General features: G+C 64.4%; 111 protein-coding genes and 4 tRNA genes (1 of these 115 cut by a window edge). 55 read left to right on the forward strand and 60 right to left on the reverse strand.

Annotated features, from left to right (window positions below; translation table 11 throughout):
* Positions 1–265 (forward strand): IS30 family transposase (locus tag E1809_RS06155; RefSeq protein WP_133203353.1); only part of this gene is annotated, 265 nt, incomplete at its 5' end.
* A gap of 64 nt (positions 266–329) precedes the next feature.
* On the opposite strand, the gene E1809_RS06160 is transcribed toward E1809_RS06155, so the two are convergent.
* Positions 330–1,121, reverse strand: a complete 792-nt coding sequence (locus tag E1809_RS06160; RefSeq protein WP_235835478.1) for an IclR family transcriptional regulator — start codon at positions 1,119–1,121, stop codon at positions 330–332.
* A gap of 186 nt (positions 1,122–1,307) precedes the next feature.
* On the opposite strand from E1809_RS06160, the gene E1809_RS06165 reads away from it, so the two are divergent.
* The 3 genes from E1809_RS06165 to E1809_RS06175 are packed head-to-tail and all read left to right on the forward strand — an operon-like array spanning position 1,308 to position 3,948.
* Positions 1,308–2,021, forward strand: a complete 714-nt coding sequence (locus E1809_RS06165; protein ID WP_133203355.1) for a CoA transferase subunit A — start codon at positions 1,308–1,310, stop codon at positions 2,019–2,021.
* 26 nt (positions 2,022–2,047) lie between these two features.
* Complete coding sequence (locus tag E1809_RS06170) at positions 2,048–2,731, forward strand: CoA transferase subunit B (protein WP_133203356.1); 684 nt, start codon at positions 2,048–2,050, stop codon at positions 2,729–2,731.
* A complete protein-coding gene (locus tag E1809_RS06175) occupies positions 2,728–3,948 on the forward strand; it encodes an acetyl-CoA acetyltransferase (RefSeq protein ID WP_133203357.1) in 1,221 nt (406 codons plus the stop codon). The genes E1809_RS06170 and E1809_RS06175 overlap by 4 nt, the downstream gene beginning before the upstream one ends.
* Positions 3,949–3,985: 37 nt before the next feature.
* Here E1809_RS06175 and E1809_RS06180 read toward each other — a convergent pair whose 3' ends face one another.
* Positions 3,986–4,564, reverse strand: coding sequence for a GlcG/HbpS family heme-binding protein (locus E1809_RS06180; RefSeq protein ID WP_133203358.1), 579 nt, complete (start codon positions 4,562–4,564; stop codon positions 3,986–3,988).
* A gap of 161 nt (positions 4,565–4,725) precedes the next feature.
* On the opposite strand from E1809_RS06180, the gene E1809_RS06185 reads away from it, so the two are divergent.
* Genes E1809_RS06185 through E1809_RS06205 form a run of 5 tightly spaced genes read left to right on the forward strand, consistent with a single transcriptional unit; the run spans position 4,726 to position 8,910 of the window.
* Complete coding sequence (locus tag E1809_RS06185) at positions 4,726–5,898, forward strand: sensor histidine kinase (RefSeq protein WP_133203359.1); 1,173 nt, start codon at positions 4,726–4,728, stop codon at positions 5,896–5,898.
* The gene (locus E1809_RS06190) at positions 5,895–6,521 is read left to right on the forward strand and encodes a response regulator (protein WP_133203360.1); all 627 of its coding nucleotides are present in this window, start codon (positions 5,895–5,897) and stop codon (positions 6,519–6,521) included. Before E1809_RS06185 ends, E1809_RS06190 begins: the two co-directional genes overlap by 4 nt.
* Before the next feature lie 51 nt (positions 6,522–6,572).
* A complete protein-coding gene (locus E1809_RS06195; protein WP_133203361.1) occupies positions 6,573–7,139 on the forward strand; it encodes an HdeD family acid-resistance protein in 567 nt (188 codons plus the stop codon).
* A gap of 60 nt (positions 7,140–7,199) precedes the next feature.
* Entirely contained in the window at positions 7,200–8,006 is an 807-nt protein-coding gene (locus E1809_RS06200) for an exodeoxyribonuclease III (RefSeq protein WP_133203362.1), read from the forward strand.
* Positions 8,007–8,040: 34 nt separating this feature from the next.
* Positions 8,041–8,910 (forward strand): hypothetical protein, encoded by an 870-nt coding sequence (locus tag E1809_RS06205; protein WP_133203363.1) that lies wholly within the window; start codon positions 8,041–8,043, stop codon positions 8,908–8,910.
* On the opposite strand, the gene E1809_RS06210 is transcribed toward E1809_RS06205, so the two are convergent.
* From E1809_RS06210 to E1809_RS06230, 5 genes are all read right to left on the reverse strand, one after another.
* On the reverse strand, positions 8,885–10,003 hold the full coding sequence (locus tag E1809_RS06210) for a LacI family DNA-binding transcriptional regulator (protein WP_133203364.1): 1,119 nt from the start codon (positions 10,001–10,003) through the stop codon (positions 8,885–8,887). The two genes, E1809_RS06205 and E1809_RS06210, sit on opposite strands and share 26 nt — an antisense overlap.
* Positions 10,004–10,122: 119 nt before the next feature.
* Positions 10,123–10,395, reverse strand: coding sequence for a hypothetical protein (locus E1809_RS06215; RefSeq protein ID WP_235835479.1), 273 nt, complete (start codon positions 10,393–10,395; stop codon positions 10,123–10,125).
* A complete protein-coding gene (locus E1809_RS06220) occupies positions 10,392–11,258 on the reverse strand; it encodes a carbohydrate ABC transporter permease (RefSeq protein ID WP_407921054.1) in 867 nt (288 codons plus the stop codon). Before E1809_RS06220 ends, E1809_RS06215 begins: the two co-directional genes overlap by 4 nt.
* A gap of 5 nt (positions 11,259–11,263) precedes the next feature.
* The gene (locus E1809_RS06225; RefSeq protein ID WP_133203366.1) at positions 11,264–12,283 is read right to left on the reverse strand and encodes a carbohydrate ABC transporter permease; all 1,020 of its coding nucleotides are present in this window, start codon (positions 12,281–12,283) and stop codon (positions 11,264–11,266) included.
* Between the two features lie 87 nt (positions 12,284–12,370).
* Positions 12,371–13,651 carry an ABC transporter substrate-binding protein gene (locus E1809_RS06230; RefSeq protein WP_133203367.1) on the reverse strand — a complete coding sequence of 427 codons (1,281 nt, stop codon included), beginning with the start codon at positions 13,649–13,651 and terminating at the stop codon, positions 12,371–12,373.
* A 127-nt stretch (positions 13,652–13,778) separates the two neighbouring features.
* Between E1809_RS06230 and E1809_RS06235 the strand changes: the two genes are divergently transcribed.
* Positions 13,779–15,629 (forward strand): glycoside hydrolase family 13 protein, encoded by a 1,851-nt coding sequence (locus E1809_RS06235; RefSeq protein ID WP_374102673.1) that lies wholly within the window; start codon positions 13,779–13,781, stop codon positions 15,627–15,629.
* Positions 15,630–15,662: 33 nt separating this feature from the next.
* Here E1809_RS06235 and E1809_RS06240 read toward each other — a convergent pair whose 3' ends face one another.
* The 8 genes from E1809_RS06240 to E1809_RS06275 all read right to left on the reverse strand — a co-directional run bounded on the left by E1809_RS06240 (position 15,663) and on the right by E1809_RS06275 (position 18,590).
* Entirely contained in the window at positions 15,663–16,274 is a 612-nt protein-coding gene (locus tag E1809_RS06240; RefSeq protein WP_133203368.1) for a hypothetical protein, read from the reverse strand.
* A complete protein-coding gene (locus E1809_RS06245) occupies positions 16,271–16,876 on the reverse strand; it encodes a DUF6286 domain-containing protein (protein WP_133203514.1) in 606 nt (201 codons plus the stop codon). Before E1809_RS06245 ends, E1809_RS06240 begins: the two co-directional genes overlap by 4 nt.
* 143 nt (positions 16,877–17,019) lie before the next feature.
* Positions 17,020–17,400 carry a hypothetical protein gene (locus E1809_RS06250; RefSeq protein WP_133203515.1) on the reverse strand — a complete coding sequence of 127 codons (381 nt, stop codon included), beginning with the start codon at positions 17,398–17,400 and terminating at the stop codon, positions 17,020–17,022.
* A complete protein-coding gene (locus E1809_RS06255) occupies positions 17,400–17,591 on the reverse strand; it encodes a DUF2273 domain-containing protein (protein WP_028265653.1) in 192 nt (63 codons plus the stop codon). Before E1809_RS06255 ends, E1809_RS06250 begins: the two co-directional genes overlap by 1 nt.
* Positions 17,588–18,061, reverse strand: a complete 474-nt coding sequence (locus tag E1809_RS06260; protein ID WP_374102672.1) for an Asp23/Gls24 family envelope stress response protein — start codon at positions 18,059–18,061, stop codon at positions 17,588–17,590. The genes E1809_RS06255 and E1809_RS06260 overlap by 4 nt, the downstream gene beginning before the upstream one ends.
* 172 nt (positions 18,062–18,233) lie before the next feature.
* Positions 18,234–18,309 (reverse strand) — tRNA-Phe (locus tag E1809_RS06265).
* A 50-nt stretch (positions 18,310–18,359) separates the two neighbouring features.
* Positions 18,360–18,433, reverse strand: a tRNA-Asp gene (locus E1809_RS06270).
* A gap of 84 nt (positions 18,434–18,517) precedes the next feature.
* Positions 18,518–18,590: transfer RNA gene (locus E1809_RS06275), tRNA-Glu, on the reverse strand.
* A 228-nt stretch (positions 18,591–18,818) separates the two neighbouring features.
* Here E1809_RS06275 and E1809_RS06280 point away from each other — a divergent pair.
* The gene (locus E1809_RS06280; RefSeq protein WP_133203369.1) at positions 18,819–19,727 is read left to right on the forward strand and encodes a DMT family transporter; all 909 of its coding nucleotides are present in this window, start codon (positions 18,819–18,821) and stop codon (positions 19,725–19,727) included.
* Between the two features lie 22 nt (positions 19,728–19,749).
* Here the strand turns inward: E1809_RS06280 and E1809_RS06285 are convergent, their stop codons facing one another.
* Positions 19,750–20,673, reverse strand: coding sequence for a carbohydrate kinase family protein (locus tag E1809_RS06285; RefSeq protein WP_133203370.1), 924 nt, complete (start codon positions 20,671–20,673; stop codon positions 19,750–19,752).
* Positions 20,670–21,734 carry a LacI family DNA-binding transcriptional regulator gene (locus tag E1809_RS06290; RefSeq protein ID WP_235835480.1) on the reverse strand — a complete coding sequence of 355 codons (1,065 nt, stop codon included), beginning with the start codon at positions 21,732–21,734 and terminating at the stop codon, positions 20,670–20,672. The genes E1809_RS06285 and E1809_RS06290 overlap by 4 nt, the downstream gene beginning before the upstream one ends.
* 118 nt (positions 21,735–21,852) lie before the next feature.
* Here E1809_RS06290 and E1809_RS06295 point away from each other — a divergent pair, with 118 nt between their 5' ends.
* Entirely contained in the window at positions 21,853–22,398 is a 546-nt protein-coding gene (locus E1809_RS06295; protein WP_133203371.1) for a metallopeptidase family protein, read from the forward strand.
* 39 nt (positions 22,399–22,437) lie between these two features.
* Here E1809_RS06295 and E1809_RS06300 read toward each other — a convergent pair whose 3' ends face one another.
* Positions 22,438–25,305 (reverse strand): PEP/pyruvate-binding domain-containing protein, encoded by a 2,868-nt coding sequence (locus tag E1809_RS06300; protein ID WP_235835489.1) that lies wholly within the window; start codon positions 25,303–25,305, stop codon positions 22,438–22,440.
* A 194-nt stretch (positions 25,306–25,499) separates the two neighbouring features.
* Positions 25,500–26,552, reverse strand: a complete 1,053-nt coding sequence (locus E1809_RS06305) for a universal stress protein (RefSeq protein WP_133203373.1) — start codon at positions 26,550–26,552, stop codon at positions 25,500–25,502.
* Between the two features lie 408 nt (positions 26,553–26,960).
* On the opposite strand from E1809_RS06305, the gene E1809_RS06310 reads away from it, so the two are divergent.
* Positions 26,961–27,623: an FAD-binding protein gene (locus E1809_RS06310; protein ID WP_133203518.1), complete on the forward strand. Its 663-nt coding sequence runs from the start codon at positions 26,961–26,963 to the stop codon at positions 27,621–27,623.
* A 129-nt stretch (positions 27,624–27,752) separates the two neighbouring features.
* On the opposite strand, the gene E1809_RS06315 is transcribed toward E1809_RS06310, so the two are convergent.
* Positions 27,753–28,385, reverse strand: a complete 633-nt coding sequence (locus E1809_RS06315; RefSeq protein WP_133203374.1) for a copper resistance CopC family protein — start codon at positions 28,383–28,385, stop codon at positions 27,753–27,755.
* Between the two features lie 114 nt (positions 28,386–28,499).
* Here E1809_RS06315 and E1809_RS06320 point away from each other — a divergent pair, with 114 nt between their 5' ends.
* Both E1809_RS06320 and hutG read left to right on the forward strand, forming a co-directional pair.
* Positions 28,500–29,942 (forward strand): NCS2 family permease, encoded by a 1,443-nt coding sequence (locus E1809_RS06320; protein ID WP_133203375.1) that lies wholly within the window; start codon positions 28,500–28,502, stop codon positions 29,940–29,942.
* A gap of 74 nt (positions 29,943–30,016) precedes the next feature.
* Positions 30,017–30,967, forward strand: a complete 951-nt coding sequence (gene hutG / locus E1809_RS06325; RefSeq protein ID WP_133203376.1) for a formimidoylglutamase — start codon at positions 30,017–30,019, stop codon at positions 30,965–30,967.
* A gap of 6 nt (positions 30,968–30,973) precedes the next feature.
* Here hutG and E1809_RS06330 read toward each other — a convergent pair whose 3' ends face one another.
* The gene (locus E1809_RS06330) at positions 30,974–33,469 is read right to left on the reverse strand and encodes a beta-glucosidase (protein WP_133203377.1); all 2,496 of its coding nucleotides are present in this window, start codon (positions 33,467–33,469) and stop codon (positions 30,974–30,976) included.
* Between the two features lie 210 nt (positions 33,470–33,679).
* Here E1809_RS06330 and E1809_RS06335 point away from each other — a divergent pair.
* Positions 33,680–33,750: transfer RNA gene (locus E1809_RS06335), tRNA-Cys, on the forward strand.
* Between the two features lie 55 nt (positions 33,751–33,805).
* On the opposite strand, the gene E1809_RS06340 is transcribed toward E1809_RS06335, so the two are convergent.
* On the reverse strand, positions 33,806–34,558 hold the full coding sequence (locus E1809_RS06340) for a FadR/GntR family transcriptional regulator (protein WP_133203378.1): 753 nt from the start codon (positions 34,556–34,558) through the stop codon (positions 33,806–33,808).
* 208 nt (positions 34,559–34,766) lie between these two features.
* Here E1809_RS06340 and E1809_RS06345 point away from each other — a divergent pair, with 208 nt between their 5' ends.
* The 6 genes from E1809_RS06345 to E1809_RS06370 are packed head-to-tail and all read left to right on the forward strand — an operon-like array spanning position 34,767 to position 40,943.
* Entirely contained in the window at positions 34,767–36,134 is a 1,368-nt protein-coding gene (locus E1809_RS06345) for an MFS transporter (protein WP_133203379.1), read from the forward strand.
* Between the two features lie 57 nt (positions 36,135–36,191).
* The gene (locus tag E1809_RS06350; RefSeq protein WP_133203380.1) at positions 36,192–37,946 is read left to right on the forward strand and encodes a dihydroxyacetone kinase family protein; all 1,755 of its coding nucleotides are present in this window, start codon (positions 36,192–36,194) and stop codon (positions 37,944–37,946) included.
* The gene (locus E1809_RS06355; RefSeq protein WP_133203381.1) at positions 37,943–38,413 is read left to right on the forward strand and encodes a ribose-5-phosphate isomerase; all 471 of its coding nucleotides are present in this window, start codon (positions 37,943–37,945) and stop codon (positions 38,411–38,413) included. Before E1809_RS06350 ends, E1809_RS06355 begins: the two co-directional genes overlap by 4 nt.
* Positions 38,397–39,269 (forward strand): triose-phosphate isomerase family protein, encoded by an 873-nt coding sequence (locus E1809_RS06360; protein WP_235835481.1) that lies wholly within the window; start codon positions 38,397–38,399, stop codon positions 39,267–39,269. The genes E1809_RS06355 and E1809_RS06360 overlap by 17 nt, the downstream gene beginning before the upstream one ends.
* Entirely contained in the window at positions 39,266–40,081 is an 816-nt protein-coding gene (locus tag E1809_RS06365) for a sugar phosphate isomerase/epimerase family protein (RefSeq protein ID WP_133203382.1), read from the forward strand. Before E1809_RS06360 ends, E1809_RS06365 begins: the two co-directional genes overlap by 4 nt.
* Before the next feature lies 1 nt (position 40,082).
* Complete coding sequence (locus tag E1809_RS06370; RefSeq protein WP_133203383.1) at positions 40,083–40,943, forward strand: phosphogluconate dehydrogenase C-terminal domain-containing protein; 861 nt, start codon at positions 40,083–40,085, stop codon at positions 40,941–40,943.
* An 18-nt stretch (positions 40,944–40,961) separates the two neighbouring features.
* Here E1809_RS06370 and E1809_RS06375 read toward each other — a convergent pair whose 3' ends face one another.
* A complete protein-coding gene (locus tag E1809_RS06375) occupies positions 40,962–43,400 on the reverse strand; it encodes a patatin-like protein (RefSeq protein ID WP_133203384.1) in 2,439 nt (812 codons plus the stop codon).
* 589 nt (positions 43,401–43,989) lie between these two features.
* Here E1809_RS06375 and E1809_RS06380 point away from each other — a divergent pair.
* The 7 genes from E1809_RS06380 to E1809_RS06410 all read left to right on the forward strand — a co-directional run bounded on the left by E1809_RS06380 (position 43,990) and on the right by E1809_RS06410 (position 54,809).
* Positions 43,990–45,459 carry a glycogen synthase gene (locus E1809_RS06380; RefSeq protein WP_133203385.1) on the forward strand — a complete coding sequence of 490 codons (1,470 nt, stop codon included), beginning with the start codon at positions 43,990–43,992 and terminating at the stop codon, positions 45,457–45,459.
* Between the two features lie 23 nt (positions 45,460–45,482).
* On the forward strand, positions 45,483–46,922 hold the full coding sequence (locus tag E1809_RS06385) for a glycosyl hydrolase family 57 (RefSeq protein WP_133203386.1): 1,440 nt from the start codon (positions 45,483–45,485) through the stop codon (positions 46,920–46,922).
* A complete protein-coding gene (locus E1809_RS06390) occupies positions 46,922–48,073 on the forward strand; it encodes a polysaccharide deacetylase family protein (protein ID WP_133203387.1) in 1,152 nt (383 codons plus the stop codon). Before E1809_RS06385 ends, E1809_RS06390 begins: the two co-directional genes overlap by 1 nt.
* 69 nt (positions 48,074–48,142) lie before the next feature.
* Positions 48,143–48,745: a DUF1214 domain-containing protein gene (locus E1809_RS06395; protein ID WP_133203388.1), complete on the forward strand. Its 603-nt coding sequence runs from the start codon at positions 48,143–48,145 to the stop codon at positions 48,743–48,745.
* Between the two features lies 1 nt (position 48,746).
* Positions 48,747–49,406 (forward strand): DUF1254 domain-containing protein, encoded by a 660-nt coding sequence (locus tag E1809_RS06400; RefSeq protein WP_133203389.1) that lies wholly within the window; start codon positions 48,747–48,749, stop codon positions 49,404–49,406.
* 124 nt (positions 49,407–49,530) lie between these two features.
* On the forward strand, positions 49,531–54,486 hold the full coding sequence (locus E1809_RS06405) for an NAD-glutamate dehydrogenase (protein ID WP_133203390.1): 4,956 nt from the start codon (positions 49,531–49,533) through the stop codon (positions 54,484–54,486).
* A 101-nt stretch (positions 54,487–54,587) separates the two neighbouring features.
* Positions 54,588–54,809 (forward strand): hypothetical protein, encoded by a 222-nt coding sequence (locus tag E1809_RS06410; protein WP_133203391.1) that lies wholly within the window; start codon positions 54,588–54,590, stop codon positions 54,807–54,809.
* Between the two features lie 97 nt (positions 54,810–54,906).
* Here the strand turns inward: E1809_RS06410 and E1809_RS06415 are convergent, their stop codons facing one another.
* The 7 genes from E1809_RS06415 to E1809_RS06445 form a co-directional block, all read right to left on the reverse strand.
* Entirely contained in the window at positions 54,907–55,155 is a 249-nt protein-coding gene (locus tag E1809_RS06415) for a hypothetical protein (protein WP_133203392.1), read from the reverse strand.
* A 197-nt stretch (positions 55,156–55,352) separates the two neighbouring features.
* Complete coding sequence (gene hutH / locus E1809_RS06420) at positions 55,353–56,945, reverse strand: histidine ammonia-lyase (protein ID WP_133203393.1); 1,593 nt, start codon at positions 56,943–56,945, stop codon at positions 55,353–55,355.
* Positions 56,946–56,950: 5 nt separating this feature from the next.
* Positions 56,951–58,678, reverse strand: a complete 1,728-nt coding sequence (locus tag E1809_RS06425) for a urocanate hydratase (protein WP_133203394.1) — start codon at positions 58,676–58,678, stop codon at positions 56,951–56,953.
* Positions 58,679–58,848: 170 nt separating this feature from the next.
* Positions 58,849–59,658, reverse strand: coding sequence for an IclR family transcriptional regulator (locus tag E1809_RS06430; protein ID WP_133203395.1), 810 nt, complete (start codon positions 59,656–59,658; stop codon positions 58,849–58,851).
* A gap of 160 nt (positions 59,659–59,818) precedes the next feature.
* Positions 59,819–60,802, reverse strand: a complete 984-nt coding sequence (locus E1809_RS06435) for an NAD(P)-dependent alcohol dehydrogenase (protein ID WP_133203396.1) — start codon at positions 60,800–60,802, stop codon at positions 59,819–59,821.
* On the reverse strand, positions 60,799–61,032 hold the full coding sequence (locus tag E1809_RS06440) for a helix-turn-helix transcriptional regulator (RefSeq protein WP_133203397.1): 234 nt from the start codon (positions 61,030–61,032) through the stop codon (positions 60,799–60,801). Before E1809_RS06440 ends, E1809_RS06435 begins: the two co-directional genes overlap by 4 nt.
* Complete coding sequence (locus E1809_RS06445) at positions 61,026–61,451, reverse strand: hypothetical protein (protein WP_133203398.1); 426 nt, start codon at positions 61,449–61,451, stop codon at positions 61,026–61,028. The genes E1809_RS06440 and E1809_RS06445 overlap by 7 nt, the downstream gene beginning before the upstream one ends.
* Positions 61,452–61,674: 223 nt before the next feature.
* Here E1809_RS06445 and E1809_RS06450 point away from each other — a divergent pair, with 223 nt between their 5' ends.
* Complete coding sequence (locus E1809_RS06450) at positions 61,675–63,147, forward strand: amino acid permease (RefSeq protein ID WP_133203399.1); 1,473 nt, start codon at positions 61,675–61,677, stop codon at positions 63,145–63,147.
* Between the two features lie 174 nt (positions 63,148–63,321).
* The gene (locus E1809_RS06455) at positions 63,322–63,957 is read left to right on the forward strand and encodes a LysE family translocator (protein ID WP_133203400.1); all 636 of its coding nucleotides are present in this window, start codon (positions 63,322–63,324) and stop codon (positions 63,955–63,957) included.
* A gap of 3 nt (positions 63,958–63,960) precedes the next feature.
* Here E1809_RS06455 and E1809_RS27040 read toward each other — a convergent pair whose 3' ends face one another.
* Positions 63,961–64,596, reverse strand: a complete 636-nt coding sequence (locus E1809_RS27040) for a hypothetical protein (protein WP_205754115.1) — start codon at positions 64,594–64,596, stop codon at positions 63,961–63,963.
* Positions 64,597–65,213: 617 nt separating this feature from the next.
* Here E1809_RS27040 and E1809_RS06465 point away from each other — a divergent pair.
* Complete coding sequence (locus E1809_RS06465; RefSeq protein ID WP_133203401.1) at positions 65,214–65,495, forward strand: hypothetical protein; 282 nt, start codon at positions 65,214–65,216, stop codon at positions 65,493–65,495.
* A 2-nt stretch (positions 65,496–65,497) separates the two neighbouring features.
* On the forward strand, positions 65,498–65,722 hold the full coding sequence (locus E1809_RS06470) for a helix-turn-helix domain-containing protein (protein ID WP_133203520.1): 225 nt from the start codon (positions 65,498–65,500) through the stop codon (positions 65,720–65,722).
* Positions 65,723–65,725: 3 nt separating this feature from the next.
* On the opposite strand, the gene E1809_RS06475 is transcribed toward E1809_RS06470, so the two are convergent.
* The 3 genes from E1809_RS06475 to E1809_RS06485 form a co-directional block, all read right to left on the reverse strand.
* A complete protein-coding gene (locus E1809_RS06475) occupies positions 65,726–66,868 on the reverse strand; it encodes a GGDEF domain-containing protein (RefSeq protein ID WP_133203402.1) in 1,143 nt (380 codons plus the stop codon).
* A 123-nt stretch (positions 66,869–66,991) separates the two neighbouring features.
* On the reverse strand, positions 66,992–67,735 hold the full coding sequence (locus E1809_RS06480; RefSeq protein ID WP_133203403.1) for a 3-hydroxybutyrate dehydrogenase: 744 nt from the start codon (positions 67,733–67,735) through the stop codon (positions 66,992–66,994).
* Positions 67,732–69,132, reverse strand: a complete 1,401-nt coding sequence (locus tag E1809_RS06485; RefSeq protein WP_133203404.1) for an MFS transporter — start codon at positions 69,130–69,132, stop codon at positions 67,732–67,734. Before E1809_RS06485 ends, E1809_RS06480 begins: the two co-directional genes overlap by 4 nt.
* Positions 69,133–69,261: 129 nt before the next feature.
* Here E1809_RS06485 and E1809_RS06490 point away from each other — a divergent pair, with 129 nt between their 5' ends.
* The gene (locus E1809_RS06490; protein WP_133203405.1) at positions 69,262–70,158 is read left to right on the forward strand and encodes a LysR family transcriptional regulator; all 897 of its coding nucleotides are present in this window, start codon (positions 69,262–69,264) and stop codon (positions 70,156–70,158) included.
* 49 nt (positions 70,159–70,207) lie between these two features.
* On the opposite strand, the gene E1809_RS06495 is transcribed toward E1809_RS06490, so the two are convergent.
* The 3 genes from E1809_RS06495 to E1809_RS06505 form a co-directional block, all read right to left on the reverse strand.
* The gene (locus E1809_RS06495; RefSeq protein ID WP_133203406.1) at positions 70,208–71,098 is read right to left on the reverse strand and encodes a spermidine synthase; all 891 of its coding nucleotides are present in this window, start codon (positions 71,096–71,098) and stop codon (positions 70,208–70,210) included.
* Between the two features lie 115 nt (positions 71,099–71,213).
* The gene (locus tag E1809_RS06500) at positions 71,214–71,897 is read right to left on the reverse strand and encodes an O-methyltransferase (RefSeq protein WP_133203407.1); all 684 of its coding nucleotides are present in this window, start codon (positions 71,895–71,897) and stop codon (positions 71,214–71,216) included.
* Between the two features lie 56 nt (positions 71,898–71,953).
* Positions 71,954–72,295, reverse strand: coding sequence for a thiamine-binding protein (locus tag E1809_RS06505; RefSeq protein ID WP_133203408.1), 342 nt, complete (start codon positions 72,293–72,295; stop codon positions 71,954–71,956).
* Between the two features lie 70 nt (positions 72,296–72,365).
* On the opposite strand from E1809_RS06505, the gene E1809_RS06510 reads away from it, so the two are divergent.
* The gene (locus E1809_RS06510; protein WP_133203521.1) at positions 72,366–72,983 is read left to right on the forward strand and encodes a TetR/AcrR family transcriptional regulator; all 618 of its coding nucleotides are present in this window, start codon (positions 72,366–72,368) and stop codon (positions 72,981–72,983) included.
* Between the two features lie 4 nt (positions 72,984–72,987).
* Here the strand turns inward: E1809_RS06510 and E1809_RS06515 are convergent, their stop codons facing one another.
* From E1809_RS06515 to E1809_RS06525, 3 genes are read right to left on the reverse strand one after another with little or no spacing between them, the layout of a single operon-like run.
* A complete protein-coding gene (locus tag E1809_RS06515; protein ID WP_133203409.1) occupies positions 72,988–73,299 on the reverse strand; it encodes an AzlD domain-containing protein in 312 nt (103 codons plus the stop codon).
* Positions 73,296–74,078, reverse strand: coding sequence for an AzlC family ABC transporter permease (locus E1809_RS06520; RefSeq protein WP_133203410.1), 783 nt, complete (start codon positions 74,076–74,078; stop codon positions 73,296–73,298). Before E1809_RS06520 ends, E1809_RS06515 begins: the two co-directional genes overlap by 4 nt.
* Complete coding sequence (locus E1809_RS06525) at positions 74,075–74,530, reverse strand: DoxX family protein (RefSeq protein WP_133203411.1); 456 nt, start codon at positions 74,528–74,530, stop codon at positions 74,075–74,077. Before E1809_RS06525 ends, E1809_RS06520 begins: the two co-directional genes overlap by 4 nt.
* Positions 74,531–74,692: 162 nt before the next feature.
* On the opposite strand from E1809_RS06525, the gene E1809_RS06530 reads away from it, so the two are divergent.
* The gene (locus E1809_RS06530) at positions 74,693–75,430 is read left to right on the forward strand and encodes a fumarylacetoacetate hydrolase family protein (RefSeq protein WP_133203412.1); all 738 of its coding nucleotides are present in this window, start codon (positions 74,693–74,695) and stop codon (positions 75,428–75,430) included.
* Between the two features lie 35 nt (positions 75,431–75,465).
* Here the strand turns inward: E1809_RS06530 and E1809_RS06535 are convergent, their stop codons facing one another.
* Positions 75,466–76,353 carry a glycerophosphodiester phosphodiesterase gene (locus E1809_RS06535; RefSeq protein WP_133203522.1) on the reverse strand — a complete coding sequence of 296 codons (888 nt, stop codon included), beginning with the start codon at positions 76,351–76,353 and terminating at the stop codon, positions 75,466–75,468.
* Between the two features lie 200 nt (positions 76,354–76,553).
* On the opposite strand from E1809_RS06535, the gene E1809_RS06540 reads away from it, so the two are divergent.
* Positions 76,554–77,759: a DUF445 domain-containing protein gene (locus E1809_RS06540; protein WP_374102675.1), complete on the forward strand. Its 1,206-nt coding sequence runs from the start codon at positions 76,554–76,556 to the stop codon at positions 77,757–77,759.
* A 145-nt stretch (positions 77,760–77,904) separates the two neighbouring features.
* On the opposite strand, the gene E1809_RS06545 is transcribed toward E1809_RS06540, so the two are convergent.
* From E1809_RS06545 to E1809_RS06560, 4 genes are read right to left on the reverse strand one after another with little or no spacing between them, the layout of a single operon-like run.
* Complete coding sequence (locus tag E1809_RS06545; RefSeq protein WP_133203414.1) at positions 77,905–78,795, reverse strand: 5-oxoprolinase subunit C family protein; 891 nt, start codon at positions 78,793–78,795, stop codon at positions 77,905–77,907.
* Positions 78,795–79,415 carry a 5-oxoprolinase subunit PxpB gene (gene pxpB, locus E1809_RS06550; protein WP_235835482.1) on the reverse strand — a complete coding sequence of 207 codons (621 nt, stop codon included), beginning with the start codon at positions 79,413–79,415 and terminating at the stop codon, positions 78,795–78,797. The genes E1809_RS06545 and pxpB overlap by 1 nt, the downstream gene beginning before the upstream one ends.
* Before the next feature lie 47 nt (positions 79,416–79,462).
* Positions 79,463–80,212, reverse strand: coding sequence for a LamB/YcsF family protein (locus tag E1809_RS06555; protein ID WP_133203416.1), 750 nt, complete (start codon positions 80,210–80,212; stop codon positions 79,463–79,465).
* Positions 80,212–81,000 carry a hypothetical protein gene (locus E1809_RS06560; protein ID WP_133203417.1) on the reverse strand — a complete coding sequence of 263 codons (789 nt, stop codon included), beginning with the start codon at positions 80,998–81,000 and terminating at the stop codon, positions 80,212–80,214. Before E1809_RS06560 ends, E1809_RS06555 begins: the two co-directional genes overlap by 1 nt.
* Before the next feature lie 132 nt (positions 81,001–81,132).
* Between E1809_RS06560 and E1809_RS26585 the strand changes: the two genes are divergently transcribed.
* The 3 genes from E1809_RS26585 to E1809_RS06570 are packed head-to-tail and all read left to right on the forward strand — an operon-like array spanning position 81,133 to position 83,321.
* Entirely contained in the window at positions 81,133–81,276 is a 144-nt protein-coding gene (locus E1809_RS26585) for a hypothetical protein (protein ID WP_165962228.1), read from the forward strand.
* Positions 81,277–81,292: 16 nt separating this feature from the next.
* On the forward strand, positions 81,293–82,045 hold the full coding sequence (locus tag E1809_RS06565; protein ID WP_133203418.1) for a DNA alkylation repair protein: 753 nt from the start codon (positions 81,293–81,295) through the stop codon (positions 82,043–82,045).
* Positions 82,046–82,082: 37 nt separating this feature from the next.
* Complete coding sequence (locus E1809_RS06570; RefSeq protein ID WP_133203419.1) at positions 82,083–83,321, forward strand: macrolide family glycosyltransferase; 1,239 nt, start codon at positions 82,083–82,085, stop codon at positions 83,319–83,321.
* A gap of 9 nt (positions 83,322–83,330) precedes the next feature.
* Here E1809_RS06570 and E1809_RS06575 read toward each other — a convergent pair whose 3' ends face one another.
* The 5 genes from E1809_RS06575 to E1809_RS06595 form a co-directional block, all read right to left on the reverse strand.
* Positions 83,331–84,656, reverse strand: coding sequence for a hypothetical protein (locus tag E1809_RS06575; RefSeq protein WP_133203420.1), 1,326 nt, complete (start codon positions 84,654–84,656; stop codon positions 83,331–83,333).
* A gap of 185 nt (positions 84,657–84,841) precedes the next feature.
* Positions 84,842–87,211 (reverse strand): glycoside hydrolase family 65 protein, encoded by a 2,370-nt coding sequence (locus tag E1809_RS06580; RefSeq protein WP_133203421.1) that lies wholly within the window; start codon positions 87,209–87,211, stop codon positions 84,842–84,844.
* A gap of 45 nt (positions 87,212–87,256) precedes the next feature.
* On the reverse strand, positions 87,257–87,994 hold the full coding sequence (locus E1809_RS06585) for an HAD family hydrolase (RefSeq protein ID WP_133203422.1): 738 nt from the start codon (positions 87,992–87,994) through the stop codon (positions 87,257–87,259).
* A gap of 13 nt (positions 87,995–88,007) precedes the next feature.
* Positions 88,008–89,036 (reverse strand): LacI family DNA-binding transcriptional regulator, encoded by a 1,029-nt coding sequence (locus E1809_RS06590; protein WP_133203423.1) that lies wholly within the window; start codon positions 89,034–89,036, stop codon positions 88,008–88,010.
* Between the two features lie 136 nt (positions 89,037–89,172).
* Positions 89,173–89,790, reverse strand: a complete 618-nt coding sequence (locus E1809_RS06595) for an alpha/beta hydrolase (protein WP_133203424.1) — start codon at positions 89,788–89,790, stop codon at positions 89,173–89,175.
* On the opposite strand from E1809_RS06595, the gene E1809_RS06600 reads away from it, so the two are divergent.
* Positions 89,789–90,397 (forward strand): SRPBCC family protein, encoded by a 609-nt coding sequence (locus E1809_RS06600; RefSeq protein ID WP_235835483.1) that lies wholly within the window; start codon positions 89,789–89,791, stop codon positions 90,395–90,397. The genes E1809_RS06595 and E1809_RS06600 overlap by 2 nt on opposite strands.
* Positions 90,398–90,453: 56 nt before the next feature.
* On the opposite strand, the gene E1809_RS27355 is transcribed toward E1809_RS06600, so the two are convergent.
* Together E1809_RS27355 and E1809_RS27360 are read right to left on the reverse strand one after the other, a co-directional pair.
* Positions 90,454–90,750, reverse strand: coding sequence for an ANTAR domain-containing protein (locus tag E1809_RS27355; RefSeq protein WP_235835484.1), 297 nt, complete (start codon positions 90,748–90,750; stop codon positions 90,454–90,456).
* A 4-nt stretch (positions 90,751–90,754) separates the two neighbouring features.
* Positions 90,755–91,183, reverse strand: a complete 429-nt coding sequence (locus tag E1809_RS27360) for a GAF domain-containing protein (RefSeq protein ID WP_235835485.1) — start codon at positions 91,181–91,183, stop codon at positions 90,755–90,757.
* Positions 91,184–91,916: 733 nt separating this feature from the next.
* Here E1809_RS27360 and E1809_RS06610 point away from each other — a divergent pair.
* The 6 genes from E1809_RS06610 (at position 91,917) to E1809_RS06635 (ending at position 98,362) form a co-directional block, all read left to right on the forward strand.
* On the forward strand, positions 91,917–92,189 hold the full coding sequence (locus E1809_RS06610; RefSeq protein WP_133203426.1) for a hypothetical protein: 273 nt from the start codon (positions 91,917–91,919) through the stop codon (positions 92,187–92,189).
* 252 nt (positions 92,190–92,441) lie between these two features.
* Positions 92,442–93,251, forward strand: a complete 810-nt coding sequence (locus tag E1809_RS06615; protein WP_133203427.1) for a DeoR/GlpR family DNA-binding transcription regulator — start codon at positions 92,442–92,444, stop codon at positions 93,249–93,251.
* Positions 93,248–94,255, forward strand: a complete 1,008-nt coding sequence (locus E1809_RS06620; protein WP_133203428.1) for a 1-phosphofructokinase family hexose kinase — start codon at positions 93,248–93,250, stop codon at positions 94,253–94,255. The genes E1809_RS06615 and E1809_RS06620 overlap by 4 nt, the downstream gene beginning before the upstream one ends.
* 2 nt (positions 94,256–94,257) lie before the next feature.
* On the forward strand, positions 94,258–96,276 hold the full coding sequence (locus tag E1809_RS06625; protein WP_133203429.1) for a PTS fructose transporter subunit IIABC: 2,019 nt from the start codon (positions 94,258–94,260) through the stop codon (positions 96,274–96,276).
* A gap of 34 nt (positions 96,277–96,310) precedes the next feature.
* Entirely contained in the window at positions 96,311–98,050 is a 1,740-nt protein-coding gene (gene ptsP / locus E1809_RS06630; RefSeq protein ID WP_133203430.1) for a phosphoenolpyruvate--protein phosphotransferase, read from the forward strand.
* Between the two features lie 33 nt (positions 98,051–98,083).
* Complete coding sequence (locus E1809_RS06635) at positions 98,084–98,362, forward strand: HPr family phosphocarrier protein (RefSeq protein ID WP_133203431.1); 279 nt, start codon at positions 98,084–98,086, stop codon at positions 98,360–98,362.
* Positions 98,363–98,449: 87 nt separating this feature from the next.
* On the opposite strand, the gene E1809_RS06640 is transcribed toward E1809_RS06635, so the two are convergent.
* Positions 98,450–99,397, reverse strand: coding sequence for a DNA topoisomerase IB (locus tag E1809_RS06640; protein ID WP_133203432.1), 948 nt, complete (start codon positions 99,395–99,397; stop codon positions 98,450–98,452).
* 39 nt (positions 99,398–99,436) lie between these two features.
* Positions 99,437–99,916, reverse strand: coding sequence for a Dps family protein (locus tag E1809_RS06645; RefSeq protein ID WP_133203433.1), 480 nt, complete (start codon positions 99,914–99,916; stop codon positions 99,437–99,439).
* A 338-nt stretch (positions 99,917–100,254) separates the two neighbouring features.
* Between E1809_RS06645 and E1809_RS26590 the strand changes: the two genes are divergently transcribed.
* The 4 genes from E1809_RS26590 (at position 100,255) to E1809_RS06660 (ending at position 101,547) form a co-directional block, all read left to right on the forward strand.
* A complete protein-coding gene (locus E1809_RS26590; RefSeq protein ID WP_165962229.1) occupies positions 100,255–100,422 on the forward strand; it encodes a DUF4175 domain-containing protein in 168 nt (55 codons plus the stop codon).
* A 95-nt stretch (positions 100,423–100,517) separates the two neighbouring features.
* A complete protein-coding gene (locus E1809_RS06650; RefSeq protein ID WP_133203434.1) occupies positions 100,518–100,694 on the forward strand; it encodes a CsbD family protein in 177 nt (58 codons plus the stop codon).
* A gap of 80 nt (positions 100,695–100,774) precedes the next feature.
* A complete protein-coding gene (locus E1809_RS06655) occupies positions 100,775–101,206 on the forward strand; it encodes a hypothetical protein (protein ID WP_133203435.1) in 432 nt (143 codons plus the stop codon).
* 74 nt (positions 101,207–101,280) lie between these two features.
* Positions 101,281–101,547, forward strand: a complete 267-nt coding sequence (locus E1809_RS06660) for a DUF7218 family protein (protein WP_133203436.1) — start codon at positions 101,281–101,283, stop codon at positions 101,545–101,547.
* Positions 101,548–101,803: 256 nt separating this feature from the next.
* Here the strand turns inward: E1809_RS06660 and ku are convergent, their stop codons facing one another.
* Positions 101,804–102,730 carry a non-homologous end joining protein Ku gene (ku, locus tag E1809_RS06665; RefSeq protein ID WP_133203437.1) on the reverse strand — a complete coding sequence of 309 codons (927 nt, stop codon included), beginning with the start codon at positions 102,728–102,730 and terminating at the stop codon, positions 101,804–101,806.
* A gap of 38 nt (positions 102,731–102,768) precedes the next feature.
* On the opposite strand from ku, the gene E1809_RS06670 reads away from it, so the two are divergent.
* Positions 102,769–105,345 carry an ATP-dependent DNA ligase gene (locus tag E1809_RS06670; RefSeq protein ID WP_133203438.1) on the forward strand — a complete coding sequence of 859 codons (2,577 nt, stop codon included), beginning with the start codon at positions 102,769–102,771 and terminating at the stop codon, positions 105,343–105,345.
* Positions 105,346–105,473: 128 nt separating this feature from the next.
* On the opposite strand, the gene E1809_RS06675 is transcribed toward E1809_RS06670, so the two are convergent.
* A complete protein-coding gene (locus tag E1809_RS06675; RefSeq protein ID WP_133203439.1) occupies positions 105,474–105,734 on the reverse strand; it encodes a hypothetical protein in 261 nt (86 codons plus the stop codon).
* Between the two features lie 72 nt (positions 105,735–105,806).
* Complete coding sequence (locus tag E1809_RS06680) at positions 105,807–106,016, reverse strand: hypothetical protein (protein ID WP_133203440.1); 210 nt, start codon at positions 106,014–106,016, stop codon at positions 105,807–105,809.
* Positions 106,017–106,504: 488 nt separating this feature from the next.
* On the opposite strand from E1809_RS06680, the gene E1809_RS06685 reads away from it, so the two are divergent.
* A complete protein-coding gene (locus E1809_RS06685; RefSeq protein ID WP_133203441.1) occupies positions 106,505–107,287 on the forward strand; it encodes a putative protein N(5)-glutamine methyltransferase in 783 nt (260 codons plus the stop codon).
* 261 nt (positions 107,288–107,548) lie between these two features.
* On the forward strand, positions 107,549–109,195 hold the full coding sequence (locus E1809_RS06690; RefSeq protein ID WP_133203442.1) for an MFS transporter: 1,647 nt from the start codon (positions 107,549–107,551) through the stop codon (positions 109,193–109,195).
* On the opposite strand, the gene E1809_RS06695 is transcribed toward E1809_RS06690, so the two are convergent.
* From E1809_RS06695 to E1809_RS06705, 3 genes are all read right to left on the reverse strand, one after another.
* Complete coding sequence (locus E1809_RS06695; protein ID WP_165962230.1) at positions 109,196–109,765, reverse strand: RES family NAD+ phosphorylase; 570 nt, start codon at positions 109,763–109,765, stop codon at positions 109,196–109,198.
* A gap of 59 nt (positions 109,766–109,824) precedes the next feature.
* The gene (locus tag E1809_RS06700) at positions 109,825–110,448 is read right to left on the reverse strand and encodes a helix-turn-helix domain-containing protein (protein WP_133203444.1); all 624 of its coding nucleotides are present in this window, start codon (positions 110,446–110,448) and stop codon (positions 109,825–109,827) included.
* 98 nt (positions 110,449–110,546) lie between these two features.
* Entirely contained in the window at positions 110,547–111,095 is a 549-nt protein-coding gene (locus E1809_RS06705) for a hypothetical protein (RefSeq protein ID WP_133203445.1), read from the reverse strand.
* Positions 111,096–111,262: 167 nt separating this feature from the next.
* Here E1809_RS06705 and E1809_RS06710 point away from each other — a divergent pair, with 167 nt between their 5' ends.
* Positions 111,263–111,463, forward strand: the 5' portion of a protein-coding gene (locus E1809_RS06710) for a response regulator transcription factor (protein ID WP_133203446.1). 507 nt of this gene lie beyond the right edge of the window; only the first 201 of its 708 coding nucleotides appear in the window; the start codon lies at positions 111,263–111,265; the stop codon falls past the right edge of the window.

Here is a 111,463-nt window from a genome sequence, read left to right on the forward strand (position 1 = left end):
CTCCGAAATGGCCGGACACAAAGCCTTCACCATGGCCACCGACATGCAGGTCTACTTCTGCGACCCCGCTAGCCCCTGGCAACGCGGCTCGAACGAGAACACCAACGGCCTGCTGCGCCAATACTTCCCCAAAGGCACCGACCTGTCCGTCTACGGACCCGAAGACCTCGAACACGTCGCCCAGGAACTCAACGGCCGCCCACGCAAAACGCTCGACTGGAAAACCCCAGCCGAGCGCCTACGTGATTTACTACTAACCACCTAACCACCAAGTGTTGCAACGACCCCTAGAAACCGCCAATCTTAGGGGGTGTTAGGTGTACACAAACTCAAGTGGGGTCGGGCCGGGCGGAGCTGATTTTGTGGGCTTCTTCCATGAGCAGCTTGCCGAGGAATTCTTGTCTTTCGGGGCGGAACCTTGGTTCGATGCCGGTCAGGGACAATGCGCCGACCGGCCTGCCCAGAGCATCGAAAACGGCAGCCGCCATCCCCCAACTGCCTTCGAGGACCAACCCCGGATTCACCGAATAGCCGGTCAGCCTGGTCCTTTCCAGGCTGACCCGGACAATCTCCAGTGAGTGGCCCGTGGCGAAATCCCCCGCATGCTGTTCCCAGCCGGACAAAATGGCGTCCTGTTCATCCTCTGGCAGGAACGCCATCATCGCCGTCCCGGCCGAAGCAACTCCGAGCGGAAACCTCACCCCCTCGTGCAGGACGAAGGAGCGGACAGGGAAGCTCCCTTCCTCGCGCAGCACGCAAACCGTTTCATTGCCGCGTCGAATCGAATAAAAGGCACTTTCACCGGTTTCCTCGGCCAAGCGACGCAGACTGGGCCGGGCAAGGTCTTCGAAGGGGAACCGGGCCGCGGCCACAGAGCCCAGCAGGAACATCTCCGGGCCAAGGATCCAGTTTCCGGTCTTGTGGTCGTGGTCGAGGAGGCCTTCGGCGGCCAGGGATGTGAGCAAGCGGTAGACGGTGGGACGCGTCAATCCCGATTCGCGAACCAGGCCAGCGATGGACATGCCCTCCGGCTTGCGCCCGACGAGGCGCAAAAGCCCCGCTACGCGACCAACGACTTGCGCGCCCTGGACGGGCGCGCCTTGAACCTGCCGAGTCGCCAAAATGACCCCTTTCAAAAAATCCTCCACAATATGGACACTCTCAACGCTACCGTCCACACTGTGCCGTCGGCCAGCCAAAACCAAGAATCGGGCCATTGACCACCAGAACTAGCACCCCTAGGCTCCTTTCCCAGAACACGTGTCCACAAAGTGGACTCGCAAGCGACTCAACGACGAGGAGAACCTATGGCCAGACTCCAGCACAGCGCTGCCGAGGCCTTGCATGACATCCTGCGCGACGGCCAGACCCTGGCGGTCGGCGGCTTCGGACTCAGCGGCATCCCTGCCGACCTGATCGAGGCCGTCCGCGATTCCGGCGTCCAGGACCTGACAATCGTTTCCAACAACATGGGAATCGACGGCAAAGGACTCGGAATCCTGATCGAAGCCGGCCAGGTCCGCAAGGTCATCGCATCGTATGTAGGCGAAAACAAGCTCTTCGCCGAGCAGTACCTTTCGGGCCGGCTCGAGGTGGAGTTCACTCCCCAGGGCACGCTTGCCGAGCGGCTTCGCGCAGGCGGCGCGGGCATCCCCGCTTTCTACACGCGGACCGGCGTCGGAACCTTGGTGGCGGAGGGGAAGCCGCTCGAAGAGTTCGACGGCGTCACTTACGTCCGCGAGCGCGGGATCGTTGCCGACGTCGCACTCGTCCACGCGCATACGGCGGACACGGACGGCAACCTGATCTACCGCTATACGGCCCGGAACTTCAACCCCTTGGTGGCAACCGCCGGCAAGGTGACCATCGCGGAGGCCGAGGTGATCGTACAGCCGGGCGAGCTGGATCCGAACCACATCGTGACGCCGGGCGTCTATGTTCAGCGCCTCGTCCAGGCAAGCAACAGGACGAAGGACATCGAGCAGCGCACCGTCCGGCCCCGCGCAGCAGTCCCGGCCTAAACCCAGCACAGTAAAGGAGCACAACCATGGCATGGACCCGCGACGAAATGGCGGCCATCGCGGCCCGGGAACTCAACGACGGCGACTACGTCAACCTCGGCATCGGCATCCCCACGCTCGTTGCCAACAACCTGCCCGACGGTGTGCGGGTTGTCCTGCAGAGCGAGAATGGCCTGCTGGGCATGGGCCCGTTCCCCTATGAAGGCGAAGAAGACGCCGACCTCATCAACGCCGGCAAGCAAACCGTCACAGTCCTTCCAGGCGGCAGCATTTTCGACTCGGCAACGTCCTTCGGCATGATCCGCGGCGGGCATGTGAAGGTCGCGATCCTCGGTGCAATGCAGGTTTCCGGAACCGGTGACCTCGCCAATTGGACCATCCCGGGGAAGATGGTCAAGGGCATGGGCGGGGCCATGGACCTGGTGGCGGGGACTCCGCGCGTCGTGGTCCTGACGGAGCACAACGCCAAGGACGGCACGGCGAAGATCGTCCGGGAGTGCACCCTTCCACTGACGGGCCAAGGGGTGGTAGACCGCATTATCAGCGACCTTGCGGTCTTCGATCTCCTGCAGGCAAAGGACGACGACGGCGGGCGGCGCCTCGTGCTGACGGCCCTCGCGCCGGGGGTCACCATCGCGGAAATCCAGGCCAAGACGGAAGCGGCGTTCGACGTGGAACTCCGGCAAGACTACGAAGGAGAAGCAGCATGAGCCTGAAGGAACGCTTCGGCAAGGACGTACTCCTCACGGGTTGGGGACACAGCAAGTTCGGCAAGCTCAGCGACGAGACGCTTGAGTCATTGATCGTCCGGGTGTCCACGGAGGCGATCGCCAACTCGGGCCTCGAACCGCGGGACATCGACGAGATTTACCTCGGGCAATTCAACTCGGGAATGATGCCGTTGGGGTTCACGTCCTCGCTCGCCCTGCAGGTGTCCCCGCAATTGGCCAACGTGCCGGCGACACGCACCGAAAACGCCTGTGCCTCGGGTTCGGCCGCGTTCCAGCAGGGCGTGAAGTCCGTGCTGGCCGGCACCGCCCGCAACGTCCTGGTGATCGGCGCGGAAAAGATGACCGACGCCGGAGCAGACGTTGTGGGGGCCGCACTGCTGGGAGCATCCTACGAAATGGCGGGGAAGCCGTCCACCACGGGCTTCACGGGACTCTTCGCCGAAGTAGCCAAGCACTACGACAAGCGGTACGGAGGTGGCATTGCTCAAGCTGGACAAAGCTACGCGAGCCTCGGCGACGTCCTCGGTTCCATTGCCGCCAAGAACCACCACAACGGCATGGATAACCCGTACGCGCAGATGCACCGGGATTTCGGCGAGGAGTTTTGCCGCACGGTTTCCGAGAAGAACCCGATCGTCGCCGAGCCGCTCCGCCGCACCGATTGCTCGCCGGTGTCCGACGGCGCCGCCGCCGTCGTGCTTTCCCTGGGGCCGTCGTCGGGCGCTGCTACTGAACCCGTACGGTTGGCGGGCTTCGGGCACGCGAACGACTTTTTCCCGGCGGAGCGCCGCGACCCCACGGAGTTCACTGCCACTCGCGCTTCGTGGGAGCGGGCGTTCGCGATGGCCGGCGTCGGGATCGACGAGTTGGACTTCGCTGAAGTCCACGACTGCTTCACCATCGCCGAGTTGATCATGTACGAGGCCATGGGACTCACGCCGCGCGGCGAAGGCGCCCGCGCTGTACGGGAAGGCTGGGTCTACAAGGACGGCAGGCTGCCCGTCAATGTGTCCGGCGGGCTCAAGGCCAAAGGCCACCCCGTTGGCGCGACCGGCGTCTCGCAGCACGTCATCGCCGCGATGCAGCTCACGGGAACGGCGGGCGCGATGCAGCTGCCGCGCGCCCGCCGCGGTGCCGTGCAGAACATGGGCGGCGTAGGTATCGCGAATTACGTGAGCATTTTGGAGGCCGTCTAGCCAGCTTCTAGTTCGAGGAGGCGCCCCCTCAAGTTTCTTACTTAGCCGCGAGTACCGCTGCTCCGGCTGCCGCGCATGCTTCGTCGAGTGCGCCGTCCGGGGCACCCCCGACGCCGATCCCGGCCACCGAAACACCGTTCACCTTCAGCGGCACTCCGCCGGCGAGGAAGAGGGTGCCGGGCAGGTCGTCGATCGACGGTCCGTTGCCGTTGATCCGCTTGGCGAGTTCACTCGTGGGGGCGCCGAAGGCGGCAGCCGTATAGGCCTTCTGCTTGGCGGCTTCGATGGTGTGCTCGGCGGCGTTGTCGCCCCGGAGCAGTGCCTGGACGGTGCCGAAACGGTCGACGACGGCCACCGTCACGAACGGAAGCTTGTCCGCCTGGCACTTGGCCAAAGCTGCAGTCACGGCTTGGCTCGACGCGCCCACGGTGATGCGGTTCTGGGGGACGACGTTCTCCGCGGACGGATTGACGTCGACGGCGGTCGCGGCCTTCGCGACGGCGGGCGCGGCACTCGGGGCGGATGGCGTCGTGGCATTCGCGACGGCGGTCGCTCCGCCGGTCAGGAGCATTGCTCCGGCGGCAGCGGCGGCGAGGATCTTGTTGGACTTCTTCATGGCGGTCCTCCGGGAGGTCGGCAGCAGGTACAGTTCAATGCTCCCGACCTGGCTCAACGGGCACATCGGGCGCCCGGCTCTCCCCGGCTCATCCTTTCCGCTCCGGGTATCAGCCAAAAGGCGGAGAGACCCGCAAGACGAACCCGCCTAGCATTGGAAGAATGCCGGCCCGCTCGAACAATTCCGTTTCCCACCCGATGAGGGAGCGGATCGACACGGCCGTGCACCTCAGCTTCGCCGTGCTCATGGTCGCCTCGGGCGTGCGCTACGTCCTGCGGCACAGCCCTGCCGACAACCTCGGGACGATCGCGTTGGCTGCTGCCGTGTGTGTCCTTTACACCGTGGTGGCCGTGCTCGCCAAATGGCGCCAGCCGTGGCTGTGGTGGATGATCGCCCTCGTTCTTTCGTGGGCCGTGCTGGTGATCGCCGCGCCGAGTTTCGCGTGGTGTTCCTTCGCGTTGTTCTTCTTGTCGCGCGTCGCCTTCAGCGGCTGGATAGCGTACCTGGCGGGCGGCGTGACGGCGCTCGCCACCGCCGTCGGACTGTTCCGCCTCAGCGGGGACACCGACGTCGCCATGCTGCTGGGACCGCTCGCCGCCGGCGTCTTGCTCACGATGGTCTACGACAGGATCGAGCAGGACGCCGCGCTTCAACGGCAACTGCACGCCGAAGTCTCCCAAGCGCAGGAACGCCTCGCCGCGAGCGAGCGCGAAGCCGGGATCGCGGCGGAACGCGAGCGCGTTTCCCGCGAAATCCATGACACCGTCACGCAAGGGCTCGCAAGCAGCCTGCTCCTGCTCGAGGCGGCGCGACGCTCGTGGCCCGAATCGGGGGCGAAGGCGGAGATACAGAAGGCGGGCACCCTCCTGCGCCAAAACCTGGCGGATACCCGGAGCCTGGTCCATGAGCTCTCGGCCGCCGGCCTCGAAGGCGGACCGCTACCCGAAGCCCTGGAACAGGCAGCCCTGCAACACCTCGATTCGGTCCGGTTCCACGTAACCGGCGTGCCCCGACCCGTCCCGGCAGACGTCCGGCACGCATTGATGCGCGTCACCCAGAGCGCCGCGGCGAACATCAAGCGCCACGCCCACGCCGGACAAGCCAGCGTGACCCTTGGCTTCCTTCCCGGTGGGGTCACCTTGGACGTGTTCGACGACGGCCGCGGCTTCGATCCCGCAGCGGTACCTCCGCCGTCGGAACAGGGAGGGTACGGCCTGCGCGCCATGAGGCAACGGGTCGAACAACTGGGTGGCGTGTTCTCGGTGGAGAGCTCCCCGGGCGAAGGAACCGTCGTGGCCGCGCAGCTGCCCTTGCCTCCGGAGGAAAACCCATGAAGCCGATCTCCGTCCTCCTCGTTGACGACCACCTGGTAGTCCGGAGCGGACTCAAGGCGCTCCTGGGCACCCAACCGGACATCGCCGTCGTCGCCGAAGCCGCTTCCGGCGAGGAAGCGCTCGCCGCAGCCCAACAGCACCCGGCCGACGTCGTCATGATGGACCTCGCAATGGGCAACGGGATGGACGGAATCGAGGCGATCAAGCGCCTGCGCCAAGCCAATAACCGGCAGGCGGTGTTGGTTTTCACCACGTACGATTCCGACGCCGACATCGTCAGGGCCGTGGATGCCGGGGCCATGGGGTACGTCCTCAAGGACGCCGCACCGGATGAGATCTTCGCGGCGGTCCGGGGTGCGGCTCAAGGCAAGAGCGTCATGAGCGCTCCGGTGGCAAGCAAGCTTTTCCAACAGCTTCGCAACCCGGACGAGGTCCTCACGCCGCGGGAAGCCGAACTCCTCAGCCTCCTCATCCAAGGCCTCAGCAACCGCGAACTCGGCAAGCGGCTGTTCATCTCCGAGGCCACGGTCAAAACCCATCTGGCGCATATCTACGCCAAGCTCGGCGTCGAAACCCGGGCCGCCGCGATCGCCGTCGCAATCCGGCGCGAAGGGATGCGCTAGCAGTTCCCGCAGCCCCTTCACCAGCTACCCGGCCGGGTCTAAACTGACGCTATGTCCGACCTCGCAGGGCGCAAGTTGTTCAAGCATTCCGGAACGGCACTTCTGTTCCGGGGAGTTTTGGCCATTTTCCTTGGCCTTCTGATTGCGTCCCTACCGGTCGCAACGGTCTTCGCACTCGTCTATGTTTTCGGTGTTTGGGCCATCACCGACGGCCTGACCAACATCGCTCATTACTTTTATGACCCCGCGCGGCATTCGCGCTGGAGCATGATCGGCGGCATCGTCTCGGTGGCCACCGGACTCGTGGCCGTCGCTTGGCCGGGCATCACCGCAGCGGCATTCGGCGTACTCATCGGAGTCTGGGCTTTGGTCCTCGGCGTTTCGCAATTCATCCTCGCAATGGACGCGCGTGCCAACATCAGGGGATGGTGGCTCTGGGTGGCCACAGCACTCGTCACGATCCTCTTCGGGCTCTTCGTGCTGATCAATCCCGCCGGCGGATTCCTGAGCGTCGTCGCCTTGCTGGCCACGTATTCCGTGGTCGCCGGGGTGCTGTTGATCGCCTCCGGCGTCAAGCTCCGTAGGCGCGCCGCGAGGCCCCTGCTGCTGGCCGGGTAGCCTCCGGAGCAATCCGCCACAGGGGATGCGTTCGCTCCCAAGTTCGGTAAGTTAGTGGCTGTGAAGATTGCTACCTGGAATGTGAACTCGCTCCGCGCCCGCGCCGACCGCGTGGAGGCTTGGCTGCAGCGCAGCGACTGCGACGTCCTCGCCATGCAGGAAACCAAGTGCAAGGACGACAACTTCCCGTGGGAACTCTTCGAACGCATGGGCTACGAAGTTGCCCACTTCGGTTTGAGCCAATGGAACGGTGTGGCGATCGCTTCCCGAGTAGGGCTCGACGACGTCGAGCGCACCTTTGTTGACCAACCCGCCTTCGGAAAGTCAGGCAAGGATCCGCACCAGGAAGCCCGTGCCATCGGTGCGACGTGCGACGGCATGCGGGTGTGGAGCCTGTACGTCCCCAACGGGCGCGCCTTGGACGACGAGCACATGCCGTACAAGCTCAAATGGCTGGACACCTTGAAGGGCCACGCCGCGAACTGGGTGGCCGAAGATCCCGAAGCCCAAGTGGCGCTCATGGGCGACTGGAACATCGCGCCGTTTGATGACGACGTTTGGGACATCGACTTCTTCCGGGCCAACGCGATGACCCACGTCAGCGAACCCGAGCGGGAAGCCTTCCACGCGTTCGAGGCGGCCGGCTTCAAAGACGTCGCACGCGAATACACTCCGGGTCCCGGCGTTTACACCTACTGGGACTACACTCAATTGCGCTTCCCCAAGAAGGAAGGCATGCGCATCGACTTCGTCCTGGGCTCGCCGGCACTGGCCGCCCGCGTCACGGGCGCCTCGATCGACCGCGAGGAGCGCAAGGGCAAGGGTGCCTCGGACCATGCTCCCGTGATCGTGGAGCTCGCGGACTGAGGAAGCTGACAAACACGGAGGAGGCGGCCCTGCGATGAACGGAAAGATCTACGGGAGTCAAGCGGGGCTGCCGTTCTCGTCAGCCCTGCGCGTCTACGAACCGATCGAAGCCTTTCCCGAGGAGCAGCGCCAACAGCTCGTCGCGAACGGCAATCGTGGAGGTTCGCGGGCCGCCGTCGAGAACGCCGAGCTGCTCGCCTCCCTGGGCCGCGTGACCCGGGAAGGCGGCGACCCCTTTCCCACGGGCAGCACCGATCTGGTGCGGATAACGCGCATCCCGTCTACTGACCGGAACGATCCCGACGGCGGGCGGCTGCTTTATTGCCCCAGCCAACTTGTCATCCGGGCCGGGCTTGCGGCGAACGCCCTCATGGAAGGGATCCACGGTCCGCTCGCCGAGCTGCTCATCCCCGTGGACCAGCGGGACCGGCATCAAGCCCGGATCGACCGAATCAACGCGAGCCATGACGCGAAGCGGGTTCACACGAGGGCCTCCACCTGGGGCATCCCGTTCAGCTGGTTCTCGCTGTTCCAGGAGTCGGACCGCAAGGACGTGGTGGAATCCGGAGGCCGGATCCTCACAGTGCGAATCTGGGCTTCCCTCACCGATGCCTTGGACCGGGCACGCTTCGCCGTGGCCAATCTTGCCCTCGCCGCCCCCGACCTCGACATGCTGGACGACCTGACCCAGCTCACCGAATGGCTCGAGCTGTTTCACGTTCAGTCGATGGTCGAGCTCGACTACGGCGCAGTGGCGGACAAGGTTTACCCGGACGAATCGCCCATGGACGTCCGGCTTGGCATCGAATGCCTGGCCGAAGGGGACATGACCGGGGCTGCCGCGGCGTACCGCAGGCTGGCTTCCCGCTGGATCCCGATCAGGCAGTTGGCGCGGGCTTCCTAGTTGCTTGGTTTTGGCCAGTTCGGTGGGCTTCGGCTGGCGGGGCGGCGCACGGCGGCGCCGTAGTTTCACGGATGATCAGGCGGTGGGGCGCCTTCATGGACCTGACTGATCCCGCCGCGCCGCCCAATTCGTCGAGCAGCATGCGGGTGCCAAGCTGGCCCTGTTCAACCGGGTCCTGGGCTACCGTGGTCAGGCCCATGGCTTCGGCGAATTCGTGGTTGTCGATGCCGATGATGGACAGATCTTCCGGAACCCGAACGCCACGGCGACGTGCCTGCAGCATTGCGCCCATGGCCATTTCGTCGGAAGCACAGAAGAGCGCGGTGGGCTTGGGGCCGGGCTTGTTCCACAGCTCGTCAAAAGCTTGCTGCCCGCTGCCTACCGTGAAGTTTCCAAAGATATCCCATTCCGGCGGCATCGAGAAGCCCGCACTGGTCATGGCATCAGTGAATCCGTCCACGCGGAGCCGAGGCACTGTGAAGTTCAAGTCTGAATCGTCCTGGCCATGGAGGAGGGCGATCTCCCGGTGGCCCAGGTTCAACAAATGCATGGTGGCTTCCACGGAAGCCGCATAGTCGTCGATGCCGATGCTGGGACAATCCTCCACCGGCCCTCCGACGATCACCAAGGGGATGTCGATCCTTTGGAGGTCGGCAATTTCCTCGGACGTCAAGGACATGCAAAGGACCAGGAGGGCATCGATCTGCTTATAGACCATGGTCTTGCTGAACAGCCGTTCCCGCGCGCCGCGCTGGCCGCCCAGGTTAAAGAGGGAGAGGTTGTAGCCGCGGGCATGGAGTTCCCGGTCCACTCCCTCGATGGCCTTGAAGAAGAACCAACGATCGACGTACGGTGCCAGGACGCCGATGGTCCTGGTGCGCCCCGTGGCGAGTCCCGACGCCGACGACGACGCGACGTAGCCGAGCTCTCCCGCAACCCGCAGGATCTTTTCCCGGGTTGCGGGAGACACTCGGGGAAGTCCCCGGACGGCCCGTGAAACCGTGGCCGTGGAAACGCCCGCGGCCTTTGCGACGTCCTCAATGCTGGCGCCCGCGTGGCCGCCACGCTGGGATCGTTCGCTTGTCTTAGCCACTCAAAGCCCCCTCAATTATTCAGTTCGGAAGCCGAGGGTTCCTTCCCAGACGGCAGACAACCAGAGTATTCCGGCTGATCTCCCTTAACCGATTCCGTAAACATTGTTTCGACGGCTGCTCACCTGATGCGCCTGGTTGTCCGTGCGGGGAGCCGACGGCGAAGCCGAAGCATCCCCCACAGTGCCAGCAATAGTGCCAGCAGGCCCAGGGCCCAACCCAGGGCGGGCTGGGACGTGAGCTCGGCGGCCACGGTGATCACCAGCAGGACCAAGGCCCAAAAGCCGAGGAAACCTATCACGAGGTCGAAATCTTCCGCCGATTGCACTCGCGTGTGCCGCTCCTTGGCCGGGCTGCCGATGGGCGGCCCGGCCGAATCCGGAGTTTGCGTCATTTGACGGCGCCTGCGGTCAGGCCCGCCACGATCTTGCGCTGGAAGATCAGCACGAGGATCACCAGTGGAATCGTCACAACTGTTCCGGCTGCCATGACGGCGGTGTACGGCTCCTGGTGGGCCTGGGCACCCGCGAAGTAGGCGATAGCCACCGTAACGGTCTTGGTCTGGTCGTTGGATAGCTGGCTCGCGATGAGGAACTCATTCCACGAGGCGATGAACGCCAGGATGGCTGTGGTGAACACGGCAGGCGCCGCAAGCGGCATGATCACCTTGCGGAATGCCTGGCCCTGGGTGCAGCCATCAATCCGGGCTGACTCCTCCAGCTCCCACGGCATTTCCCGGAAGAAGGAGGTCAGGGTGTAGACCGTCAAGGGGAGCACAAACGAGATGTTTGGAATGATCAGCGCCTGATACGTGCCGTACCAGCCGATGTTGGTGAACAGCTGGAACAACGGCGTCACCAAGGCCACGCCCGGGAACATCGATGCCCCGAGGATAAAGCCGAGGACCAGGAACTTGAAGCGGAATTCGAGCCTGGACAAGGCATACGCCGCGAACACCCCGAAGAGCAAGGCAACCACGGTGGTCACTCCTGACACCAAGAGGGAGTTCAAGAGGTTGCGGCCGAAGTGGTTGCCCAGGTTTTCAGAGAACACCGTGGTGAAGTTGTCCCAGGTGACGTGGGTGAAAAAAGGCGTCGAATCGAAGGTGTATCCAACGTCGCGGAACGCGGTCACAATCATCCAGTAGAACGGAATCAAGCACCAGATGAAGATAATTGCAGCGCTGATGTACGTGCGTCCGTTCGCCCAGCGTTCCCGCCGTCGGGCTGCCGTCTTGGGCGCGGTGTCAATGCTCACGGCGGTCATTTTTCCTGCCCCTTGGTCTTAGGTGTGGCTGAGGCGACAGCGTTGGCTCCGAGGAAACGAACGAAGATGAACGCAACGAGGAAGATAATCAAGAAGGTGATGGTGGACAAGGCCGCTGCTGAATTGAATCCTTGACGGATCTGTTCAACCACCAGGATGGACAACGTTGTTGTGCCGTTCGAGCCCTGGGTCATGATGGCCGGGAGGTCATACATGCGCAGTGCGTCAAGGACACGGAACAGGACAGCCACCATGAGTGCCGGCTTCACCAGCGGCAAGGTGATCTGCGTGAAACGCTGCCATGCCGACGCGCCGTCGACCTTCGCGGCTTCGTACACTTCTGCCGGGATGATCTGGAGGCCCGCCAAGATCAGGAGGGCCATGAACGGCGTCGTCTTCCAAACGTCTGAAATGATGATCGCCCAACGGGCTGGCCACTCGCTGCCTGTCCATAGGATCGCCGTGCCGAAGAGCTTGTTGGCGATTCCGTCGAAAGCGAAGATGAAGAACCACAGCTTCGCGGTCACGGCCGTTGGAATGGCCCACGGAACCAGGACAGCAGCCCGAAGTGCACTACGACCACGGAAAGTCCGCGCCATGATAATGGCCATCCAGAATCCCAGGACAGTCTCGAGGACTACGGTGACCACCGTGAAGAAGAACGTCGTTCCTACTGCGTCCCAGAACTGGGAGCCGAGCGTGCCGGGCGCACAGGCTGCGGAGCCACATTTCTGGGCCAACCAGTGGACGAAGTTGTCAAAGCCGGCGGCTCCACCCTGGACGAATACCTTGGTGACCGGGTCAAGACCCTGGTCCTTCTGGAACGCCATGACAATCGCGTTGACCACCGGGTACACGATGACGACGGCGAGCAACACCAAGGCGGGCGAAATCAACCAGAACGCCCACCGGCCTTGGGACGTGGCCGCCCGGTCCTGTCCTACTTCTTTTTGAACTTTTTTGGGTTTGGGGCTTGGTGTCTCTGGCGCCCGCTTAGGCTGCGCAAGGGTGGACATGTCCCCTCCTTCCGGAAATTGATAGCGTGCCCCTCGGGCGGCCGGTCGCTTGTAGCTCCAGCCGCCCGAGGTTTACTGGGGGTGTCGCTATTGGCTGGCCGAGTTGATGGCCGTGTCCATGTCCTTCAGTGCCTGATCGACGGACTTGTCACCCTTGATTGCCGCGTAGGCATTGTCCTGGATGGCTTTGGTGACCGCTGGGTAGAACGGCGTGACCGGGCGCGGCACGGCATTCGAAATCGAGGTCTTCAGCACCGGAAGGTACGGCAGCTGCTGGACCAGGGTCGGATCGTCGTACAAGGAACCCAGGACCGGAGCCAGCGAACCCTGCGTGGCGTAGAACTTCTCAGTTTCTTCGCTGGTCATGAAGGTCAGGAAGTCCTTGGCCGTTGCCTTGTGCTGCGAGTAGACGCTGACGGCGAGGTTGTGTCCACCGAGGGATGAGGCGCCGGGGCCATCCTTACCCGGGAGCGGGGCCATGCCGAAGGTGTCCTTCACCTTGGACGAACCGTCCGTCTTGGCGAGGTTGTAGACGTAGGGCCAGTTGCGCAGGAAGAGGAGCTTGCCGTCCTCGAAGGACTGCCTGCCCTGTTCCTCTTGGTAGGTGACGGCCTGGGTGGGGATGTTTCCGTTCTTGTAGGCAGCGACCAGGTTGTTTAGGCCAGCCTTGGCGGCGTCAGAAGTCACCGTCGATTTGCCGTCGTCACCAACGATCGTGCCGCCGGCCGAGTTGATGGCTTCAGCCGCGTTCACGGTGAGGCCTTCATACTTGGCGAACTGTCCTGCGTAGCAGTCGATGCCGTTCTGCTTCGCGATGGGGCACATGCTCATCATCTCGTCCCAGGTCTTGGGCGGGGTGGGCACGAGGTCCTTGCGGTAGAAGAGGATGCCGCCGTCAGAGGTCTGGGGTGCCGCGAACAGCGTGTTGTTGTACGTTGCCGTCTTGACCGTGGCAGGCAGCATCTTGGACGTATCGATGCTCATCTTGTCGGTGAGCGGTTGCAGCCAGCCCTTCGCCGCAAACTCGGCAGTCCAAATGACGTCCACGTCAACGACGTCGTAATTGGCGTTCTTGGCCTGGAAGTTCTGGACCAGATCGTCGTGCTGCTGGTCCGCCTGGTCGGACTGCTCCTTGAACGTCACCTTCTGGTCCGGGTGCGCCGCGTTCCATTTGTCGACGAGCGGACGGACGACATTCGAGTTGTCCTTGCCTTGCACGTAAGTGATCGGACCACGGCCATCGAGGTTGGCCGCGGCGTCGCCGCCGCTTGAGGCTGTGCTGCCGCCACCGCCGCCGCCACAGGCGGACAGGGACATGGCTAGCACGCCGGCGACAGCTACCGGCAAAAGGTACTTGCGTGTGTTCATGCTTGGAACTCCTCAGTGAGTGAACCAGGTTTTTCCGCAGTGCGGTTGATGTGGTGAGCCTCACACTAGTAAGGTTCCTGCTAGGAATGCAAGCGTTTACACAAAAAATGTCGCCGAGAGGATTCAAGTGCCGCACTCCCCGATCCCAACCCCCGGTTCGAGCATCTCCGCGTGGTGGGCGAGCGCCGTCGTCTACCAGATTTATCCTCGCTCCTTCGCCGACGGCAACGGGGACGGGATGGGCGACCTCGCCGGTATCACCGAGAAATTGCCCTACCTCCAAAGCCTGGGCGTCGACGCCGTGTGGCTCTCCCCGTTCTACAAATCGCCCCAAGCGGACGCGGGCTACGACGTCGCGGACTATCGCGCGGTCGACTCACGTTTCGGCACCCTGGATGACTTCGACGCCATGCTGGAGAAAGCCCACAACCTGGGCATCAAGGTGATCGTGGATCTCGTGCCGAACCACACTTCGGACGAGCACGCCTGGTTCCAGGAAGCCCTCGCGGCCGCCCCCGGCTCACCCGAACGCGAGCGCTACATGTTCCGTCCGGGCAAGGATTCCGTTCCCGGTTCCGGGGACGGGGACCTGGCACCGAACAACTGGAAGTCCATCTTCGGCGGTCCCGCCTGGACCCGCTTGAAGAACGACGACGGCACCCCGGGCGAGTGGTACCTGCACCTTTTCGACACGAAACAGCCGGACCTCAATTGGGAAAACCCGGAGGTCCACGACGAAATGAATTCCGTGCTGCGGTTCTGGCTGGACCGCGGAGTGGACGGATTCCGGGTGGACGTTGCCCACGGCTTGGTCAAGGAAGCCGGACTTCCGGACTGGGAGGGCGCCGCTGCGATGGTCGAGGGCGGGTCGGCCGCCCCGGGCGTCCACAGCGAAGACGTGGAACCGCACACGGCGCACTCCCACGCCGGTTCGGTCGCGACACCCGCCGGGAGCACCGCCGTCGAGCACCAGGTCAAGCCGCCGCTGGATCCGCCGTCGCCCTATTTCGACCAGGACGGCGTCCACGAGATCTACCGCGAATGGCACAAGGTCCTTGCCGAATACGACGGTGACCGCATGTTGGTTGCCGAGGCTTGGGTGGAGCCGGCCGAGCGGCTCGCGCGGTATGTCCGCAGCGACGAAATGCAGCAGGCGTTCAACTTCGATTTCCTCCTGGCCGGTTGGGACGCCGAACGCATGTCCGAGGCGATCGAGCTCTCGCTGGATGCCGCCGGTTCCGTGGGCGCACCGTCGACGTGGGTCCTAAGCAACCACGACACCGTCCGCCACCCAAGCCGCTTCGGCCTGGAAAACCCCACCACGTTCCCCAAGGGCATCGCGGCACAAGACGAACAGCCCGACGCCGATCTCGGCCTTGCCCGGGCACGCGCGGCATCGATGGTGTCCTTTGCCTTGCCCGGTTCCGCCTACCTGTACCAGGGCGAGGAATTGGGTCTTCCTGAGCACACGTCGTTGCCCGACTCAGTGCGTCAGGACCCCAGCTTCTTCCGCACAGGGGGCGTGGAGCGCGGCCGGGATGGTTGCCGGGTGCCTTTGCCGTGGAGCTCGGCCGAGCCAGGGTTCGGGTTCTCGCTCGCGTCGCCGGACGGCGCAGCACCCGCCGCGTCGCCCGCCGAACCGTGGCTGCCGCAGCCCGAAGCCTTCGGTGAGCTGGCCGCGGACCGCCAGGCCGGCGTCGAAGGTTCCACGCTTGAGCTGTACCGCTCCATTCTTGAGTTCCGCAGGGCCAGGAAATTGGGTTCGGGTACCTTCACGTGGGCCGAAGAGCATGATCCAGCCAATGGGGTCCTGGCATTCCACAACCGCGACGTCATGGCAGTGGTGAACATGGGCTCCACTGCGCTGCCTGTGCCGGACGGCTTCCGGGTGGAGCTCTCCAGCAGTGGCGCCGGGAGCGGTTCGAACGCGCGGGATGGCATTGCGCCGAATAGCGCGGCGTACCTCGTTTCGCTGTAGCCCGCTAAACGCCCCTCGCGGGCATTCCACGGCTCAGCGGACGCGCTCGGCCTTGCTGAATCTCGCGCGTGCGCCCGCTCCGATGTGGATCACGACAGGGGTTTTGCGGCCCACCACCATATCCAGTGCTTCGACGAGCCTGGAAATGTCGTCAGCCAATGCGTGTGGCGCGACGCCTTGGCGGGGTTGGACCCTGATTTTGAGTCCCGGAATTCCCCTGACGTCGAAAGTGGCGACGGTGATTCCGGCGAGGTCCGTTCGTTCCGCGAGCGCGGCTTTGAGTGCTTGCTCCGCGAAGCTTCCGCCGATGCTGACGCTGCCGGGGGTCCGGGTGTCATCGTATTCGGAGACGAGGAGGTTGGCCCTGCCCTTCCCCTGCTGGGCGACCCAAGCCACCATCAGCACGATCAGGACAATCATGATCGCCGCCGCAGCAACCCACAGCCAGCTCTCCTCGCGCCCCGGAATGCGGGTCTGTTCCGAAAGGAACTTCGCGTGATCCCATACCCCTGTTGACCAGTCGCGCCACCAACTGCCCACCGCGGGAACCGTCGCGAGCAGCACCAAGAGGATCCCGATAACCAGCAATGTCAGTCCGAGAATGCCGATCAGGATGCGGTTGAGTACGTGCGGAGTGCCGTTCATGCGCCAATCACCCCCGAGGTTGCCACGTTGACACGCACTGAGGGCATGGGGAAAGGCGACATGGTCCGGAGTTCGTCTTCGACGGCCGCGAGGATGCGCTCCTCGTGCAGGGGTATCCCGGAGGTCGGCCGCACGTTGACCACGACGTACCGCTTCGACACCACCACCATGACCTGTTCCTGCGTAACGTTCGCCGCTGTCCTTGCCGACCGTGCGAGGGCGGAGGCTATGACCTCGTCATCCACCACCACACCGGCCCTCGGGTCCTCCAGAAGGTGCCGGGACCTCCGTCCCGGCAGGATGGCGTTCAGGAAGAAAATCAATCCCACCATGGCCACTACGGCGCCCAATGAACCCAGCAGCAACGGGGATATCCCCGCAGGCAAGGCCGTGAGGCGTTCCCCCGCCGTCTGGGGGTCGATGAGCCACGGCGGCTGGCCGAGCGCACGCAGCGCGGACTCGAACAGCGCGTAGACGCACGCGGCGATTACAAGGACCGCGGCGACCCCGGCCATCCCGGCACGCGAAGAGCGCGATTCCCGCCGAAGCATCCGTGGGAGTCCGACGTCGATCCTGTCCCCTTCCGACGCCGGTACTGGCACCCCGGGCGCCTGGGTGTCGTTTGGGTGCGGATCGGCAAAGTCCGGTTCGGCAAAGTCCGGTCCGGGGATGTGCGGATCCGTGGTTGGCTGCTGTGGGATCTTTCGTGCGGGGTTTCCGTGGGGCGCGTTTCTCTGCACATGGCTCACTGGACGCGGGCTCCTTCGGTGATGCGAGCGCCACTGATCCGGATATCCACCCGGCTAAGGGTGGAGCCACTGAGCTCCATCACACGCTCAAGGATGGTGGTCTTCGCCGTCACTGCCCGCTCCCACACTGATCCGCCGAACCTTCCAAGCCTCAAAGGATCCATCAGGACGTCAACTAGGGAAGGCACGCCAATCGGTGCGGCGATCGAGAGGGCCAAGAGGCCGTCGTCGTCCGACCATTCGGCGCGGACATCCTGCGGCGAGACACCGAGCGATTCCGCGGCGGCGGCCTGCGCCAAGGCGGTGAGTGCCTGGGTGCTGATCCGGTTGTGGCCGGCCATCGTGGTGGCGGGCTGCACCGCCTCAGCCGCGGACATCATGAAGACGAGCGCCGGCCGGTCAGTGCATCCAGGACGCTGCGAAGATCAAGTTTTCCGTCCGCAGCCCGGCCCAGGAGCGCACCAATGCCCATGAACAAAAGGGCAATCACGAAACCCCACAGCCCGAATTGGAACGCCATGAACGCCACAAAGGCGCCGATCCCGATTCCGACGACAGTCATGTTCACTGGAGTGGCTCCCTTTCCGCTAAGGCACCCTTTGTTCCGGCCTTGACGAGCGAGGCAACATAGACATCGTTGATCTCGACGTTGACCTCAATGACTTCCAATCCCACGAGCGACTCGACCGCCCTGTAAACCGCGGCCCGCACCTGGTTGGCGACGTCGTGGAGGGGGTATCCGTAAACGGCCACGAGGTTGACGTCCACGGCTACTTGGGTTTCGCCCACTTCGGCACGTACCCCGGCTGCATGGTCCTGGCTGCCGACGGCGTCACGGATGGCCCCGAGGGCTCGGGAAGGGGCTGAGCCAAGGGAATAGACGCCGGGAACTGCCCTCGCCGCGATGCCTGCAACCTTGGCGACGGCGGAATCTGAAATGATGGTGCGTCCGCTCCCGGGCAGCGCGTGGTGTTCCTCGGAAACCGGAACCCCCATGGCCTCCGGGTCAGGCGCGGCGAAGCTTTCCTGCTGTTCCATGTAGCCCTCCCCTTCTGTTGATTACCACCCTAGCGCTTGCCCCTGACAAGGCGGAGACAAAGGGGAATACAAAGAAGACGGAGCCCGTCGTGGCCGAACAAATTTCCCGGAAATTCCGGGTTTTGGTTTAAATGAAGAAAAGCGCCGGTTCCGAAGAACTGACGCTTCCCAGTGGTGGCTCCGACCGGCGTCGATCCGGTGACCTTTCGATTTTCAGTCGAACGCTCTACCAACTGAGCTACAGAGCCTTAGGTGACATTGTCACCATGATTGCCGGAATTTCTTCCGGCAATCAAAGCGACCCTGACGGGACTTGAACCCGCGACCTCCGCCGTGACAGGGCGGCGCGCTAACCAACTGCGCTACAGGGCCTTGCTTGTTTGCAGTATCTCTACTGCTTTTTTCAAGGCTTCCAGCCTACCAGACTTTTCAGACTGGTTTGACCACTTCCTTGCGTACCCCCAACGGGATTCGAACCCGTGCCGCCGCCGTGAAAGGGCGGTGTCCTAGGCCGCTAGACGATGGGGGCCTGGAACAATCCGAATTTGCGACAGGCAACAACACATTACGGTTTCCCGTGTGCTTTTCGCATCTCGCTCGTCCGAACTGGACTCTAAAACTTTAGAGCATAGGTGGGGATATTCCAAAATCGGCGCACGAGCAGCCGAATAACCGCTCCCCGATGTTGGCAGTTTCTTGCTGAAAGACGTCCGAATTCCGCCAGTCCGGAGCAGTCACGCCGGGCTAGATTGGCAGCATGGCCACAAGCACTCCAGTCACTCCGGCGACCACCAACTCCCGGACCATCAACAAGCTCGGCGTTGCCGCCGTCGTCGTCACCGTTGTCCTTTGGGCGTCTGCCTTCGTGGGCATCCGCGCCGTCGGACCCAGCTTCTCCCCCGGTTCCTTGACGCTCGGGCGGTTGGCGGTTGCCGCCGTCGCGCTCGGCATTGTGGCGCTGCCCAAGCTGCGCACCTGGCCGAAAGGCCGCGAATGGTGGCCGATCCTCGCGTACGGCGTCATGTGGTTCGGCGGCTACAACGTGGCGCTCAACGCAGCTGAACACTTGCTCGACGCCGGCACCAGCGCCATGCTGATCAACGTTTCACCCATTCTGATCGCCGTCCTGGCGGGCTTCATCCTGAAGGAAGGCTTTCCGCGCTGGCTGATCATCGGCAGCCTCGTAGCGTTCGGCGGGGTCGCGCTGATTGCGCTCGGCTCCGGTCAGCGTTCGACGGCGGACGTCGCCGGAGTGCTGCTGTGTCTCCTCGCCGCCGTCCTCGCCGCGGTGAGCGTGATCGTCCAGAAGCCCGTGCTGCGCAAGTTCCCGGCAGCGCAAGCGACCTGGTTCGGCATCATGGTGGGTGCGGTGTGCTGCTTGCCGTGGGCCGGCCAGCTTGTGGCCGAGGTGCAGGCGGCTCCACTTCCGGCCACGCTCGGGTTGGTTTACCTGGGCGTCTTCCCCACGGCGATCGCGTTCACCACGTGGGCCTACGCCTTGTCCCTGATTGAAGCGGGAAAGCTCGCCGCCACGACCTACCTCGTCCCGGGCACCACGATCCTGATTTCCTGGGCATTGCTCCACGAGATTCCCGGCATCTGGGGCCTCGTTGGTGGAATCGTCTGCCTCGTGGGCGTCGGGCTCACCCGGCGCAGGTCCCGCTAGCCACCTCGCCGGAAAGGTGCGCCTACCGCGCCATTCCGGCGAGGAGCTCGCGGTGCGTGGGCGGGTTGGCCCCGCGGCGCCCCACCGTGATGGCGGCGGCCATGGACGCGGTCTGTCCGATGCGCTCCAGCACAGTGGGCGCCAACCCTTGGCTTCCACGCAGCAGCAGCCCGAGGATCAGGGCCGACATGTAGGAATCGCCGGCACCGATAGTGTCCGCCACCACGGAAGCCACCGCGGGAACGATCAGCTGGGTGTGCGGCGTCGCCATCAGGGAGCCCTCGGCGCCGCGAGTCACCACGGCCAGGCCCGCGCCGAGGCCCAGGATATGGCGGGCGGTCTCTTCGAGGGACTTGCGCGGGTAAAGCCAGAAGGCGTCGTCGTCGCTGAGCTTCACGACGCCGGCCAACGGCACCAGCTCTTCGAAAATACGCAAAGCCTCGCCGTGGCTGCCGAGGAGGTCTGCGCGGATGTTGGGATCGTAGGTGACCATGCACCCGCCTTGCGCTTGTTCCAACAGGTTCCGCACCGAGCTGGCGCCGGGTTCGAGGAAGGTTGCGATCGAGCCCGTGTGCAGGATCTTCGGCGCATAAGGCAGGGTGGCGCGACCCAAGGACCATTCGATGTCAAAGGAGTACTCGGCCGAACCGTCGGCCGCGATTTCCGCCGTCGCGGTGGCCGTCTTGGTGAGCGACTGCGAACCGGGCAGCACCACGACGCCGGCGCTAGCCAGGTGCGTGGCGATGGACTCGCCGCGCGCGTCCCGGCCGACGGCCGTGAGCAACCCGGCCTTCACGTCAAGCCGGCCCAGGCCGTACGCGACGTTGGCAGGCGATCCACCCGGGTATTCGGTCTCGCCTTGCGGCGTGTGAACGATGTCGATGAGGGCTTCGCCGACCACGACGACGTCGAGCGGCTCGGGCGAGAGGGACGCGAAGTGGTTCATGGGGTTCCTGTTCCTAGGTGGGAGGGTTCCCGTGGCACGGCCACGGACTGGCGTTCAACGAGCGGGCATTCAAAGTATTCGGCGCGGCCATCGCGCTCCGCACCGGCCAAAAGCAGCTCGACCGCGCGCCTGCCCATCCCGACGAAGGGCAGTTCGAGCGTAGTCAGGCCGGGGCGCAGATATGGCGCGAGGGTTTCCTGGTTGTCGAAACCCACAACGGACACGTCGCCCGGGACGGATAACCCGAGCTGGGCCAGGGCCTGGTAGGCGCCCCAAGCGGTGCGGTCGTTCGCGCAGAAAACGGCTGTGGGCGGCTGCTTGCCGGTCATGAGCGCGAGGGCATTGTCGAAGCCGCCGGATTCGTGCCCGTCGCCGATCCTGTGGAGGCCGGGATCCGGATCGATGCCCGCTTCCGTGAGGGCGCGCCGGTATCCGTCATAGCGCCCGACGGCGGCTGGCAACTCCCCGTCCGGGGCCCCAAGGTTGATCATCGCGATCCGGCGATGGCCGGCGTCGAGGAGCCTTTTCGTGGCGACGTAACCTCCCGCTTCCTCCTGCGGGGCGATGCTGGGAAAGCGTCCCGCGCGGTCCCGCGAATTAAGCACGACGGCGGGCACCTCGGCCAGGACGTCGGGCACGTCAAGGACCCGGTGGTACATCGCGGCGTAGACCACTCCGGCCACCTTGTAGGACAACATGGCCTCCAACGATGCGGCTTCGAGGGCCTTGTCTCCGCCCGTATTCACCGTCAGGAGGAGCAAACCCGATTCCCATGCTTTGGCCTGGGCGCCTTCAATGATCTTGCCGGCAAAAGGGGCCGTGGCCACGAAGTCGCCGACAAAACCGATCATTCCCGCCACGCCATCGCGCAACACTTTGGCGTGGGCGTTGGTCCTGTAGCCCAAGCGGTTGGCGGCAGCGTGGACGCGCTGCCGGGTCTCCTCCGAGAATCGCGTTCCGGCGGCATCGTTGAGCACCAACGACACTGTGGCCTGGGAAACACCGGCAGCGGCAGCGACGTCGTTCATCGTCGTGCCGGATCTGCTGCCGTGGCGGTTCATCGATTCCTTGTCTGTTTTGGCTTAACTTGCGGCCTGGTTATACGAATTACCAGCCCGGAAAACTGTAGCTGCAGCCACATCCAGCGTCAATGATGAAGCCGCGCGTTACAGTCGGAACATGCCCATCGATTTGCCTCCCGGCCTGCCGATTATTCCCGATGGCGAAGTTCCCTTTAGCCAGCGCATCTTCGGCGTGCGCCCCACGGCAGCGAGGGCGGCCGACGTCGATGCTGCGGGCACGGCTGCTGCAGAGGTAGCTGGCGCGGCTGGCGGCACTGAGGCTGGCGGCGCCGCGCCTTTCGAGATGTCGCCGGAGGACTTTGAGGCGGCCGTCAGTGATGCCTTGCTCCTGATTCCGGACAAGGCGGCCCGGGCGATGGACAACGTGGCCATCTTCATTGAAGACGATTACACGCCGCAGTCCGGAGACGACCCCGGCACGGTTCTGCTCGGCCTGTATGAAGGGGTGCCGCTGACGGAACGCGGTTCATGGTGGGACGCTGGCTCACTCCCGGACCGGATCACCATCTTCCGCCAACCCATCCTGGATATTTGCGCCTCCCGACAGGACGTGATCGACGAGGTCGCCATTACGGTGATCCATGAGATCGCCCACCATTTCGGAATCGGGGACGACCGCTTGCATGAACTCGGCTGGGGCTAGGCGGTTGATCTAGGTCCGGGCTGAGCCGAATCCCCGCCGTTAGGCAACAGTGCCAGCTGCGCCGTCCACCGTGATCGTTTGGCCCGACGTGATCCGGGAAGTGGCATCCGGGACCCCGACGACGGCCGGAATCCCGTACTCCCGGGCGACGACTGCGCCGTGCGAGTTTGGACCGCCCATCTCCATGACGAGGCCCGCAGCGGTTAGGAATAGCGGAGTCCAACCGGGGTCGGTGGATGGAGCCACCAGGATCTCCCCCGGTTCCAAATGCGCACCCACGGGGTCCATGATCACTCTGGCCACGGCAGTCACGGTCCCTGCGGATGCGGGAGCTCCCCGCAGCACGTCGCCAGCCACTTCGGGACTGGTCTCCGGAATGTCGTTGGACTGGGCGCCCCCGCGTTGGGCGCTTGCCGTTGTTTTACCGCTGTTCCGGCTACCGGAAGGCAAGGCTTCGGGTTCAGTCCCGTCGGAAAGGAGCACCCTGGGCACATGGCGGCGGCGCAATTCCAGCTCGTATTCGTCCCGGCGCCGAGCCACGAGTTCATGGAGGTCCTGGCCATCCAGGCCTCTATGGGCGTCGTCGAAATCGAGGAAGAAAACGTCCGAGGGGTCATCGATCCTTCCCGCCTCTGCGAGCGCTTCTCCCACCAATGCCAGTTGGGACCGGGCAGCGGCCAAAGCAACCACGAGGTTGTATTTCGGGAACTCGCGTAGCCCGGAGAACATGCGGGTGCGCTCTAGCGCGGCTTTCACAATCTTGGCGTGGAAGACGCTCTTCGACCGGGCCCTTGCCACCAGGACGGCAGCCTGTTCCTCGGCGTCGCGCGCTGCTTTCTCAAATTGTTTGTCCGGAGCGAGCCGGGGGTCCTCGAGGCGCAGGTAGTTGATGAGCACGCCGATGATGTGGGTGGGATCATCGGACCAGCGGGCCATGCCGAGGTCGATTTCCGCGACTGCCCGGTGCCCGTAGCGGCTCAGGAAGTCTTCGAGTCCGCCCTGGGCGACAGAGGGCAGTCGGCCCTCACGGTACTTTTGCACGAGGGCGGCGGGACCGGCGTCGGCGAAGGCGCGGGCGGACGCGGCATCATCCCGGATGGTGGTTGCCAGCTGCCACAGCGCAAGGTCCATTTCCGTGGTGACATTGTTGGGCAGCCCACGGATGATGGTTTGGAGTTCGTCCCAGGAGGCTTGTTCGCCGAGGAGTTTCCTGACAATTCCCATGGTTGCGAAGCCGACCACAACCGGCGGCAGGGTGTTGGGTATGACAGTGAAGAGTTCCTTGCCGAGGATCCGCTCGACGTGGCCAATCCTTTCCCGCGGAGAGGCATCCGCAGGAACCGCCAACGCGGCCTTCAATTCCTCGGCGACCTTATTGACGCGTTCAAGCGCTTCCTTCGGCTTGAAAATGGCTCGGACGAGTGTCTCGGGCACGCGATAGCGAAGCACGATAGGTGCCACGTGCTTGATCAGTTTCAGCGGCGTCTTGTTGGTAACGGCGAAACCAGGATCATCAAACAGCGCCCGCATGACGGTGGCCGAACGGGACTCCATGAAGTCGAAGGCCTTCGGGACAATCGCGCGACCTATGGTGCTTCGCAGCGGAGTGGCGAGATCGAAATAGATCCGCATTCCGGCCTCATAGTATGGCGAAGGACCGTTCCGCGGTTCAGGGACCTGGAAACCCGCCGTGCGCGCCACCGACGCAGCAAGGACCCTGATAGCGGCGAGACCCATAGGGGTAAGCGGGCGCGTGAGCCCTTGTGCAAGGCTGAAACACAAGTACGCGTGCGGACCTGGGGCTGCGCTGTAGTTATTCGGGTTTTGGTGAGCAGTGTTTGGGCGAGCCGAGTTCGGACGGACTGGGTGAGGACGGACAGGGTTCGGGTAAAGCGTCGTGATGGGGCGTGCCTGGGTGAGCCATAGCTTTCCGTCGCCGTCCAAGGCCCATTCGATGTCCTGCGGCGAACCGTAGTGTTCCTCCACTCGCTGCCCAACGTTTGCCAGGGACCTGATCTGGGAATCGTCCAGGCAGGCAGTTTGGCTTGGCGAGCCCGAGCCCAAGTCCGACCCGGAGCCCGAGTCCGGATGCGACGGTGCGTCAAGGCGTTCGGTGCCGCCCCCAGGCAGCGAACGAATCACGAGTTTCCGGTCCCCGAGCCTCCGCTGCGTGATCCTGCCCGTGAGCGAATCCACCACGAAATGGTCCGGGTTCACCGCGCCTGAGACCACTGCCTCACCGAGGCCGGGGTTGGCATCGATGACTGCTTCGCGGCGACGCCCCGTGACCGGATTCGCAGTGAAGAGGACGCCTGCCGCCTCCGCATCCACCATGAGTTGAACAACGACGGCGAGGGTCACCGCAGCGTGCTGGATTCCATTGCTGGCCCTGTAGCTGACAGCGCGGTCCGTCCATAGGGATGCCCAGCATTTTCGAACGGCGTCGAGAACAGCCTCGGCACCCACAACGTTCAAGTATGTGTCCTGCTGCCCCGCGAAACTCGCAAAGGGCAGGTCCTCGGCAGTCGCGGAAGACCTGACGGCCACCGCGGCATCTGAACCGAGCCCCGTGTAGGCCGAGCGGATGGCTTGCTCAATTTCGGCGGGCATACCGGACTCGAGCACTGCGGTCCTGGCGCCGGCCGCGAGCACGCCCAGCCGGTCAAGGTCTCCCGGCTCGGCGGACTCGAGTTCGTGAATTATCTCGGAGAGCGCGCGGGCCGTGTTGCCCGAAGCGTCCAGGCTGGTGCCTGTCCCAGGTCCCTGGCCATCGGCGTCGGGGTTTTCGTCCACCTGCAGTGCGCGCCGATATGCCTCAGTGCTGAGGCAAAACCCAGGCGGAACCGGAAAACCAGCCCACGTCAGTTCGCCGAGGTTTGCCGCCTTGCCGCCAACCTCGGGAAGCATGGCAGCCCGGATCTCCCGTAATGCGAGAATCAAGCGCGGCGCGGTTCCTGACGCCGACTCAGGCCCCGCCCCCGGCGCCCACTCAGACCCAGACCCAGACCCCGACCCCGACCCCGATTCGGACCCCGGCTCCGACTCCGACTTCTCCGTGATCATTGCCGTCCGTCCCCCGCCGCCTGCTCGTTCCCCTGGGCCTAAGCCGCGCCGAGCATGGGGCCGAACCTTGGGCGGTCCTCGAGCCTCGGATCATCACGGTCCGGAACAACGAGCACTGGACCCTTTGCATGGTGCAGGATGCCATCCGAGGTTGATCCGAGGAGCATTCCTGCGAAGCCCCCGCGGCCACGAGTACCGACCACCACAAGTTCAACGCCACGGCTGACTTCCACAAGCACCTCCACCGGAGAGCCGTCCAGCAATTGGGTTTCCACGGGCAGCTTGGGGAAGTGGCTCTTGAGCCAGGCCATGCCGGCTTCAAGCTGAACCTTGATATCCCTGAACAGCGCTTCCCTGTCCAAGGGAGCCGGAACCCAGGCGAGGGATCCGCTGTATTCCGGAACGGCACAGATGACGCGCAGCTTCGCTCCCATCCTCTGGGCTTGTTCAGCGGCCTCCAACACGGCAATCCGTGCCTGCTCCGAACCATCCACGCCCACGGCCACAACGTTCTCGATCACGTGGGGGCCTGACTTGGCACGCTCTGCCTTGATGTGTTTGTCCTCGGTGCTTTCACCCAGGCGGTCCGAGCAGAAGAGCGGCACGGTCACTGTTGGGCACTTCGAGTGGGCAGGGAGTGCACTGCTAACCGAGCCCAACAGCCTGCCAACGAAACCACCACGCCCGCGCGTACCGAAAACTAGGAGTTCGGCCGATTCGGACAGGTCCAGCAGCACGCCGGACGCGTCGCCATTCTCAACTGAGCCATCGACGTCGATGGCGTAGCCGGCAACTTTCTCGAGCGCTTGCTTGACGATCGCTTCGGCACCGTCCCGTATGACGGAATCGTCCACTGTTGCGTATCCGCCGTCCAAGCCCGAGGCCGCGAAGATCGGAACGGAGTACGCCGTCACGACGTGGAGCGGGATCTGCCTCCGCTCAGCTTCCCGCGCGGCCCAGACGAGGGCGCATTGGCCGTGCTCGCTACCGTCAACGCCAACCACAATTCCGCCAGGGGCGATCGATGGCTCCTCCCCGTTGCCTTCGGGGTCCGGGTGATGGCTTTCAGAGTGTTTGCTGTGCTGGTCCATGGGGCCTGCCTCCTCGCACTACTGGCTGATGTTGCGGCTATTCTGCCAGAGGCCGTGCCCACAACGTGCTTTCCCTGTGCATTCCTTACACCGGCGTGAGTTGTGGCCTCCAATGATCACTATTCTCGTTTGCAGGAGGCGAATCAAGCCGGAATCAGCGTATGTGGATAACGCTTGGAACACCTTCTAAACAGCGAAATCCCGGGGTGAAAAAAGCGTTCGCAGACATGCCGATGACGGGGCTATCCAGCACACGATTTCTTCTGTAATGTTCGAGGCACTGATGACGGTGATCGTGTTTTCCAACACGCCAACGGCCTTCAGTCGCGACCGCTTGGGGACTCGGACGCTGCCCCTGTATTGCCTTGGGTAATGCACTTTTCAAGGAGGAGCCAAGCTGTGTCAACCATGCCTGCTGCGAGGACGGAACGCACCACCACGGTAGTCATTGGCGCCGGCATGTCCGGCTTGGCCGTGGCCAGCGAGCTCAGTCGCTATGGGGTGGACGCAATCGTTGTTGATGGCCTGTACATCACGGGAAGCACGCAGTCGCCCGGCACGGGTCTCCTTCCGCGTTGCGATGCCGCCGACGTCGCATGCCTCCAGGAGCGCAGTGAAATCCTGAGGCACCTCCGGAACTATGCCACGAGCCACAGCCTGGACGTCCGGAACACCACGCGGGCCGTCCGCCTGGACCGCGTGGATGAAACCGCCGTCGAGGGCTCGGTGGCCAGTGTCTCGCTGCAGGACAAGCCTGATTCACACCAATGGGCTGTCCACACGCCGAACGGCGTGCTCCTCGCCGACCACATCGTCGTTACCCGCTGCGGGCAGAGCCAATTGCGGCGGATGCTTGCCGATCTTGGTATCGCGATTGGCCAGAACTTCGTGGCAGCCATGCGGGCGATCGGAATGTACCTGGTGGGCGTCGGCGAACTCGCGACTCCCACGCCCAAAGAGGTCCTTCGCCAAGCCAAGGTAGTGGGCCAAGCGATTTCGGCCAAGGTGCACCCGGACAGCGTCCATGCAGCCCACGTCGGGGTCTTCGCGGCGCTCCCGACCCTCGCCTAGAAAAAACCCAACGCCACAAGCGCTTGTTTCCGGTACCAGCGCAAGTAGCTCCGGAATGCGAAACAAGCGCCGGGCATCGGGGCCCGGACATCAGGGACCAGGCATCAGGGCCGGCGCCCTGCCTAAGTCCTAGTCATCGTCCGTCGTGTCCTCTGCGCCACCAACTCCAGCATCTTCAGTGTCCCCGCCTCCCGCGAGCTTGCGCCGCGCGGTGACTCCCAGGAACACCAGAAGCCCTACGGCCACTACCGCGAGCCCGACGATGCTCCAAGGGAAAGGCTGGGAGGCGTCCGGGGCTTTGTCCGGCGTGGTGGTCGAACCCGGGGCGAGCGTACCGGCGGTGGGCACCGCGCCGGAACTGCCGGCCGACGTCGTACTTCCGGTTTTCGCCGTGAAACTGAAGCTCCCCTCGATGGGGTGCGAATCCGAGCTGACAACCCGCCAAACCACTGTGAAGGGACCGGCAGGGGCGCCCGGCTTCAGCTTTTGCGAGACGACGGTGTCCACGATCTCGACGGAGCCGTCCGCCCAGTTCTGGCCGGTAGAGTCCTTGACCTGGATCTGAGATCCCAGCAAGAGGGGCCGGTTGTTGAAGGTGATGGATACGGAATCGGGCACGCTATCAACAGTTGAGCCGTTCGCCGGCGAGGTTGATTCGGCGACATCATGCGCCAGGGCGGGTGCGGCGGAAATCAACACCGCAGAGAAAAGTACCGCGGTGACAGCAATGACGGCGGCCAGCAACTGGCGGATAGGGCGCATGAGCGGACGACTCCCTTTTTGTTGGATTCCTTACAGACTAGGCGAATTCGCTGGGTGTCCGCTGTCACGGGCATAGGATTTGAGAGCACACTTCCCCGATCCCCGGAGACCTCCATGCTCAAACAGGGCTCAGCCATCGATCGCTACTTCAAGATTTCGGAACGTGGATCCACCTATTCCCGCGAAATCAGGGGCGGGTTCGCAACGTTCTTTGCCATGAGCTACATCGTCGTCCTGAACCCGTTGATCCTCTCCGGGGCGGACTCCTCGGGCCACTCCTTGGGTTTCCCCGCTGTCGCAGCGACCACCGCGTTCGTTGCCGGAATCCTGACGATCCTCATGGGCGCGTGGGCCAAGCATCCGTTCGCGGTGGCCACCGGCCTGGGCGTGAACGCGTTCGTGGCCGTCACGGTCGCGTCCCATCCCGGCCTGACCTGGCCGGACATGATGGGCCTGGTGATGCTTTCCGGCTTGACCATGCTGATCCTGGTGCTCACCGGCTTCCGGACGGCCGTCTTCAAAGCCGTGCCCGAGGCCCTCAAGACGGCGATCGTGGTGGGCATCGGCCTGTTCATCGCTTTGATCGGCCTGGTCAATGCGGGGTTCGTGCGCCGCGTCCCGGACGCCGCCGGCACCACGGTCCCAGTCAGCCTCGGCGTCGACGGGAAGCTCCTTGGCTGGCCCACGCTGGTCTTCGTCGTCGGACTGGTGCTGACGATCGCGCTCGTGGTCCGCAAGGTGCGCGGCGCCATCCTGATCGGCATCATCGCTTCGACAGCCCTGGCCGCCGTCCTTGAGTTCACCTTGCACATCGGCCCGAGCTTTGACGGGAAGAACGTCAATCCCCGTGGCTGGTCCCTCGTGGCGCCCAAGTTCACCCAGTGGGCCGCCCCCGACCTGTCCCTCATCGGCAAGGCGAACCCGGTGGGCGCGTTCCAGCACCTCGGCATCATCGCGGCCGCGCTCCTCGCTTTCGTGATCCTGCTGAGCATCTTCTTCGACGCCATGGGAACCATGGTGGGCCTGGCCCGGGAAGCCGGCAACGTGGACAAGCACGGAAACATCCCGAACGTGGACCGTGTCCTCCAGGTGGACGCCCTCGGCGCGATCATAGGCGGCGGCTCGTCCGTGTCTTCCAATCAGATCTTCGTGGAGTCGGGCGCGGGCATCGGCGAAGGCGCCCGGACCGGCCTGGCATCGATCGTGACTGGCTTGCTGTTCCTCGTGGCCATGTTCGTCACCCCGCTCATCAACCTGGTCCCCTTCGAGGCGGTCGCGCCTGCGTTGGTTGTGGTCGGCTTCATGATGGTGTCCCAAGTGAGCAAGATCCATTGGGAAGACTGGGCGCTCGGAATTCCCGCCTTCCTGACGATCGCCCTCATGCCGTTCACCTACTCGATCGCAAACGGCCTGGGCGCGGGATTCATTTCCCACGTCCTGATCCGCACATTCCAGGGCCGCGCCCGCGAAGTCCATCCGCTCATGTGGGCCGTGGCTGCCGCTTTCCTGCTGTTCTTCGGCATCGGTCCGGTCGAGGAAATCCTGGGCGTCAAATAGGCCTTTCCGGGATACCGGACACCCTCGGCGCCCACGCGGTGTATTTCGGACCGGCAATGCGCTGAGCTTGAACTATGTACACCGCGCTGCCCGCTATCGACATTCCGCCCACCCCTTGGACCGGCCGCCACGACGGCGACGGCGACGAACACCGCCGCTGGTGGCAGGCGGTGGCTCCCCACAGCCGCGGAAACGTGGGCACCGGCTCCCGGCCCGCCGTCGTCGTGGGTTTCCGTAGCGACGAAGGGGTGCTGCGCAACAAGGGACGCGTAGGCGCGGCGGCCGCTCCGACGGCGATCCGCAACGCCCTGGGTCCGCTCGCCTTCCACCTGGACCGGGATGTGTTCGACGCCGGTGACGTGGCGGTGGACGACGGCTCGCTCGAGGCGGGCCAAGACCGCGCAGGCAGCGTGGTTTCGGAACTGCTCGACGCCCGCAACCTCACCGTCCTGCTGGGCGGCGGGCACGAAACCGCCTTCGCCAGCTACTTGGGCGTCGCCGGCTCGGAGGCTGTGCGTTCAGGCAAACGGCTCGGTGTCCTGAACCTGGATGCGCACTTCGACTTGCGTGACGAGCCCGTGCCGAGCTCGGGCACGCCGTTCCTGCAGATGGCCCGTGCGGAAGCCGCCGCAGGCCGCGAATTGAATTACGCCGTCGTCGGGATTTCCGAACCCAACAACACGCGGACCCTTTTCGACACGGCAGACCGCCTGGGCGTGAAGTATCTTCCGGACGAAGACTGCTCTGCGGAGGCCGTGCACGAGTTCGTCGCGCGGTTCCTTGAGGGCGTGGACGTGGTGTACCTGACGATCGACCTCGATGTCCTGCCGGCGTCGGTGGCGCCCGGCGTGAGCGCCCCGGCCGCTTATGGCGTGCCGTTGCCGATCATCAGCGCGGTGTGCAAGCAAGTGGCGGCAAGCGGAAAGCTCCTGCATGTGGACGTCGCAGAGCTCAATCCCGAGTTCGACATCGACTCCCGGACCGCCAAGGTGGCGGCGCGACTGGTGAACACGCTGCTCGCGTAGCCGCGCTTACGCACCTCGAAGAGTGACGACGGCGTCGAGGTCCAGTTTGCTGACCGACGTCCCGATGCGGAGGCGGTAATCCCCGGGTTCGTATTGCCAGCCGTTGTCCCAATAGGCCAGCAGGCGCGTGGGCACACTGAGCGTGGCGGTGACGGTTTCGCCCGCCCCGGCAGTGACCGGGACGGACGCGACAAGCCAGCGAACCGGCCGGTCTACGGCGGAATCGGGCCGTTCGGCGTACACCTGCACCACTTGCTTGCCGTGACGGGAGCCCGTATTGGTTACCGTGACGGCAAGCGGCACAGCAGAGCCGGCTTCGGCAACACCGCCAGCGATCTCGACGGCGTCAAGCGCCCACGTCGTGTACCCGAGGCCGAATCCAAATTCGTAAGCAGGTTCCGCGTCGGTTTTCAGCCACGCCCGGTAGCCGATATGGATGCCTTCGTCGTAACTGAGCTTGCCTTCGGCGTCCGGTGTGGTGTTCAGGACGGGCACGTCTTCCTGCGCGGCCGGCCAGGTGGTGGGGAGCCGGCCGCCTGGTTCCGCTTCGCCCGTGAGGATGTCCGCGAGCGCCGTCCCGAATTCCTGGCCGCCGAAGTAGGTCAGAAGGATCGCGGAGACGTCCTGGCGCCACGGCATCAGGACCGGCGAACCGGAATTGACCACCACCACCGTGCGCGGATTCGCCTCGGCTACGGCGTGCACCAGGCGGTCTTGCAGTCCGGGCAGTTCCAAGGACGTGCGGTCGTAGCCTTCCGATTCCACGCGTGAGTTGGTGCCGACTACGACGACGGCGACGTCGGCAGCGCGGGCGGCCGCAACCGCGTCGGCGATCAATGCTTCCGGGTCGGGCTGAGCCGCTTCCAGGCCTATGGTCACCGCCAAGGCGTTGGAGAGGGCGTCATCGCCGTCGTCGAGGTCCAGTTCCACCATGACCTCGAGCGGGGTGCCGGCGGTGGCTTCGACGCGCACTGATGCCGAGGGTGGGGCGAGGAACGCCGCGCCCAGGTCCGTGCCGCTCGCTTCGATACTTGCTTCGTGCAGGAGGACACCATCCACGAAGATCCTGCCGTGGCCCACGGTAGCGAAGCCGAGCTGGATTGAACCGCTGATTTCAGGCGTGTAGAAAGTATGGAATCGGACCATGGACGATTCCTCGATGGGCACGTCGCCGCCAAACCAGACCAAGGCAGTGGAGCGGCGGTCCTCGGCGAACAGTTCCTGGCCGGTGGAGTCGTAGAACTGCGCGCGCAGGCCAGGCTCCCCCGTCACCGGGTTCCTGAGTTGTGCGAGGGGTAGTTCGGCAACGCCCTCCTGAACCACCGCGCCCACGCTGTACGTGACGTTTTCGGCCCCGAACGCCGCTTGGATTCCGTCCAGCGGCGTAACGATCCTCTCCGGGACCACGGTGGCCGATCCGCCGCCTTGGGTCCTGGCGTGGAGGGCGTTGTGCCCGATCACGGCGAGCTTCACCGCCGACGCCAGGACCAGCGGCAGCACGCCGTCGTTCTTCACCATGACGGTACCGGCAACGGACGCTTCGCGAGCGAACGCGAGCGGGTCTTCCCGGTCCGACGGTTCTGCCGCCACGGGCTCGAAGCCTTCCAACGCCCCCACCCGGGCCGCGAGTTGCAGGATGCGCAGCACCTTCCGGTCGACGGCGTCCTCGGAGACCTCGCCGTCCTTGACTGCCGCGACGAGCGCGGAACCCCAAGGGCCGTCCGGGCCGGGCATGACGAGGTCCTGGGAATGCCGGGCGCTCTCCAGGCTGCGTACCGCGGTCCAGTCGCTGACGACAACGCCGTCGAATCCCCACTCGCTGTTCAACGGCGTTTCCAGCAGCTCATTCTCGGTAGCTGTGGTGCCGTTGATCGAGTTGTACGCACTCATGACGAGCCAGGCGCGCGACTCGACAATCGCCTTCTCGAACGCCAGGAGGTATAGCTCCCGCAGGGGTCGTTCGGCCACGAGCGCGTCAACGGTGAAGCGGTCGGTCTCGGAATCGTTGGCGACGTAGTGCTTGGGCGTCGCGCCCACGCCGTTGCGCTGCACTCCCGCCACATACGCCGCGGCAAGCTCCGCCGTCAGGACCGGATCTTCGCTGAACGCCTCAAAGTGCCTGCCGCCGAGCGGCGAGCGGTGCAGGTTGATGGTGGGCCCGAGAACGACGTCGACTCCCTTGCGTCGCGCTTCGACGGCGGAGGCGGCGCCCAGGCGATCCGCGATCGCGGGATCCCACGAAGAACTGATGGCCGTCGCGGAGGGGAAGTTCATGGACGGTTCACGCTCGTCCCACACCTCGCCCCGGACGCCAGTGGGACCGTCAGAGAACAGCATTCGGCGCAAGCCGATCTTCTCGAGGGGCCATGTTGTCCAGAAGTCCCGGCCAGTGAGCAAGCGGACTTTCTCCCCGAGGCTGAGCTGGGCAAGGAGGTCTTCGAGTCGAGCGTCCGTGAGCGCTTCGAGCCGGGCGTCCGCGCCCGGTTCCGCTTGAGTTTCCATGGCGGCGTACTTCCTGGCTTGGCGAATGTAGCGAGGCTGGCCCTGCGCAATTGCTCACGAGGTTAGCACTGAACGCTTTTCAATCAAGGCCGGAGCGGAGCACGAGTTTGGAGGTCGCACGGGTTCACAGCGCGCAACGCCGCGACACCGGGCGAAAGGCGGCGAAACCATTGTTGGATCGGCCGGCACGGGCTGCCTACCCTCGATGCACGTGGTGTACCCAAGAGGCCAGGGAGCTGCCTGCAAAGCAGCGCACGCGGGTTCGAATCCCGCCACCACGTCTCTTTGGGTGTGTGGGCCGCTACTGCGGCAGGCGGTTACTGCGCTGAACTTCTACTACTGCGAGCTGCTGGCTGCGTCGTAGCCCGCCAAGAGCCGCCGCGATGCCGTGCCCATGTGCGAGACCATGGCCTCGGTGACGAGTGCGGGATCGCGGGATTCGAGGGCTTTGAAGATAGCGCGGTGCTCCGAGAGGGCAGCGGCCGCGTGGCCTTCGTCGGTCAGTGCCCGGTCCACCCAGATCCTCAGGAGCGACCGGATGCTCTGGAGCAGTTCCTGGAGGACCTGGTTTCCGGAGGCCGCGGCGATTTCCTTGTGGAACGCGGCATCTGCCTCGACGAACACCGCGAGGTTGTCGAGTCCGGACTCCATCGCATCGAGGTCGGCCCGCATGCGCTCCAGAGCTTCGTCACTGATCCTGGTGGCGGCCAACTGGACGGCTTGGACCTCCAAGCCGCTGCGCAATTCGACCAACTCGCGCGTGCGCGGCTCACCCAGCATGAGTCCCCAACTGAGCGTGCGCGGCAAAAGTTCGGAGACGCCGTCGCGCAGGTAGGTCCCGGATCCCGGCCGGACGATGACGATCCCGAGGATCTCCAAGGCGGCCAGTGCTTCGCGCACCGCGGAACGTCCGACGCCGAGCGAAGCCGCCAGCTGCCGTTCGGCAGGAAGGCGCGTCCCGGCTGCGATGTCGCCGCTCGTGAAGTACGCAAGCAGCCGCTCCGCAACCTCGGAAACGACGGAGCCGTGCTCCATGGGTGCAAGGGCTGCCGTGATGTGGGCCGCTGCGGCCGCGGAATTTACTGACACATTCACAGCGTAGCAACCGGATGACCAATTTCGCCTGACGAGCCGGACCGTCCCATCGAGTGATCAGTCAACCGGTTGACCAATTTAGATTTCAGTCCTATGGTTGAAATCACACGTTCACGTCGCCGGGTGCTACCGGCAAAATCACGAGCCAACCCGGCACCTCCAGTGCAGGAGCCACCGGGATACCCAATACCAAGGAGTCAATGTGGACACCACGCAATCAGTGGTCGAACGCTCGACAATCAAGAAGGTCGCGATCCGGCTGGTGCCGTTCGTTGCCCTGATGTTCTTCATCAATTACCTGGACCGGACGGCCATTTCCTTCGCCGGCCCCAACGGAATGACCACGGACCTGGCGCTTTCCGCTGCGCAGTTCGGCTTCGCTTCCGGTGTCTTCTTCATTGGCTACATCCTGTTGGAAGTCCCCAGCAACCTGGCCCTGCACAAGTTCGGCGCACGCCGCTGGCTCGCGCGAATCATGGTCAGCTGGGGCATCGTCTCCTTGCTGTTCACCTGGGTGGGCAACGTGGAACAGCTCTACATCCTCCGCTTCGCCTTGGGCGTGGCCGAGGCCGGCTTCTTCCCAGGCGCCATCCTCTTCCTGAGCCTCTGGGTACCGGCCAAGCACCGCAGCAAGATCCTCGCCCTCTTCTACTTGGCACAACCCCTCACCACGGTGGTAGGCGCCCCGCTTGCCGGTGCCCTCATCCAGCAGCACAACGTCTTCTTCGGCCTTGAGGGCTGGCGTTTCATGTTCTTCGGCGTGGCCATCCCCGCCATCCTGATCGGCGTGATCTCCTGGTTCTACCTGGCCGACTCACCCGCCAAGGCCAAGTGGCTGACCTCCGAGGAAAAGACCTGGCTGATCGGCGCGCTCGAAAAGGAAAAGAGCGCGACGTCGGACGGCGGCAAGCACGCAAGCGTCCGGACCGTCTTCGGAAACGGCCGCGTCTGGATGCTCTCTGCTATCTACTTCGGCTTCATCTACGGCCTCTATGCCCTCGGGTTCTTCCTGCCCACCATCATCAAGGGCTTCGAGACCCAGTTCGGTTCGAAATTCGACGTCTTCCAGCAAGGCCTCATCACGGCAATCCCCTACCTGCCCGCGGCCGTCGCCTTGTACTTCTGGTCGAAGGACGCCACGAAGCGCGGCGTCAAGACGTGGCACATCGCAGTTCCCGCACTTACCGGAGCAATCAGCATCCCGCTGGCTCTGTTCGCAGGCTCTCCGGCCGCGACGATCGCCGTCATCACCATCACGGCCATGTCCATCTTCGCGGCACTGCCGAACTTCTGGACCGTCCCCACGCAATTCCTCACGGGCGCCGCAGCCGCGGCCGGCATCGCGCTGATCAACACCGTTGGAAACCTGGCCGGCTTCAGCGCGGGCTACATCACGGGCTGGCTCAAGGACTGGACCGGCAGCTACACAGTACCGATGTTCGTCGTCGGCGGTTTCATGTTCCTGTCCTCGATCCTCATGGTCGTACTCAGCCGCCGGGGAAAAGCGCCTGAGGGGCTGCGCGCAACCGCAATGGATACCGCAGCCGCCGGCAAGCCCTCCCAAGGCTGATCCCACCTTCCCCACCCCCACCCGAGCCTTTCCGCACACTGTTTCCAGGAGTTCCGCATGACCCGTTTGTTCAATGAGCCCTCGGCTTTTGCTGATGAGATGATCGAGGGTTTCGTCGCGTCGCATGGCCGGTGGGTGCGCCGGGTGCCTGGCGGGGTAGCCCGCAGCACCCGCAGCACTCCGGGTTCAGTGGCGTTGGTGATCGGTGGCGGTTCGGGCCATTACCCGGCGTTCGCCGGTTTGGTCGGGCAGGGCCTGGCCCATGGCGCGGCGATGGGGAATTTGTTCGCGTCCCCGTCCGCGCAGCAGGTTTACAACGTGGCCAAGGCCGCGGACAACGGCGGCGGGATCCTGCTGGGCTACGGCAACTATGCCGGAGACGTGCTGCACTTCACCCAGGCCCAGGACAAGCTCCGCGCCGAAGGCATCGATTGCCGCAGCATCGCCGTCACTGACGACATTTCCTCCGCACCGCTGGCCGAGAAGCACAAGCGCCGTGGCATCGCCGGTGACCTGACCGTCTTCAAGGTCGCCGCGGCGGCAGCCGAGGCCGGCTACCCCCTGGACGCCGTCGTCGGGATCGCCGAACGCGCCAACGAACGCACCCGCTCCTTCGGCGTCGCGTTCACCGGCTGCACCCTGCCCGGCGCCCCCGAACCGCTGTTCACGGTCCCCGCGGGCCGGATGGCCGTCGGGATGGGCATCCATGGCGAGCCGGGCATCGGCGAAACGGGGATCCCGACGGCGGACGAACTCGCCGAACTGCTCGTCAAAGACCTCCTCGCCGAGGTCCCCGACGGACTGCAGATCCAAGGCGCGCGGGTGGTGCCGATCCTCAACGGCCTGGGCAGCGTGAAATACGAAGAACTGTTCGTTCTCTACCGCCGCGTCGCGCAACTCTTGGCCGAGGCCGGGATCATCGCGGTGGACCCGCAGGTCGGCGAACTCGTCACGAGCTTCGACATGGCCGGGACCTCCCTGACCCTCTTCTGGCTCGACCCCGAACTCGAGCAACTGTGGCTTGCCCCGGCGGATGCGCCCGCGTTCCGCCGCGGCGCCGTGACCGCGGAAGCGCTCGACGCCGATGAACTCACCGCCGCTGCCGAGCAGCTCACCGTGATCCCGGACGCCTCTGACGAGTCCAAAGCATCAGCCACCGCCGTGCTGGCCGCCCTCCACGCGGCGAAAGCCGTGATCGACGCGAACGTGGCCGAACTCGGCCGCATCGACGCGATCGCCGGAGACGGTGACCACGGCATCGGCATGGAACGCGGAATCCACGCCGCCACCGCGGCCGCGGCAGACGCCGTCGAACGCGGGGCCGGTGCCGGGACCGTACTGGAACTGGCCGCGGACGCCTGGGCCGACAAAGCCGGCGGCACCTCCGGAGCGCTGTGGGGCATGGCCCTGCGCGCCGTCGGACACGCCGTGGGGAACACCGAACGCCCCACCGCGCAGGCCGTGGCCGCCGGAGTGGCCGAAGCGAAACGCTCCATCATGGACTTCGGCAAAGCCAAAGTCGGGGACAAAACCCTCGTGGACGTCCTGGCCCCCTTCAGCGACGCCCTCACCGCCGCCGTCACCGACGGTTCCCGGTTGCGGGACGCCTGGGGCACCGCGGCCGCGGTCGCCGAGCAGGCCGCCGAAGCCACCGCGACCCTGCTGCCCCTCATGGGCCGCGCCCGGCCGCACGCCGAAAAAAGCCTCGGCACCCCCGACGCCGGCGCGGTCTCCATGGCCCTGATCATCCGCGCCATCCACAACACCCTCACCGACACCACTGTCACGACCCTTCTGAAGGAGAACGCATGAGCGCCGCACTACGCCTGGTCATCGGATCCGACGACGCCGGATACGACTACAAAGAAGCCCTCAAAACCGACCTGCAAGCCAACCCCCTGGTCGAATCCGTAACCGACGTCGGGGTCGACGCCGCATCCCACACCCCCTACCCCTCGGTGGCGATCGCCGCCGCGGAACTCATCGCCGCCGGCAAAGCCGACCGCGCCCTGCTCATCTGCGGCACCGGCCTCGGCGTCGCGATCGCTGCGAACAAAGTCCCCGGCATCCGCGCCGTCACCGCACACGACTCCTTCTCCGTCGAACGCGCCATCCTGTCCAACAACGCCCAGGTCCTCACCATGGGCCAACGCGTCATCGGACTCGAACTCGCCCGCCGCCTGGCCAAGGAATGGCTCACCTACACCTTCGACGAAAGCTCCGCCTCGGCCGAGAAAGTCGCACTCATTAAGGACTACGAAGGTGTCACTTCCTGCTAACACCCACACCGCAAACCACGACGGCGGCACCCGGCCCGGTGCCGGACCGTCCGGTGCCGACGCGCACCGACCGGGCGCGGTGATCGGGGTCAGCCTGAAAATGTACTTCGGCTACCAGCGCTCCGTGGACTACTGCCGCGAGATCGCCACCCTGGCGTTCAAGCACCCAGCCGTGGTGAACGACGACATCGAACTCTTCGTCCTCCCGGCCCTGCCCGCACTGCCCGAAGCGTCCCGCATCCTGGGCGCGGCCGGCGTCGGGACCGGGGCGCAGGACATCTTCTGGGAAGACGAAGGCCCCTACACCGGCGAAACCGGCGCGAAAACCATCGCCGAACTCGGAGGACGCTACGCCGAAGTCGGGCACGCCGAACGCCGCCGCATCTTCGGCGAAGACGACGCGGTCATCGGGCTGAAGACCGCCGCCGCTTACCGCAACGGCCTCACCCCAGTGCTCTGCGTCGGGGAACCAGCCGCCGGCTCGCCCGAGGAAGCGATCGCGCACTGCACCGCCGAGATCGACGCCGCCCTCAACCGGGCCGGAACACTCGGCCCCGCAGGACGCACCATCGTCGCCTACGAACCGCAATGGGCCATCGGCGCCCCCGAACCAGCCACCCCGGCTTACATCAGCGCCGTGGTCCGCGGCCTCGACGAACACCTCCGAAACCTGCCCGGCCAACACGACAGCCGGGTCATCTACGGAGGCAGCGCCGGACCCGGACTGATCACCGAACTGGACACCGCCGTCGCCGGCCTGTTCCTCGGACGCTTCGCCCACGACCCGCAAGCACTGGCCGCCATCCTGGACGAAACCGCCGCCCGGATCGCCGCTGGCAAGGAAGTGGCGGCATGAGCAGAATCGGGCAGGCCAGTCGTATTGGATTAAGCAGCTACGCGTTCTTCTGGCAACTCTCAGACCAGGTCAGCAACCCGCTCACCCTCCACCAAGCCCTCGAACGCACCGCCGCCATGGGGGTGGACCTGTTCCAGATCTGCGACTACGCGCCCCTGGAGGACATGAGCGACGACGAACTCGGCGCCGTCCGGGCCACCGCGGACAACCTCGGCATCACCCTCGAGCTCGGCACGAAAGGCATCCGCCCCGAGCACCTGCGCCGCTTCCTGCACATCGCACGGATCCTCGGCTCCGCGCTGCTCCGGACCATGTTCAACGTTCCCGGACACACCCCGGACAACGACGAAGCCACCGCGATCTTCACCGAGATCCTGCCCGAGTTCGAGGCCGCCGGGGTGCGCATCGCCGTCGAAACCTACGAACAAGTCCCCACGGAACGGATCCTGGAGGTCATCCGGGCCGTCGGCAGCCCGTACCTGGGAATCTGCTCCGACCCCGCCAACACCGTCGCGGCACTGGAGATGCCCCGTCAGGTGATCGACGCCGTCGAACCCTACGTGCTCAACATGCACATCAAAGACTTTGCGTTCAGCCGCAAACAGGGATGGGTCGGATTCACGTACTCCGGCGCACCCCTGGGCGAAGGCCTTCTCGACTACGACTACATGGTCGAAAAGATCCAACCCAAGCAAAGAAACATCAACCAAATCGTCGAACACTGGCTGCCCTGGCAGGACACCGAAACGGACACCATCCACCTCGAAAACCAGTGGACCCAGCAAAGCATCGAATTCCTAAGGAGCAAGTGAAATGTCAGCAGAAATATTGACCGTGGCCGTCATCGGAGCCGGTGGCAAGATGGGGATGCGCGTTTCCCGCAACCTCCAGAAGTCCAACCACGCCGTCACCTACAGCGAGAACTCCCCCGCCGGCCAGGACCGGGTCCGCGCCGAAGGCCGCGAGATCACGGCGACTGACGACGCCGTCAAGGGCGCCGACGTCGTAATCCTCGCCGTCCCGGACACCGTCCTGGGCCTCGTCTCCGAAGGCGTTGTGCCGCAGATGAAGTCCGGCGCGATCCTGCTCACCCTGGACCCGGCCGCCGCTTACGCCGGGCTGCTGGCCAAGCGCGACGACGTCGTGCAGGCCGTTGCGCACCCGTGCCACCCGTCGGTGTTCCTCGAGCGGACCACCAAGGAAGAATGGGCCGACACCTTCGGCGGCGCAGGCGCCCCGCAGAACGTCGTTGCCGCGATCGACGACGACGCTCCCGCCTCGGCCCGCGAAGCCGCCGAAACGACCATCCGGACGATCTACGCGCCGGTCATTGACGTGCACTGGGTCACCGTCAAGCAGCTCGCCATCCTCGAACCCACCCTCGTGGAAACCGTCGCCTGCATGATCGGCACGCTGCTCAACGAAGCCCTCCACGAGACCGTGCACACCGCCGGCGTCCCCGAGGAAGCAGCCAAGGCGATGCTCTTCGGCCACGTCCAGATCGCGCTCACCAACGCCCTGCGCGGCTCCAACCCGTTCTCCGAGGCCTGCGAAATCGCCATCCAGTACGGCAAGGACACCATCATCAAGGACGACTGGAAGAAAATCTTCGACGACTCCGAACTCGACGGCGTCATTGCCAAGATGCTCAAGCTGGACGCCGTCAAGCGCTAAAAGCCAACGCGGGGTCGCTTACGGCCCGTTGCGAGCAGCAACATGGGCCGTAAGTGACCCCGCGTCGAGATCCGCGATGGAAGCCTCGAGGAATTCCTTGGTTACACAGCCCCGGGTTTTTGCCTTGAGGATTCCCAGGCCCGCTTCCTCCGCGAGCACTGTGCGGAGGGCATCGGCTACCTCGCGGCTGCTGATTCCTGGTTGGATCAGGCCGAGTAGTTTCGCGGTGGCGTCGAGGCGGCCCCAAAGGTAGTCGTTTTCACGCCAGTCTTTGCGCAAGAACGCGGCGAACTGCCCCAATCCTGTGCCCTTGAGCTTGGGGCCTTCGCTGGTGACGGCTCCGTCTTCAGGGCTGATCCGGCTGATTTCGATCCGCTTGGATTGCCGGATTTCAGACAACGCGAGAATCGGATAGACCACGGCGTCCCACAGAGGGTAGCCGGCGTACGCTTCCAAGAGCCGCTGCGCTTGATTCGCATTGCTGCGCGGCCACGCCTTGAGTAGCCCGCTGAATTCGTTCCAAAATGCCGTGTCCTGGCTCGCGCGTGGAGACTTCAGGCTTGCGAGGAAGGAATCGAGGGATTCCATGTTTTCCCTCGCGAATCCGTGGGGGTCGAGCGCCGCCGGTTCCTTGTTGGCCACGCGGGCAAAAAGGGCAGCACCGGTTTTCGCCGCGCTGTTCAGCGTTTCCGGCAAGGCGTGAAGTGATTCCAACGCGTCGTAGACGGCGGTTTTCGCCGCGTCCACTAGGGCTCTTTCAGCGCTGTCCGGCCGGTCCTCATATAATTTGTTGAGTTCCTGGATGAGGAACCGGAGCCGACGTTCCTGGTAAGGCACGTCGTAGTCACCGAAAAAGCCCTTCAAGCCGTCAATACTGAAGTTGGCGTTTTGGCCCTTCTGCAGCGCCCATGCCCGGAGGACCTCCCGGATGAATGCGGCAACGCTTGATTCCTCGGAGTATTTGAAGATCTTGGTGACCGCTTTGCCGAGGTTTACGGCGATCGCTTCCAAGCGGAGCTGAAGATAGCCCTCCAGATTTTTGCCCATCTCGGTAGCAGCCAAGCGTGCGAGATCGTCCTCGACGAAGCAGACGTCTCGGTACTCGGTGGTGCCGGTGACCCTTTGCCCACGATCGTTCAATACTTGCCCGATCCTCGACTCGAGGCCTTTCGTGAGGTCGCTGATCTGTTCAATACGCGCGTTCCGGTGCCGCAATCCGACCAGTCCCTCCAAGATGGACTGATGCGCGGGAATCGCAGTTGCCCCCGCCACCATGCTCCCGGGCCAGCTCGGGAGGCGCACCTTACGGTTCGGCAAGGGGGGAACGGGATGGGGATCGATGTAGACGAGGTAGCGCTCAACCTCTGTGTCCGCACGCTTGTGTTCTATGGTCTTGATGGCATGATCGAACGGGGCGTTGTCCAGGACGCCGCCGTCCATGAACCAGGTCTTGCGGGGGTCGTCCCCCCATCCCCTGTAGTCGTCGAAGAAGTCCTTCACGAACTTCCTCGTCTTGAATGGCGTCGCGTCCCAACTGTCCCCTGTTTGGGCGAGTGCATTGAATGCCTGGGCGAATCCTTCGATGGTCACCGGTGGAAACCCGCCGGGGAAACTGGACGTCGTACGGGCGGCGAAGGCCAATACGGGGTTGCCGTCCCGTTCGAACTGGTTCTCCGCCGGAGCTCCGGAGACCGCCCTGAAGTGCATTACGTGGCGGTGCGACACATCCTGGAGGATCGTTCCGCCCGGATGAAGCACCAAGAATCGCTTGTGTCCGGCGCCATCGGTAATCGGGACGAATAGGTCCAACGACTGGCCCCGGGGAATGAGCGGTCCTGTAGTTATCGGGGGCGCGTTGTCTATCGCCTGAAGGCTCCGGCTGACCAATCCGACCATTCCGGGTCCGTCCAGCGGAGCGGCGTCGGGCGTGAACACAAGCCTTCCAACGAACTCCACGAGGCGAAACCACACGTCCCCGAATCCAGCCATGAGGGTCCGGACATCTGCCTGGTTGAGCCAGAGCTTCTTGAGCGGTTCGAGGGATCGGCCGATCGCCATGGCCTTCGCCAGGAACAAGCCGTCGAGGCCGCCTGCGGAAGTACCGGAAACGATATCGACCACCACCCTCGGCAGGGCGCCCTGGTGGTTCTTAGCGCTTTCGCGGAGTGCCTGCACATAGGCGTAACGGGTTGTTTCCGGCGCGATGTCCTGTGTTTCGCCGGACTCGAGGAGCCGCGAGGCGATGACCAGCTCAAGGATCTCACGCGTCACCCCATACATATAGACGGCCAGGGACACGCCCCCATAGCACACTAGTGCTAAGCGGATTTCCCTCGTTGGACCAGCGGCACCGGGGCGCCCATCAAACTCAGCTGCCGGGCCGCCGTCGGACGCGCCGCCACTCGGCCGGGCGCGGGGCAACCACCTCCGAAGGCTGAGCTTCCGCATCCAAGCCATTTGACGATCCCGCTCTGGTGAAGCTGAACAAAATCCGGCGCGCACGGGACAAAATCACGAGCGTAGCGGCTTAAATCTCACCCCGCCGGCGTCGGCTGTCAAGGCCAACGCCTTAGCGTTCTTGAGGCCAGGAGGGGACCTATGGCAAGCTCCGGGACGTTTCCGACGCGCTCAGTCTGGTCCTCGCCTCGCTCACCGTTCAACCAACCGGCAACGCGACGACATCTTCGCGTAACGTCGGATTTTCCGTGAATTAACACCCCGCTCGAACATGACGTGGGGGGTCCGCATGCTGGAGGACCGGTGTCCTAGTATGGGGCTCGGCGAGACCCCGTCACGCCCTTGTCATTAGCCGCAGAGAGCCCGGCACAACAGGCATTAGATGGCGCTCGGAATTGGAAGTCCAGGGTGATCAGTCCACCTGCCGTTGCTGCCGTTCCGGCAAGGCGGCACCGGCCAACAAGGCCGGGGCGGGCGAAGACTCCGGCAACCAGGCCGTCTGCGAAGACCGGCCAGTAGAGGATCGCCGCCCGCGGCACCTCGTTTGCACGAGGCGCGGTGGGCGGCTGGAGCACTTCGGAGGTATTGCATGTATGTGGTGATGGTGGCCAGCGAATGCGCACCGGTGGCAAAAGCCGGGGGCTTGGGCGATGTGATTTTCGGGCTGAGCCGTGAGCTGGAGATCCGGGGGCACGAGGTAGAGATCGTGCTGCCCAAGTATGCGGGCATGCGGCACGAGGATGTGTGGGGGTTGACAATTGACTACCACGACCTCTGGGTGCCGTGGCACGGGGATGCGGTCCATTGCAGCGTTTGGTTCGGCTACGTGCACGGGCGAAAGTGCTTTTTCATCGAGCCCCACTCGGACGAAGGGTTCTTCGACCGGGAGCTCATGTACGGTTACGCCGACGACGTGGACCGCTTCACGTTCTTCTCCAAGGCCGCCATGGAATACCTGTACAAAGTGGGGAAACGCCCGGATGTGATTCACTGCCACGACTGGCAGACGGGACTGGTCCCGGTGCTTTTGTATGAGCAGTACGGGCATGTGATGCCCGACCAGCGGGTGTGCTACACCATCCACAACTTCCGCCATCAGGGTTTGACCGGCCCCAAGGAGCTTTGGAGCACCCAGCTGGGCCGGCCAGACTATTTCCTGGACCGTGTCCGCCTCGGCGACGACCACAGTTTCCAGGCGGTGAATTTGATGAAGGGAGGGGTGGTTTACTCGAACTTCACCACCACAGTCTCGCCCAACCATGCCGACGAGGCCCGCTACGGCGACGGCGGGGACGGGCTGGGGCCGACCTTGTCGACACATCAGGCCAAGTTCGGCGGGGTACTCAACGGCGTGGACTACGACACCTGGAACCCCGAAATCGATCCTTTCATCCCTGAGCGGTATTCGGCAGAGTGGATCGACGGCAAGTACGCCGCAAAGAGACGACTGCGCGAACGGCTCTGGATGCGGGACACCTACAGCCCTATCGTTGCCTACGTGGGACGTCTCGACACCCAGAAGGGTGTGCACTTGGTGCATCACGCCTTGTTCTACGCCCTTGAGAAGGGTGCCCAGTTCGTGCTCTTGGGTGACGGCCTGGACAAAGAGATCAACGGACACTTCCGGCATCTCAAGCACTACCTCAATGACAACCCGGACTGCCATCTGGAGGTCGGATACAGCGAGGAACTGTCGCACCTGATCTACGCGGGGGCGGACATGCTCGTGGTGCCGTCGATGTTCGAGCCGTGCGGCCTGACCCCGATGATCGCCATGCGCTACGGGACCATCCCGGTAGTCCGCGGGGTGGGCGGCATGGTCGACACGGTCTTCGACCGGGACTTCTCGGACCGTCCGGACTGGCAGCGCAATGGATACGTGTTTCACCAGGCCGACAACGCCGCCGTCGAATCGGCGCTGGAACGGGCGTTCGGGCTGTGGTACGACCACCCCGGCGAGTTCCGTCAGCTGATGCTCAACGCGATGCGCAGCGACTACTCCTGGGCCCGCCCCGGCCAGGACTATGTCAACATCTACGACCACATCCGCCACAAGTAGCCCGACTACGGGGAGGGAATCCGATGGACGAATACGTGGACGGCCTGCCAAACATCTGCGGGGAGGAGACCATGATCGCCCGGGCGATCGCAGCCAGCCGGGAACAGCGGGTGTTCAACAGCATGGACCCCGCCCGGCTGGACAGCGGCTTCGCCGCGGCGTTACACATGCACCAACCGTTGATACCCGCCGGAGGGCAGGATCTGAAAAGCGCGGCGGTGATCTCGAACCTTGCGTGGATGATGGACAACCCGGACCAAGGCGACAACCACAACGCCCCGGTCTTCGCATGGTGCTACAAGCGGATGGGTGAGTTCATCCCGCAACTCCTCGATCAGGGACTGTCACCCCGGGTGATGCTGGACTACTCAGGCACCCTGCTGCACGGAATGCGTCAGATGGGACGCGACGACGTTTTTGACGCGCTAACCAGGATCACCCGTGAAGATCCTTCGCGAGGTGCCGTGGAGTGGCTTGGATCCACTTGGGGGCACGCCGTGGCCCCCTCCACGCCCGTCCAGGACTTCCGGCTGCACGTCAGCGCCTGGCAGCACCATTTCGCCGCCATCTTCGGCACCGAGGCGCTCGGCAGAGTTCGAGGCTTCTCGCCAGCCGAGATGGCTCTGCCGAACCAGCCCGATGTCGCCTATGAGTTCGTGCGCACGCTGGTTGAGTGCGGCTACGAGTGGGTTATGGTCCAAGAGCACACCGTCGAACAACCCGACGGCCGACCCTTGGACCGCCCGCATCTTCCGCACCGGCTCACCTGCACCAGCTCCACCGGTGAAACCGCCACGATCACCGCGATCGTCAAAACGCAGGGCAGCGACACAAAACTTGTCGCCCAGATGCAGCCCTACTATGAGGCCAAGGGTCTCAGACCGCTACAGCTGGGGGGCCGGACGGTCCCGCCGCTGGTCACGCAGATCGCAGACGGCGAGAACGGAGGGGTGATGATGAACGAGTTTCCCCCCAAGTATTTTGAGGTCATGGCCGAATCTTCCGGATCGTCCACGCCCGCCCTGAACGTTTCCGAATATCTCGACGCCCTCACCGCCCTTGGTATCCAGCCAGAGGACCTGCCACCGATCCAGCCGGCGGGCCAGCACCGGGTCTGGGAGCGGCTTGCTCCCGGCGAGGGACCCGAGCGGCTCAAAGAAGTGATCGACCGGCTCTCGGGCGAGGACGGCGGATTCCACATGGACGGCGGCAGCTGGACCAATAACATCTCCTGGGTGTCCGGCTATGACAGCGTCCTTGCCCCGATGCAGCGGGCCAGCGCCCTTTTCAACGAGCGATTCCTCAAAGCCGGGGTGCCGAGCAGCGATCCCGCCTACCGGCGGGCTCTGTTTCTCCTGCTCGCTTGCGAGACCAGCTGCTACCGCTACTGGGGCCAGGGCCTCTGGACTGACTACGGCGCCGAGCTCGCCCGCCGAGCGATCGAAGCCTGCGAGGCCGCCTGATGGCCGGGCAGATCGACTTCGCGCTGGTGCTCAACCTGCACCAACCTGCCGGCAACCTCGAGCACCTGCTCGAGACCGACCCATGGGCGGCACGAGAGATCCTCTACGCCCTCGACCGCATTCCAAGGTCCCTCTGGCCCTACGAGGACATCGGCCGGGTCCACCTGTCGATCTCAGGCACCCTGCTCGAGACCCTCGCGGACCCTGCCTTCCAGTCCCGGGTGTATGGGATGGTGGACTGTGGATCCCTGCTTTGGCACTTGCAGAACACCGCCATCATCGACATCCTGGGAACCGGGTACCACCACCCCGTCCTCCCACTCATTCCCGCCCACGACTGGCCCGATCACCTCCAAGCGTGGCGCCACATAGGCCAACGGCTCTTCGCCCGACCCCATACCGGCGGCTTCTGGCCACCCGAGATGGGCTTCACTATGGAGCTCATCCCCCTGCTGCAGGCGATGGGCTACCGCTACGTGCTCGTGGACTCCAACAACGTCGAGGCAGTCGATGCGATGCGCTGGGACGAGCTGCGCTACCGAACACATGTCGCGCGCCACGCCGGCGCCGAGATCACCGTGGTCGTGCGCGACAGGGAACTCTCCGACGCCCAGGAGTCCGGGATGGACCCGGACTGGTTCATCCGCGAGGTCAATGCCCGCGCCCGGCACTGCGAGTTCACGCCTTTGGTCACCACCGCCACCGACGGCGACAACGGCGGATGGTTCAGAAACACGACCGATGGCGCCAACTTCTGGACCGCCTTCTACCAGCCCCTCCTCGAACGCGCCCGCGGCGGCACCGCAGGCGGGATCACCCCCGCCTTCATCGGCGATCACCTCGACCGCCACCCACCCTACGGCGAAGTCCGAGTGCGCGACGGGGCCTGGAACACCGGCTGGCACGACGGAAGCGGCTTCACCCAATGGACCGGCAGCCTCGCCCAGCGTGACGCCCTCGAACGGGTCCGGCAGGTCAGCCAGCAACTTCAAACAGCCGCCAGCAGGACCGACGTTTTCAACCCCGGCCTCGAGCTGGCCCGCCGCCATCTCCTCCAAGCCGAGACCAGCTGCAACTTCTTCTGGGGCGAAGCCTGGCTCGGCCGATGCCATGACCAACTCGACCAGGCCGCCGCCATCACGCCTAGCTGAAGGGACGGAAACCGATTCTCTCCTGCACCACCTGTAGCGCTGGCCACAGAGGCAAGCTAGTGTGCGGGCATGGCTGGTTTCCTCACGTGGGTATCGCAATCCGGGGTGGTGCAAGGAATCATCATCGGTGCAACATTCGCATTCTTGACGGCTGTCCTCGTCATGAATGCCGTGATCAAGACGGTGACAACAACCGTCAATGGCTGGAGCGCCATCCGGGCGTGCGGCCGCCCGGAGAACGGCGTCCTTGTACGGGCCGCCTGCGCCAAAGCTCTTCCGGCGGTCAACGTCTTTGAAGAGGCCGCCTACTGGACGGCCACCAAGGACGGGTCCGGGCAGGGCCTCAGCGGCAACCAGGAGTACGTCCTGCGCTTTCCGGCCGGGCAACTCCCGCCGAACGACGCCTTTTGGTCCCTCACAGTGACGGACATGGTGGGCTATATGGTCGACAATCCGATCAACCGGTCCAGCATCGATGACGGTTCGGAGCTTGTGGAAAACTCCGACGGATCAATAGACATTTACCTTCAACGAGCCGCTCCCAGCGGGCGTGAACAAAACTGGCTGCCGACCCCGGCAGGGAAATTCAAGCTCATGCTCCGTGCCTACTTGCCCGGCACGGAAATCCTCAATGAGAAATACCAGGTCCCACCGATCATGAGGATCCAGTGACATGAACCGGCTTATTTTGAAATACGGATTCCCTATCACCGTGGTCATCCTGGCAATATTTGCGTGGGTCGTTTTCCAGCGGATTTCCCGCGGATGGGACGAAGTGGTTCCCCTCGCGATTGTGGCCGTGGTGGTGTGGGTGCTGGGCGCCCCGGCCTTCATCTACCTTTGGCCGCGCATCACGGTCAATGGCTTTAAGCGGGCAATCCTCAAGCACGGCCTGGGCGGTGGGCCTATCCCGCTTAATTCGCTGTATGCGGCGCCCCTCACTTCTTCGTCCTCGGCACCCGCCCGGAGCCTCCTGGCAACGGGGACCAACAAGCTGCTCTACGTCGCCGGTTGGCTCGATCTGAAGAAGGGGCCGCTGATCCTTCGCGTCCCGGACATGGCAGGCCGCTATTACAGCGTGCAATTCACCGACCCCTCGAACAGCGCTAATTTCGCCTACGTCGGAAAGCGCGCAACCGGAACGCGGGCCGGCGAGTATTTCCTCACTGGCCCCGATTGGAACGGAACTGTACCGGCGGGAATGACACGGATTTCTTCGCCCAACAATTCAGCGCTTGTGGTTGGACGAGTATTTGTCGCGAACGAAAGCGATCTCCCCACCGCGTACGGACTGGCGCAACAGATTCAGCTCGTTCCGCCAAACCTCGCGTAGCACCCGGGAACTCCCCCTCCCCAAACCTTTACGGCCTGCCGAGCCGCGGCCATGATGAAAGCAGGCGCAAGGCCTCGCCGACCGCATCGCACGGCCGTTCCTTGCGTGGCGGAGGCGCAGTGAGATGTCACCAAGGATCGGGTCCGCGGAAGGATTCCTGACCGACTACTACGAGCACGTGGCCGACGACGACGTCCGCAGCTACAGTAGCGACACCCTCTTGGACCGGGCGCGGTACCACCGCTCTTTGGCGGAGCGGCGCACTCCCGGCCAGGCCGTCGTCGGGATCCTCAACGAGGCTGAGGCCAGCATCGTCGCCATCGTCACCGACGACATGCCGTACCTGGTCCCGTCCATCACCGCGGAAATCACCAGGGACAACACGTCCATCCGCCTCCTGGTCCACCCCACCTTCAGCGTCAGCCGCGACACTTCAACCCACGCGCTGAGCGAAGTGCGCCGGGGACCGTCACGCGCGGGCCTGCCGTCCGGCAATGAGCCTTCCGTGCCTGCAGCCGAAGACCACGACGACGGCGGGCGGCTCACGGAGGCGTGGATCGCCGTCGAGATCTCCCGGTTGCCGGACGATGCGAGCGCCGAGCGACTTGTCGAGCGGCTGCAGGCCGTGGTGGGCGATGTCCGGGCGGCTTCGAAGGACTCGGCTGCCATCGATGGGAAACTCGACCGGGAAATCCGTGCTTTGGAAGCCCTCGAGGAGCGGCTTCCAGCGGCGAGGGATACCAAGGAGTTGCTGACTTGGCTCGGCGACGGGAATTTCGTTTTCCTCGGCTACCGCGAACCCAACGGACGCCGCGGATTGGGCCTGCTGAGGGACAAGGTCACGTCCCCCGGAGCCCCGGAGGTGACGCGCCGCAAGCGCGGTCCAGGACTCGGCACGAAGCCCGAACTGATCCTGAGCAAGTCCACCCTGCGCTCCACGGTTCTCAGGCGCGCATATCTCGACGAAATCACGATGGCAACCGTCAACGAAAACGGCGAACGCACGACCGAATGCACCTTTGTGGGCCTCTTCGCACCAAGTTCGGCATCCCGATCGGCCTTGCAGATCCCCGTCATCCGCGACACCGTCAAGCAAGTTCTCGAGTCGTTCAATTACCCGCCGAATTCGCATGACGGCAAGGAACTCCTCGCGGTGCTTGAGGCGTATCCGCGGGATGAGTTGTTCCATATCGACGCCAGGCAGTTGGCCGCCCATGTAGGCGAAATCCTCCGCCTCCAGGAACGGCACAGCACGCGGCTGTTCCTCCGCCCGGATTCGCACGGCCGCTTCATGACGGCGTTGGTGTTCCTGCCGCGTCACCGGTTAAGCAGTGCGGTCAGGCTCAACATCGAGCGCGAGTTGCGCGAGGCTTTCGGTTCGGACGCGATCGAGTTCGAGCTTCGCCTCGGCGAGTCCGACATGGCGCGGTTGTTCTTCCGTATCCTGCTGCCCGACGGCGGTTTGGTCACCCCGGCTGAAGCGCCCGACGCCGGTCCGGTCACCGCAGCCGCGGTCGCCTCGGTCGGTGCGCCTGCCGCCGTCGTCGATCCCGCGATACTTGAGCAGCGGATCATCGCGGCGACCCGCTCGTGGGCGCAAGGCCTCGACGAAGCGCTCCAGGCGCAGTTCCCCGCGAAGGAGGCCGCGCGGCTGTCGCAGCAATGGGTTTCGGCGTTTCCCCCAAGCTACAAGGCCGATTATGCGGTGGAGGACGCGGTTGATGATATTGCCCGCTTCGAAAGCTTTGGCCCGCCGGGTTCGCCCACTGGGCCGGACGGCGACCCTTTGCTGACCATCTACCGCCGCCCGGGAACGGCCGTCTTGGCCGAGGACGCCCGGATCCGGCTGTACCTGACGCGGCCGCAAAGCCTCACCCAGATCCTGCCGTTCTTCCACAATCTGGGGCTCCAGGTCCTGGACCAGCGGCCGTTCGACGTGCATCCCGCAGACGGCCGCGCCTTCTTCTTGTACGACCTCGGCCTTAAATACCCGCGCGGAGTGGACCCCCTGGCGACGGGCGAGCTACTGCAGGATTCCTTCCGCGCCGCGATGCGCGGCGACGTCGAATCGGACGCCTTTGATGCGTTGGTGCTGCGCGAAGGCATCGACTGGCGGCGGACGGCCGTGTTGCGGGCATATTCGAAGTACCTTCGCCAGCTTGGAAGCACCAATTCCTACGGTTTCATCGCCGACACCCTGCTGGAGAACGTTCGGGCCAGCAACGCGCTGCTTGAGCTTTTCGAGGCCAAGTTCGATCCCGACAGGTTCGAACCCGATCTTTTCGACCCCGAACTGCTTCACGCGACCAGCAAGTACAGCGCCCGGCAACTGGCCATGGACGCGGCGCGCGCGAAACTGGCCGAAGCGATCGACGCCGTTCCCGTCCTCGACGCCGACCGCCTCCTCCGCTCGCTGGCGAGCTTGGTTGAAGCGACACTGCGCACAAACTTCTACTTGGGCAAGCCGTACTTGAGCTTCAAGCTCGATCCCTCGAAGATCCCGGCAGCGCCGGCTCCCCGGCCGAAGTTCGAAATCTGGGTCTATTCGCCCCGGGTCGAGGGTGTCCATTTGCGGTTCGGTTTGATAGCCCGCGGCGGCTTGCGCTGGTCCGACCGCCGCGAAGACTTCCGCACCGAGGTCCTCGGCCTGGTGAAGGCGCAGACCGTCAAGAACGCCGTCATTGTGCCTACCGGCGCCAAGGGCGGCTTCTATCCCAAGCAACTTCCCGATCCGGCGGAGGACCGGGCTGCTTGGTTCGCGGAGGGCCAGGAATGCTACCGGACCTTCATCCGCGGCCTGCTGGACATTACGGACAACCTGGTTGCGGAACCGGGCGGATCCAACGGGCGTACGGCGCCTCCCCAACGCACGGCTCCAGCCCAACGCACGGTACCGCCGGCCCGCGTAGTACGGCACGACGGCGACGACTACTACCTCGTGGTGGCGGCGGACAAGGGGACGGCAACGTTCTCGGACATCGCCAACGCGCTCGCGTCGGAGTACGGATTCTGGCTCGGGGATGCGTTCGCTTCGGGCGGGTCTGTCGGCTATGACCACAAGCAGATGGGCATCACTGCCCGGGGCGCCTGGGAGTCGGTGCGGCATCATTTCCGCGATCTCCTCATGGATTCCGACACGGAGGACTTCACGGTAGTGGGAATCGGCGACATGAGCGGCGACGTCTTCGGCAATGGCATGCTCTTGTCCAAACACATCAAGCTGGTAGCGGCTTTCGACCACCGGCATATCTTCCTTGATCCCACGCCGGATCCGGCAATTTCCTTCGCGGAGCGGAAACGGCTCTTCAAACTCCCGCGATCGTCCTGGGCGGACTACCGCGCCGCCAAGATCAGTCCGGGCGGCGGCGTTTACTCCCGCCTGGACAAGTCGATCCCCGTTTCGGAACCGGTGCGCCGGGCGTTGGGTTTGGCGAGCGATCCAGAACAGGATGAGGGCACGACGGCGATGTCCCCGCCGGAGTTGCTTAAGGCCATCCTCACGGCCCCGGTCGACTTGCTGTACAACGGAGGCATCGGCACCTATGTGAAGGCCTCGACGGAAACCCATGGTGAGGTGGGAGACAAAGCAAACGACGCTATCCGGGTCAACGCCGGACAATTGCGGACCCGCATCATTGCCGAGGGCGGCAACCTCGGCGTCACCCAGCGGGGCAGGATCGAAGCCGCCCTGGCCGGGATCCTCGTGAACAGCGACGCAATCGACAATTCGGCCGGGGTTGACTGCTCGGACCATGAGGTGAACATCAAGATCTTCCTGGACCGGATGATCGCGGCAGGCAAGATGCCCGCCGTCGAGCGGGCGGCCTTCCTGCACTCGCTCGAGGACGAAGTGGGGCGCCTGGTCCTGAAAACCAATGTCGACCAGAACGTCCTCCTGCTCAACGACCGCCAATTGGTCCTCAAGTGGAGCCCGAGCTTCGAACGGACAATGGATTGGCTCGAAACCGTCACGGACCTCGATCGGGACCTCGAGTGCCTGCCGACCACCCGGGAGTTACAGGCACGGGTGGCTGGGGGCACCGGGCTGACTTCTCCGGAACTAGCGGTGCTTGCGGCCTATGCCAAGATCGAGCTATCCCGTGAGTTGACCGAGGGCGGCCTCGCCGACGATCCGTGGTTCTCAAGCACGCTGCGCGGCTATTTTCCACGCCGGATTTCGGAAAGGTTTGGCGAGGAACTCTTCGCCCATCCCTTGAGGCGCCAGATCGTGGCAACTGTGGTGGCCAACGACATGATCAACTTCGGCGGGATCGCTTTTGCCTTCCGGACCATGGAGGAAACCACTGTCTCGGCCGTGGCCGTGGCCCGCGGTTTCGTGGTCATGCGGCAGATCTGGGACTTCGACTCGGTCATGGACGCAATCGCGCGGGTTCCGGCGAATGTCCCGAGCGAACATGCTTGTGCCGTAGCGCTGGACATGCGCCGCTTGCTGGACCGCTCAACGCGCTGGTACGTGACCCATGATTTCCGGGACAAGCCCATCGCGGACGCCATGGCACGGCTCGAACCGCCCATGGCCCAATTGCGCTCGAACTTCACCCGCTTCCTCCACGGCATGAACCTGCAGCATTCCTTGGTCCGCCTCGCCAATACTGACGCCCAGGGAATACCGCACGAGCTCGGGATCCGGGCATCGGAACTCCTGGTCAGCTACGGGCTCCTGGACATTTCCGCGATCGCCGAAGAACTCCAGGAACCGGCGGAGGCCGTGGCGGAGGTGTATTTCGCGGTGTTCGAAAGGATCTCAGCCATACCGCTCCTGGAACACATCACGCTGTTGCCGCGGGAAACCCATTGGGAAGCATTGGCCCGGGCAGCGCTGCGGGATGACATGTACCTGGTCCTCGCAGACATGACCAAGGAAGTTGTCCGGCATACTCCGCGTTCTTCCGCGATCGGCACGGATCCGGTGGAGCGGATCATGGATTGGGAACACGGGAACATCGAGCAGCTCGCGCGTATCCAGGACACAATCCAGGAGGCAATCAAGCCCGGCCCGGTGGACATCGCGGCCTTGTCTGTGGCCGTGAAACTGCTTCGCGCGATGGTCCGTCACTGAGCTGTCAGGCTGTCCGCTTGCCAGTCATCTGACAAATCCTTGCGACAGGACTATGATTGATCAGTCGCCTTCGCATGCGACAAGTAAGAGGAGGCCCCCAAATGATCGCTGCCCCAACAGCAGAACGCGAAATCCGCTTGTCTTTTTCAAGCGCGGAGGAAATGCACGACGGACTTGATCGTGCCGTTAACTCCCTCATCGAGAGCGCAGCCACGGATGCCAACTGCGGCATCCTGGTAACCCGCCACGAGCCCGGAAGCTACACGGTAGCCCTGGACGAGTCAGTGCCGTTCGGCCAAACGCTCGAGGCAATCGCCGCCTGAACACCCCCAAAGACGGCAAAAACCGGGGCTTGTTTGCCAAACCGCACTCACAAGGAGCGGGATGGCAAACAAGCCCCGGTTTCTCTGTTTAAAACCCTTACGCCCTACGCAACACCACGCCGTCGGACTTCATGAAAAGCTGCTTGGCCGCTTCATCGGCGCCTGGTCCCGCAGGTTCGAGCCACACAACGTTGCCGCTGCCCGACACTTCCTGCACCTCCCCGGCCGCAACCACGTGAGCATGCCTCACGACTTCGATCCGCTCCCCCACCCTGAGCGTTCCCCAGTTGGAAACGACGGCGGACTGTGCGATTCGCCTGGACATGACCGTCCCGCGTGCCTTCATTGAACTTCTACCCCTTTGTGGATGTTCGTTGTTTCAGTTGTGTGTGTCGGATCTTTCCCCGGCAGGCCCACGACATCGTCGGCGTGGACATGCCGTACCCCATAAGTTCTACTACATGAAAAGCGCCCCGGGGCGTGTTTTGCCAAACATTTCCGGGGCGCTTCCATTTGTTCATCCGATCAGTATTTTGTTCGGATTCAGGCGAGAATTCCGACGGCGGATTCGGCCGCCGCACGAACGTCGCCGGAGCCGACCAAACGGTCCGCCGCTTCCAGCTCAGGTGAGAGGAAGCGGTCGGTTCCCGGGCCGTCGACGACGCCGCGCAGCACCTCGATCACAGCCGCACCGGCAGGCCCGGGCGTGAGTTCGCCGTCGGACAGTTTGGTGCGGATGTCCAGCGCGCGGGCGCTCGTGACGAGTTCGACGGCGAGTACGCGGCGCAGGTTCTCCACGGCCTTACGGAGCTTGCGTGCAGCGTGCCAACCCATGGAGACGTGGTCTTCCTGCATCGCGGAGCTCGGGATGGAGTCCACGGACGCCGGGACGGCCAAGCGCTTGTTGTCCGAGACCAGGCCGGCCTGGGTGTACTGAGCGATCATGAGGCCCGAGTCCACGCCGGGATCATCGGCGAGGAACGCCGGGAGTCCGTGCGAACGGGCGGGATCGAGCATGCGGTCCGTGCGGCGTTCGGCGATCGAGGACAGGTCGGCGACAGCGATCGCCAGGAAGTCCAGGACGTACGCCACGGGTGCGCCATGGAAGTTGCCGTTCGAGGAGACCCGGCCGTCCGGCAGGACCACGGGGTTGTCGATGGCGGCCGCGAGTTCGCGGGACGCAACGAGTTCCGCGTGGGTCACGGTGTCGCGGACAGCACCGGCCACCTGGGGAGCGCAGCGCAGCGAGTACGCGTCCTGGACCCGGGAATCGCCTTCGCGGTGCGAAGCGACGATTGCCGAGTTGGAGAGCACGCGCAGCATGTTGTCCGCGCTGGCCGCCTGGCCCGGGTGGGGCCGCAGGGCAGCGTGCAGCTCAGGCAGGAACACCTGGTCCGTGCCGAGCAGCGCCTCGACGCTGAGCGCCGCGGTGATGTCCGCCGTCGTGAGCAAGAGGTGAAGGTCGGCGATCGCCATCAGGAGCATGCCGAGCATGCCCTCGGTGCCGTTGACCAGCGCCAGCCCTTCCTTCTCCGCCAAGGTGACCGGAGCAATGCCGTGCGCGGCAAGCAGCTCAGCAACGGCCGGACGGCCGGGAACGCCGTACAGTTCGCCGTCGGGACCGGTCGCTTCGCCTTCGCCCATCAGGACCAGGGCACAGTGCGAGAGCGGCGCGAGGTCGCCGGAGCAGCCCAGCGAGCCGAACTCGCGGACTACGGGGGTGATGCCCGCGTTGAGGAGGTCCACCATGGTCTGCAGGACCACGGGACGCACGCCGGTACGGCCCGAGGCGAGGGTCTTGGCGCGCAGGAACATGATGCCGCGGATCACTTCGCGTTCAACGGCGGGGCCCATGCCCGCGGCGTGGCTGCGGATGAGCGACTTCTGCAGCTGCGTGCGGAGTTCGTTGGGGATGTGGCGGTTGGCCAAGGCGCCGAAGCCGGTGGACACGCCGTACGCCGGGGTGTCGCTGTGGGCGAGCCCGTCGATGTGGGCACGGACCTTGGCAACGGTGTCCAGGGCTTCCTGGGAGATGGTCACCTTGGCGTCGTAGCGTGCGACGGCGACGACGTCCTCCGGGGTGACGCCGCTGGATCCGAGGGTGACGGTGAGCGGCTCGTGGGTAATCGTGGTCATTGTTCCTACTTCTCGTTCATGGGGATGCGGACGCCGCGTTCCCTGGCGACCTCGACGGCGCGGTCGTAGCCGGCGTCGACGTGGCGGATGACGCCCATGCCGGGGTCGTTGGTCAGGAGGCGTTCGAGCTTTTCGGCCGCGAGGTCGGTGCCGTCAGCGACGGAAACCTGGCCCGCGTGCAAGGAACGGCCGATGCCCACGCCACCACCGTGGTGGATGGAAACCCAGGTGGCACCCGAGGAGGTGTTGATCAGGGCGTTCAGCAGCGGCCAGTCGGCGATCGCGTCCGAACCGTCGGCCATGGCCTCGGTCTCGCGGTACGGGGACGCCACGGAACCGGAGTCCAGGTGGTCGCGGCCGATCACGATGGGGGCCTTGACCTTGCCTTCCTTGACGAGCTGGTTGAACAGCAGGCCGGCCTTGGCGCGTTCGCCGTAGCCGAGCCAGCAGATGCGTGCCGGGAGGCCTTCGAACTCCACGCGCTCCTGCGCGGCATCGATCCACTTGTGCAGGTGGGTGTTCTCGGGGAAGAGCTCCTTGATGGCCTCGTCCGTGACGCGGATGTCTTCCGGGTCACCGGACAACGCGACCCAGCGGAACGGGCCCAGGCCCTCGCAGAAAAGCGGGCGGATGTACGCCGGGACGAAGCCAGGGAACTCGAACGCGCGCTGGTAGCCGCCCTTGCGGGCTTCGTCACGGATGGAGTTGCCGTAGTCGAACACCTCGGAGCCGGCGTCCTGGAACTCGACCATGGCCTGCACGTGGCGGGCCATGGAGGCCTGTGCCTTCTTGGTGAAGCCTTCCGGATCGGCCTCGGCCTCGCGGTGCCAGTCCTCCACCGTGATGCCTTCGGGCAGGTAGGACAGGGGGTCGTGCGCGCTGGTCTGGTCCGTGACGACGTCGATGGTCAGTTCACCGGCCTTGTGGCGGCGCAGCAGTTCCGGGAAGACCTCGGCTGCGTTGCCCACGTAGCCGACGGACCAGCCGCGGCGTTCGGCCTTGGCCTTCTGGACCTTGGCGATCGCGGCGTCGAGGTCGGTCTCAACCTCGTCCAGGTAGCGCTTGCCGGCGCGGCGGCGCAGGCGGGTCTCGTCGACGTCGACAATCAAGCACGCGCCGTCGTTCAGCGTCACGGCGAGCGGCTGGGCGCCGCCCATGCCGCCGCAACCTCCGGTCAGCGTCAGCGTTCCGGCCAGCGGACCTTCGGTGGAGCCCTCGACGGCGGGAGCCGGGTGACGTCCCTCGGCCGCCAGCTTATTTCCGACGGCGGCAAAGGTTTCGTACGTACCCTGCAGGATGCCCTGGGTACCGATGTAGATCCAGGAACCAGCGGTCATCTGGCCGTACATCATCAGGCCCTCGGCCTCGAGGCGGCGGAACTCGGGCCACGTTGCCCAGTCGCCTACGAGGTTCGAGTTGGCCAGCACCACGCGAGGCGCCCATTCGTTGGTGCGGAACACGCCCACCGGCTTGCCGGACTGGACCAGGAGGGTTTCGTCCTTTTCCATGGTCTCCAGGGTGCGGGTGATCGCATCGAATGCAGCCCAGGAACGGACAGCGCGGCCGGTGCCGCCGTAAACGACGAGGTCGTCCGGACGCTCGGCAACCTCGGGATCGAGGTTGTTCATAAGCATCCGCAGCGGAGCCTCCGTCTGCCAGGACTTGGCAGTGAGCTCGGTGCCACGGGGGGCCTTGACCGGACGGGCTCCGGTAGTGAAATCAGCGGGTGCCATGATGACTCCTTCGTCTCTGGAGGGTTGCTAGGGGAAAGTCCTTCTGTATCCAGTACAGCCCCTCCGCAAGCATCTCGGAACGGCTTTCCGGCGGGTGCTGTCCGGTATTACAGACTCACTCGATTGGCGGCCGGACCAGTTTTGACGGGTGCTGCGATGCCGGCTGCCAACTAGTTCGGTTGGGGGCGGCCGTGGATGCGGATGGACAACTCGTCGGCTGTTTTCTGGATGCGGGCGGCGAGCGCCGGCCACTCCCCAACAGGCACCCGGTCCTCGAGGAACGTGACGGCGACTGCCGCCGTCGGCCACCCCAAATGGTCCGTGACGGCTGCGGCGACTGAACCGAAACCGGGCGTCACTTCGCCGTGTTCGGTGGCGTAGCCACGTTGCCGGACCTGGTCCAGGTGCGAGGACAGCGCGGAGTACTTCATGATGGGCGATTCCATCTCGTGCCTTGCCGTAAATGCTGCGGCATTAGGGTAGAGAGCCCTGACCTGAGACTTTGGCAGGGCGGCCAAAATGGCGCGGCCGCTCGCGGTGAGGTGGCTCGGAAGGCGGACACCGACGTCGGTCACGAGGGACGGGCGGTTCTTGGCCCGCTCCTCCACGATGTAGAGCACGTCCCGGCCGTGCAGCACGGCCAGGTGGGCGCTCTCCCCGATCTGGTCCACGAGAGCCGCGAGCATGGGTCGGCCGAGGCGGGACAGCGGCTCTTGGCGCGAGTAGGCAGAACTGAGTTCGAAGGCGCTGATGCCCAGCCCGTATCGCTGCTCCTCGTGGAGATGCAGGACGAAGCCGTTCGCCTCCATGACTCCGAGCAAGTGGTAGACGCTGGAGCGCGGCAGGCCGAGGGCGGTGGCAATGTTGGATGCTGCCATGGGGCCGCGCCTGGACGCCAGCAGCTTCAGGATGCGCAGAGTGTTTTCCGCGGCGGGCACCTTGGACGTGGCCCGGCCTTGGGTGGTCGGCTGTATGGTCATGGCTCCTCTTCGAGTGCACGGTATTACACGGTTCCGTCGCCTGCCCCGGAAGGTTCCCCGGGGCAGGTGTCCGGTATCCCGTACTTAAGCGTGCGCCTTGGGCAGCCGATCCAGAAGCCAATCACCGAGGGAAGATGTCTGGGATTCCAGACATTTGCAGCTACCCTTCGGATACCACCGTGACCACCACTTTGCCCCGGACTCCGCCTTCATGCGCGTAACGGATTGCGTCCGGAGCTTCGGGGAGGAGGAACGTCCTGTCAATGACCGGTGTTACCTTGCCAGCGTTGATGAGCGCCGAGACCGCTTGCAAGTCGTCCTGGCGCTCCACGGCGATCAATCCGCTGAAATTCTGGCCCCGGAAGAGCGAATGCAAGGGAGCTCCCATGCCACGCTGAAATCCGCCGAGCCAGCGGCCGCCCCCTTCCCCGCCCACAATGACAAGCCTCCCCCGCGGAGTGAGCGCCTTCCGGAGCTGCTTGAGCGGACGGTTGCCAGCCGTGTCCAGGATGAGGTCGAAGCGCTCAGGCCCGTCAGTGAAGTCTTCCTTGGCGTGGTCAATGACATGGCCGGCACCCGCTTGCCGGACGAGCTCCACTTTCGAGGTACTGCACACCCCGGTGACGTCCGCCCCGAAAGCCTTGGCCATTTGGACCGCGAACAATCCCACCCCGCCTCCGGCGCCGATAACAAGGACCTTCTCCCCGGATTGGGCCTTCCCGCTGCTCCTCAGGCCCTGGAGCGCCGTGGTTGCCGAGATGGGCACCGCCGCCGCCTGTTCGAAGCTCAGCATGGTCGGCTTGGGCGCAATCTTGTCCTGCTTGGCGCAAACATATTCGGCAAAGGATCCTTCGCAGGTGCCAAAGACGGCGTCGCCGGGCCGGAACCCGACTACTTTGGCGCCCACTTCTTCCACGACGCCGGCCACGTCCCGGCCGCGAACGCGGTTCTTGGGCCTCGTCAGGCCGAATCCGAAGAGCCTGGTCAGGTACGGAAGCCCGGTCATCAGGTGCCAGACGCCGGGATCGACGCCGGCGGCATGGACCCGGATTAAGACCTCGTTTTCGCCCGGAACCGGCTGCTCGATGTCCGAAAGCTGAAGTACGTCAGGGGAACCGTAGGCGTCTTGGACGATTGCTTTCATAGCGCTTCTCCTTCATTGCCCGGGTAGTGGAACACGTCGTCGAGCGACACATCCAGCGCGCGGGCTATTTGGAATGCCATCTCAAGGGACGGCGAATACCGGCCCTGCTCGATGGCGATGATGGTCTGGCGGGTCACCCCGATAGCGTCGGCCAGTTGGGCTTGGGTCATTTCCTCGCGGGAGAAACGCAGGGCGCGGATGGAATTGGTGACCTTGGTCGGTTTCACCACGCCTGGAAACCCCGCCGATACGCGATGACCTTGGTGATGGACCCGAGGACTGCCGATAAGACGAACCCCAAATAGATCACGTTGGCGATCCAAAAGTAGTCCAAAGACACCATGGCCATAATGAGCGCGGCGACCGCCCCTGCAATGACGAACGACTGGCCGACGTATTCGCCGAAGCGGTAGATCTCCCGGTCCCGCTGGTCCTTTCCCGCATTTCGGGGCGAAGCCATGCGGATCAGGATGTGGAGAACGATGGATATGACGATCGATGCTCCGATGGTCCACAACATCGGAGCGGCGTAGGGCACGGACGTCAGCGGAATTACCGCCGCCTGCCCCAGGACAATGACGAGGTAAGCAGCGTAGGAGCCCACGGCAAGTACGCCCATGATCCAAGCGCTTTTCTCTTCGAACGACACGGCGCACTCCCCTTGGAAACGCTGGACATGTAAAACAAAGTTGACACGGTTAATGTAAAACTTCCTTTACATCGAGTCAAGAGCTTTTTACTTCTCGCCCGAGGAGGCCCCGATCCAAGGTCTGAGAACCGAGACAGCGATCCCCCGTGAGAACCATCACAGCCTGCTCCGGGATGGTGTGCTGGTTAACAGTCCCCCTCCCAATGACGAGAAGGTATTTCGCATGCAGCAAACCCCAACAGCCGTCCGGACAACGGCTACCAAAGACGCTGAAGGCGCCGTATCAAGCGTCCTCAGCCGCGGACTCAATGTCCGCCACATCCGTTTCATGGCCCTCGGATCCGCCATTGGCACAGGCCTGTTCTACGGTTCGGCCTCTGCCATCCAGAAGGCCGGCCCGGCCGTCCTCTTCGCGTACATCATTGGCGGCGCGGCAGTGTTCATGGTGATGCGGGCCCTCGGCGAAATGGCAGTCCGCCACCCGGTTTCCGGCTCGTTCGGCCAATACGCCAGCCGTTATCTTGGCCCGCTGGCTGGCTTTGTCACCGGGTGGACCTACGTCTTCGAAATGGCCATCGTCGCGATTGCCGACGTCACCGCGTTCAGTATTTATATGGGGTTCTGGTTCCCCCAGGTTGACCGATGGATCTGGGTCCTGGCGATCATCCTGGTCCTAGGCGCCATGAACCTGCTAAGCGTCAAGGTCTTCGGAGAGCTCGAGTTCTGGTTCTCGCTCGTCAAGGTGGTGGCGATCATCGCCATGATTGCCGGCGGCGCGGCGATCATTGTGTTCGGATTCCACACGGCCGACGCCAGCGCGGCACCCAGCGTGGGCAACCTCGTCACCCATGGCGGCTTGTTCCCCAACGGTTTCGAAGGGCTCCTGGCCTCGTTCGCCGTCGTGATGTTCGCGTTCGGCGGGATCGAGACGATCGGCATCACCGCCGGCGAAGCCGCCGACCCCAAGAAGGTCCTTCCCAAGGCCGTGAACACGGTCCCCGTGCGTGTCCTGCTCTTCTACGTCCTGACGCTCGCGGTGCTCATGAGCCTCTTCCCCTGGAACGAGATCGGCAACAACGGCAGCCCGTTCGTGCAGATCTTCAGCGGCCTCGGGATCCCGGCGGCACCCCACATCCTGAATGCCGTGGTGATCACTTCGGCTTTGTCGGCGATCAACAGCGACATCTTCGGAGCCGGGCGCATCCTCTTCGGACTTTCGCAGCAGGGACATGCTCCCAAGAGCTTCGGCAAGGTTTCACGACACGGCGTTCCGTGGATGACCGTGGTCCTCATGGGAGGCATCCTCTTGGTAGGCGTCGTGCTCAATGCCGTGATCCCGGAGAACGTGTTCCTGGTCATCGCTTCCATTGCCACGTTCGCGACCGTCTGGGTGTGGGTCATGATCCTCGCTTCCCATGTCGCCATGAAACGTGAGATCAAGCGCAAGGGACTCCCGGCGTCGGAATTCGCTTCGCCCTGGTGGCCCGCCGCGTCCGTGCTGACCATCGCTTTCATGGCACTCGTCATCACGATCCTCGGAGTCTTCGATGACACACGTGTAGCCCTCTACGTGGGCGCGGTATGGCTCGTGCTCCTGGTTGTGGCGTACAAGCTGTGGGTCCGCGGCAATGGGCGCGTGCGCGCGGAACTCGTTGACGAGACCTCGTCGCTCCCGGTGGTCGAGGCACGTTCTTAAAGACAGCTGTTCCTGACCTCCTTTGACCAGACCCCGACGGCGGAGCGGCGTTGGGGTTCGGCGTGTCGGACGTCCGCGGATCCAAAGAAGGTCAGGAACAGAGCCACACCGGGTGGACGGCGGGCTCTGTCGTCACCATCTGGACGACCGCCAAGGCCCGGAATACCATCAGGCCTGGTCCCGATCACCAGCCTTTTGGCCTTCGCCTTGACGGCGTTCGTCCTGATTGTCATTCCCGGCCCCAGCGTCCTCTTCGTGATCGGCCGGTCACTCGCCCTCGGCCGTATCGGCGGACTCTTGAGCGTCTTGGGAAACGCCTTGGGGATGGGTCCGCAGGTGGTCGCTGTCGCGTTGGGACTTGGGGCGGTCTTGGCACAGTCGGTGGTGGCATTCACGGCAATCAAATTCTGCGGCGCTGCGTACTTGGTCTACCTGGGCATCCAAGCGATCCGCCACCGCAACAGCGGCGCGGCGGCCGAGCGCACGCCGCCGACCCGATCAGCCTGGAGACTGGTCCGCGAAGGGTTCCTTGTGGGTGCGAGCAACCCCAAGTCAATCGTCTTCTTCGTTGCGGTGCTGCCCCAATTCGTGGACTACTCGGCCGGCAGCATTCCGTTGCAGCTTGCCGAGCTAGGAACGGTTTTCCTGGTGATCGCGCTCCTATCGGACAGTGTCTGGGCCCTCGCGGCGGGCACCGCCCGGGAATGGTTTGCCCGTTCGCCGCGCCGGATCTCCACGTTGGGCGCCACCGGCGGGGTCATGATGATCGGGCTCGGCGGAACGCTGGCGCTGACGGGCACCAAGTCCTAACAGTCAGCCGACCGGCAGCCAATCCACCTTGGTACCCGTGTCGTAGACGCGGCACACGCGCTGACCTTCCTGGGTTGGGCCGTCAACGAGCTTCGTGGTGGTGTTCATCAGGATGTCGTGGGCGGGTAGGCCGGACGTCCCGGTTGATGCCACTGGCGCTCCGGCGAACGAGATGGAAACAACCGTGAACGGCCTGGGGACGACCGTTCCGGAGACCACTGATGAACTCGCGGCGTCAGCTTGGAGCCGTGCCGTGCAGCTGTCCTCGATGTGCTGAAGCTGCGCCGCGGTCAGTCCCCCGGCACCGGGAGCGGGGGCCGGGGCTGCGGGGGCCGCTGGGGCCGGCGCGGGCGCGGCCGCCGTCGCTGCGGGTGCGGGGGCTGCGGGTGCAGCGGGAGCGGCGCTAGGCGCTGCCGAAGGGCTTGACGCGGCAGGACTTGCGGGCGCTGCGGAAGGCGTACCTGGCGCCGCAGATGACGACTTGGCTGGGCTCGGGGCGGCTGCGCTTGCCGTTGCCGATGGTGGCGCCGCAGCCTCGGAGTGCGAGGCCACTTGCGAGGCGTTGAGGGTGATCGCCCCGGCCAGGCCCACCGCAACCACGCCCCCAACGACGATTCCTGCTTTTGCCGCTCGTTTCATTGTTCCTACTCACTTCCTGACCATTGCCCGGCTCCCGCCGTGCTTTCCCCTTGTAAAGCTCCCCTCCCCTGCAGCGCCGTCCTGCCGCGCCCGGTTACAGAACCGGTGCCTTCCTGCCGGGCGCAGCTGCCGAAAAGGTCCGGACCACAGGAAAGACGACGACGGCGGCACGCGCCCGCCGTCGTACGCGTGCCGAGTCTCCCGAGGGGAATCAGACCGGAAAAGTTCATTAATCAACCCCATCTGGCCGCGGCACGGAACCGCAGGGACACGTAGGACAGGGCCACCGAGCAGCCCCAGAAACTGACGGATATTTTCGTCACGACGTGTCGGCAGCAACACCTTGTCCCCGCTTTGGAGGGGCGCGCGGGCCGGAGCGCTGCCGAACGCCGCGATGCATCGAGCGTAAATTCCGCGGCCCCGCGCGGGCATGCGTGGCGCCTACCCGTCTTTTCCATGCACTACTCGGATCACCACTTGCCGGCTCTCGGACACGTCCGAGTGGTAGCGCGAGTGGCACGAGTGGCGCTTGTTGGAGAACGGGTGGGAGGCACTCCTGTGCTGGATGTGATACGTGCCTACCGTGGGGCTCATAGGAACTGCGAAGGAGTGGCTCTATGTTTGATCCCAAACGAAGGCACACCATGCGCGAAGGCGGACGGCACTACGTTCTGGCCGGCCGGCTCCAGCGGGTGTTTGCCCGTGCAGCTGAACAAGCCAAATCTGCGTCGTCACCGTTCAAGGTTGGCGATTACGTGAGCGGCGACGATCCTTTCAATGGCAGCCGGGAGGGCGTCGTGGCCGTGGTCAACGGCTCCTCCATCGGCCTGCGAACCAGCGCTCCCGGTGGAGGAGCGGTGGTCTACTACGACTACAGGCAACTCAGGAGGCCATGGTGACTATGGGAGCCGCCGGTATTCCAGCTTCACGATTCATGACCATCGCCGAGGTGGCCGAGGCTCTGCGGGTTTCCAAGATGACGGTGTACCGCCTGGTAAATTCGCACGCCATCCAGGCCGTCCGCTTCGGACGTTCGTACCGCGTCCCGGAATCGGCTGTGGAGGACTACATCGAACACGCCACGGTGGATCCGGAACACCACCACGACGACGGGTCCGGCCAGTAACCGTTAACCCGCCGCGCGGACCGCGCGATTCCGTCCGAGGGACTTTGCTTTATACAGGGCTTCATCGGCCGCGGCGATGATGTCCACCAGTTCGGAATCGGCAACCGTACTGGTGGCGATTCCATAACTCACGGTGGGAAACGTGATCCCGTCCGGCGCTTTGGCGGATGCGAGGCGGCGGCTGATCTCCGACGCGGTCCTGACGGCGCTGTCCGCGTCCGCGCCGGGGAGGAGGATGGTGAATTCCTCTCCCCCGTACCGGCAGACGATGTCCGTGCGGCGCACCGAGGCCTGGCACGCGGCGGCGAACGCCTGGATGGCGATGTCCCCTGCCGCGTGGCCGTGCCTGTCATTGAGGTCCTTGAAGTTGTCGAGGTCCGCGAGGATCAGGGTGGTCACAGAATCCATGGCGTCCTGCCGCTGGATCTCCTGTGCCGCGCGCTCCATGAATGCCGTGCGGTTGAACAGCCCGGTCAGGCCGTCCCTCGTGGCCCGCTCGTTGAGCGAATTAATGAGCTGCTCATTGCTCAACCCGGTCATGCTGTAAGACACGGTAACCAAGAGCACGATGGTGATCACGCACGTGGTTGCCGGACTAAAGAACGTGTTGAACTCCGGACCGTCGGGCCCTTCGGCCAGGTAAACGAAGGAACGGCACAAGTAATACGCGCCGAGGAATCCGGCGGCGAGGGCCAACGGCCGGTTGACCTTTGAATCCCGCGGCCGGAAAAGCCACAATTCCCGGGTGGCCAAGCCCAGGCCAACCCCCATCATGGCCAAATACACGAAGCCCCCGGACCAGGCGTTCGAGGCAGGATTTTCCACCGCCGACGCCACAGCCGTCACAACCGGCCCCGCGACAAGGACCCAAAGCGGTGCGCGGAGCAACCTCAACGAACGCGAGCCGGACCACACGCTCATAGCCCCGGCCACGAGCAAGCCGTTCCCGAGCGGATCGGCCCAGACCTGCTGCGGTGTGCCGGTCAGGAGGTACGCGGCGTTCCCGCCCAAGAGGAAAACGAGGGCGAGGCACCACCAGCCGCTGTACGGGGACTTGGTGTGGCGGTACGAACCAAAGAACAGCAGGCACAAGGTAAGCGTCACAATGCCCAGCGCTATCTTGAGACTGATCGGATCGAGCACCATCTTCGTTCCCCCTCGGCACGAGTCCAGCGTGAGGGATCCGGGAAACCCTGCCCGGAAACCATTAGTTAACAGGTTACCGGGCAGGGGTCCGGCGCGGCCGGGAATGGTGAACGAAATGTGGCGTCAGCGGGCGGACCAGCCGCCATCCATCGTGTAACTGGCCCCGGTGACCATTCCGGCGTCGTCGGACGCTATCCAGGCAGCCAGCGACGCCACTTCCGCCGGCTCCACGAGGCGCTTCACCGCGGACTCGGTCAGCATGACTTTCGCCAGGACTTCCGCCTCAGGGATTCCGTGCAGCAAGGCCTGGTCGGCGATCTGCTTCTCGACGAGTGGCGTGCGCACATAGCCGGGATTGATGCAGTTGGACGTCACCCCGCGCGGTCCGCCTTCGAGCGCGGTCACCTTGCTGAGGCCTTCGAGCCCGTGCTTGGCCGAAACGTAGGCGCTCTTGAAGGCCGAAGCCCGCAATCCGTGGACGGAGGAGATGTTGATGATCCGCCCAAACCCATTCGCGTACATGTGCGGCAGCGCGGCCCTGGTGAGGAGGAACGGAGCCTCAAGCATGAGGGTCATGATGCGGCGGAATTCCGCCGGTTCGAATTCCTCGATCGGTGCGACCTTCTGGATCCCGGCGTTGTTGACCAGGATGTCGCAATCCAGGCTGAGCCCTGCCAAGGCGTCGGTGTCCAGCAAGTCGACCGCCCACGCGGTGCCGCCGATCCTGTCGGCGAGGGCCGCCGCTCCGGAGGCGTCGACGTCGGCCACCACCACTTTCGCGCCGCGCTGGGCGAGGGCCGTGGCACAGGCTGCCCCGATTCCGCTCGCTCCGCCGGTCACCAGTGCCTTGCGGCCTTCGAGCGTCATGCGCGCGCACCGGTGGGCAGGCCGTGGCGCTCGGCGTCGGCGTTGTCCACGTCCTCAAGCGCCACGCCTTTCGTCTCCTTGAGGGTCAAGACGACGACGGCGGTAATGGCGCACGCGACCACGAGGTAGATCGCGGTGGGGAGCCAGGATCCGGTGTCCTTGAGCCACTGGGTCGCCAGGAGCGGCGCCAGTGAACCGGCGAAGATCGATGTCACTTGGGAGCCGAGGGAGACGCCCGAATACCGCATGCGGGTGGGGAAGAGTTCGGTCATGATGGCCGGCTGGCCGGAGTACATAAAGGCGTGGAAGCACAAACCGATCGCGACGGCGGCCACGATCACGACGGCGTTCTTGGTGTCGAACATCGGGAACGCCATGAACGGCCATACCGCACCCGTGACGGCGCCGATGAGGTATACCGGCTTGCGGCCCCACGTATCCGCGAGCCTGCCGACCTGCGGGATGACGGCGAAATGGATCACGTGGGCAATGAGGAGCGCGAGGAGCAGGGATGAGGTGTCGTACTTGTCCACCGCCTTGAGGTAGACGATCGAGAAGCTCACCACCAGGTAGTACATGATGTTCTCGGCGAACCTCAGCCCCATGGCCTGCAGGATGCCCTTGGGGTACTTGCGCAGGACCTCCCCGACGCCGTAACTGACGGCCTGTTCCTTCTCCACCTGGGCTTTCGCTTCGAGGAAGATAGGCGCCTCGGTGACGTGGGTCCGGATGTAGTAGCCCACGAAGACGATGATGGCTGAGAGCCAGAAGGCCACGCGCCAGCCCCAGCCGAGGAAGGCCGCGCTGCTGAGGGTAGTGGACATGATGAAGAGGACCAGGGTGGCCAGGAGGTTGCCCACTGGAACGGCGGCTTGCGGCCAGCTGGACCAGAATCCACGCGACTGGTTGGGGCTGTGTTCCGCGACGAGGAGCACGGCACCGCCCCACTCGCCGCCCAGTGCGAAGCCTTGGATGAAGCGGAGCGCCACGAGCATGGCCGGAGCCCAGTACCCGACGTCGACGAAGCCAGGCAGGCAGCCCATCAGGAAGGTGGAAACCCCGACGATGACGATCGTGAGCTGAAGTGTGGGCTTGCGTCCGAGCTTGTCGCCGATCTGCCCGAAGACAATGCCGCCCAAAGGCCGCGCCACGAAGCCGACCGCGTAGGTCAGGAACGCCTGGATGATGCCGTCAAGGTCATTGCCTGTGGAGGGGAAGAAGTACTTGCCGAAAACCAGGGTGGCGGCGGTGGCGTAGAGGAAGAATTCGTACCATTCGACCACCGTGCCCACCATCGAAGCGGCGACGATTTTCTTGAGGCCTGCGCCTTTGCCGGGTGCTTGGCCTGCATTGCTTGCTTGGGCTGCTTTTCCCGTGGAGCGTTGTCCTACGCTCATGTCCATCTCCTTAGTGTCCACATCGACACGTGCTGTGATCCACAACACGAAATGCTCCCATGAGTATTGCTGCACAAATCGAGGCCTTCAATGGCCAAATCGGCACCAACTATGTGCAGAATTGCAGATATGAAGGCGAATCCCGACGACCTCCTCATCCTCCTCGCAGTCTCCCGTTCCGGAAAGTTCACGACGGCGGCCCAAGCCCTGGGCTTGAACCACACCACGGTTTCGCGAAGGATAGCCGCCCTGGAGAAAGCGCTCGGAGGCCGCGTCCTGGCACGCGCCGCGGGCGGCTGGGAAGTCACGGAACTGGGCGCCGAAGCCGTGGCGGTCGCCGAGCGGATCGAGGCTGCGGTGGGCACGCTGGGAGCCGAAGACCACGCGCCCGACCCCATTGCCGGCGTCGTACGCATGACCGCGACTGACGGTTTCAGCGCATATATCGCGGCACCTGCCGTGGCGCGCTTGCGGCGCATCCACCCCGGTCTCACCGTGGAGATCATCACGGTAACCCGCCGGGCACTCCAGCAGCGCTCCGGCCTGGACCTGGAGGTAGTGGTGGGCGAACCCCAGGTGCACCGGGCAGAAGCCGTCCTGCTGGGCGAGTACATGCTGGGAATGTATGCGTCGCGGGAGTATCTGGCCTTCCACGGGGTTCCGGGCACTGTGGAGGAATTGACGCGGCACCAGCTGGTCTACTTCGTGGACTCAATGCTCCAAGTGGACGATCTCGACGCTCCCCGCAGGCTGGTTCCCTCCATGCGTGACGGACTGAGTTCCACCAACGTCTTCGTCCACGTCGAAGCGACGCGCGCCGGGGCCGGGATCGGCTTCCTCCCGTGCTTCATGGCCGATCGGCACCCCGACCTCGTCCGCCTGTTGCCATCGGACTTCGCCGAGCTCCTCCCCTACTGGATGGTCCTCCGGCCCGACTCCGCCCGCCGCCCCGCGGTCGCCGCCGTCGTACAGGCACTGCAGGAGGAAACGGCCGCCCACCGCGAACTCCTGCTGGCCCGCCACTGACGCTCGCTCACATCCGGCCGCCATTCGAGCAACGCCCGCGCACTAAACCTCAGGCGGCAGGCTGGGGGTCGTGCCGGACGCGGGCGCCGACGGCGAATGCCCTCACCTGGGCGTCGTTCCAGATGTGCGCGGGAACCGCGCCGCCGAGGAGCTTCCGGGCCAGTTGGGGGTCGTCGCCAAAGGGTTCGTGGCTGCCCGCCATGATCATGTTGCCGTAGCGGCGGCCCTTGAGCATCGCGGGATCGGCGATGATCATGGTGTGCTCGAAGGTATCGGCGATAGTGGCGGCGTCGGCCCGGGCATTCTTGAGGTCGGGGGCGTCGCCCGAGTTGACGACGTAGAGGCCTCCAGGCGCCAACACCCGCTGCGCATGCTCATTGAATTCGCGCGTCGTGAGGGCCCTGGGAGTGTGGGCTCCTGCAAAGACGTCCCGGATGATGAGGTCGCGCGTGCCCGAGGTCAAGGTTTCAGTGACCGCACGTGCCTCGCCGACGCGGATGCGGAGCAACGGCGCTTTCGGAAGGTCGAACCAGCCCCGGACATACTCGGCCAGCTTACCGTCGAGCTCCACCACCACTTGGCGGGCCTCGGGATATGCGGCGTGGAAGTAGCGCGCCAAGGAACATGCTCCTCCGCCGAGGTGCAGGGCGCGCAACTTCGGCCGGAATTCCGGCGGCCATTTCGACTCGACCAGGGCCGCGATCCAGCGCATGTATTCGAAGTCGAGGAACAACGGCTCCGCCACGTCGATGTGCGAACTCATGACACCGTTGATCTTCAGGAGCCAACCGTTGGAATTATCCGGATCGGCAACGAGCTCGCAGTCGCCGGTGTCGATGTAGTAGACGCCCTCAACGGGGCCGCTCGGCGTAGTGCCTGCCGGCACCTCGATGACTCCGCCGAATTGCCCGGCGCCCCGGTTCCTGCCCCGTTTCCCCACTAGATTCGCCCCGACTCAATCATGCTTCAACCCTAGTTGACGCGCCCGCCACGGTCAGCGCTCCGGTCAGCCCGACGGCGGCGGGTCGGGTCGCCGTCGAACCCTCGCTAAGGAGTCACATAACCCGCGCTATCGCGAAGCCGTCCCATCCCTTGGATCCGACGGTTTGGATAGCCGTAGCGTCGAGGCGCGGATCTTTGCCCATCATCTCCAGCGCGTCCACGATCCCCGGAGCATTCACGTCGTCCATGGAAGTTTCCAGGATGGCGCCTTCCCAAATGACGTTGTCCAGCACAATCACGGTTCCCGGTTTACCCAGCCGAATGGCCCACTCCAGGTACTTGGAGTTGTTCTCCTTGTCGGCGTCAATGAACACGAAGTCGAACGGCTCGTCCTGCCCGGGATCTTCGGCAAGGGCTGCAAGTGTCTCCAGCGCCGGTCCAATGCGGATTTCCACCTTGTGTCCGATCCCGGCCATGTCCAGGTTCGTGCGGGCGATCCTGGCGTGCTCCGGCAAGTATTCGCACGTAAGCAAGCGGCCGTCGTCGGGCAGTCCTTGCGCCATCCAGATCGCGCTGAAGCCGGCCAGCGTGCCGATCTCCAACACGCGCCGCGCCCCGCTCATCTGCACGAGCATCTTGAGCAGCTTCCCGGCGTTGGGCGCCACCTCGATGGGCGGCAGGCCGGCGTCGAGCGCGGATTGGACCGCGTGCGTGAGCGCAGCGTTGGGGCGTACGACGGCGTCGGACAAGTATTGCTCGACGTCCAGCCAGGCGGGCAGTGCCTTGTGTTCAACCATGGCCCAAGTCTGGCACCGGGCCACGGCGGAAGGAAGGGATGGGTCCGCCCGGCGCCCTAGCCCTTTTCGGCGATCGCGTTTTCCAGGCGCTCAACCTTGCCCGTGAGTTCGCCCGTGTATCCGGGGCGGATATCGGCCTTGATCACCAGGGAAACCCGGCTCCCGAACTTGCCGACGGCCTCGGTGGCGCGCTTAACGACGTCGAACACCTCATCCCATTCGCCTTCGATCGTGGTGAACATCGAGTCCGTCTGGTTCGGCAGTCCCGATTCGCGGACGATCTTCACGGCCTCGGCAACGGCGTCGTGCACTGAGCCATCGGCGGACGCGGAGCCATCAGTGGATGCGGAGCCGGCGGCGGGCTGGCCGGATGGGGCAACTGAGAAAGCAAGCAACATGAATCCAGTGTTTCACGGGCAAGAATGTCACAAAAGTGATGCAGGCCGCTCCGTTGCTACTGTGAGCAGCATGGACCGGCCCTTGGAACGCAAGCCACTTAGAGCTGATGCTGCGCGCAACGTGGATAAGATCATCACTGCCGCACGCCAGTGCTTCCGTGAGCTTGGCCCCGAAGTGCCGCTGCAGACGATTGCCACCACCGCCGGCGTCGGCCCAGCAACCCTCTTCCGCAACTTCGCCGACAAGGAACAGCTCGTCCTCGCCGCGCTTTCCCGGCAGCTCCGGCTCCACGTGGATCCTGTAGTGGCAGAGGCCCTCGCCGGGATGGACGCCGCCGTCGGGCTCATGAAGGTGATCGACGCCGTCGTGCAGGTCGCGAGCGAAGACGCGAACCTCCTTGGCGCCGTCGCCGGCCGCCGAGGACTCCTGGTGGGAATCACGGGCGGGCTCATTGAATCCATGGCCGAACTGTTGGAACGCGGCCAAGGACAGGGTTCGCTGCGCCGCGACATCACCATCGAGGACATGATCCGGCTGGTCGCCATGCTGATCGGAGCCGTGGACACGATGGAGCCGGGATCGCGGGCGTGGGAACGGCCGGTCGCACTCCTCGAAGACGCCATCCGCACCGAAAAGCCGCAGCGCCCCCTGCCTGCCCAGACCCCGATCCCGGGAATGACCTTCTAGAAAATCAGTGCCAGCCGAGCAGGCGAAGGCAAGCCGCGGCCGCCGCACCGACGATCACCACCACGAGGAACGGCGCCCGCAGCCACAGGGCTACGGCTCCCGCGGCCAAGGCTCCGAGCCGGGCGTCGAAGGCAAGGGCCTGGCCGGACGCCACGGCATTGACCACTGTCAGGGACGCCAGGAGCCCGATTGTCATGGTTCCGGCGACGCGCATCATGCGGGGACTCCGGAGCAGCTTCGCCGGGACGAAATAGCCGGAAAGCTTGGTCAGGTAGGCCAAGCCGCAGGCGATCAGGATCCACCACCACATGCTCATTCGGCGCTCCCGTCGTCGCGCGAATGGATTTCGTCCGAATGGCTGTCGCGCGAATGGCTGTCGTGCGAATGGCTGTGGGGGTAGGGGTCCACGTCGGGTTCCATGCCTTCATCGCTTCGTCCATGGCTGAACCAGCCGATCCCGCCAGCCACGACGGCTGCCACCAGGATGGGGACTCCCGACGGAACGAACGGGATCGCGACGATCGTTGCCAGCGCGGCTGCCGTAGCGATCGCCCAGGGCTCACGGCCCTTGAGTCGTGGCCACAGCAGGGCCAGGAACGCGGCGACGGCGGCGCCGTCGAGCCCCCATCGCTTGGGGTCGCCCAGCGCGTCGCCCGCCAGTGCACCGACCGCCGTGAAGATGTTCCACAGGACAAAGATCCCGACGCCGGCCGTCCAGAAACCGCGTCGCTGCTCGGCCGGGTCGCTCTGTCCGGAGGCCGTGGCCGTCGATTCATCGATGGTGACTTGGGCCTGCGGGTACTTGAGCCAGCCGGAAGGGCGCAGCATGGCATTCATTTGCATCCCGTAAATGCCGTTGCGCAGGCCGAGCAAGGCCGCGGTCGTCATCGCGGCTATTCCGGACCCGCCGCCGGCAACCACGCCGATGAAGGCGAACTGCGAGCCGCCGCTGAACATGAGCAAGCTGAACGCCATGGTCTGCCAGAAAGTGAAACCGGAGGCCGAGGCCAGCGCCCCGAACGACACCCCATAGAGCCCCGTTGCGATGCTGATCGACAGACCGACCCGAACCGCCGGGGAATCGAGCAGTTTCACGCCTTTTTCGTCCCGGCAGCCAGGCTCCAGGCCCACAAGATCAAGGGAAGCTGCAAGGGCAGCCTGGCCGTGTGGATCCGTCGTTCGGACACAGTTCCACCAGGGGCATAGGCCCGGCGCAGGGCGTCGACGTGGCCGGCCAGGAAGGTGGTGAACATGAGGGCGGCGCCGCCCGCGGCTGCCTTGCGGGTGGCCGGAAGGAGGAGCCCGACGGCGGCAATCACCTCAAGCAGACCGCTCGCCGCGATCCACTCCTCCCGTGACATGACGGCGAAGGTGCCGTTCCGCGGAGAAGTCCCGGGTCCGCCGTCGTTCCTGCACAGGTAGTCCGGGACCACCGGGGCGAAGAACTCCGGTTGCTTGAAGTGTTTCCGGGCGCTGGCGAACAACAGCGCGCTCATGGCCGCCGCGGAAAGTGCCTGTGTTGTCCGCGCTGACCAGGAAAAGAGCATGTACTCATGCAATCACAGCCTCAACGGCGGCGGTAACCGGACGGCATTCTGAGCGAATGGATCCGTGTCACATCCGTTCAGAATATTGGACCGCGTTCAGCATGGTGTAAATTCTCCCATATCCAATCAACGCCGCTTGGCGGAATTCACTGAGGAGTCCCAATGCGCATCGCCCGCCTACAAACAGCTTCCGGACCGCAACACGCAGTGCTCCGTAACGGAACGTGGGACCACATCAAAGATCCCTTCGCCGAAGTCCTTGCCTTCACCGGGGAAACTACGGCCGAGCGCAATGCCGTGTTCCTCGCCCCGGTCAGGCCCTCGCTCGTTATTGGAATCGGACACAACCTGGGCAACAACAACCATGTCCTTCCCATCCAGGCCTGGCACAAGTCCGCGCACACGGTCGCCGGTCCGGGCGATGAAATCGTCGCAGTGCGCGGCGTCGGCGTCGTGAACGTCGAAGGTGAACTGGCCGCCGTCGTCGGAAAGCGCGCGGAAAAGCTCACGCCCGGGAACGCCCTCAGCCACGTCCTGGGTTACACCGTGGTAAACGACGTCACCAATGTGGACCAAAACCAGATCGACGAAAAGCTGTTCCAAGGAAAGTCCGGAACCAACTACACCCCGCTCGGCCCGTGGATCGAAACCGAGGTCGAAGACCCGGACAACGTCAGCACGGAAGTGGCGGTCAACGGAGAGGTCATGGCCAAGTCCGGCTCCTTCAACCTTCCCTCCTCCGTCACCGACTGCCTTGTGTACGTCACGCAATGGCTGACCCTCGAACCGGGAGACATTGTGATGACGGGAGCTCCAAATACGTTCGTCGCCGTACAGCCGGGCGACCGCGTCGACATCACGCTCGAAGGCATCGGAACCCTGAGCAATACGGTGGTGTAGCCGGGGGCGCCGGGGTCTGGCTGGCCCGTCGCCCGTCAGAGCTGGGCTAGCACCTGCGCCGGTTTGTTGGTGGTGATCTCGTGGATACCCAGTCCTTGGCACAGGGCAACATCCGTCTCCGAATCGACGGTCCAGACACGGAAGCGCCGACCTGATTCGAGCCAACGCTGCACGGTGCGGGCATGCTTGCGGAGGTAGTCGATACCAGGGCCAGCCAGTCCCACTTCGCAATCGTCCAGGATCCGTTCGCCTTCCAGCTGAGCGGCCTTCATCACGTTGGCGACCGCGCCGCCGGTGATTGCTCCCAGCCCGAATTCGTCGCGGATTTCCTCGATCGAGACGTCGTCCACGAGCTGGCAGATGTGTTCCGCGGGAACGAACTGCAACAAGTGCTTGACGGAGTCCGGGCTGAAACTCATGAACGAAACGTGGATGTTGTCCAAAGTGGACGTCTCCGCGTCCCAGCCCTCATCGGCGAGGAGTTCAAGCACGCGTTCCTCGAGCTTGAGCTGATACGGGCTCGGATGTTTGAGTTCGATGGCCAGGCCGATCTCCCTGCCGGCACTGCGAAGAATCTCCAACAGGTCCTTGAGCGTCAACAACTGGTCCGACTTGGCACCGAACTGCTCCGGGATCCGAGCACCTTTCCACGACGAGAAGTCGAGGTGCCGCAACTCGTCGAGGGTCCTTTCAGCGACGGGGCCGGTTCCATCCGAAGTGCGGTCCAGGTTCGCGTCGTGCAGCAGGATCACGTGTTGGTCCCGCGTCAGGTGGACGTCGCACTCAACTCCGTCGGCGCCGTCGGCGATTGCCTTCAGGTACGCAGCCCGCGTGTGCTCCGCAAATGCGGCGCTTGCGCCCCGGTGCGCGTAGACCTTGGGCCGCGGATTCTCTTCGGATGGGCTCGCCTCGTCGTTCATCATGGGGACACGGTAGCCCACGCCTTGATCTGCCACGGGGCTACGCTGGGCACATGCAGGTGAATTCTGAACAAATCCCGGCGACAGAAACTGACCGCCCGCTCGGAAGCACCCCGAATGGTGGCGCCGGGACCGCATCAACGGTTGCGGCCGCCGTCGGGCTCCGGAGCAGTGACGCCGAAAAGGCGGCTGCGCTGCGCCGGATGAAGTCAGTGGCGCTCGCGCTGCTCATCGTCATGGCGGTGGTTTTCACGGTGGCGTTCGCCCTGCAGAAGCAATACCCGTGGCTTGAATACGTGCGTGCCGCCGCTGAGGGTGGAATGGTTGGCGCGCTGGCCGACTGGTTCGCCGTCACCGCGCTGTTCAAGTACCCGATGGGCCTGAAAATCCCGCACACAGCCATCATTCCGCGGAGGAAAGACCAGATCGGCGCCTCGCTGGGGGAATTCGTGGAGACCAACTTCCTGTCCGAGCAAGTGGTTCAGGAAAAACTCGCCAGTGTTGATATCGCGAGGAAGGCGGGCAGGTGGCTCGCTACGCCGTCGGGATCGGAGCGGGTGGCCAAGGAAGGATCCGCGCTCATCCGCGGCGCGTTCACCGTGCTGAACGACGACGACGTCCAGGCTGTGATCGAAGGCATGGTCCGCAAGCACCTGCTCACTCCGCCGTGGGGACCTCCCGTGGGCCGCATGGCGGAGCGGATCTTCGCTGAAGGCCACCATCACAAGCTCGTGGACCTGCTCGTTGACCGCGCTGCGGATTGGGTGGACGCGAACCATTCGACAGTGAACCGGTTGGTGTCCGACCGTTCCCCGCTGTGGGTTCCTTCCTTCGTTGACGACATTGTGGGCGACAGGGTCTACAACGAGCTCGCCAAGTTCGTGCGGGCCGTACAGCGGGATCTCGAGCACCAGGTGCGCCGCTCCATCGATACCTACCTCAACGACCTCGCCCAGGACCTCCAACATGATCCGGCGATGATCGAGCGGGCCGAAAGCATCAAAGCCCAGATCCTCGGAGATCCCGAAGTCCGCGAACTGGCCTCCCGCACATGGGGCACCATCAAGAACGCGCTGCTCACCGCCGTCGACGATCCCCGCAGCGAATTGAGCCTCCGTTTCACGAGCGCCGTGCGGGACTTCGGCTCCCGCCTGGTCAACGACGACGAACTTGCCGGCAAGGTCAACACCTGGATCGGCGATGCCGCGGGGTACCTCGTCAAGACTTACCGTTCTGAGATCGCAGGCGTCATCACCGACACCGTTGCGCGCTGGGACGCAGAGGAAACGTCGCAGAAAATCGAACTCCAAGTGGGCAAGGACCTGCAATACATCCGCATCAACGGCACGGTGGTGGGTTCACTCGCGGGCCTGCTGATTTTCACGGTGGCGCACCTGGTGTTCGGCTAGGCGGCCCTCCCTTGGGAGCATGCTCATTGCTCGACACTTAGAAGGGACATGCGCCGCGCTCAACCCAAGGAATGCGCAAAACGCCAATATGCCCACTCCTCAAAGCCAACACCGAGCATGCGCCGCGGGACACCGCCGAAACCCCTCACCCCACAAACCGAATCCTTTGTCCAGGTCGCGCCTGGCCCAGCACATCCAGGTCGGCTCGGCGGACCACTGCGATGACGGGGTACCCTCCCGTCACAGGATGGTCCGCGAGGAACACCGTGGGAAGGCCCGACGGCGGCACTTGCAGTGCGCCGAGCACCATGCCTTCGCTGGGTAGATCCTCGGTCCGGGTTTGCTTGAGCGGGCGGCCCACCAGTCGTGCGCCGATCCTGTTCGAGTCGGCCGACAAAGTCCAGCCTTGAGTGACGAGTTGGCGCCACGAGTCGTGGTCGAACCAGTCGGCGCGGGGTCCACGGTCGACGCGCACGGTGATCGCGCGGGCGGGGTCGGGGGCCCGGCGGATGGCGGGGACGGCCAGCGGGCCGGTCACCAAGTCAGAGCCGGCCCCCAACTCCGGGCCGCCCCCTAAGTCAGAGCCAATGCCCAAGTGGTCGCCCGATGCCAGCGGCGCCGGCCCCTCACCGGAGAGCATGTCCGTGCTACGCGAACCCAGCAACCGCGGCGCATCGATCCCGCCTTGCACTGCCAGGTAATAGCGCAGCCCGAACAATGGAACAGCGAAATCGAGGACCGCCCCCGGTGCCACCGGAACGGCTTGGTTGAGCGGGATTTCGGCGCCGTTGAGGGTCACGCTTCCCTCGGCACCAGCCACCGCGACGTACGACGCCGTCACGAACCTCAAGCGCAGTCCGCCCAGCAGGATTTCCAGGCCCGCCGCCGTCGCCGGGTTCCCCACCAAGGCATTGGCGAGGCGCAACGATTGGCGGTCGAGGGCTCCGGACGGGCTGAGTCCCAGGGCCGCCCAGCCCTGCCTGCCGAGGTCTTCCACGAGCGTCAGCGGACCGGGATTCACCACCACGATGCCCATCAGGCCTCCACGAACCGCACGGTATCGCCCGGCCGGATCAGCGCCGGGTGGGCCTTCGACGCATCCCACAGTGCCGCCGTCGTACTCCCGATCAATTGCCAGCCGCCGGGCGAGGAGCGCGGATAGATGCCGCTGAATTCGCCGGCGAGCCCCACCGATCCGGCGGGGACAGCGGTGCGAGGAGTGTTGCGGCGCGGGACCCGGAGGCCCTCGTGGGTCGTGACCAGGTAGACGAATCCGGGTGCGAAGCCGGAAAAGGCGGCCGTCCATTCCGACGCCGTGTGAAGCCTGACCAATTCCGCCTCGCTCAGCCCGAGGTACTGCGCCGTCTCGGCGAGGTCCGGGCCACCATAGGTGACCTCGATGCGCACCTCCCGTCCGGAGCCGACGACGGCGGCAGCCGGCTGCGCGGTCTCCAGCCAGTCCCTAACTTCGGCCGGCGTGATGAGCCCGGGGTCGAAGGTGACCAGGACAGTGCGGGCGGCCGGGACGACGTCGATGATGCCCTGAGGAATGGACATGTCCCCCGGGAAACCCGTGAGGCCGCGATAATAAGCCACCACCGCCGATAACTCGGGCAGTTCCACGAGGAACGCACTGTCCCCGCACGGCAGCAGCACCCGGCTAGGCAAGGATGCACCGCCGCCATGAACCCCCGGAGCCACTGTCAGGCGAACGACGCAATCTCCACACCCGCCTCCTCGAGCCCCGCGCGCACCGCGGCTGCCAGCTCGACGGCGCCCGGGGTATCACCGTGGATGCACAAGGAATCGGGCTTCACGCGCACCACGGTCCCGTCGATAGCGAGGACCTCGCCCCGGACCGCAAAGCGCACTGCCCGCTCAACCACCGCGTCGGCGTCGTGCACTACCGCGCCTTCCTGCGAGCGCGGCACGAGCGTCCCGTCCGGCAGGTAGCCGCGATCAACGAAGGCTTCGCGGAAGACCGGATGGCCGGCTTCGCTGGCGAGCCGCAGGAACGCGGAACCGGGCAGCCCGAGGACTGGGAGCCCGGGATCGTAGGCCTGGATGGCGGCGACTACGGCTTCGGCTTGGTCGGAGTCGTGGACGATCCTGTTGTAGAGGGCGCCGTGCGGCTTCACGTAGTCCACGGAGGCACCCACAGCGTGGGCCATGCCGTCGAGGGCGCCCAGTTGGTAGAGGACGTCCCCGAACAGCTCATCGAAGGACATGTCCATTGAACGCCGGCCAAATCCGTGCAGGTCGCGGTATCCAACGTGGGCGCCGACCCTGACGTCGAGCTCGTAGGCGCCGCGGCAGCTGTCGAGCATCGTGACGGGGTCTCCGGCGTGGAAGCCGCAAGCGACGTTCGCGCTGCTCACGATCCGCAGGATCGAGGCGTCGTCGCCCATGGTCCAGGAGCCGAACGACTCGCCCAAATCAGCGTTGAGATCCACTATTTTCCGCCTTTCAGGGCGTTTTGGCGGGCGCCTGGAACCAGCTCGCCCGGGATGGTGTCCGGCATGGGACCGAATGCTTCTTTCGCGGATGCCGCCACGGCACGCCCCATTATGAGGTTGCCCGCTCCCCCGACGACGGCACCCACCCCGAACGGCAGCGCGCGGCCAATCAGGGCACTTCCTTGGCGCTTGACGAGCCGTTTGAGGAAGGCGCGCTGGATGGCCTCGCGGATAACGCCGAAACCACCGCCGGGGATCTTTTTCGTGAGCGTTTTGCCCCAGGCCTGGGTCACGCCTTTGCCTTTGCCGAGCGTTTGTCCGCTGAGGGAGCCCAGCAGGGCGGTGCCTTCTTCGCCGAGCATGATGGCCATCACCAGTGTCCGCGCCCGTTCCGGGTCCGTGAGGTGGATTGCGTGCAGTTCGGCCAGGGAGGCTGCGTAGAGGGCGGTCGCTTCCAGGAATCCGATGGTGGCGACGGCGGACAGGCCCAGCGACGCTGCGGTGCCGATCCCGGGCACGACGGCGGTCGCCCCGACGGCGGCGCCCCCGCCGGTGACTGCGGCGAGGTAGTCGCGCTCGAGTTTGGCGGCCAGCTCGCCGGCCGTGGCCTGCGGGTACTTGCGTTGCAGCCGGCGCAGGTTGGCGAGGACCAGCGGACGTTGGACCTCGACCGCGCGAAGCAGGACATTGTGGACCCCGGGCTTGGGATTGCCGTGGGCGTCGAACATGGCGTTATGGGCGGTTTCCTGGGCAATTTTCATTGCCGCGTTGTGTCGTTTGGCCATTCTTCACCTCTGCATTCGGCCGGGGAATTTCGTATCGTGTTCCTTCGCCTAGCCTAGGCCACACGCTGCTTCCCCGGCGTAGACTGTAGGCGTTCACGGGAGCAGTCCAACGAAGGACAGGAAGTATCCGGAATGAAGAAGCCAGACGAGCCGAACGACCTCCGCCACCACAGTGATTCCCCCGCAGAAGGGGAAACGGAAGGCTGGGTTCCCCATGACACCGGCCTTCATAGCCAGGAACCCGCGGAAGGGCCGGATACCGACGATTCCGAATAAACAGCGCTAGGCCAGCATGATCCTGGGCGTAGAGATGGTTGCGCGCCGGGTACTGGCTCCGGAAGACACCGAGCCAGGGCATTTGGTGGCACGTGTTCTCGATGAACTTCGTGCCTTGGAGAAACACGACGCCGCAAGTATCCGCGCTTTGCGGCGCCGGATTTCCGCGGAGATCGCGACGGCGGAAGCCGGCGTGGTCTTCGATCTCGCCGAAGGGTTGATTCAAGAAGGATTCGACTGGGAAGGCTGGGAATTCATCAACTCCCACGGGGCCGCCTTCGCGGGCCTGACGCGTGCCCGCCTGGAAAAACTGGGCGAATGCATCGGAACGTGGGCGCAAGCGGATGCGTTCGCCACGATCTTGGCCGGCCCGGCGTGGCGCGAGGGGCTCATCTCGAATGCCGACGTCGACAACTGGGCGCGCAGCCCGGACCACTGGTGGCGACGCATAGCGCTCGTGTCCACCACGATCCTCAATACCCGATCGCGATGGGGAACCGGCGATACACAACGGACACTCGCCGTCGTCGGTCTCCTTATCAACGATCGCGACGAGACCGTCATCAAGGCCGTCAGTTGGGCGCTGCGTTCCTTGGTGCCTTGGGATCCGCGGGCCGTGCGGACCTTCCTCGAAGCGCACGAGGGTGAGCTGGCTGCCCGTGTGAAACGTGAGGTCCGGACGAAGCTTGAGACCGGATTGAAGTCTCGCCGGCGCAGCGTCCACAGTGAGGCGTCAGTCCATAGCAACTCCGAAACCGCTGCCTCGTAATTGTTCCCTCTGGCTCGCCCGATTGAGGAGGGCTGTCATGCATATCGCTTTTGTCTGCTTGCCTGCCGCAGGCCACGTCAATCCAACGTTGCCGGTGGTCGCGGAATTGGTCCGGCGCGGCCATCGGGTCACGTATGCGACGTCAGACAAGTATGCCAAGGCCGTCGAAGCCACGGGGGCCGGGTTCTTCCGCAGCGGGAAGGACCTGTCCGCCTGGTTCCCCCGGCGTGCGCACCCCGCCGACGGCGATTCGTCACCGATGACGGGCATGTTCGCGGGATTCGCGGCAGGCGGCCTGGCGGCTTTGCTGGACCGCATCCTCGAAGGCGCGCGGGAGGAGTTTCCCGCGCTCCTCAACCGGCTCGCCGAAGATCCGCCTGCCGCGATCTGCTACGACGCCATGACTTTGTCCGGGAAGATGGCCGCCGCGAAGCTTGGCCTTCCTGACGTCGCGTTGCTTCCGACATATGCCAACAACGAGCACTTCTCGATGCGGCAACTCATGCCCGGACCACCGCCGAAGGGAATGGTGGAGGCGTGGAAGAAGATCGGCCAACTGATCCATGATTTCGCCGCCGAACAAGGGGTGGGCCACCTGAAGTTCATGGGCGGACCCCCGGCTTCGCTGAACATTTCCTTCATTCCCAGGGAGTTCCAGCCAGCCGGGGAGACTTTCGATGGCAGCTTCCACTTCGTGGGTCCGTGCCTCGGCGAAAGGACCGACGACGCCGCGTGGCAGCCTCGTGTGTCGGAGGTGCCGTTACTGTTCGTTTCGCTGGGTACGACGCCGTTGAACGACCAGCCTGATTTCTTCAGGAAGTGCCTCCAGGCTTTCGCCGACCTTCCGTTGCAAGTGGCCATGGCTGTGGGCGAGCGCATTGATATGTCCGAGCTGGGATCACTTCCGGACAACGTGGAGGTACGGCCGTTCTTTCCGCAGTTGGAGGTGCTGCGCCACGCCAACGCCTTCCTCTCGCACACAGGGATGAACTCGACCATGGAGGCCCTGTACTACGCGGTGCCCATTGCGGCCTACCCGCTGCAACCCGAGCAGGAAGCGAACGCCCGGCGTGTGGAGGACCTCGGCCTCGGACGCCGCCTCCCGCGTGAAGGGCTCACCCCCGAGCTCATTCGGCAGACCGTTCTCGAGGTCAGCAGCGATCCCGTTGTTCGTGGCAATCTCGACGCCATGAGCCAACGGATCCGCGGTTCCGGGGGCGCCCCGGCCGCCGCGGACGCGATCGAAGGGTACCTAGCGTCATCGACTGCTGCGTAATCAGGCGAGTTACTTAAGCAACTGGCAGGGCACGCTGACGCCCTTGACGATCCATCCTGTTGGAGCAATCGGCACGATCGTCACGGGTCCGGCATTTGACGGTGCGCATGCCTGTCGGGCTTGGGGCAGGAAGTCAGCCCAAACTGGCCCGAACTCGCGGCCAACGCTGACTGGGAAGAAATAGACCAGCATCAGCACGGTCATAACGCTGATCGTTGCTGCCCTTCCCGTGCGCCCAACGACCTCCCCCAGGAGCGGCAGCAGAGCCAGCAGGAACATGGACGGCACCACCGCGTATCGCCCGAGGTGCACTCCGGCCCAGTCGGATTCATTAAATCCGGCGTAGTCGAAGAAGTCAGTGAAGTTCAGTGCCACTGCGGCGCAAGCGGCCACGATCGAGCCACCGAGGAGGGCGCATGCCGTCACTCTTTCCCGCGAGCCTCCGCGCACCAGGATGACAACGAATCCCGCGAGAAAAACTGCAGCGGTCAATGCCACGGGCACCCAGCCGAAGCGGATCACAACGCGGGCCACCTGCCCGGCCGTTCCGAAAACCACGGCCGACGGGCCTTCGATGAACCAGGCATAGAACACCGAGAGCCAGTTTGCGGGCTGCGCATCCGGATTCGTGCGCGGGAAGCTCAGCGTGGTGAACACCTGTGCGCCCACCCCGACAAGAAGGGCAATCCGTGTGCCCCACAAGGTCTTGTCCCGAAGCCGGTACAGGTACAGCGGCAGGAACATTGCCGTCTGAATTTCCGTCAGGCCAACGAGCAAAGCCGCAACGGTCAGGATGATCCTTTCCACCCAGGTCCGGGTGCTCTTCAGCAGGAGCCAGGGCGCCAAGTACAGGAAGTACCAGTGCAGGTTGGCGAGGTTTCCAAGGGCTTCCTCAGGGCTCGCGGCAACCAAAATGGGAACCGCCGCGAATCCCAGCCTTGTCCACACGTTCTCGGACAGCGCTGACGAGCAATGGAAAACCAGGGCCGCGACGGCGCCGACAACCAAGCAGGCCGCCACCGTCACCGCGATCGCCCAGCCATCGATCGGGATCACTTTTACAACCAGCCACGCAATGCCGCGCGGCACAACGTGGAGGTATCCCTGGTAGGGGGAGAAAATGTTGCGAAGGCCGGCGTTCTTGAGCACGTCGTTGATGAAGACTCCGCCATCTTCAGCCCATAGCGTCCCGATAGCAGGGGCAGGGAGCCGCGCCAGCGACACCAAGGTTGAAACGATAACGATCAGCCCGTACGCAACAGGCGTTCGCCAGCCGCCAGCGGGAGCCGCGGCGGGAACGGAATGGGCGCGACGACGCGCAAGAGAAACAGCCAAAGAAGAGCCCCCATGGAAAATAGCAAACAGAATGCCTATTTTACTTCCTCCGCCTGCCCCTTCGACCCGCTGTCCCCACCGGCTCCCAGCCTTCGCACGCTCAGGCCGGGGCCCTCGCCGGCGGGGGCCCAGCGTAAGTGCCGTTTCGGAGGCTCATAACGGCACTTACGCAGCAGCGGATGGACTTAGACCCGGGCGTTGCCGATGACGGGGAGGCCCGCCGTCGGGAACATGCTGGGGAATTCCGACGGCGGCGGGACCGGTACCGATTCGAGCTGCACCGTTGTGGTGTCGACGCCGATGACGAGCCTTTGCCCGCGGACGCTGAGCTCCAGCGGGGTGGTGTCCGCTGACGGAGACGGGACCAGCGCGAGGCCTATGGCTCCTTGGCGCAGCTCGACGGACAACACGCGGCCACGGACCTTGAGCCGGAAGGCCAGGCTGTCCCATTCCACCGGAAGCCTGGGATCGAAGTGCAGGACTTCGCCTTGGTCGCGCATGCCCGCGAAACCGCACACCAAGGAGCTCCAGATCCCTCCGGTGGATGCGATGTGCACGCCGTCCACGGTGTTCTGGTGGGTGTTGTCGAGGTCGATGAACAGGGCCTCTGTGAAGTGCTTGAGTGCGACGTCGGAGTACCCCACCTCGGCAGCCATGATCCCCTGCACGCAGGCTGACAACGTTGAGTCGCCGGTAGTGATGGGGTCGTAGAAGTCGAAGGCGCGCTGCTTTTCCACGGCCGTGAAGTCCTGCCACTGCAGGAACATCGCAAGCACGGTGTCAGCTTGCTTGAGGACCTGGTGCCGGTAGATCACGAGCGGGTGGAAGTTCAACAGCAGGGGGTACTTGGATTTCGGCGTGGACCAGTCCCACGGCTCCAAGGTCATGAAGTCGTTGTCCTGGCTGTAGATGTCCATGTCCGGATCGTAAGGAAGGGACATGCGCTCCGCAGCCTGGTGCCACACCAACCGCTCGGTTTCCTGGACACCCGGGTGGTCCAAGGCCGCCGCGGCACGCAGGTTGAACCTGGCCATGACGTTTGTGTAGAGGTTGTCGTTGACCACGGCCGTGTATTCGTCAGGCCCGGTGACTCCGTGGATGTGGAACATCCCGTCCTTGCCGAAGAAACCGAGGGAAGCCCACATGCGGGCCGTCTCAATCAACAGGTCCGCGCCGACCTCCGTGCCGAATCCGGCGTCGCCGCTTGCCCACTGGTAGCGGTTGGCAGCGAACGAGATGGCGGCGGCGATGTGGAACTGGGCCGTGCCGGCGGCGTAGTAGGCGCTGGCCTCAAGCCCGTTGATCGTCCGCCACGGGAACAGCGCCCCGTCAACGCTGAGCTCCTTGGCCCGGATCCGCGCGTCGGGGAGCATGGCGTGGCGTGATTCGAGGACCTGCCGGGCCGCTGCAGGGTTGGTGTAGGTGAGGTATGGCAGCAGGTACACCTCCTGGTCCCAGAAGTAGTGGCCCTCGTAGCCGGAACCGCTCACGCCCTTGGCGGGGATGCCCGCGACGCCGGCGCGCGCCGTCGCCTGGGCGAGCTGGAACAGGCTCCAGCGCACGGCCTGCTGCTGTTCCGGCTGACCGCCGATGGTGATATCCGCCGTCGACCAGTACTCGCTGTAGTGCCTTGCGCTTTCGGCCAGGATTTCGGCGAAGGGCACCAGCCCGAGTTCAGCGTCCGAGGCCAGGATCTCGCCCGGATCCGCGGCGTCGGCGTCGGCAGTGTTAACGACGTAGCTGACGGTCTTCTCGAGCCGGAAAACGTCGCCCTCGTTCACGGCGAGGACGTAGCGGACAGTCGACTCGTCCTCCCCCACCACGGTTTCGAACGGCTGGCCTTCGGCTGAGATCCAGTGGTCCACGGCCATGCCGATTCGTTGCCGGGATTCGGCGGTTTCCCAGGCAAGGCGCAGGGAGCCGTCCGAGCCATGGAGGTGCAAGGGGGCCAGGACACGGCCGGCGTGGCGGCCGGAGCGGCGAGGATCGTGCGCGGAGTGGTCCTCCACAGGCTGGTCCTGACGGTTGACCACCAAGGAGGTGATGTCCGCGGACACGAGGCGGTCCGCGGTGAGGCTCAATTCGATGCCCAAGGAACCCCTGGATTGGATGCCGACAGCGCGGCGCTCCACCGTGGTGACGGTGGCACCGGAGCGGCATTCCCAGGTGATCGCGCACTCGTACACACCGGTGGCGAGGTCGATGCTGCGGCGGTAGTTCAGCACGGCGGATTCAGTCAGGCTCAATTGCTCGCCGTCGATCACCACGTTGAAGTTGTTGGCATCCGGAACGTAAACGATCCGCTGCCCCGTGCGGGCGAAGCCATAGGCGTTCTCTGCGTGCTTGATGTCCCAGGTTTCGTGGAATCCGTTGATGAACGTGCCGGGAAGTTCGGCGTCCGCGCCCGCCCAATGGGCACCGCGGATGCCCAAGTGGCCGTTGCCGAGGCTAAAAAGGGTTTCGAGCGTGCCGGCGTCGCCGGGTACGTGGATGCTCTCCACGAGCTTCCACGGTTCGCAGGGGAAGCGCAGCCGGTCGGAGCTGATGAGTGCCATGGCCTGTTGGGTCCTTCTGTTTCCAGGTGTGAAACGGGTGTGTGTTTAGAGGAGGTCGTCGAGGTCGTCGACCACAAAGGTCGCACCGGCGTCGAGCAGCGTCTGGCGCCCTGCCCCGCGGTTGACGCCGATGACGGCGCGGAAGTTCCCGGCGCTGCCGGCCTGCACACCGGACACCGCGTCTTCGACGACGACGCAGCCTTCAGCGGGAACGTCCAGGAGCTCGGCGGCGTAGCGGAACGTGGCGGGATCGGGCTTCCCGGGGAGCCCGACGGCGGCAGCCACCTGGCCGTCGACGACCACCGGGAAGTAGCCGTCCAGTCCGGCCGCCTTGAGTACCGCGGGAGCGTTACGGGAGGAGGAGACGACGGCGAGCTTGAGTCCCAGCTCCAAGGCCGCGTGGATGAAGCGGACGGACCCGGGATAGGGTTCGACGCCGCGCGAATCCACAATCTCGTTGAAGATCCGGTTCTTGCGGTTCCCCAAGCCCTGCACGCTGGAATTCGCGGGGTCGTCGTCAGTCGGGCCTTCCGGCAACGTGATGCCACGCGAGCCCAGGAAGTCGCGGACGCCGTCGAAACGGGGCTTGCCGTCGATGTGGTCGAAGTAGTCGCTCTCCTGGTAGCGCTCGGGGTGGCCGGCTTCGGCCAGGTACCCGTCGAAGAGTTCCTGCCAAGCTTGTTCATGCACGACGGCGGTGGGCGTCAGCACGCCGTCGAGATCGAAGAGGAGCGCGTCGGCGCCTGTCCAGGCGCCCTTCTGGATAGCTCGGGTATCAGTCATGTTGGGGGTCCGTTCAGCGCTGGCGGCGTGTGGTTTTGCGTTCGATGAGCTTGGTGTCGAGGAAATGGTTGGACGGATCGTTGGGAGCGTCGGCATTCTGGAGCCTTTCCACCAGCAAATTGGCGGCAAAGGCACCTTGGTCCGCAACCGGCTGCGCCACCGTGCTCAGCCCCATGAACCAGCTCATGGGGTGATCGTCGATTCCGATCACGGAGACACTCTTGGGCGCGGACAATCCATGTTCCCGCATGGCCATCAATGCCCCAAATGCGGCCTCATCGCAGTAAGCGAAGACGGCCGTGGGGAGGCTGCGGTGGGCAATGAGTTCGTTCATGGCTTTGCGGCCCCCGTCGATGGTGGAGCCGGAGTTGATGATCAGGTCTGGATGAACGGTGAGGTCGTGGTCCTTCAATGCCCGGCTGAAGCCTTTGAGCCGTTCGCTCGAGCTCATGACGGAGTTTTCGTGGCTCTCGGCACCTGAAAGTACTGCCAAATCCCAGTGTCCCAGGCCGAGAAGGTGTGACGTGGCCTCCCAGGCCGCGTTTTCGTCGTCGATTCCTACGTTGTCCCACGGTACGGACGTCATCCCCACGCTGGCGACTGCCAGGCCGGAAGCGGCCAGAAGGGCGATCTCGGAATCGCTCAAATCAACGTTGAGGAGCAATACGCCGTCCACGCGCTGCGAGAGGCCAAGCAAGTCACCGAAGAACTTTTGCTTGACGCTTGCTTTGCCGCGAAGGCTGATGAGAACTGTATCCAATCCGCTGTCTCCGAAGACTTCCTCGGCCGCTTCAACGGCCTGGGCAAAGTACCAGGCTGTTGCGGTCGGGGTGATGATGGCGATGGATCCGGTGCTTCCGCCGGCCAAACGGGCTGCCGCGGATGATGCTTTATAGCCGAGCTTCGCTGCGGCGTCCATTACCTTCGATTGTGCCTTTTCGGACACATTCGGCAGGTTCCGCAGGGCACGGGAAACCGTGCAGATAGACAAGCCCGAGAGGACTGCGACGTCCTGGATTGTCGCTCGATGAGACTTAACCATTCAACACGGCCTCAACCCTTTCATTCCTTGGATTTGACGGCATTTCCGTGCACCGCCGAAGAAGAGTGTAAGCGCTTACAATTTTGGCAATCAAGAGTTGTATTCAGGCACCCGCGATTGTGACAGGAACAGCGCATTAGCGCAGGACGTAGTACCTCAGGAATGCGCTGACATCCACCATTTCCGGGGCTTCGATCCGGTGGCCCATGCCCGGGTAGCTTCGCGAGGTGAGGGCCGTGTTCGTGTTGAGCCACTCCTCAGTGTGCTGGACCGCGTCGCGGAAGATCACGGGATCGCCTTTGTCCCTCCCCCAAAAGAAGGGCGGCGGAGAATCGAAGGATTCACTGAGGGAAAGGAGATCGTTCTCCAACACGAACCCGGAGAGGCCCACGGTCGCCCTGAACCCCTCGGGCCGAAGCCGCAGCAAGGTGCTCGCCATCGCCATCCCTTGCGAATAGCCAAGCAGGCTCACGCTGCTGTGGTTGTGCTTGACGGAGTCGATCCACGCGAACACCTTGCTGGTTGTGCTGATGACGTCCGCAAAGTCGTTGGCAAGGAAGTAGTCCAGCAGGAACCAGCCGTAGTGGTCGCCTATGGGCATGGGGCCACGGACCGCGGCGCACGTGAATTCCTTGGGGATCTGAGGAAACAGGTTGACCATGCGGAGCTCGTCGGTGCCATACCCGTGCAACATGACCAGCAGGGGCGTCCCCGCGCGCTCATGCTCCGGCTTGGACCAGACGACTGTTTCCATGGGCCAAAGCATAGTAGGCGGCGTCGCCGTCGAAATCGCCGGAACGCGCCCGGATCGTCGGAAGACTCCGGCGACTCCGCAACGTTCCGGCGAACTCGCGCTCAACAGCCCCGCCCGCGGGCGTAGACTCGGTTGCTCGAGCCCCACAACGCCGAACGCATGCAGGAGAGCACCAATGACGGGCAACTTCATCGCAAGTTCAAGCATTGACATCGACGCGGACGCAGAACGGGTGTGGACCGTGCTCACGGATCCATCCGCGATCAAGGATTTCATGTTCGGAACCGAGGCTTCCACAGACTGGACGATTGGCGGACCGATCACCTGGCGTGGCACTTGGGAAGGCAAGGACTACGAAGACAAGGGCGTCATCCTCGAATTCGAACCGGGCAAGCGGCTGGTGAACACCCATTTCAGCCCGCTCTCCGGCCAGGACGACATCCCCGAGAACTACCACACGCTCACGTGGACACTCGAGCCCCAAGACGGCAAAACCAGGCTGACGCTCACCCAGGACAAGAACGGCAGCCCCGAGGAAGCGAAGCACGCAGAAGGCATGTGGGACTCCTTGGTAAAGAGCGTCAAGCAAATCGCCGAACGCGGCTAGGCCACAATCACACACCGCGTCACCAAGCAAAACCCGCGTCGCGCAATAGGGACCAGCTACCGCTCGAAGTGCGAGACCGGTGCTTCGGAGTTCAGGGACGATAGGAGCTCTTCGGCGACCTCCCGCAGCTTCCGGTTCCGGCCGTTTGAAACCCTCGTCAGGATGTTGAACGCTTCCTCCTGGCTGCACCGGTTCTGGCCCATGATGACTCCTGTGGCGAGGTCGATCGCAGTGCGGGAACGCATGGCGCGCTCAAGGTCGTCGACCAACTGCTGCCTGGCGCCGATCCGGACAGCCAGCCGCAGGGCTTTTTCCGCCTGGCTGGCGAATTGTTCGCAGTTCCGGACAGCCACCTCGTCAAAGGCTTCCCTCTGCGGCGCGAAAAGGTTGATGGCCGCCGTCTTCCAGCGCCAACGGGACACATAAGACAGCGAGATGGCCGCGCTCCGCAATGGTGGTGCAGTACTCGGCCCAACGCGAATCCGCCGAGGTGTCCTGGACCAGGATCGTCTTCTCGGTTCGCATCGCTTGCAGGCAGGGCCCGTCGCCGTACGCCTGCTGCACCTCGTCGACTAGCCGGGCCTCCCGGCTGCTCCCGGCTATCGTCATGGAGCGCCTGCGCCGGCTCAGCGTGATGCCGCAAAGGATTTCCTGACTCCGGGCCTGGGACACTGACGCGGCGGTAAAGACGGCCAGGTCCTCGAGGAATCCGCTGACGTCGTCGCTATCGATGACCAAGTCCTGGAGCTGCTCCGCCACGGAGGCGTCGGCACCCATTTCATCCATGCCTCAGTTTAGGGGTGTAAAAGTGCCGACGGCGGAAACAATCCGTAAGGAGTGACCGCTGAATGCCCACTCCGTGGACACAGTGTGGACCACTCTTGCGCACCACCGTGGAGCGGTGCAGAATTCTTCTACAGTCCGTACAGATACCGGACTCAGGCCCGATCACCGGCCTGATCGCTCAAGCAGCCGGGCGCCATTCACTTTGAGTGAAAGTGCTGCCCCCATGAGCAACCATCCCAGTCCGGCACGGAAGTAGCCGATGTCGGCTACTTCCCAATCATCGGGATCCCGGGAACCACGGCTCCCCGGTGCATCCCCGCTATGGTGTGGCGCCTGCGGCACGGACGAACACCTCGTCGTTGAATCAATCCAATCCCAGATCCCTGGCCAGGCATCAACGCCTGGCCAGTTGCTGGCGGTGTTCTACAGGTGCGCCTCATGCGGGTTCTCCTACAGCCACGCTGCCACCGTCCAGCAAGCGGGGGCCATCCTGAATCGTCGGGGGATACAGGATGGCCTCCTCCAGTTCGGCAACCACTACTTCCACTGCAGCGAACCCCTCAGGGAAGTAGGGCGGTCCCGCCAACGAATCGAAATGCCGAAGGGTGACCACCCATCAGCAGACGGCTCACCCCAGGGAGCAATTCTTGTGGTGAAGACCTTGAGGTGCCGTTGCAGCTTCGAACTGAAAATACCTGCGTAGCCGGGCCTGAAACCACGGGAAGAAAGAAGCATGATGAAACACGGAAGTGCAGGGTCCGGCAGAAACAGCCAGGAGAACGATAACCGCGAGGACTCGCAGGGCGTCGATACCGACCCCGAGCAACGCCCCGAGCCGGGCGTCGGCGAAATCGACGAAGTCGACGAGCGAAGGAAGAAGCACCAGAGGGAAAACTCCCCGGCGAGGAAGCTGGATTTGCCCGACCCGCCGGACCCGGACAACCTCCCGATCAACTATCCGGTGGCTCGAAAGCTTCCCCGGCCACACGGCATCGAGTGGCCGTAGCACGGCAGGCGGCAGCGCGGGCGCACCGGCCCCGCTGACACACGAGCACCTCTAGCGCTCCTCCGAAAACCTAGCCAAAACCACCTAAAACCACATGCACCCGCCCATCAACCCCAAAACCACCCCCTTCAATCTTTGTTTATGTTGTTTTCTATTGACAGAGCAACATGAACAAAGATAGAGTCAAGCAATTCCACATCATGTGATGACTGTCACGGATGTACCAGATCGCTTGTACGCAATGGAGGGTATGTGTTTGCCGAGGAGCGCCAACAGCTGATCGCCGAGCTCGTTGCCGAGCGCGGACGCGTCAGCGTTACGGACCTCGCGGACCGGTTCAGCATCACCACGGAAACCGTCCGCCGCGACCTCGCCGTCCTTGAATCCGCGGGGAACATCCGTCGGGTCCACGGCGGAGCCGTTCCGTCGGACCGACTCAGCACCCGCGAGGAAAGCGTCGTCGAACGTGCCGTGCAGCGCCAGCCGGAAAAGCTCCGCATTGCCGAGGCCGCCCTTGCCCTCATCCCGGAAAACCGCGCCGGCAGCATCCTGATCGACGCCGGTTCCACCACCGAGGCACTGGCCCGCCTCCTCGGCCAGCGCACCCAAAGCAACGTGTCCGCCAACGGAAAGCCTGCCCATGAGGAATTGGTGGTCATCACGCACGCCATTCCCATTGCCGGCCAGCTGACGGGCCATCCGCACATCGCCCTGCATATCCTCGGCGGCCGTGTCCGCGGACTCACGCAGGCCGCCGTTGGACAGTCCACCGTCGACGCCGCGTCCCGGCTCCGGCCGGACATCGCGTTCGTCGGCGCCAACGGAATCCATGCCACGTTCGGTCTCAGCACCCCTGATCCCGAAGAAGCCGCCGTCAAGGCCGCCTTCGTCACGTCCGCACGGCGCGTCGTCGTCCTCGCGGACTCCTCCAAGCTGGACGCCGAAACCCTCGTCCAGTTCGCCGCCCTGAAAGATGTGGACACCGTGATTACTGACCACGAACCATCCGAAGAGCTCTCGGCCGCCCTGGCCGAGGCTGGCGTCGACGTGGTGGTCGCATGATCGTCACCCTGACTGCCAACCCCAGCCTTGACCGGACTGTGGAGCTCCCTGGCGCCTTGGCCCGCGGCGAGGTGCAGCGCGCCGTCGCCGTCCACCAGCACTCAGGTGGCAAAGGCGTCAATGTCTCCCGCGCGCTTGTCGCGTCGGGCCTGGACACCGTCGCGGTCCTGCCGGGCGGGGATTCCGATCCCGTCCTCGCCGGACTGCTCGCCGACGGCGTCCCCTACGCCGCTTTGCCGATCAGTGAGCCGCTGCGCAGCAACGTCACGCTCACCGAGCCGGACGGCGTCACCACAAAGATCAACGAACCCGGTCCGGAGCTGAGCCCGGACGAGCAGGAAGCCCTGATCGGGCTCCTGCTGGAACGCTCCCGTGGTGCGAGCTGGGTGGTACTCGCCGGTTCGCTCCCGCCCGGGGTGCCCGCGGACTTTTACGCCACCGTGGCCCGGCGCCTCCGTTCTGTGGACAACCCAGCGAACGACGGCGGAGCTCCCCTGATCGCGATCGATTCCTCGGGTGCCCCGCTGGCAGCCTCCATCGGCGGTAACGCCGACGGAGAGACCAGCGGGAAGCCCGATCTCCTGAAGCCCAACGCTGAGGAACTGGCCGAACTGGCCGCCGCAGCGGGCTTCGCAAACGTCCACACGGCTGACGAACTGGAAGCAGACCCGGGCCTGGCCGCCAAGGCCGCTGCCGCCGTCGTCGAAAGCGGTGTGGGAGCAGTACTCGCAACACTCGGTTCCAAAGGCGCAGTCCTGGTAACCGCCGACGGTGCGTGGCTCGCCACCCATCCGCCGATCCAAGCCGTCAGCACCGTTGGTGCGGGCGACTCGTCCCTTGCCGGCTATCTGCTGGCCGCCACCCGTGGCGGATCCGCGCAGGACTGCCTTCGTCAGGCTGTGGCACATGGTGCCGCTGCTGCCTCGCTGCCGGGCTCCACTGTCCCGGCAGTCCACCAAACAACTCCCGACGCCGTAACCATCACGGCCCTTCAGAAGGACTAACAGTGACCCAGCTCATCACCCCCCAACTGGTCACCCTCGACCAGAACCTCGGCGATGCTCCTGCCGATGTCATCCGCTTCCTGGCGGGCAAAGTTGCCGCCGAGGGACGCGCCACCGAGGTTGAAGGGCTCTTCGCCGACGCCTTCGCCCGCGAGCAGAAGACCGCAACGGGCGTCCCCGGCGGAATCGCGATTCCGCACTGCCGCTCCGAAGCCGTGACCGAAGCAACCCTCGCGATGGCCCGTCTTTCGCACAAGGTGGACTTCGGCGCGAAGGATGGTCCCGCGGACATCATCTTCTTCATCGCCGCCCCGGCGGGCGCTGACCAGGAGCACCTGAAGCTGCTCGCCAAGCTGGCCCGTTCCCTCATCAAGAAGGACTTCACCGCTGGACTCCGTGCGGCCGCGACGCCTCAAGACATCGTGGAATTGGTCGAAGGCGCCCTTGCCGACAAGCCTGCCGCAGCTGCTTCCGAGGCCGCTGTTCCCACGCCGGCCGCCGCCGCATCAGCCTCCGCCCCCAAGCGGATCGTCGCCGTCACGGCCTGCCCCACCGGCATCGCCCACACCTACATGGCAGCCGACTCCCTCGTGGCAGCCGGCAAGGAAGCCGGCGTCGACCTACAGGTGGAAACCCAGGGCTCGGGCGGATTCACTGCCCTTGACCCGGCCGTCATTGCCGCCGCCGACGCCGTGATCTTCGCAGTGGACGTGGATGTGCGCGGCAAGGAGCGTTTCGCCGGCAAGCCCGTCATCAATGCACCCGTCAAGCGCGGCATCGACGAACCGGCCAAGATGGTCCAGGAGGCCATCGCTGCCTCCACCGACCCGCACGCCCACCGCGTGCCGCACTTCGGCGCCGAAGAGCGCGCCGAGCAAGCGTCCGAGGCCGCGAGCGAGCACCTCGGCACCAAGGTCAAGAAGGTCCTGCTAACGGGCGTCAGCTACATGATCCCGTTCGTCGCCGGTGGCGGCCTGCTCATTGCTTTGGGCTTCCTGCTCGCCGGGTACGACATTGCCCTCGGAACCAAGGCCAACGACATCCTGGCCCACAACACCCTGCTCAACCTTCCCGACGGTAACCTCGCCCTGTACTTGGGCACGGTTGCCTTCAAGATCGGCGGGCTTTCCCTCGGCTTCCTCGTCCCGGCGCTGGCTGGCTATATCGCCTACGGCATCGCGGACCGTCCCGGCATTGCCCCCGGCTTCGTTGCCGGTGCGGTGTCCGGCTTCATGGGCGCAGGCTTCCTCGGTGGCCTCGTAGGTGGCCTGCTCGCCGGCCTGACGGCCCACTGGATCGGCACCTTCAACGTCCCGCGGTGGCTCCGTGGCCTCATGCCGGTCGTGATCATCCCGCTCCTGGCTTCGATTGTCGCCTCCGGCCTCATGTTCCTGGTCCTCGGCGGTCCCATTGCCTGGGTGACCACCCAGCTCAACACCTGGCTGACCGGCATGACCGGCGCATCTGCGATTGTCCTCGGCATCATCCTTGGCCTCATGATGTGCTTCGACCTCGGTGGTCCCGTCAACAAGGTTGCCTACTCCTTCGCCGTCGCCGGCCTCGGCGCGGGCAGCCTCGCCAACCCGGCTCCGTTGCAGATCATGGCCGCGGTCATGGCCGCCGGCATGGTTCCCCCGCTCGCCATGGCTCTGGCTACCACCATCAACAAGAAGGGCTTCAGCCTGGCTGAGCGCGAAAACGGCAAGGCCGCCTGGCTGCTCGGTGCTTCCTTCATCTCCGAAGGCGCCATCCCGTTCGCTGCCGCAGACCCGTTCCGCGTCATCCCCTCCAGCATGCTGGGCGGCGCGATCACCGGCGCACTCTGCATGGCCAGCGGCGTGACTTCCCAGGCACCGCACGGCGGCATCTTCGTCTTCTTCGCGATTGGAAACATCACGATGTTCATCGTTTCGATCGTGATCGGTTCCGCGGTTACCGCCCTGGTGCTGCTCGCGCTCAAGCGCTGGGCCGTCCGGAAGCCCGTAGAGGCCGAGCAGGTCCGCGTTCCCGTCGCGGCCTGACCACTGCCAACCAGCTAGTTAGAGGACCACATCCATGCAGACCTTTTCAGGTGTAGGCGTAGCCCCCGGGCGCGTCCTGGGTCCGGTACGGCAAATGCCCAAGCCGGTCCAGGAGCCCGCCCCGCACGCGCCCGGGGCAGCCGATATTCCTGCGGACGTCACCGTCGAATCGCAAGGCCGGCGCATCAAGGATGCCGCCAAGGCCGTGCAGGCGGAACTCCGTGCCCGAGCCATCGGAGCGTCCGGCGAAGGCAAAGAGGTCTTGGAAGCAACAGCCCTGATGGCCGCCGATCCCATGTTGGTGAAGTCGGCCATCAGGCTCCTCTCCCCCGAAGCCCCGGGCGGCGCACGTACCGCCGAACGGGCCGTCTGGGAAGCAGCAGCCACGGTTGCCGAATCCTTGAAAGCCCTCGGCGGCTATATGGCCGAACGGGTCGCGGATGTCCTGGACGTCCGCGCCCGGATCGTCTCGGAACTGCGCGGACTGCCCGCGCCGGGCATCCCGGCGTCGGACGTTCCGTTCATCCTGGCCGCCGAGGACCTCGCCCCCGCTGACACCGCCACCCTGGACCCCACCAAGGTCATCGCCCTGATCACCTCCAGCGGCGGCCCGCAATCCCACACGGCGATCCTGGCCAGGGCCCTGGGCCTGCCCGCGATCGTCGCGGCTCCCGGCGTTGACGGGCTCGACGACGGCACAGAGATCTACCTCGACGGCGCCGCCGGGACCATCACCACCGAGCCGGGCGAGGACCTTCGCCTCGCCGCCAAAGCCTGGGCCACCCAGGCGTCCACACTCGCCGCGTTCAGCGGAAACAACGCTTTGGCCGACGGCTTCCGCGTGCCCCTGCTCGCCAACGTCGGCACGGGCGCGGATGCGGTCAAAGCCGCCGACGCCGGCGCTGAAGGCGTCGGCCTGTTGCGCACGGAATTCTGCTTCCTGGATCGCGACGACGAACCCTCCGTTGAGGAACAGATCGCCGCCTATGGCGCGGTGTTCGCGGCGTTCCCGGGCAAGAAGGTTGTGGTCCGGACCCTCGACGCTGGCGCGGACAAGCCCCTTCCGTTCCTCACAAACGCGGACGAACCCAACCCCGCACTCGGTGTCCGCGGCTATCGCACCGACCTCACGTCGCCCGGAGTCCTCGAACGCCAACTCGAAGCGATCGCGGCGGCAGAAGCCGCCCACCAGGCCGAGGTCTGGGTCATGGCTCCCATGATTTCCACCGCCGATGAGGCCGCACGCTTCGCATCCCTTTGCTCGGCAGCCGGCTTGCGGACCCCGGGCGTCATGGTGGAGGTCCCTTCTGCAGCGCTGACGGCGTCCACGGTGCTGCGCGAAGTCAGCTTCGCATCGCTTGGAACCAACGACCTCACCCAATACGCCATGGCGGCCGACCGCCAGCTCGGCCCGCTCGCGAGCCTCAACGACCCCTGGCAACCGGCCGTGCTGCAACTCGTGAAGTTGACCGTCGACGGCGCTGCTGCCGCCAGCACAGTGCTCGCGGGCACGGCCGCTGCCGCCACCAAGCCCGTGGGCGTCTGCGGTGAGGCAGCCGCGGACCCGGCTCTCGCCGTCGTACTCGTTGGACTCGGCGTCGCGACGCTCTCGATGAGCGCCCGCGCGCTGGCTGCCGTTTCAACGGTGCTGGCCACCGTAACCGTTGAACAAGCGCGGAACCTCGCAGTGGCCGCGCTGGCCGCGCCAAGTGCTTCAGCGGCACGCCAGACAGTCCGCGCCCAACTCCCTATTCTGGTTGAGTTGGGTCTTTAGACTTTCCTCAAGTCCACAAACGAAGGAGCAACAATGTCCGAACGTACCGCCACCATCGCCAGCCGCGTCGGCCTGCACGCCCGTCCCGCAGCCATCTTCGCCGAGGCCGCCGGCGATCTCGACCTCGAGGTCACCATCGCCAAAGCTGGCGAACCCGCCGACGACGCCATGGACGCATCCAGCATCCTGTCCCTCATGAGCCTCGGAGCATCCTTCGGCGATGTCGTGGTCCTGCGCGCCGAAGGTGCCGGCGCCGACGAAGCGCTCGACAAGCTCGTCAAGATCCTCGAAACGGACCACGACGCCGAGTAGCCCACCCACCGAGCATGCCCTCCCTTAGCGCCGAGGAGTGGACATAATCCGTTTATGTCCACTCCTTGCAGCGAGCGGGGGGCATGCTCATGTGGAGGTCAAATAATTTACGACGTCGGACTCCCTCGCCTTGAGGTCTTCGAGGTCGCCGGCAAGGAAACCATCGACGATGCGCGGGTCGACGTAGGAGGTCCTTGCAATCGTTGGCGTGTTTCCGAGCAACTCCGAAGCCTGCTTGATGGCTTCGACGATCCGCTTGCGCGGAGGCAGTTCGGAGCTGCCGATCAGGGCCACTCCCGCGGTCGCTGTGCCTTTCCAGGTGCGAAAGTCCTTGGCCGTGAAATCCCCGCCCGTAATGCGGCGCAAATACTCATTGACCATCGAGGCGTTCAAAGAACTACGTTCGGGTCCGTCCTCATAGGTCAACAACGGCTCTTTTCCGGGATGGTCCGCCAACGGCTCGAGGAAGCGTGCCAATTCTGCGTCTTCCACGGTCGATTCCCAGTCGAGGCCGCTTTTCCCGCGAAACCGCAGATGCACGGCGTCGCCGCTGACCGTGACATGCCTGCATCGCAAAGTGGTCAGGCCGTACGAGCCATTGCGGCGTGCATAGCCCTCGGAACCTACCCGTAGCGCGCCCAGGTCCATGAGCCGCACAGCTGCGGCAAGGGTACGGGTTTTCGGCGAATCCGAACCCCGAAGGTCGCGCGAGACCAGGCGACGCGCATTCGGCAAGACGACGCCGAGCCGTGCGGCCCGCGCAAACTTTTCCTTGTCCTGCCGCGCGCGCCATTCCGGATGGTAGATGTATTGGCTCCGCCCGGCGTCGTCCACTCCCATGGCTTGGATATGCCCGTTATCGAACGGGCATATCCAGACCTCGGACCACGCGGGCGGGATGGCGAGCGCGTCGAGGCGCTTGCGCTCCGCGCCGGAAACCAGGGAGCCGTCCGGACGGTAATAACTGAAGCCGCGTCCGGACCGTCGCCGGGATATGCCGGGGGTTCCCGGCCGACTGCGCCGGAGCCGGGCCACGCTGCGAGTCCGCGGAACTACTTTTCGGGCGCCGCGGACTCAGGCTTCCCCAGGATCGGTGACGGAGGTGTTCGCCGTCATGGTCTCAGCGCTGATCATCCATGCCAGTTGTTCCAAGCGGGCGATCATCTCGTGCAGGAGGTCCGCCGATGTGGGGTCTTCCTCATCAACTTGGTCGTGGACGTCGCGCATAGTCTGCACTGTCCGCTCGACACGGGCCGTGATCAGCTTGACCGCGTCCTTCGTCGTAGTGAGGCCCGCTGGGAACTGTTCAAGCCGGGTTGAACCGGCAATCGTTGCGCTGCGCCCATCCGGCAGGGCATGGAGCGAGCGCATTCTTTCCGCCGTGGAATCACCGAACAGCCGGGTCGCTTCCACAAGCTCGTCGAGCTGGAGGTGCAGGTCCCTGAAGTTGGCTCCCACGATGTTCCAGTGGGCCTGCTTACCCTGTAGCTGGAGCTCGATAAGGTCGGTCAGGACCAATTGAAGATTGTCTGCCAGAGTTTGCGATGCCTTCATGGTTTCCCCTTCTGGACGGTGTTCTGACGGTGCTTCGGACACATTCGGCGGTCGCCTTCCAGGCCACGAATCTGCCCCTCAAACCACCCTAAGACTATGCCCAACAACTTCCTAAGTGCGCTTACCTCTTGATTTACTAAGTGTGCTTAGTAGTAGGATAAGGATATCGCGGCACCTCGGGACCGGATAACCCGGGAACGGGGTCCGCGACACCAAGACCTCGTCTGGGGTAAAGGAACCTGGTGAGTATCACGGTTCGAAACTGAACTGGCAATCGAATACATCTCGAGGGGCTAGGCAACAGGCGCTGGCCCCGCTGAAGTAAGGAATGTGTCACAGTGAACACTCTTCTGATCATCGCGGGCGTTGTGGCAATCGTCCTCCTGCTCGTTGGCGGTTTCTCGCAGGCTGTTAGCTGGCTCCTTTGGGTCGGCGTGGTGCTCTTGATCGTCGCGGCGATCGGCTGGCTCCTCAGCTTCATGAGCGGCCGCAGGTCCCACATATAGCGGGCGTCCGCAAGCTCGAACAACCCGACCGCGCCAACTGGCGTTAGGCAGTCTGGCGAGGTCTGTAGGCCCATCACCAGCAAAGGAGTACTTCCATGGGTGCAGATGACAAGATCCGCAATGCCGGCGAGAAGGTAGCTGGCAAGTCCAAGGAAACAGCCGGAAAGCTCACGGATGACAAAAGCCTGGAGGCCGAAGGCAAGATGGACCAGGCCAAGAGCGACTTGAAGCAGGCCGGCGAGAAAGTAAAAGACGCTTTCAAGAAGGACTAACGAAACGGAATGCGGCCTCTGCGCTAGGCGGGGGCCGCATTTTCGACCCAAAAATTTTGCAGTTCCTAGGAGCACAGTCAATGCCGACTATCTCTGATCCGATTGTCCCCCAAGGAGCACCGCCGCCTCGGGGGGAACGAGTTTGGTGCAGCACATGCGGAACCAGCGAGCACTTGGTCCTGGATTCCATCGAGCCCCTCAAACCTCCGGTCAATGACCTGGTGGACATCGCGTACACCTGCGTTGAATGCGACACCTTCTACGCCCACACGGCAGCTTTCCACGACGTAGCGGCAATCCTGAACCAACAGGGTGCTACCGCTTCGGGAGTGCTGCAATTTGGCGGGGAATACATCCACTGCGGCGAACCAATGAAAATATCGGCAACCGGCTTCCACAGCATCTACGACCCCATTTCCACAGAAGACCCCTCAGTCAACCTGCTCGATGTCTACCTGGCAACCAAGGTCCTGCAATGCAGTTGTGGATTCCGGATGGAGATTCCGTCGTAACGGTGTCCGGGCCTTGGCAGTTTGGGGGCGGCCCGCCTGGCACGCCGCTGTAAATCACGGCAAAGGAGGAAAACATGCCGAACAAAAAGACCCCGAGCTTGAAGGATCCTGAGCTCTACGAATCCCTCAGGGAGGACGGTGCCTCCAAAGAGAAGGCCGCCAGAATCTCGAATGCCGCAGCCAAGGAGGGCCGGAAGGAAATAGGCCGGCGAGGGGGAGAATCCGGAGACTACGAGTATTGGACCGTGCCCGAATTGAAATCCCGGGCCAAGGAATTGGGCCTCACTGGTTGCTCCGACAAGAGAAAGTCCGAGCTCATCTCGGCCCTGAGGAACCACTGAGGCACTGGCTTCTGGATTAGTCGCGGGCGGTCTGGGTCGGCGAACCCGAAGATCCCGGCCAAGAGGGACATGTCCATCGGTGAAATCCACCCCGCGTGTGGGCCCCTCCCATTGGACATGCGCCGCGCTTGACCCCAGGAGTGGACATATTCGGAATATGCTCACTCCTCGCTGCAAGCGAAGAGCATGTCCCGTCGAAACCGAGGAGCATGTCCACTCTTCGCCGCGAGCGGGGAGCATGCTCCGCAAAACCCCGTCAGGCTTTCTTAGCCCGCGCCCGCGGCCTCCCCGCCCCTCGGCTGGCCCCCGCACCGGCACCGGCGCCCGCAACCGCACCAGCGTCCGCACCGGCCTCGGACTCTTCATCGACTTCCCCGGACGAAGAACCGGACGACTTGCCCCGCTTCTTTTCAAGGCTCCGCTTGAGGGCCTCCATGAGGTCGATGACTTCGCCGCCCTCTCCTTCGCCCGCGGTGACACCGAAGGTTTCCTCAGTGTCGATGGAGTCGCCCTTTTCGAACTTGGCTGCGATGAGTTGGCGAAGTTGGACCTGGTAGTTGTCGGTGTACTCCTCGGGCTCGAAGTCGCGCGCCATGGAATCCACCAAGGCCGAGGACATCTCGAGTTCCTTCTCCGAGATCTTGACGTCAGTCTCCAGGGACGGGAAGTTGGCTTCGCGGACCTCGTCGTCCCACAGCAACGATTGCAGCATCAGCACATCGCCGCGCACCCGCAGGGCGCCAAGGCGGGTCTTTTGCCGGAGGGCGTACTGCACTATAGCCACGCGTTCGGTGTCCTGGAGGGTCCGCAGGAGGAGCATGTAGGCCTTCGGCGATTTCGAGTCCGGCTCGAGGTAGTACGGCTTCTCGTACATGATGGGGTCCAGTTGCTCGGCCGGGACGAACTCCACCACCTCGATTTCGCGGCTGCTCTCGGCCGGGAGGGACTTCAAGTCCTCCGTGGAGAGCACCACGGTCCGGCCTTCCTCTTCGTAGGCCTTGTCGATATCCTCGTAATCCACAACAGCGGAGCAGATTTCGCATTTGCGTTGGTAACGAATGCGGCCTCCATCCTTGTTATGCACTTGGTGGAGACTGACATCGTGGTCCTCGGTTGCGCTGTAAAGCTTGACCGGGACGTTGACCAGCCCGAACGCGATAGAACCCTTCCATATGGCCCTCATGCACTAAGTGAACATCACATCAAGGCGGAGGTGAAGAGGTGGCAACCAGCCACAAGGAGCGCGTCAACGTTGAAGGGCATCAACTGACCCTCACCAACTTGGGCAAAATCCTGTACCCGGAGACGGGCACAACGAAGGCCGAAGTGCTCGAGTACTACGCCACGGTGGCGCCGTTCCTGATTCCCGCCGCGGCGGACAGGCCCGCCACCCGCAAGCGCTGGGTCCACGGCGTCGGAACCCCGTCCGATCCTGGCCAGATGTTCTTCCAAAAGAACCTCGACAACTCCGCGCCATCCTGGGTTCAGCGCGTCACCATCCAGCACAGTGACCACAGCAACGTGTATCCGCTGGTGAACAACCTCGCGACGCTCACGTGGCTGGCGCAGATCGCGGCCCTGGAAATCCACGTGCCACAGTGGCAAGTGGACGCCGACGGGACCATGCTTCCGCCCGACCGCCTTGTCCTGGACCTCGACCCCGGCCCGGGCACAGGCCTTCCCGAGTGCGTGGAAGTTGCCAAACTGGCGCGCAGCATCCTGCAGGACATCGGGCTCGACCCGGTACCGGTGACGAGCGGCAGCAAGGGCATCCACCTCTACGCAGGACTCGACGGCACGGGCAAATGGGAACAGGTCTCCGCGTTCGCCCACGAACTGGCCCGGTCCCTCGAAGCCGACCATCCGGATCTCATTGTCAGCGACATGAAGAAGACCCTACGCAAGGGCAAGGTCCTGGTGGATTGGAGCCAAAACAGCGGAAACAAGACAACAATCGTTCCGTACTCGCTCCGCGGCCGCGCCCACCCCATGGTCGCGGCCCCCAGGACGTGGCGGGAACTGGTGTCGCCGGACCTTGAACACTTGGACTTCACAGCGGTCATGAAGCGCGTGAAGGAGGGGAAGGACCCCTTTGCCGCCGTGGCAGCGGCGAGATCCGGGCAGGCGCCCGCGCACCCCAGCATCCGGGACGAGAACGACGACGGCGGCTCGCGGGGCGCGCGGGACCTGCACCGAGCGGCGGGGGTAACCGCCGTCGGGGGCACCGCCGTCGAACGCAACCCCCTCAACCCACGGCTCGCCAAATACGTGGACAAGCGCGACCCGAACCGGACACCGGAACCGTTTCCCGCCGTCGAGCACCACCGACGATCCCGGGCCCCGCAGGAAGACGCGGAACCGCACCCGCCCGGCGGAATATTCGTCATCCAAGAACACCATGCCCGGCGGTTCCACCTGGATTTCCGGCTGGAGCACAACGGCGTGCTGGCGTCGTGGGCGTTGCCCCGCGGAGTGCCGGACACGCCTGCCAAAAATCATCTGGCAGTGCAGACCGAAGACCATCCCATGGAATATGCCCAGTTCACGGGCATCATTCCGAAGGGCGAATACGGCGCCGGGACCGTCAGCATTTGGGACAGCGGCGAGTTCGAGTGCGAAAAATGGCGCGACGGCAAGGAAGTGATTGCAACCCTCACCGGCAAACCCGGGGGCGGCCTGCACGGGACGCGGCGGTTCGCTCTCATCCACACGGGGGAATCGCCGTCGCAGTGGCTCATCCATTTGATGAAGGACAGCCCGGGGCACCACAAAGTGATCTTGCCGGAAGCGCCGGGCGGCGGGGAATCCGCGGCCGGCCCTGTCCCGGACTACCCTCCGATGCTCGCCACAGCCGGAACCGCCGGCGATGTCGCCGCCGGGGAATGGCTGTTCGAACTCAAATGGGACGGCTTCCGGGCCATCGTGACGCGCTCGAACGGCAAGATCCGCCTCACCAGCAGGGCGGGCAACGACATGACGGCAACGTATCCCGAACTCGCGGATCCGCACTATTGGCCGGACAACGATTTCGTGGCCGACGGCGAAATCGTCGCATTGGGCAAGAACGGGCGGCCCAGTTTCGAGCTCCTCCAAAAGCGCATGAACCTCTTCAAACCGGGAGACGTCGAAAGGGCGCGTGCCGCGGTGCCGGTGCAGCTCATGGTGTTCGATCTCCTGTGGGACGCGGGTTCCGACGGCGGCGCCAACCTCGTCCCGTTGCCGCTCCGCGAACGCCGGGAACGCTTGGCGGCGTTCCATGCCAGGCACACGGTGAAAGGCTCGCCGATCCACCTGTCCGAGGTACTGGAGCATGACCTCGACGACCTCCTGGCCAGCGCATCGGAGCTTGGCTTGGAAGGGGTCATGGCGAAGCGCGCGGACAGCCGCTACCTGCCGGGGCGACGAAGCAGGTCCTGGATCAAGCTCAAGCTGGAACGCATGCAGGAAGTGGTGATAGGTGGGTGGAGGCCCGGCTCAGGTGAGCGGCAAGGGACCATCGGCGCGCTGCTGGTGGGAATTCCCGACGGCGACAAGCTGCGGTATGCGGGCCGCGTGGGAACCGGGTTCAAGGACTGGCAATTGCGGGACATCCTGCAGCGTTTGAAAGACCTTGAGCGCCCGGATTCACCTTTCCACGACATTCCGTCCGAAGACGCAGCGACTGCCCATTGGGTAGCTCCGGAGCTTGTAGGTGAAGTGACTTTCGGCGATTGGACCAGCTCCAGCAGAATGCGCCATCCCGTGTGGCGCGGCTGGCGTCCCGACAAGGCGCCGGAAGACGTGCACCGCGAGCCTTGAGCCCCGCGACGCCCAGCCCGCCCCGGGACGCGGAAAATGCCTGGTGACGCAGAAAATGCCCTGCGCCCATGGAATTCCATGGGCGCAGGGCATTTTCTGCGTCGGTGAGCAATATCGGCGTCAGAGCCTCACGAGGAGTGCGGCATCTGCGGGCGGCCGGTACGGTGGGTTGCCGTTACAGCAGCTTGTTGTCCGCCGCGGCCGAGGTTGGTGACGTGCTCTTTCGGGTGCTTGGCCTTGCCGCTGCCATCCGGCCAGGTCGGCGCTTGAGCTGAGCCAAGGGTCATAGCCACAACTGCCGGGGCGGGCATTGGTGGCGCACTCATGGACTCGGCGAGGTGGCTGGCGACCTCGGAATTGATGCCTTGTGCAACATGCTTCGCAGCCATTGTTCTTCCTTTCCACAGTGAAACGAAGGGATTTTCCATCTTAGGTTGGAGCGCTCCGCTTGTCTGTAGGAGCTACCAGCGGACTTTCTTCTCTGTCTTGGCTTGCTTGCCCTGGGTGTGGGTGGGTTTGTGGCCCTTTCCCGTGCTTTGCCATCCCGCACCGCCTCCGCCGCGTGACTTACGGGCGAGCATTTCCTTTTGTGCGTCCGTCAGTTTCGCTGCGATGCCAGTGGCCTCAGGGGCAGTTTCCTGGGTGTTGGTTTCGGGCGTATTCGGTGTCATGCAATGGTCTCCTTAAGCGCTGATGCCGGAGAAGGCGTCGGGACTGCGGCGTCCATTGCAAAACCCAAATAAGGATGGGGCAGCGGTAAAGGAACGGCGCGGAGGCGAAGCCTCAACAGCGTGGATTTTTGTCTGATGAAACTCAACGGAATCGGATCAAAGCCAACTCAGGCGATCCAAGACCAGGAGGTTTACTCAAAAATCAGTGTTCCCATGCACCCACCCTAAACAATGGGGACGCTTTTTGGGAACCCCAAGCTTTTGCCGGCATGGTTTCGGGGCGGGCTCTCGGATACCATGGCAATTCCAGCGCCGCCCGCTGGCAGGAAATCCAGGAGGTGAGACCCATCAATACGGCAATTCACGGGTGCTCATACCTCCTCCCCCGGCAAGCCCGCCGCCACGCCTGAACTGGACGTCCGAACTGAACGGCTGGACTGGGGAAGGTGGCTTGGAGAGCACCCATCGGTATCCCGAAAGGCTCTCCCATGTCAGCAAACGCTAACGCCATCACAGCCAGGCTCCGTTCCGCCGGGTGCGTCTTCGCCGAAGACGAGTCCCGACTCCTTATCGCCGCTTCCGGCACGTCCGAAGAATTGGAGCAGCTGGTGGAGCAGCGCGTTTCCGGACTGCCCTTGGAGCAACTCCTCGGTTGGGCCGAATTCTGCGGCCTGCGCATAGTCCTCGACCCCGGCGTCTTCGTCCCGCGCCGTCGCACGGAGTACCTCGTCCAGCAGGCGGCGCGCCTTGCCCGGCCGACTGCCGTCGTCGTCGACCTCTGTTGCGGATCCGGTGCGGTGGGTGCGGCGCTGGCCGCCGCGGTGGGCGGCATCGAACTGCACGCCGCCGACGTCGACCCGGCCTCGGTCCGCTGCGCGCGCCGGAACATCGAACCGGCGGGCGGGCACGTATACCAAGGCGACCTTTACGCCGCCCTGCCGGCCACCCTTCGCGGACGCGTGCACGTGATCGCGGCGAACGCTCCGTACGTGCCCACCGAGTCGATGGGGATGATGCCGCCCGAGGCGCGGCTGCACGAACCGCTTATAGCGCTCGACGGCGGCGCGGACGGTTTGGACGTGCAGCGGCGGATCGCGCGGGAGGCTCCGTCGTGGCTGGCTCCAGGGGGCCACTTGCTGATCGAAACGAGCGTCCGGCAAGCCCCGGCGACGGCGGCCCTGTTCGAGAGTGCCGGGCTCTCTCCGAGGGTGGTTCATTCGGACGATTTGGACGCTACCGTCGTGATCGGGACGCTCGCCGAAAACGGCTGAAAATAGTCAGCAAACTGGCTGTTTCGCGGGCTCAAGCCAAAAAAGTTGCGGACACAGCCCCGGAATGACCCAAAAACCGCGTCATTCCGGGGCTGGACGGGCCATGAGCATGTCTGACATTTGACACAAAAACGGGCCAAAACAGCCCCAAAAATCGGAGTCCAACTCTCAGTTTCGGCGGATTTCGCGTAAAATCGAAACCCTGCCCGGAGCGGGGCAGCTACACGTCGCAAGCAAATGACCTCCCTAGGAGAAGCCCAAATGCCCATAGACCAAAGCATCACCGACTCTTCAGCAGGTGCCAGGAACACCGTTGGAACAAGCAAGGCCGCAGCCCGCGGCACCTCGAAAATGAAGCGCCCCCTGCGCCGTCGCCTCAGGGTTTCGGACGTCAATGTCGTGGACCAGCCAATGCTTAAGAAGGCGCTCGGCGGCACGATCGTCGGCAACACCATGGAGTGGTACGACGTCGGTGTTTTCGGCTACCTCATCACCACCATGGGGCCGGTGTTCCTTCCTGAGGCGGACAAGTCGGTCCAGACGCTTTTTCTTTTGGGAACATTCGCGGCGACGTTCGTGGCGCGTCCGCTCGGCGGGGTCGTGTTCGGCTGGCTCGGTGACAAAGTGGGTCGCCAGAAGGTTCTGGCAGCGACCCTTTTGCTCATGGCGGCAAGCACCTTCGCCGTCGGGCTCCTTCCGGGATATGCGCAAATCGGCATCTGGGCAGCTGCGCTGCTGGTCATGCTGAAGCTCATCCAGGGATTCTCGACCGGCGGCGAATATGCCGGCGCCACCACGTTCGTGAGCGAATACGCCCCCGACAAGCGGCGAGGCTTCTTCGCAAGCTTCCTCGACATGGGCTCGTACATCGGTTTTGCCCTCGGCGCCGCGCTGGTCTCGATCCTGCAGCTCAGCATCGGCCAAGGCGCCATGGAGGACTGGGGCTGGCGCCTGCCGTTCCTCATTGCGGGCCCGCTCGGGGTCATCGCCGTGTATTTCCGGAGCAAGATCGAAGAATCGCCCCAATTCCAGGCCACCCTTGATGCGCAGGAAGCCATGGCTGCCGACGCCGCCGCAGGCGATGCCGCTGTAGCAAAGGGACCGATCGGCATCATCAAGGCCTACTGGCGCCAGATCATCCTCGCCATGATCCTTGCCGCTGCCGCGAACACCGTGGGCTACGCGCTCACATCCTACATGCCCACCTACCTCACGGATTCCAAGGGCTACGATGCCGTCCACGGCACCTTGCTGACGATTCCCGTGCTGGTGATCATGGCGGTCTGCATCCCGCTGACCGGCAAGCTGTCCGACCGGATCGGCCGACGTCCCGTGCTGTGGATCGGCGCGGTAAGTACGGTCCTGTTCGCCGTTCCAGCGTTCCTGCTGATCGGACTCGGCAGCATCTGGTCCACCCTCGCAGGCCTGGCCCTCGTGGCTTTCCCCGTGACCTTCTACGTGGCAAACCTCGCCTCGGCCCTGCCCGCGCTGTTCCCGACATCCAGCCGTTACGGCGGCATGGGCATCGCCTACAACTTTTCCGTGGCGATCTTCGGCGGAACGACGCCGTTCATCGTGGATGCCCTGATCCAGGGCTCGGGTGACGACATGATGCCCGCCTACTACCTCATGGCCACCTCAATCGTCGGCGCAGTCGCCATCTACTTCCTGCGGGAATCGGCGCAGCGTCCGCTCCCGGGCTCCATGCCAAGCGTGGACACCCAAGCCGAAGCCCGCGAACTCGTTGCAACGCAGGATACGAATCCGCTGATCGACCTGGATGAGATGCCGTTCGACGCAGCTGCCGTCCCGTCCGACGCCGATCATGCAGCCGCTCCTGCAGCCGACGCCGCCGCAACCGCGGGTGAGCCGGACAACGCGGGTGAACTCGCCGGCCTCCGGTCATAGCTAGAGGATCACGTTGCATTGGTATCCGATGACGCCGGCGGCGGCAACGATGTCCCTCAGTACAGCAGGTGACTTCAACGGCATCGAGAATTCCGGAGCCGCGGGCAGCGGGTGGTCGGTCCACAACGTGGTAACCGGCCGGCCCCCTGCCATCGCGGACGGAGCCCGGACACCGTCCACATCGGGCCAGGCTTCATGGATGGCGCGGGCCCAGGCGCAGGTTCGGTCCTTATTTTGCAAGGCGATCTGCGCCGACGCCCCTGCCCTTGTAAGCCACAGGCCCTGAAGGTCAACGAGCTGGACGTCGCGCGTTGTTTTCAGCGCGGTCACGTACGGATCGTCCCGGTCGACGTCGACGAACCTGGTTTGTTGGAAGACTTCGGCAAGGCACGTCAACACGTCATCGCCGAAATAGGCGGCTCCGAGAGGTGCGTGGTCAGCCTCGGGAAGAGGATGCGGCTCCCATCGCGCGTTCACTACAGGTCCCCACGTCCGTAGTTTGTTCCACGGCGTGACAAATGTGGACGAGGTGAAATGCACGCGCCAAAGGATGCTGCCGACCGGGAGCACCACAGTCTCCTTCCCAAGCGCCCGGAGTTCCGCGACGGGCGGCGGGTATTGGTCCGCCATCAATAGCCGGCCGATAGGGCAGCGGCCATGCGGACAACGGGCTCGGCTGCTCCCCCGGCCTCGAGCCACACCTTCACCGTGGCGGGTCCTCCATGAAGAAAGAGGTCGGCCTGCGGGGTGAGGAAAAAGCCCGCCACGGCCTGAGGGTGGAGATCCACGGGAAGGGCCCCCAAAACCTGCTCAAGCCGGGGCACGGCTTTACCGCTGGCGGTGAACTGCCATGCTGGAAATACCAGGCGCCCGTTGGCCAGGTAGGAATACAGTTTCCGTTCGGCCCGGTAATGCCTGATGGTGGACTGCGACAAGCCGAGGCGCTCGGCGACCTCCGCTGCGGTATGGGATGTGGCATCCATCAGGACGCGCGCCGCGATGCTGTTGGCGGACGAGCGCCCGACATCTTCCGGCCCGGCGGAAATCCCGGAATTCGTCTCCCAGAAGGCGCGGTCCCGCGCTGGCAATTCCGCGCCGGAAAGGTCGCGCCGCATCCCCTCCAGGGCAAGGATCAACTCGGCAGGAGAAAACGACAAGGATTCATGGGAGAACCACTCCTCCACGCTCTCCCGATCCGCGTTCTTCTTTATTCCTGCCTGGTTTCTTCCTGCCTTGAATTCCTTGACAGCCATGACGGCCCCCTTCGCTTTCCCACAGTCTATGCCATTGCCGTAAATTGTGCGAAACGAGGCCCTGCCGACCCCCGATACCTTCGGCAGGGCCCGCAAACTCAAGCTTTGTTGTTAGCCTTTCGCAGTTCGATCCGCTGCGCCTGCGCCTGGATCTTCGCCCCATAGGTGCCGTTCAGGGCGTTGTCCCTGATGGTTTTGGCCTTCGCCACCCGGTCTGCGGGGGCGGCATCCTTAAGTGCCTTCAGGTCCGATTGGAGCGCGGCGGGCAGTTTTGCCGCGAACTTCGGCCGCTTGTCGAGGATGAACGTGGCAATCTTCGCGGCGCGCGTTCCGAAATTCGGCTTGCTGGAGTCGCCGTTCACGAAAAACCTGAGGGCAGTGGCCAGCGGGTGCCGCGCCAGTGGTGCCTTGGCCGCCGTCGGGACGGCAGTCGCGGAAGCAGTCGCCGAAGCAGTCACTGCGTCAGCCGCGGCGGGCTGGGAGGTGGCTGCCGCCGTCGTACCCGGGTTGCTGGAAGTGGCCGCGTTCGCCGCGATCACGCCGCCGCCAAGGAGGAGGCCTGCCGCAACGAGACCGGCGACGGCGGTGCGCGCCTTGCGGCCCTTGCGGGGTTGCGTCGGGGTGCCCGGGATGGGGAGCATGTCCATCGAGTAGTCCTTTGTTCCTGGCCGGCGGCACATCCACCAGCGCTCTTCACAACACTCTGGTCCGGAGGCGTGAACTGAGTGTTCGGCGAATGTTCGAGGAATGTAAAACGGGTCCGGAAGCCGCCCCCACCAAGTCTGCGCACAGGTCATTGCTGTTGAATGGACGCATGGAAGACGGGCGCGGCTTGGTGTTGATTGCCGAGGACGAACAGGCAATCGCCGATATCCAGCGCCTCTATTTGGGCCGTGCGGGGTTCGGAGTGCATGTGGAGCGCGACGGGATTTCCGCTCTCGCGCAGATCAGGCGCCTCAAGCCGGTGGCGGTGATCCTCGACGTCGGGCTGCCCGGCATGGACGGAATCGAATTG

Origin of the sequence: Arthrobacter terricola, assembly GCF_004354015.1 — a bacterium.
Taxonomy (GTDB): Bacteria; Actinomycetota; Actinomycetes; order Actinomycetales; family Micrococcaceae; genus Arthrobacter; species Arthrobacter terricola.

Excerpts from the sequence above, each read along its gene's own strand:
- E1809_RS06165 (WP_133203355.1), top strand. The coding sequence starts at position 1,308 with ATGGCCAGACTCCAGCACAGCGCTGCCGAGGCCTTGCATGACATCCTG.
- E1809_RS06170 (WP_133203356.1), top strand. The coding sequence starts at position 2,048 with ATGGCATGGACCCGCGACGAAATGGCGGCCATCGCGGCCCGGGAACTC.
- E1809_RS06175 (WP_133203357.1), top strand. The coding sequence starts at position 2,728 with ATGAGCCTGAAGGAACGCTTCGGCAAGGACGTACTCCTCACGGGTTGG.
- E1809_RS06180 (WP_133203358.1), bottom strand. The coding sequence starts at position 4,564 with ATGAAGAAGTCCAACAAGATCCTCGCCGCCGCTGCCGCCGGAGCAATG.
- E1809_RS06185 (WP_133203359.1), top strand. The coding sequence starts at position 4,726 with ATGCCGGCCCGCTCGAACAATTCCGTTTCCCACCCGATGAGGGAGCGG.
- E1809_RS06190 (WP_133203360.1), top strand. The coding sequence starts at position 5,895 with ATGAAGCCGATCTCCGTCCTCCTCGTTGACGACCACCTGGTAGTCCGG.
- E1809_RS06195 (WP_133203361.1), top strand. The coding sequence starts at position 6,573 with ATGTCCGACCTCGCAGGGCGCAAGTTGTTCAAGCATTCCGGAACGGCA.
- E1809_RS06205 (WP_133203363.1), top strand. The coding sequence starts at position 8,041 with ATGAACGGAAAGATCTACGGGAGTCAAGCGGGGCTGCCGTTCTCGTCA.
- E1809_RS06215 (WP_235835479.1), bottom strand. The coding sequence starts at position 10,395 with ATGACGCAAACTCCGGATTCGGCCGGGCCGCCCATCGGCAGCCCGGCC.
- E1809_RS06225 (WP_133203366.1), bottom strand. The coding sequence starts at position 12,283 with ATGTCCACCCTTGCGCAGCCTAAGCGGGCGCCAGAGACACCAAGCCCC.
- E1809_RS06230 (WP_133203367.1), bottom strand. The coding sequence starts at position 13,651 with ATGAACACACGCAAGTACCTTTTGCCGGTAGCTGTCGCCGGCGTGCTA.
- E1809_RS06240 (WP_133203368.1), bottom strand. The coding sequence starts at position 16,274 with ATGAACGGCACTCCGCACGTACTCAACCGCATCCTGATCGGCATTCTC.
- E1809_RS06250 (WP_133203515.1), bottom strand. The coding sequence starts at position 17,400 with ATGTCCGCGGCTGAGGCGGTGCAGCCCGCCACCACGATGGCCGGCCAC.
- E1809_RS06260 (WP_374102672.1), bottom strand. The coding sequence starts at position 18,061 with ATGGAACAGCAGGAAAGCTTCGCCGCGCCTGACCCGGAGGCCATGGGG.
- E1809_RS06280 (WP_133203369.1), top strand. The coding sequence starts at position 18,819 with ATGGCCACAAGCACTCCAGTCACTCCGGCGACCACCAACTCCCGGACC.
- E1809_RS06285 (WP_133203370.1), bottom strand. The coding sequence starts at position 20,673 with ATGAACCACTTCGCGTCCCTCTCGCCCGAGCCGCTCGACGTCGTCGTG.
- E1809_RS06290 (WP_235835480.1), bottom strand. The coding sequence starts at position 21,734 with ATGAACCGCCACGGCAGCAGATCCGGCACGACGATGAACGACGTCGCT.
- E1809_RS06295 (WP_133203371.1), top strand. The coding sequence starts at position 21,853 with ATGCCCATCGATTTGCCTCCCGGCCTGCCGATTATTCCCGATGGCGAA.
- E1809_RS06300 (WP_235835489.1), bottom strand. The coding sequence starts at position 25,305 with ATGCTTCCCGAGGTTGGCGGCAAGGCGGCAAACCTCGGCGAACTGACG.
- E1809_RS06305 (WP_133203373.1), bottom strand. The coding sequence starts at position 26,552 with ATGGACCAGCACAGCAAACACTCTGAAAGCCATCACCCGGACCCCGAA.
- E1809_RS06310 (WP_133203518.1), top strand. The coding sequence starts at position 26,961 with ATGCCTGCTGCGAGGACGGAACGCACCACCACGGTAGTCATTGGCGCC.
- E1809_RS06315 (WP_133203374.1), bottom strand. The coding sequence starts at position 28,385 with ATGCGCCCTATCCGCCAGTTGCTGGCCGCCGTCATTGCTGTCACCGCG.
- E1809_RS06320 (WP_133203375.1), top strand. The coding sequence starts at position 28,500 with ATGCTCAAACAGGGCTCAGCCATCGATCGCTACTTCAAGATTTCGGAA.
- hutG (WP_133203376.1), top strand. The coding sequence starts at position 30,017 with ATGTACACCGCGCTGCCCGCTATCGACATTCCGCCCACCCCTTGGACC.
- E1809_RS06330 (WP_133203377.1), bottom strand. The coding sequence starts at position 33,469 with ATGGAAACTCAAGCGGAACCGGGCGCGGACGCCCGGCTCGAAGCGCTC.
- E1809_RS06350 (WP_133203380.1), top strand. The coding sequence starts at position 36,192 with ATGACCCGTTTGTTCAATGAGCCCTCGGCTTTTGCTGATGAGATGATC.
- E1809_RS06355 (WP_133203381.1), top strand. The coding sequence starts at position 37,943 with ATGAGCGCCGCACTACGCCTGGTCATCGGATCCGACGACGCCGGATAC.
- E1809_RS06365 (WP_133203382.1), top strand. The coding sequence starts at position 39,266 with ATGAGCAGAATCGGGCAGGCCAGTCGTATTGGATTAAGCAGCTACGCG.
- E1809_RS06370 (WP_133203383.1), top strand. The coding sequence starts at position 40,083 with ATGTCAGCAGAAATATTGACCGTGGCCGTCATCGGAGCCGGTGGCAAG.
- E1809_RS06375 (WP_133203384.1), bottom strand. The coding sequence starts at position 43,400 with ATGGCTTGGATGCGGAAGCTCAGCCTTCGGAGGTGGTTGCCCCGCGCC.
- E1809_RS06380 (WP_133203385.1), top strand. The coding sequence starts at position 43,990 with ATGTATGTGGTGATGGTGGCCAGCGAATGCGCACCGGTGGCAAAAGCC.
- E1809_RS06385 (WP_133203386.1), top strand. The coding sequence starts at position 45,483 with ATGGACGAATACGTGGACGGCCTGCCAAACATCTGCGGGGAGGAGACC.
- E1809_RS06390 (WP_133203387.1), top strand. The coding sequence starts at position 46,922 with ATGGCCGGGCAGATCGACTTCGCGCTGGTGCTCAACCTGCACCAACCT.
- E1809_RS06395 (WP_133203388.1), top strand. The coding sequence starts at position 48,143 with ATGGCTGGTTTCCTCACGTGGGTATCGCAATCCGGGGTGGTGCAAGGA.
- E1809_RS06400 (WP_133203389.1), top strand. The coding sequence starts at position 48,747 with ATGAACCGGCTTATTTTGAAATACGGATTCCCTATCACCGTGGTCATC.
- E1809_RS06405 (WP_133203390.1), top strand. The coding sequence starts at position 49,531 with ATGTCACCAAGGATCGGGTCCGCGGAAGGATTCCTGACCGACTACTAC.
- E1809_RS06410 (WP_133203391.1), top strand. The coding sequence starts at position 54,588 with ATGATCGCTGCCCCAACAGCAGAACGCGAAATCCGCTTGTCTTTTTCA.
- E1809_RS06415 (WP_133203392.1), bottom strand. The coding sequence starts at position 55,155 with ATGAAGGCACGCGGGACGGTCATGTCCAGGCGAATCGCACAGTCCGCC.
- hutH (WP_133203393.1), bottom strand. The coding sequence starts at position 56,945 with ATGACCACGATTACCCACGAGCCGCTCACCGTCACCCTCGGATCCAGC.
- E1809_RS06425 (WP_133203394.1), bottom strand. The coding sequence starts at position 58,678 with ATGGCACCCGCTGATTTCACTACCGGAGCCCGTCCGGTCAAGGCCCCC.
- E1809_RS06430 (WP_133203395.1), bottom strand. The coding sequence starts at position 59,658 with ATGACCATACAGCCGACCACCCAAGGCCGGGCCACGTCCAAGGTGCCC.
- E1809_RS06435 (WP_133203396.1), bottom strand. The coding sequence starts at position 60,802 with ATGAAAGCAATCGTCCAAGACGCCTACGGTTCCCCTGACGTACTTCAG.
- E1809_RS06450 (WP_133203399.1), top strand. The coding sequence starts at position 61,675 with ATGCAGCAAACCCCAACAGCCGTCCGGACAACGGCTACCAAAGACGCT.
- E1809_RS27040 (WP_205754115.1), bottom strand. The coding sequence starts at position 64,596 with ATGAAACGAGCGGCAAAAGCAGGAATCGTCGTTGGGGGCGTGGTTGCG.
- E1809_RS06465 (WP_133203401.1), top strand. The coding sequence starts at position 65,214 with ATGTTTGATCCCAAACGAAGGCACACCATGCGCGAAGGCGGACGGCAC.
- E1809_RS06470 (WP_133203520.1), top strand. The coding sequence starts at position 65,498 with ATGGGAGCCGCCGGTATTCCAGCTTCACGATTCATGACCATCGCCGAG.
- E1809_RS06475 (WP_133203402.1), bottom strand. The coding sequence starts at position 66,868 with ATGGTGCTCGATCCGATCAGTCTCAAGATAGCGCTGGGCATTGTGACG.
- E1809_RS06480 (WP_133203403.1), bottom strand. The coding sequence starts at position 67,735 with ATGACGCTCGAAGGCCGCAAGGCACTGGTGACCGGCGGAGCGAGCGGA.
- E1809_RS06485 (WP_133203404.1), bottom strand. The coding sequence starts at position 69,132 with ATGAGCGTAGGACAACGCTCCACGGGAAAAGCAGCCCAAGCAAGCAAT.
- E1809_RS06490 (WP_133203405.1), top strand. The coding sequence starts at position 69,262 with ATGAAGGCGAATCCCGACGACCTCCTCATCCTCCTCGCAGTCTCCCGT.
- E1809_RS06500 (WP_133203407.1), bottom strand. The coding sequence starts at position 71,897 with ATGGTTGAACACAAGGCACTGCCCGCCTGGCTGGACGTCGAGCAATAC.
- E1809_RS06505 (WP_133203408.1), bottom strand. The coding sequence starts at position 72,295 with ATGTTGCTTGCTTTCTCAGTTGCCCCATCCGGCCAGCCCGCCGCCGGC.
- E1809_RS06510 (WP_133203521.1), top strand. The coding sequence starts at position 72,366 with ATGGACCGGCCCTTGGAACGCAAGCCACTTAGAGCTGATGCTGCGCGC.
- E1809_RS06515 (WP_133203409.1), bottom strand. The coding sequence starts at position 73,299 with ATGAGCATGTGGTGGTGGATCCTGATCGCCTGCGGCTTGGCCTACCTG.
- E1809_RS06525 (WP_133203411.1), bottom strand. The coding sequence starts at position 74,530 with ATGCTCTTTTCCTGGTCAGCGCGGACAACACAGGCACTTTCCGCGGCG.
- E1809_RS06530 (WP_133203412.1), top strand. The coding sequence starts at position 74,693 with ATGCGCATCGCCCGCCTACAAACAGCTTCCGGACCGCAACACGCAGTG.
- E1809_RS06535 (WP_133203522.1), bottom strand. The coding sequence starts at position 76,353 with ATGATGAACGACGAGGCGAGCCCATCCGAAGAGAATCCGCGGCCCAAG.
- E1809_RS06540 (WP_374102675.1), top strand. The coding sequence starts at position 76,554 with ATGAAGTCAGTGGCGCTCGCGCTGCTCATCGTCATGGCGGTGGTTTTC.
- E1809_RS06545 (WP_133203414.1), bottom strand. The coding sequence starts at position 78,795 with ATGGGCATCGTGGTGGTGAATCCCGGTCCGCTGACGCTCGTGGAAGAC.
- E1809_RS06560 (WP_133203417.1), bottom strand. The coding sequence starts at position 81,000 with ATGGCCAAACGACACAACGCGGCAATGAAAATTGCCCAGGAAACCGCC.
- E1809_RS26585 (WP_165962228.1), top strand. The coding sequence starts at position 81,133 with ATGAAGAAGCCAGACGAGCCGAACGACCTCCGCCACCACAGTGATTCC.
- E1809_RS06565 (WP_133203418.1), top strand. The coding sequence starts at position 81,293 with ATGATCCTGGGCGTAGAGATGGTTGCGCGCCGGGTACTGGCTCCGGAA.
- E1809_RS06570 (WP_133203419.1), top strand. The coding sequence starts at position 82,083 with ATGCATATCGCTTTTGTCTGCTTGCCTGCCGCAGGCCACGTCAATCCA.
- E1809_RS06580 (WP_133203421.1), bottom strand. The coding sequence starts at position 87,211 with ATGGCACTCATCAGCTCCGACCGGCTGCGCTTCCCCTGCGAACCGTGG.
- E1809_RS06585 (WP_133203422.1), bottom strand. The coding sequence starts at position 87,994 with ATGACTGATACCCGAGCTATCCAGAAGGGCGCCTGGACAGGCGCCGAC.
- E1809_RS06590 (WP_133203423.1), bottom strand. The coding sequence starts at position 89,036 with ATGGTTAAGTCTCATCGAGCGACAATCCAGGACGTCGCAGTCCTCTCG.
- E1809_RS06600 (WP_235835483.1), top strand. The coding sequence starts at position 89,789 with ATGGGCCAAAGCATAGTAGGCGGCGTCGCCGTCGAAATCGCCGGAACG.
- E1809_RS06595 (WP_133203424.1), bottom strand. The coding sequence starts at position 89,790 with ATGGAAACAGTCGTCTGGTCCAAGCCGGAGCATGAGCGCGCGGGGACG.
- E1809_RS27360 (WP_235835485.1), bottom strand. The coding sequence starts at position 91,183 with ATGGATGAAATGGGTGCCGACGCCTCCGTGGCGGAGCAGCTCCAGGAC.
- E1809_RS06610 (WP_133203426.1), top strand. The coding sequence starts at position 91,917 with ATGATGAAACACGGAAGTGCAGGGTCCGGCAGAAACAGCCAGGAGAAC.
- E1809_RS06620 (WP_133203428.1), top strand. The coding sequence starts at position 93,248 with ATGATCGTCACCCTGACTGCCAACCCCAGCCTTGACCGGACTGTGGAG.
- ptsP (WP_133203430.1), top strand. The coding sequence starts at position 96,311 with ATGCAGACCTTTTCAGGTGTAGGCGTAGCCCCCGGGCGCGTCCTGGGT.
- E1809_RS06635 (WP_133203431.1), top strand. The coding sequence starts at position 98,084 with ATGTCCGAACGTACCGCCACCATCGCCAGCCGCGTCGGCCTGCACGCC.
- E1809_RS06645 (WP_133203433.1), bottom strand. The coding sequence starts at position 99,916 with ATGAAGGCATCGCAAACTCTGGCAGACAATCTTCAATTGGTCCTGACC.
- E1809_RS06650 (WP_133203434.1), top strand. The coding sequence starts at position 100,518 with ATGGGTGCAGATGACAAGATCCGCAATGCCGGCGAGAAGGTAGCTGGC.
- E1809_RS06655 (WP_133203435.1), top strand. The coding sequence starts at position 100,775 with ATGCCGACTATCTCTGATCCGATTGTCCCCCAAGGAGCACCGCCGCCT.
- E1809_RS06660 (WP_133203436.1), top strand. The coding sequence starts at position 101,281 with ATGCCGAACAAAAAGACCCCGAGCTTGAAGGATCCTGAGCTCTACGAA.
- ku (WP_133203437.1), bottom strand. The coding sequence starts at position 102,730 with ATGAGGGCCATATGGAAGGGTTCTATCGCGTTCGGGCTGGTCAACGTC.
- E1809_RS06675 (WP_133203439.1), bottom strand. The coding sequence starts at position 105,734 with ATGGCTGCGAAGCATGTTGCACAAGGCATCAATTCCGAGGTCGCCAGC.
- E1809_RS06680 (WP_133203440.1), bottom strand. The coding sequence starts at position 106,016 with ATGACACCGAATACGCCCGAAACCAACACCCAGGAAACTGCCCCTGAG.
- E1809_RS06685 (WP_133203441.1), top strand. The coding sequence starts at position 106,505 with ATGTCAGCAAACGCTAACGCCATCACAGCCAGGCTCCGTTCCGCCGGG.
- E1809_RS06690 (WP_133203442.1), top strand. The coding sequence starts at position 107,549 with ATGCCCATAGACCAAAGCATCACCGACTCTTCAGCAGGTGCCAGGAAC.
- E1809_RS06700 (WP_133203444.1), bottom strand. The coding sequence starts at position 110,448 with ATGGCTGTCAAGGAATTCAAGGCAGGAAGAAACCAGGCAGGAATAAAG.
- E1809_RS06705 (WP_133203445.1), bottom strand. The coding sequence starts at position 111,095 with ATGGACATGCTCCCCATCCCGGGCACCCCGACGCAACCCCGCAAGGGC.